The organism is Bacillus sp. HNG (assembly GCF_003400205.1).
In the GTDB taxonomy this organism is placed as follows: domain Bacteria; phylum Bacillota; class Bacilli; order Bacillales; family Bacillaceae_L; genus Ferdinandcohnia.
Genome location: NZ_QUQV01000004.1, coordinates 230,685 through 346,027, shown reverse-complemented (window position 1 = coordinate 346,027; position 115,343 = coordinate 230,685). Strand labels below are relative to the sequence as shown.

93 protein-coding genes, 4 pseudogenes and 2 riboswitches (1 of these 99 only partly in view) are annotated in these 115,343 nt (G+C 38.4%); of the genes and pseudogenes, 20 read left to right on the top strand and 77 right to left on the bottom strand.

What is annotated here, in order from left to right; translation table 11 throughout:
• Positions 1–646 precede the first annotated feature (646 nt).
• The 4 genes and pseudogenes from DZB84_RS10365 to DZB84_RS10355 form a co-directional block, all read right to left on the bottom strand.
• Positions 647–1,600, bottom strand: coding sequence for an FkbM family methyltransferase (locus DZB84_RS10365; protein ID WP_189655212.1), 954 nt, complete (start codon positions 1,598–1,600; stop codon positions 647–649).
• A 568-nt stretch (positions 1,601–2,168) separates the two neighbouring features.
• A pseudogene (locus tag DZB84_RS25265) lies at positions 2,169–2,678 on the bottom strand (peptidoglycan recognition protein family protein); the annotation flags it as partial.
• A gap of 157 nt (positions 2,679–2,835) precedes the next feature.
• The gene (locus tag DZB84_RS25260; RefSeq protein WP_223254416.1) at positions 2,836–3,180 is read right to left on the bottom strand and encodes a hypothetical protein; all 345 of its coding nucleotides are present in this window, start codon (positions 3,178–3,180) and stop codon (positions 2,836–2,838) included.
• A complete protein-coding gene (locus DZB84_RS10355) occupies positions 3,123–4,217 on the bottom strand; it encodes a vWA domain-containing protein (RefSeq protein ID WP_223254415.1) in 1,095 nt (364 codons plus the stop codon). Before DZB84_RS10355 ends, DZB84_RS25260 begins: the two co-directional genes overlap by 58 nt.
• A 321-nt stretch (positions 4,218–4,538) precedes the next feature.
• On the opposite strand from DZB84_RS10355, the gene DZB84_RS10350 reads away from it, so the two are divergent.
• Together DZB84_RS10350 and DZB84_RS10345 are read left to right on the top strand one after the other, a co-directional pair.
• Entirely contained in the window at positions 4,539–4,913 is a 375-nt protein-coding gene (locus tag DZB84_RS10350; RefSeq protein ID WP_116352175.1) for a hypothetical protein, read from the top strand.
• A 53-nt stretch (positions 4,914–4,966) separates the two neighbouring features.
• A complete protein-coding gene (locus DZB84_RS10345) occupies positions 4,967–5,713 on the top strand; it encodes an N-acetylmuramoyl-L-alanine amidase (protein WP_116352174.1) in 747 nt (248 codons plus the stop codon).
• 88 nt (positions 5,714–5,801) lie between these two features.
• Here the strand turns inward: DZB84_RS10345 and gloA2 are convergent, their stop codons facing one another.
• The 18 genes from gloA2 to DZB84_RS10255 all read right to left on the bottom strand — a co-directional run bounded on the left by gloA2 (position 5,802) and on the right by DZB84_RS10255 (position 28,692).
• Positions 5,802–6,188 (bottom strand): SMU1112c/YaeR family gloxylase I-like metalloprotein, encoded by a 387-nt coding sequence (gene gloA2, locus DZB84_RS10340; protein WP_116352173.1) that lies wholly within the window; start codon positions 6,186–6,188, stop codon positions 5,802–5,804.
• A 215-nt stretch (positions 6,189–6,403) separates the two neighbouring features.
• Positions 6,404–8,782, bottom strand: coding sequence for a GH36-type glycosyl hydrolase domain-containing protein (locus DZB84_RS10335; RefSeq protein WP_116352172.1), 2,379 nt, complete (start codon positions 8,780–8,782; stop codon positions 6,404–6,406).
• A gap of 67 nt (positions 8,783–8,849) precedes the next feature.
• Positions 8,850–9,740, bottom strand: a complete 891-nt coding sequence (locus tag DZB84_RS10330) for an ROK family protein (RefSeq protein WP_116352171.1) — start codon at positions 9,738–9,740, stop codon at positions 8,850–8,852.
• 76 nt (positions 9,741–9,816) lie between these two features.
• Positions 9,817–11,256, bottom strand: a complete 1,440-nt coding sequence (locus tag DZB84_RS10325) for a glycoside hydrolase family 1 protein (RefSeq protein WP_116352170.1) — start codon at positions 11,254–11,256, stop codon at positions 9,817–9,819.
• Positions 11,257–11,278: 22 nt separating this feature from the next.
• Positions 11,279–12,820: a response regulator gene (locus tag DZB84_RS10320; RefSeq protein ID WP_116352169.1), complete on the bottom strand. Its 1,542-nt coding sequence runs from the start codon at positions 12,818–12,820 to the stop codon at positions 11,279–11,281.
• 11 nt (positions 12,821–12,831) lie between these two features.
• Positions 12,832–14,541, bottom strand: a complete 1,710-nt coding sequence (locus tag DZB84_RS10315) for a sensor histidine kinase (RefSeq protein WP_116352168.1) — start codon at positions 14,539–14,541, stop codon at positions 12,832–12,834.
• Between the two features lie 21 nt (positions 14,542–14,562).
• Positions 14,563–15,411 (bottom strand): carbohydrate ABC transporter permease, encoded by an 849-nt coding sequence (locus DZB84_RS10310; protein ID WP_223254414.1) that lies wholly within the window; start codon positions 15,409–15,411, stop codon positions 14,563–14,565.
• 12 nt (positions 15,412–15,423) lie between these two features.
• The gene (locus DZB84_RS10305; protein WP_116352166.1) at positions 15,424–16,299 is read right to left on the bottom strand and encodes a carbohydrate ABC transporter permease; all 876 of its coding nucleotides are present in this window, start codon (positions 16,297–16,299) and stop codon (positions 15,424–15,426) included.
• Positions 16,300–16,358: 59 nt separating this feature from the next.
• Entirely contained in the window at positions 16,359–17,642 is a 1,284-nt protein-coding gene (locus DZB84_RS10300) for an extracellular solute-binding protein (RefSeq protein ID WP_116352165.1), read from the bottom strand.
• A gap of 273 nt (positions 17,643–17,915) precedes the next feature.
• Positions 17,916–18,788, bottom strand: coding sequence for an ROK family protein (locus DZB84_RS10295; RefSeq protein WP_116352164.1), 873 nt, complete (start codon positions 18,786–18,788; stop codon positions 17,916–17,918).
• Positions 18,789–18,990: 202 nt separating this feature from the next.
• Complete coding sequence (locus DZB84_RS10290; RefSeq protein WP_116352163.1) at positions 18,991–20,052, bottom strand: aldose 1-epimerase family protein; 1,062 nt, start codon at positions 20,050–20,052, stop codon at positions 18,991–18,993.
• Positions 20,053–20,064: 12 nt separating this feature from the next.
• Positions 20,065–20,745, bottom strand: coding sequence for a D-lyxose/D-mannose family sugar isomerase (locus tag DZB84_RS10285; protein ID WP_116352162.1), 681 nt, complete (start codon positions 20,743–20,745; stop codon positions 20,065–20,067).
• A 96-nt stretch (positions 20,746–20,841) separates the two neighbouring features.
• On the bottom strand, positions 20,842–21,783 hold the full coding sequence (locus DZB84_RS10280; RefSeq protein ID WP_116352161.1) for an ABC transporter substrate-binding protein: 942 nt from the start codon (positions 21,781–21,783) through the stop codon (positions 20,842–20,844).
• Between the two features lie 43 nt (positions 21,784–21,826).
• Positions 21,827–22,849 carry an ABC transporter permease gene (locus DZB84_RS10275; RefSeq protein WP_116352160.1) on the bottom strand — a complete coding sequence of 341 codons (1,023 nt, stop codon included), beginning with the start codon at positions 22,847–22,849 and terminating at the stop codon, positions 21,827–21,829.
• Positions 22,850–22,881: 32 nt separating this feature from the next.
• Positions 22,882–24,399, bottom strand: a complete 1,518-nt coding sequence (locus DZB84_RS10270; RefSeq protein ID WP_116352159.1) for a sugar ABC transporter ATP-binding protein — start codon at positions 24,397–24,399, stop codon at positions 22,882–22,884.
• Between the two features lie 179 nt (positions 24,400–24,578).
• Positions 24,579–26,048, bottom strand: coding sequence for a sugar ABC transporter ATP-binding protein (locus tag DZB84_RS10265; RefSeq protein ID WP_116352158.1), 1,470 nt, complete (start codon positions 26,046–26,048; stop codon positions 24,579–24,581).
• A 12-nt stretch (positions 26,049–26,060) separates the two neighbouring features.
• On the bottom strand, positions 26,061–27,104 hold the full coding sequence (locus DZB84_RS10260; protein WP_116352157.1) for a sensor histidine kinase: 1,044 nt from the start codon (positions 27,102–27,104) through the stop codon (positions 26,061–26,063).
• Positions 27,079–28,692, bottom strand: coding sequence for a response regulator (locus DZB84_RS10255; RefSeq protein ID WP_116352156.1), 1,614 nt, complete (start codon positions 28,690–28,692; stop codon positions 27,079–27,081). The genes DZB84_RS10260 and DZB84_RS10255 overlap by 26 nt, the downstream gene beginning before the upstream one ends.
• Positions 28,693–29,625: 933 nt before the next feature.
• Between DZB84_RS10255 and DZB84_RS10250 the strand changes: the two genes are divergently transcribed.
• From DZB84_RS10250 to DZB84_RS10230, 5 genes are all read left to right on the top strand, one after another.
• Positions 29,626–30,678: a zinc-dependent alcohol dehydrogenase gene (locus tag DZB84_RS10250; RefSeq protein ID WP_116352155.1), complete on the top strand. Its 1,053-nt coding sequence runs from the start codon at positions 29,626–29,628 to the stop codon at positions 30,676–30,678.
• Complete coding sequence (locus tag DZB84_RS10245) at positions 30,671–31,117, top strand: HIT family protein (protein WP_116352154.1); 447 nt, start codon at positions 30,671–30,673, stop codon at positions 31,115–31,117. The genes DZB84_RS10250 and DZB84_RS10245 overlap by 8 nt, the downstream gene beginning before the upstream one ends.
• Positions 31,104–32,126: a TRAP transporter substrate-binding protein gene (locus DZB84_RS10240; RefSeq protein ID WP_116352153.1), complete on the top strand. Its 1,023-nt coding sequence runs from the start codon at positions 31,104–31,106 to the stop codon at positions 32,124–32,126. Before DZB84_RS10245 ends, DZB84_RS10240 begins: the two co-directional genes overlap by 14 nt.
• A 90-nt stretch (positions 32,127–32,216) precedes the next feature.
• Positions 32,217–32,708 (top strand): TRAP transporter small permease, encoded by a 492-nt coding sequence (locus DZB84_RS10235; RefSeq protein WP_116352152.1) that lies wholly within the window; start codon positions 32,217–32,219, stop codon positions 32,706–32,708.
• Positions 32,708–33,988 carry a TRAP transporter large permease gene (locus DZB84_RS10230; protein ID WP_116352151.1) on the top strand — a complete coding sequence of 427 codons (1,281 nt, stop codon included), beginning with the start codon at positions 32,708–32,710 and terminating at the stop codon, positions 33,986–33,988. The genes DZB84_RS10235 and DZB84_RS10230 overlap by 1 nt, the downstream gene beginning before the upstream one ends.
• 24 nt (positions 33,989–34,012) lie before the next feature.
• Here DZB84_RS10230 and DZB84_RS10225 read toward each other — a convergent pair whose 3' ends face one another.
• Positions 34,013–34,891, bottom strand: a complete 879-nt coding sequence (locus DZB84_RS10225) for a helix-turn-helix transcriptional regulator (protein WP_116352150.1) — start codon at positions 34,889–34,891, stop codon at positions 34,013–34,015.
• Between the two features lie 115 nt (positions 34,892–35,006).
• On the opposite strand from DZB84_RS10225, the gene xylB reads away from it, so the two are divergent.
• Positions 35,007–36,500: a xylulokinase gene (gene xylB / locus DZB84_RS10220; RefSeq protein ID WP_116352149.1), complete on the top strand. Its 1,494-nt coding sequence runs from the start codon at positions 35,007–35,009 to the stop codon at positions 36,498–36,500.
• A 141-nt stretch (positions 36,501–36,641) separates the two neighbouring features.
• On the opposite strand, the gene manA is transcribed toward xylB, so the two are convergent.
• The 9 genes from manA to DZB84_RS10175 form a co-directional block, all read right to left on the bottom strand.
• Complete coding sequence (manA, locus tag DZB84_RS10215; RefSeq protein ID WP_116352148.1) at positions 36,642–37,589, bottom strand: mannose-6-phosphate isomerase, class I; 948 nt, start codon at positions 37,587–37,589, stop codon at positions 36,642–36,644.
• Between the two features lie 267 nt (positions 37,590–37,856).
• Positions 37,857–38,387, bottom strand: coding sequence for a type 1 glutamine amidotransferase domain-containing protein (locus DZB84_RS10210; protein ID WP_116352147.1), 531 nt, complete (start codon positions 38,385–38,387; stop codon positions 37,857–37,859).
• 34 nt (positions 38,388–38,421) lie between these two features.
• Positions 38,422–39,279 (bottom strand): MurR/RpiR family transcriptional regulator, encoded by an 858-nt coding sequence (locus DZB84_RS10205; protein WP_116352146.1) that lies wholly within the window; start codon positions 39,277–39,279, stop codon positions 38,422–38,424.
• A gap of 64 nt (positions 39,280–39,343) precedes the next feature.
• Entirely contained in the window at positions 39,344–40,522 is a 1,179-nt protein-coding gene (locus tag DZB84_RS10200; protein ID WP_116352145.1) for an ADP-dependent glucokinase/phosphofructokinase, read from the bottom strand.
• 69 nt (positions 40,523–40,591) lie between these two features.
• Positions 40,592–41,428: a carbohydrate ABC transporter permease gene (locus tag DZB84_RS10195; protein ID WP_116352144.1), complete on the bottom strand. Its 837-nt coding sequence runs from the start codon at positions 41,426–41,428 to the stop codon at positions 40,592–40,594.
• Position 41,429: 1 nt separating this feature from the next.
• A complete protein-coding gene (locus DZB84_RS10190) occupies positions 41,430–42,359 on the bottom strand; it encodes a carbohydrate ABC transporter permease (protein WP_223254413.1) in 930 nt (309 codons plus the stop codon).
• A 67-nt stretch (positions 42,360–42,426) separates the two neighbouring features.
• Positions 42,427–43,707: an ABC transporter substrate-binding protein gene (locus DZB84_RS10185; protein ID WP_223254412.1), complete on the bottom strand. Its 1,281-nt coding sequence runs from the start codon at positions 43,705–43,707 to the stop codon at positions 42,427–42,429.
• Positions 43,708–43,861: 154 nt separating this feature from the next.
• Positions 43,862–44,398 (bottom strand): D-lyxose/D-mannose family sugar isomerase, encoded by a 537-nt coding sequence (locus DZB84_RS10180; RefSeq protein WP_116352142.1) that lies wholly within the window; start codon positions 44,396–44,398, stop codon positions 43,862–43,864.
• 125 nt (positions 44,399–44,523) lie between these two features.
• On the bottom strand, positions 44,524–45,441 hold the full coding sequence (locus DZB84_RS10175; protein WP_116352141.1) for a ketose-bisphosphate aldolase: 918 nt from the start codon (positions 45,439–45,441) through the stop codon (positions 44,524–44,526).
• Positions 45,442–45,949: 508 nt separating this feature from the next.
• Here DZB84_RS10175 and DZB84_RS10170 point away from each other — a divergent pair.
• From DZB84_RS10170 to DZB84_RS25640, 4 genes and pseudogenes are all read left to right on the top strand, one after another.
• The gene (locus DZB84_RS10170) at positions 45,950–46,216 is read left to right on the top strand and encodes a helix-turn-helix domain-containing protein (RefSeq protein WP_116352140.1); all 267 of its coding nucleotides are present in this window, start codon (positions 45,950–45,952) and stop codon (positions 46,214–46,216) included.
• 102 nt (positions 46,217–46,318) lie between these two features.
• Positions 46,319–46,822 carry a competence protein ComK gene (locus tag DZB84_RS10165; RefSeq protein WP_116352139.1) on the top strand — a complete coding sequence of 168 codons (504 nt, stop codon included), beginning with the start codon at positions 46,319–46,321 and terminating at the stop codon, positions 46,820–46,822.
• 59 nt (positions 46,823–46,881) lie between these two features.
• Positions 46,882–47,937: a DnaD domain-containing protein gene (locus tag DZB84_RS10160; RefSeq protein WP_116352138.1), complete on the top strand. Its 1,056-nt coding sequence runs from the start codon at positions 46,882–46,884 to the stop codon at positions 47,935–47,937.
• A 319-nt stretch (positions 47,938–48,256) separates the two neighbouring features.
• Positions 48,257–48,975: pseudogene (locus DZB84_RS25640) on the top strand (nuclease-related domain-containing protein).
• 202 nt (positions 48,976–49,177) lie between these two features.
• On the opposite strand, the gene DZB84_RS25245 reads toward DZB84_RS25640, so the two are convergent.
• From DZB84_RS25245 to DZB84_RS10085, 15 genes are all read right to left on the bottom strand, one after another.
• Positions 49,178–49,345: a hypothetical protein gene (locus DZB84_RS25245; RefSeq protein WP_223254409.1), complete on the bottom strand. Its 168-nt coding sequence runs from the start codon at positions 49,343–49,345 to the stop codon at positions 49,178–49,180.
• 45 nt (positions 49,346–49,390) lie between these two features.
• A riboswitch (cyclic di-GMP riboswitch) is annotated at positions 49,391–49,477 on the bottom strand.
• A 498-nt stretch (positions 49,478–49,975) separates the two neighbouring features.
• Positions 49,976–53,104 (bottom strand): S8 family serine peptidase, encoded by a 3,129-nt coding sequence (locus tag DZB84_RS10150; RefSeq protein ID WP_116352137.1) that lies wholly within the window; start codon positions 53,102–53,104, stop codon positions 49,976–49,978.
• Positions 53,105–53,573: 469 nt separating this feature from the next.
• Positions 53,574–54,155 carry a hypothetical protein gene (locus DZB84_RS10145; RefSeq protein ID WP_116352136.1) on the bottom strand — a complete coding sequence of 194 codons (582 nt, stop codon included), beginning with the start codon at positions 54,153–54,155 and terminating at the stop codon, positions 53,574–53,576.
• Positions 54,156–54,582: 427 nt separating this feature from the next.
• Entirely contained in the window at positions 54,583–56,451 is a 1,869-nt protein-coding gene (locus tag DZB84_RS10140; RefSeq protein WP_116352135.1) for a beta-N-acetylhexosaminidase, read from the bottom strand.
• A gap of 1 nt (position 56,452) precedes the next feature.
• A complete protein-coding gene (locus DZB84_RS10135) occupies positions 56,453–57,163 on the bottom strand; it encodes an alpha/beta hydrolase (RefSeq protein ID WP_116352134.1) in 711 nt (236 codons plus the stop codon).
• A gap of 15 nt (positions 57,164–57,178) precedes the next feature.
• Positions 57,179–58,060 (bottom strand): ROK family protein, encoded by an 882-nt coding sequence (locus tag DZB84_RS10130; RefSeq protein WP_116352133.1) that lies wholly within the window; start codon positions 58,058–58,060, stop codon positions 57,179–57,181.
• A gap of 54 nt (positions 58,061–58,114) precedes the next feature.
• The gene (locus DZB84_RS10125; RefSeq protein ID WP_116352132.1) at positions 58,115–58,831 is read right to left on the bottom strand and encodes an N-acetylmannosamine-6-phosphate 2-epimerase; all 717 of its coding nucleotides are present in this window, start codon (positions 58,829–58,831) and stop codon (positions 58,115–58,117) included.
• A gap of 229 nt (positions 58,832–59,060) precedes the next feature.
• Positions 59,061–60,236, bottom strand: coding sequence for an alpha amylase family protein (locus tag DZB84_RS10120; protein ID WP_116352131.1), 1,176 nt, complete (start codon positions 60,234–60,236; stop codon positions 59,061–59,063).
• Positions 60,237–60,408: 172 nt separating this feature from the next.
• Positions 60,409–61,986, bottom strand: coding sequence for an FAD-dependent oxidoreductase (locus DZB84_RS10115; RefSeq protein ID WP_116352130.1), 1,578 nt, complete (start codon positions 61,984–61,986; stop codon positions 60,409–60,411).
• Positions 61,987–62,009: 23 nt separating this feature from the next.
• Positions 62,010–63,557 (bottom strand): DUF4127 family protein, encoded by a 1,548-nt coding sequence (locus tag DZB84_RS10110; protein WP_116352129.1) that lies wholly within the window; start codon positions 63,555–63,557, stop codon positions 62,010–62,012.
• Between the two features lie 42 nt (positions 63,558–63,599).
• Positions 63,600–64,433 carry a carbohydrate ABC transporter permease gene (locus DZB84_RS10105; protein ID WP_223254408.1) on the bottom strand — a complete coding sequence of 278 codons (834 nt, stop codon included), beginning with the start codon at positions 64,431–64,433 and terminating at the stop codon, positions 63,600–63,602.
• Between the two features lie 13 nt (positions 64,434–64,446).
• A complete protein-coding gene (locus DZB84_RS10100; RefSeq protein ID WP_116352127.1) occupies positions 64,447–65,346 on the bottom strand; it encodes a carbohydrate ABC transporter permease in 900 nt (299 codons plus the stop codon).
• Positions 65,347–65,406: 60 nt separating this feature from the next.
• The gene (locus tag DZB84_RS10095; protein ID WP_223254407.1) at positions 65,407–66,693 is read right to left on the bottom strand and encodes an ABC transporter substrate-binding protein; all 1,287 of its coding nucleotides are present in this window, start codon (positions 66,691–66,693) and stop codon (positions 65,407–65,409) included.
• Between the two features lie 200 nt (positions 66,694–66,893).
• On the bottom strand, positions 66,894–67,490 hold the full coding sequence (locus DZB84_RS10090; RefSeq protein ID WP_116352125.1) for a DUF624 domain-containing protein: 597 nt from the start codon (positions 67,488–67,490) through the stop codon (positions 66,894–66,896).
• Positions 67,491–67,517: 27 nt separating this feature from the next.
• A complete protein-coding gene (locus DZB84_RS10085; protein ID WP_116352124.1) occupies positions 67,518–68,375 on the bottom strand; it encodes a MurR/RpiR family transcriptional regulator in 858 nt (285 codons plus the stop codon).
• 319 nt (positions 68,376–68,694) lie between these two features.
• Between DZB84_RS10085 and DZB84_RS10080 the strand changes: the two genes are divergently transcribed.
• The gene (locus tag DZB84_RS10080; RefSeq protein ID WP_116352123.1) at positions 68,695–69,765 is read left to right on the top strand and encodes a hypothetical protein; all 1,071 of its coding nucleotides are present in this window, start codon (positions 68,695–68,697) and stop codon (positions 69,763–69,765) included.
• 429 nt (positions 69,766–70,194) lie between these two features.
• Here the strand turns inward: DZB84_RS10080 and DZB84_RS10075 are convergent, their stop codons facing one another.
• The 10 genes and pseudogenes from DZB84_RS10075 to folE all read right to left on the bottom strand — a co-directional run bounded on the left by DZB84_RS10075 (position 70,195) and on the right by folE (position 82,879).
• Positions 70,195–70,428, bottom strand: a complete 234-nt coding sequence (locus DZB84_RS10075) for a hypothetical protein (protein ID WP_116352122.1) — start codon at positions 70,426–70,428, stop codon at positions 70,195–70,197.
• Between the two features lie 53 nt (positions 70,429–70,481).
• Positions 70,482–70,796: pseudogene (locus DZB84_RS10070) on the bottom strand (IS1595 family transposase); the annotation flags it as partial.
• 221 nt (positions 70,797–71,017) lie between these two features.
• Complete coding sequence (locus DZB84_RS10060) at positions 71,018–71,386, bottom strand: hypothetical protein (RefSeq protein WP_116352121.1); 369 nt, start codon at positions 71,384–71,386, stop codon at positions 71,018–71,020.
• Between the two features lie 254 nt (positions 71,387–71,640).
• A complete protein-coding gene (locus DZB84_RS25635) occupies positions 71,641–72,588 on the bottom strand; it encodes a methyl-accepting chemotaxis protein (protein ID WP_411266259.1) in 948 nt (315 codons plus the stop codon).
• Positions 72,580–73,329 (bottom strand): annotated as a pseudogene (locus tag DZB84_RS25630) (HAMP domain-containing protein); the annotation flags it as partial. The gene DZB84_RS25635 and the pseudogene DZB84_RS25630, both read right to left, overlap by 9 nt.
• Before the next feature lie 437 nt (positions 73,330–73,766).
• Positions 73,767–76,919: an FIMAH domain-containing protein gene (locus tag DZB84_RS10050; RefSeq protein ID WP_189655211.1), complete on the bottom strand. Its 3,153-nt coding sequence runs from the start codon at positions 76,917–76,919 to the stop codon at positions 73,767–73,769.
• Positions 76,920–77,230: 311 nt separating this feature from the next.
• Positions 77,231–80,128: a S41 family peptidase gene (locus DZB84_RS10045; protein WP_116352118.1), complete on the bottom strand. Its 2,898-nt coding sequence runs from the start codon at positions 80,126–80,128 to the stop codon at positions 77,231–77,233.
• Between the two features lie 74 nt (positions 80,129–80,202).
• Entirely contained in the window at positions 80,203–81,204 is a 1,002-nt protein-coding gene (locus DZB84_RS10040; RefSeq protein WP_116352117.1) for an ABC transporter permease subunit, read from the bottom strand.
• A gap of 157 nt (positions 81,205–81,361) precedes the next feature.
• Complete coding sequence (locus DZB84_RS10035; RefSeq protein ID WP_116352116.1) at positions 81,362–82,153, bottom strand: SDR family oxidoreductase; 792 nt, start codon at positions 82,151–82,153, stop codon at positions 81,362–81,364.
• Between the two features lie 96 nt (positions 82,154–82,249).
• Positions 82,250–82,879, bottom strand: coding sequence for a GTP cyclohydrolase I FolE (gene folE, locus DZB84_RS10030; RefSeq protein WP_116352115.1), 630 nt, complete (start codon positions 82,877–82,879; stop codon positions 82,250–82,252).
• A 319-nt stretch (positions 82,880–83,198) separates the two neighbouring features.
• Here folE and DZB84_RS10025 point away from each other — a divergent pair, with 319 nt between their 5' ends.
• Entirely contained in the window at positions 83,199–84,755 is a 1,557-nt protein-coding gene (locus tag DZB84_RS10025; protein ID WP_116352114.1) for an ATP-binding protein, read from the top strand.
• A gap of 76 nt (positions 84,756–84,831) precedes the next feature.
• On the opposite strand, the gene DZB84_RS10020 is transcribed toward DZB84_RS10025, so the two are convergent.
• A complete protein-coding gene (locus DZB84_RS10020; protein ID WP_116352113.1) occupies positions 84,832–86,019 on the bottom strand; it encodes an acetyl-CoA C-acetyltransferase in 1,188 nt (395 codons plus the stop codon).
• Positions 86,020–86,567: 548 nt separating this feature from the next.
• Between DZB84_RS10020 and DZB84_RS10015 the strand changes: the two genes are divergently transcribed.
• The 3 genes from DZB84_RS10015 to DZB84_RS10000 all read left to right on the top strand — a co-directional run bounded on the left by DZB84_RS10015 (position 86,568) and on the right by DZB84_RS10000 (position 89,913).
• On the top strand, positions 86,568–87,050 hold the full coding sequence (locus tag DZB84_RS10015) for a sigma-70 family RNA polymerase sigma factor (protein ID WP_189655210.1): 483 nt from the start codon (positions 86,568–86,570) through the stop codon (positions 87,048–87,050).
• Positions 87,051–87,206: 156 nt separating this feature from the next.
• Positions 87,207–87,737 (top strand): hypothetical protein, encoded by a 531-nt coding sequence (locus DZB84_RS10010; RefSeq protein ID WP_116352111.1) that lies wholly within the window; start codon positions 87,207–87,209, stop codon positions 87,735–87,737.
• A gap of 892 nt (positions 87,738–88,629) precedes the next feature.
• On the top strand, positions 88,630–89,913 hold the full coding sequence (locus DZB84_RS10000; protein WP_116352109.1) for a M20 family metallo-hydrolase: 1,284 nt from the start codon (positions 88,630–88,632) through the stop codon (positions 89,911–89,913).
• A gap of 89 nt (positions 89,914–90,002) precedes the next feature.
• Here DZB84_RS10000 and DZB84_RS09995 read toward each other — a convergent pair whose 3' ends face one another.
• The 5 genes from DZB84_RS09995 to DZB84_RS09975 form a co-directional block, all read right to left on the bottom strand.
• On the bottom strand, positions 90,003–90,659 hold the full coding sequence (locus tag DZB84_RS09995; protein WP_116352108.1) for a GntR family transcriptional regulator: 657 nt from the start codon (positions 90,657–90,659) through the stop codon (positions 90,003–90,005).
• Positions 90,660–90,678: 19 nt separating this feature from the next.
• Complete coding sequence (locus tag DZB84_RS09990; protein WP_116352107.1) at positions 90,679–92,205, bottom strand: tripartite tricarboxylate transporter permease; 1,527 nt, start codon at positions 92,203–92,205, stop codon at positions 90,679–90,681.
• Between the two features lie 24 nt (positions 92,206–92,229).
• Positions 92,230–92,673, bottom strand: a complete 444-nt coding sequence (locus DZB84_RS09985; RefSeq protein WP_189655209.1) for a tripartite tricarboxylate transporter TctB family protein — start codon at positions 92,671–92,673, stop codon at positions 92,230–92,232.
• Positions 92,674–92,752: 79 nt separating this feature from the next.
• The gene (locus DZB84_RS09980) at positions 92,753–93,733 is read right to left on the bottom strand and encodes a Bug family tripartite tricarboxylate transporter substrate binding protein (RefSeq protein ID WP_116352105.1); all 981 of its coding nucleotides are present in this window, start codon (positions 93,731–93,733) and stop codon (positions 92,753–92,755) included.
• A 74-nt stretch (positions 93,734–93,807) separates the two neighbouring features.
• On the bottom strand, positions 93,808–94,797 hold the full coding sequence (locus DZB84_RS09975) for an aminopeptidase (protein WP_116352104.1): 990 nt from the start codon (positions 94,795–94,797) through the stop codon (positions 93,808–93,810).
• A gap of 347 nt (positions 94,798–95,144) precedes the next feature.
• Positions 95,145–95,246: riboswitch (purine riboswitch) on the top strand.
• 110 nt (positions 95,247–95,356) lie between these two features.
• Here DZB84_RS09975 and DZB84_RS09970 point away from each other — a divergent pair.
• Together DZB84_RS09970 and DZB84_RS09965 are read left to right on the top strand one after the other, a co-directional pair.
• Positions 95,357–95,947, top strand: coding sequence for a xanthine phosphoribosyltransferase (locus tag DZB84_RS09970; RefSeq protein WP_116352103.1), 591 nt, complete (start codon positions 95,357–95,359; stop codon positions 95,945–95,947).
• Positions 95,947–97,251 (top strand): nucleobase:cation symporter-2 family protein, encoded by a 1,305-nt coding sequence (locus DZB84_RS09965; protein ID WP_116352102.1) that lies wholly within the window; start codon positions 95,947–95,949, stop codon positions 97,249–97,251. Before DZB84_RS09970 ends, DZB84_RS09965 begins: the two co-directional genes overlap by 1 nt.
• Before the next feature lie 797 nt (positions 97,252–98,048).
• Here DZB84_RS09965 and DZB84_RS09960 read toward each other — a convergent pair.
• The 14 genes from DZB84_RS09960 to DZB84_RS09895 form a co-directional block, all read right to left on the bottom strand.
• Positions 98,049–98,714: a hypothetical protein gene (locus tag DZB84_RS09960; protein ID WP_116352101.1), complete on the bottom strand. Its 666-nt coding sequence runs from the start codon at positions 98,712–98,714 to the stop codon at positions 98,049–98,051.
• 108 nt (positions 98,715–98,822) lie between these two features.
• Complete coding sequence (locus tag DZB84_RS09955) at positions 98,823–99,971, bottom strand: SEC-C metal-binding domain-containing protein (RefSeq protein WP_116352208.1); 1,149 nt, start codon at positions 99,969–99,971, stop codon at positions 98,823–98,825.
• 298 nt (positions 99,972–100,269) lie between these two features.
• On the bottom strand, positions 100,270–101,190 hold the full coding sequence (locus DZB84_RS09950) for a ribose-phosphate diphosphokinase (protein ID WP_116352207.1): 921 nt from the start codon (positions 101,188–101,190) through the stop codon (positions 100,270–100,272).
• A 158-nt stretch (positions 101,191–101,348) separates the two neighbouring features.
• Positions 101,349–101,942 carry a hypothetical protein gene (locus DZB84_RS09945; protein ID WP_116352100.1) on the bottom strand — a complete coding sequence of 198 codons (594 nt, stop codon included), beginning with the start codon at positions 101,940–101,942 and terminating at the stop codon, positions 101,349–101,351.
• A 98-nt stretch (positions 101,943–102,040) separates the two neighbouring features.
• Positions 102,041–102,928, bottom strand: coding sequence for a formyltetrahydrofolate deformylase (gene purU, locus DZB84_RS09940; RefSeq protein ID WP_116352099.1), 888 nt, complete (start codon positions 102,926–102,928; stop codon positions 102,041–102,043).
• A gap of 145 nt (positions 102,929–103,073) precedes the next feature.
• Entirely contained in the window at positions 103,074–104,222 is a 1,149-nt protein-coding gene (locus tag DZB84_RS09935) for a M20 family metallopeptidase (RefSeq protein WP_116352098.1), read from the bottom strand.
• 147 nt (positions 104,223–104,369) lie between these two features.
• Entirely contained in the window at positions 104,370–105,287 is a 918-nt protein-coding gene (locus tag DZB84_RS09930; protein ID WP_116352097.1) for a nucleoside hydrolase, read from the bottom strand.
• Complete coding sequence (rbsK, locus tag DZB84_RS09925; protein WP_116352096.1) at positions 105,284–106,204, bottom strand: ribokinase; 921 nt, start codon at positions 106,202–106,204, stop codon at positions 105,284–105,286. Before rbsK ends, DZB84_RS09930 begins: the two co-directional genes overlap by 4 nt.
• Before the next feature lie 274 nt (positions 106,205–106,478).
• On the bottom strand, positions 106,479–107,588 hold the full coding sequence (locus DZB84_RS09920; RefSeq protein ID WP_116352095.1) for an ROK family transcriptional regulator: 1,110 nt from the start codon (positions 107,586–107,588) through the stop codon (positions 106,479–106,481).
• 78 nt (positions 107,589–107,666) lie between these two features.
• Positions 107,667–108,419 carry a sugar isomerase domain-containing protein gene (locus tag DZB84_RS09915; protein WP_116352094.1) on the bottom strand — a complete coding sequence of 251 codons (753 nt, stop codon included), beginning with the start codon at positions 108,417–108,419 and terminating at the stop codon, positions 107,667–107,669.
• Entirely contained in the window at positions 108,416–109,546 is a 1,131-nt protein-coding gene (gene nagA, locus DZB84_RS09910; RefSeq protein ID WP_223254406.1) for an N-acetylglucosamine-6-phosphate deacetylase, read from the bottom strand. Before nagA ends, DZB84_RS09915 begins: the two co-directional genes overlap by 4 nt.
• Position 109,547: 1 nt before the next feature.
• Positions 109,548–111,539 (bottom strand): glucosamine-6-phosphate deaminase, encoded by a 1,992-nt coding sequence (locus DZB84_RS25550; protein ID WP_116352092.1) that lies wholly within the window; start codon positions 111,537–111,539, stop codon positions 109,548–109,550.
• Positions 111,540–111,555: 16 nt separating this feature from the next.
• Entirely contained in the window at positions 111,556–112,764 is a 1,209-nt protein-coding gene (locus DZB84_RS09900; RefSeq protein ID WP_116352091.1) for an AGE family epimerase/isomerase, read from the bottom strand.
• A gap of 18 nt (positions 112,765–112,782) precedes the next feature.
• The gene (locus DZB84_RS09895; protein WP_116352090.1) at positions 112,783–114,297 is read right to left on the bottom strand and encodes a sodium:solute symporter family protein; all 1,515 of its coding nucleotides are present in this window, start codon (positions 114,295–114,297) and stop codon (positions 112,783–112,785) included.
• Between the two features lie 447 nt (positions 114,298–114,744).
• Here DZB84_RS09895 and DZB84_RS09890 point away from each other — a divergent pair, with 447 nt between their 5' ends.
• Positions 114,745–115,343, top strand: partial view of an LCP family glycopolymer transferase gene (locus DZB84_RS09890; protein WP_116352089.1) — the 5' portion only. The gene runs 334 nt beyond the window's last position; 599 of the gene's 933 nt are visible here — the first part of the coding sequence; its start codon is at positions 114,745–114,747; its stop codon lies beyond the right edge, outside the window.

The window sequence follows — 115,343 nt, the reverse complement described above, 5'->3', positions numbered from 1 at the left end:
AAACTAAAATGAAAGAATAATCATTTCTAGTTATCATTATATTTGGTATTTAATAATCCATATTTTTGTACGTACCTTTCCTTCTTACCTATCAAAAATTCAGGCGCGGGGGCACGGAACCTGTCCCCGCACCCCCATAAAATATAGGAAACATCAATATTATCGGGAAAAATGGAAACAACCTTGCATTGGTCCTCCAAACACCATAATAGTATTACGGGACAAGATTTGAGGTTGTTGGACATTATCAAGCAATCAAGAAATCACCAGTATTTATAGTAGTACTGAGCTTTGTAAGGTAATCTCGGGTAAAATTAGTGGTTGTTAGAGTTGAGTCCACCAAAAATGCTAAAGAGCACAAAAGAAAAGGCCTGACGGATCAATATTCTCGTCTGGCCTACCCTTTTATACGCACCATAATATCAAAATAATTTTTTTTTGAAAAACCCTTACTATAACAGCCAATTCTTCAGGTCCATAAAACCATCCAAACAAGCGTTTGATTAAATTTCAAAGTTTTTGCCGTTATTAAGCCCAACAGCCAAACAAACGATTGTTTGAAATAATAATTCTCGTTTAGTACAGATTTTCCCGAAATAAAATTTCGCTATTATGTAATAATAACTTTAATCAAGCACCCCGCTTATCAATATGGTTGAGACATACATAAAACTCGGGAATCTCTATCCTTGCTCCGCTTCGCTGAAACAATTAGGTCTGTATGAACGTGCTCCGCTCCAAATTCCTTTAGCAATTCTGAAATGGAAGGAGATGATAATTTTTTTAATTGATTATCCATATCATAAAATTGAATCTCAAAATACTCACTTAAAAAATTCATATAAGACTCTAGGTTAACCCCTGCCTTTTCAAGATAGCGGCTATCAAATTCAACGATTCCTAGGACATCATGGCAATTACTTAAAAGTTTTCGCATTCCTTTCATAACCATAAACTCGTAGCCTTCCACGTCGATTTTAAACAGAAGCCGTTGATCGCCTAATGCTTCTTTGTCAAAGAGGGAATCAACTGTAATCGCAGGCACTTCCGTTTTTTCAATCGAGTTTTTTTCTGAAATTTGCACGCCTGAAGAGGTGCCAGACCAATGTGTATCAATAAAAAAGGCTTGATCCTTTTTTACATGCTCTCCCGCAAAAGCATGAATAATTTTGATTTGATTACCGTTAACATGCAATTGACGCGAACGATCAATATAATCGATTAAATATTTATTTGCTTCAATTCCAACGATTGTCGTATCTCTATCATACTTTGTAGAAAAAATGCACTCTCCATAGTTCACACCAATATCTAAAACGAGTGTCGGCTTGTACGATTCCACGGCATTTCCCCAGAATTCGGTAACGCGCGATTGTGTAATCCCATCACTAATCAATAGGGCCCTTCCTCGATTTTCTGCATTATTAATATAAATTACATTCCGTGAGGGAAGTGTGATCATACTCGGAATTTTAGTCAATTTCAACGTTTTATACTTTAGAAAAATACCAACATCTAAGATTACCTTTGAAAACAGCGGATAATTCTCCCATAATTTCATAAACACAGGCTTGTTCATAACCCCTTTAGGAATAGCCATATCGACAATCTCCCCTTTTGAATGAATGCTTAAAAACTGGTTACCTTCCATTATAGGTGGTGATTATTAAGGGATTGTAAATGTTTAATTAAAATTAAGGAACGAAAATAATGGGAATGAATTTTCTAGCCCACTGTAACTTATAAAGCTTAGGCAGCTTTTACATCTTTAATTCGGTTGTGTGAATTAATTTAATCATGAAATCATTCTTTATATCCATCCAACCCCAGGGAGTCAAAGGGGAACACAAAACAATGCTCCCCACAACTATCCTTTTTAAATTTTATCCCAAGAACTTATTAACAGCTTCAGCTACTGCAAAACGGTCTTCCCCCGATAGGTTAATTACCTTATCCGCTTGTAAACCTGCAGTAGACCCTCCTACGACATATAATTCTTTTGTCACTTTCCCTCCAGGATATGCAGCGCGAGTATAAATAGGTGCTTTTATTCGAGCTGCTAATACCTCTGCTACTGCAAAATCAGGGAAGCCGCCAATAAGGATTGCTTTATCTAACACATCATCTTCCTCCTTCTTTCCAATCAATTCTTTTTTACCATCGTTATTAAATTCTTTTTCAACATCATTAATAAATTTTGACCAGGTGACCCCATACCGGTTAAGTGCACTTTCTGGGTCACTCCTTCTTTGTGGATCTAGCGTTTTGTGTGCAACAATATGCTTTTGGGGTTGTAAATTAAATTTTTTGCAAAGATAAGCGTGATACCACACATAACGTTTATACGCTTCATTAAAATTAATTTTCCCACCATGACAAAGCTCTACACCAATTGCAGCATCGTTTGCATCGGCCCCAAAAAGCTGATTATCTCTCGGTTTATTGTATTGTACATGCCACGCTTTCTCAGTAAGTGGGATAATCTCAAGAATATATTTATCATCAATGAAAGTGTGAGCAGATGCACTAGGTTGTGAGTTGTTAAAATACCTCTGGTTATTATAGGCGGTTGAACCTGGATTCCCAGTATCATGACTCACAATAAAGCGCACTTTGTTTATGCGTTGACCACTTCGAGAATTCCCTTTTCTAATGTAATCTTTTGTGATGTGGTACATGAATCTCCCCTCCTCTTACATTATTTTATGAAAAAAAATTTTTTTCGGTACAGTCACATTTGTTTAGGGACGCTGGGACAGGTTGGTCCCACCACATTTTTACAGTGACCCGTTCTCAGTCACACGAAAACAGACCAGGAGCACTCTCCCTGGTCTGTTAATTCCCATTCTTCTTATCAATGGTTTCGCGTATCTTCTGGTTTCCTTCGTCAACGTACTCACGCCATTCACGGTTGCCGTTGTCAACAGCTTCTCGCCAAAGCCGGTTACCATTGTCAACAGCATAGCGCCATTTGGCATTTCCATAATCGACGATGTCAGAGAAAATTTTCCGTGCTGGATGGTCGTAGTCCTGGAAACGTTCCTTAAGGTAGGATTGCGCTTCTTTCATACGCTCCTTCTCTTGGTAGCTTTTTTCTTTCATGCTTTCTTTCGTTTCGTAAGCTAAATTTTTTTCTCTTCCTTGATTTCGTAGGCTTGCTTCTTCCCGGCTTCTTTCCACTCGTACCATCTCTTTTGAATTTCTTCGTATTGGGCTCTCATGTATTTCTTTAGATCCTGTTCAGAGTTGACGTACGTGAACTCCCCATTTCCGGCATTTGCTACCTCTTTCAACAACTTTTGTCCTTCGTTATCGACATCAAAACCAATGATGTTAACGACTGTTTGGATGTCAGCAGATACAAGGGTTTTCGCCTCTTGAACCGGATCCCCATCACATGTTTCAATTCCGTCACTTACGACATACACCACTACATCGTCTGTACCTTCGGGGATGTCCTCCTTAACCATCTGTAACCCAAGCGCTATTGGCGTCCATCCAACTGGTTTGACTTGTGACAATGCATTTTGAAATCCCGCTGCTTCAAAACTATTATTATATAAAACTTCAGTGCTATCACAGGATAAAGCTTTATCTGCATTACTGTTTGAGCCTTTGTGCCCGTACACACGCAGCGAAATCGTAGCATTCTCTGGGATTTGTTCTGCAAATTCCATTACGGCTTCTTTCGCAGCTTCCATTCTTGTCTTGCCACCTACTTTTGCCGCCATACTCCCGCTGGCATCCACTAAGATTGCATAATGAGCTGTTTTTAAGGTTGGTGCATTTACGGTTTCATCCGGACGATCAATATCGACCTCAATAGTGGAATCAAACGTCAGGAGCGTTTCCAATTCTTCATGGTAATCCTCGGTAAATAAATATTTCAGTTCTTCGACATACTGCTCCTCAGTTAGGTTATCTGGCAACTCGTCGAGTGCTTCCTTCACCTTGGCTTCATCATAGTTATCACTACTAAAAATCCCAGGGTGTCGCAGCATTTCCTGCTCAATCTCTGTTAACTCACGTTCACTCCCCTTAATTTCATAGTAGGACACTTCTTTTGGAGTATATGATTCCGCTGGTTTCTCAGCTTTAGCTTCTTTTTCCGCCTGCTTTGATTCTTCAGTCTTAGGTTCCTTCGGCTCAGCGTTCGCCGGTTGACCCTCATCTTTAGAACAGGCCGTAAGCACCAATGCCAACATAACAAAACTCAATAAAAGCCTCTTCAAATATTATTCCCTCCACGTAAATCAAAAGTCACACCATTTACATATTACTTCAATTTAATCCAGTATTTTCATAATTAATACAAAATGGGATTTTAGTATTATGTGACAATAAACATTTAGGTTTAAAGACGTGGGTCAAATGCACTGTAAAATGAGGAAGAAACACAGGTGTAAGGAATTCGTACAAATCGATCATAATAAAATCCTATAAGCGTTTTTAGTTCTCCCATTTAAAATTTTTTTCATAAATAACGCCCCCTTTTTCCCATTAGCAAACTATAACAAAGGTGAAAGGGGGTTCAAGTTATGCGAAGAATAAAAATAAGCTCTGATAAGGATATTCAGGAATATTCACAGTTTGAAAATTACGAGGAATACAAAGCCAATATGGAAATTTGGCTCATTGATTATCAAATGAAGTTCACGCGAGGGGAAATGTTCGGGTTGAATCAGTTAATTCAATTAGCATCAAAAGTCCCAGGGGTTTGCCATGAATCGATGAAATCAATTGTACGTAGCACAGACATAGGCTTGAACGAACACGCTATCTCCCGCTCTACGTTTAAGCGTATGGTTTGGAAATGTACCGAGTTTAATATCCTGACTGCCTATGAAACAGAAAATAGATACGGATCTCAATGTGGCAATCTATATGTTTTTCATCCATATCCTACTTTCTAAAATAGGATTTAGGCCTGCACAAAATACATAATCGAAAAGGAGTGATTTAATATATGAGTTGGATTCAAGATGCTGGACATGGTGGTAGTGATCCGGGAGCCGTAGCAATTGGAAATATGGAAAAGATGTATACCTTAGAAGCTGCACTCTATGTAGACAGACGTCTATCCGAACTAGGAATTGCTAGTGATACTACTAGAACAAGTGATGTTACACTAAATACCGAACCAAGAACTTCGAAAGTTAAGAAATATAAAAAGTGTATTTCACATCATTTTAACGCAGGCGGTGGAAGTGGGGCTGAAACAATCCATTCCATCTATTCTGACGGCAAGTTTGAGCAATCGCTAGTTGAGGAGTTTAGGAAAGCTGGGTATCCAGTCAGACCACGACCTTTGTACACTCGCAAAAATTCATCCGGTGGGGATTTTTATTATATGCATAGACTCACAGGAACTTGTCGTACCACAATAGTAGAATACGAATTTGTGGATGGGCCACAATCAGAGAAAATCAAAGACAAGACCTATCGAGAAGGTATGTATGAATGTGTGGTGCGTGCTATTTGTCAGGAGGAAGGTGTTAGATATGTAGCCCCTAGGTCTGGACAAACACCTACACCTATATCCCAACCTTCAAATCTACCAAAAGAGAACCTTATAGTTGACGGTTATTTAAACCCAAAAACAATCAGCGCTCTCCAAAGTTATTTTGGAACTCCTGTTGATGGGATCATAAGTAAGCCATCACTCGTCATTAAAGAACTGCAAAGAAGATTAAACAATGGAAATTTAGAATAACGCTTAATTTCTGCAATTTAGAGATATAAATAAGGTGGAACAGGAAATCCAATTTACTAACTTTCCCGTTCCGCTTTCTTATTAATAGCTATCTTTCATAAATTTCTAAAGGTAAATCATCTGGATCTTTAAAAAAGGTGAACTTCTTACCTGTTATTTCATCAATACGTATATCTTCTACTACGATATTCTTTGATGTTAACTCCTTTACCGCTTCTTCAATATCATCTACCTCAAAAGCTAGATGCCGAAGTCCTAATGCCTCTGGATAACTTAATCTATTTGGAGAGTCTATAAAAGAGAACAACTCGATCTGATATGTATCGCCAACAGCTAAATCAAGCTTGTAAGAAGCACGTTCTTCCCGAAATACCTCATTTAAAACGGTAAAACCTAATTTATTCACATAAAAGTCTTTGGACTTCTCGTAATCTGAACAGATAATGGCTATATGATGAATACGGTTAATCTTCATAGTGAACATCCTTACCTAAATTTTTTTCAAGCCAGTATTATTATACTATCAATTGCAATGATTAATGATCTTCTTGGATCAAAAAATTACTATGAAGCAACGTTCGGTCCTAATATCACATATAATAAAGCTCTCCAATTTCCATGGAGAGCAGCTAATACTTTATTCATAAATATCCAAGGTTAATCGCCTTAGATCAAATCCTTATTATTTATTCAAAAAGGTAGTTTAACAAGTACTGAATATTGTTCACCAGGTACAATATCTTTTAGAATTCCATCTTCTATATGCTGCCCATTTACATACACTTCTACCTTTTTAACGTTCTCGTCCCTTTTCATGTCAACATTCAGCTCTGCTCCTCTAAATGTACGTGTAACGGAGGCTTTTTGCCAGCTTGTAGGGAGCTGAGGGTTGATACGAATCCCTTCTAGAGTTCCTTGTATGCCAAACAATCCATCAATCAGGGAGCGATATACCCAAGATACGGTTCCTGTATTGAATAAATGGCTTGAGCGCCCAGCAGTACGTGGAAATTGTCTGTAAGCACCACGATAGTAGTTAGGAATGAACACAGGTAATTGTCCACGTTGAATCACATCATCCAAGTCTGGACCTGGAATCATTTTTCGAAGCAAACGGTAGGCATTTTCCGCTTCACCTGCTTGGTATAAAGCATAAATATAGAAGATGGCAGCATGATTATAGACAGATCCATTTTCTGCAGAGCCTGGATGTTTTTGAGTAACACGTCCCACATCCTCACGCATAGCTGTATAAGCTGGGCCTAGCATTTCAACACCATATGGTGACTCCAGCTGGTCAATAACTGCCTGTAGTAATTTTTGTTTTTTCTGCTCATCAGCTGCTCCACTTAAAAGTGCCCAACCTTGTGAGTTTAAAAAGATCCTACCTTCTGTATCTTTACTGATCCCAAATATCACATTATCATCGGTTATCCCGCGTGCATACCATTCTCCGTCCCAAAGATACTTATTAATTACTTCGTTTGTGTTTTCTGCTTCCAAACGATATTCTTTACTTAGCTCACGACGACCACTTTTTTCACATATTTCTGCCCAGATATTAAAGGCATATGCCGAAGCAGTTGTTAGCCAACCAGATACACCTTTGCCTTTATACCCCACCATATTCATAGGGTCACACCAGTCACCTTGATTAATATAGTTAAGACCACGCGCATCACGATCACGTATTAGCCATTGCATGGCTAGATTCATATGTTCAAATACAGTTGCAGTCTTGTTTCCCCCTTCAAATGGAACAATTTCTTCTAAAATACTATAATCATTTGTCTCATCTAAATAAGCGCTTAAGCAAATCGGTAACCAAACACAATGGTCTGTATGTGGTACTTGGTTGATATATTTTAATTCTGCATCCGGATGCAAAATGATTCCATCTGGCATTGCGCCGCTTTCCTTCTGCTGACTTAACGCTAGTAGAAACGCATCTCTTGTCGTCCCTGGTTTAATATAACTCATCCCCATATTATCTTGAAGATAATTACGAGTTTGTGGATCTGTTGAAAGGCGATTGGTTATACCATGATAATACATTTGACGTGGAAGCCAGTGATTAACAAAATTATCCAAATGAGCATCTGGTGTCTTGATTTGAAGACAGCCTTGTCCTTCTGCAATGTACTTTGCATATTCCTCCTCAGCGATTGCAAAGCCATCTAAACCATCTTCTGATTTTGTCTCAAAGTATTTCTCACGGATCTTAAAAATTTCCTCGTCCGTTCTTGCAGCCCCGAATAGAAAACGATATTCCATTTCGTCTTCAGCATTTAGTTCCAACTTATATTGAAGTACAGCGGTTGGCATTTCATAGCGTGCATCTCCTCTAGAGAGTTCTTCTTGTTGGATGGCCGTTGGAAAAGTAATACCGCCTTCCCCTTCAAACGCTTCCTGATTTACTTCCCAAGAGAAAGGTTTTTGATCCGCTACCAAAAATGTTTTATCATTAAAGTTTTTGATTTTATCATAATCCTGATACTTTTGATATGGTGTGATAGAGGTACAGACAACCCCTTGTAAAGCTTCCTGGTATTCACCCGACTGATTCATCCAAGACATATAACCCACTGAAAAATAAGGATAAATACTTAATTTACGCTTCTTATTTGAAAGGTTTGTGACTTTCACTCGCCATAACTCCATTGCTTCGTCCTTAGGCAAACTCAAGGTCATCTCAATTAAAATATCATTTCTTTGAACCTTCCAAACAATCTTATCTTTCCCTACTAAAAATGAATACTGATCAGGAAGTACACGCATAGGTTCATAGGGTGCTGAAAAAACGTCACCATTTTTTTCATCCTTTATAAAAACAAAACGACCGGGATGATGGGCATAGTAAGGTTGTTCGGGCTGCATAAACGTCTTCGCTTCTAAATTAGGTGCATGTGAATATTTTGCAGGTTCTGGCTGCATAAATTGGGCAACGGCATAGCCACGACAATTCATATGAATCATCATCTTGTCATTCCATAAAAACCCGGAAGCCTTTGGCATACTAGTAGGACTTGTTAATTCATAATATTCATTGTTATCAGTTGCTCTAATCATGTCATTCCCTCTCTTCTAATTCTAGTAATTAAATTTCCCCATATTTATCCTTCAGCTAAAGTAGCCATTAAAGCTGATTTTGCGTCTTCATAAATCCGTAAACTGCCCCTAATAAGTTGGCATTTTGGCGGAGTTCACAGGTGGCAATTCTCGGTTTAATTTTTGCAAGGTCAATCGCCGATACAATATCATCTAGTTTTTTATTAATATTGACGATCAAATCATCTCGCGCACTGATTCCGCCGCCAATCAAGATAATTTCCGGGTCATAGATATAGTGCAGATTATAGATGCCAACAGCAAGCAAGTGATAAAATTCATCAATAGCTTTCATACAATCTTTATCTCCAGCATCAGCCATCGCAAAAATCTCTTCTCCTGATAATACTTCAGGGTCCATTTGTTTTGCTTTTGCCACCTTCCGTACCAGTGCTTTTGTCGATGCGGTTCGAGCCCATACATCATTACTATCGGAAAAGTTTGTACTTAGTAACATGTAACCAAACTCGCCTCCATGAAGGTTTGCACCTTTATGCAGATTGCCATCTTTAAAAATAGATCCACCTATTCCGGTTCCAATGACCATCACCATGACGTCCTTTTTCCCTTGCGCTGCACCTTTCCAGACCTCTGCATAGCCTGCACAGTTTGCATCATTTTCATGGAATACAGGAAGCTTTGCACGTTCTGATACGAGTTTCTTTATATTTGGACCATGGATATAAGGGAGTGCGCTCGAGCCATATACCACCCCATCATAAGAGACCGCACCACAGCTGCTAATCGCAATTCCTTCAGCATCTGAACATGTTTCGCGATATTTTTCAATTAAATCTAGTAAACCATCGAGAGTTTTGGGTGTTTTCTCCTTTGTTGAGTGAAGGATTTGTGCATTTTCATCTACAATTCCGCATTTAACAAAGGTTCCTCCAATATCAAAGGCAATGTATTTTTTCATGTTGTTTCCCTCATTTTTGATAGGACTAGACCCTTGTAATCTTGTAGATTTCAAGGGTCTGACAGTGCTTTTTAACTTATTTATAGAATTCGTCATTCTCCACTTCGAATTCTCTTGATTTGATGAGTTGCTTGTACCAGTACGCAGACTTCTTTAGTGCTCTATTTCGGTTGTCTTCTAAATTAATTTCCACAAGGCCGTATCGATTTTTGAAAGCATTCATTGGAGATACATTGTCAGTGAAGACCCAAAGCATATATCCCTTACAATTTGACCCTTGTTCAATTGCCTTTAAAAGCCATTTTAAGTGTTCACTAATAAATTCAATCCGATAATCATCTTGGATGATTCGCTCTTCATTCTTGAATCTTTCTTCGTTTTCTACACCCATACCGTTTTCAGCAATAAACCATTCAATGTTTCCATACTCTTCCTTCATTCTCATCGCCATGTCAAACATGATTTGTGGGTAGATTTCCCAACCACGGTAAGGATTCATTTTCTTACCTGCAAGCTCGTGTTTTTCATAATAGTATTCTGGATGGAATGGTGTTTCTTCATTCCACGCAGATGCGCGGGCTTTTACACGGTGTGGGAAATAGAGATTAATGCCCACATAATCAACCGTATTTTCCTTTATAAGCAGAAGCTCCTCAGCTGTATGTTCAAACATAATATCGTGTTTGTCCATTAATGCGAATAATTCCTGTGGATACTCTCCTTTAATCGCCGGATCTAAGAATACACGGTTGAAGAATAAGTCATAGATTCTTGCCGCTTTTTGGTCATGTTCCGAGGATGAGCGAGCATAGGTAACCTCTGGATTCAAGATTGTCCCAATTTTGGCACCTAATTTTTCCTTTAAGCCCAATTCCTTGAATAGTTTAACGACCTTCGCAGTAGCAAGACCTTTGTTATAGTTCCATTGCATCCATTTTTTTGTGTTTTGCTCAAAAGGCCAACGGATGGCATCTAAGAACATACGAGTTTGTACAACAACAGGCTCATTAAAAACAAACCAATGTTTCACACGGTCCCCATAGCGTTCAAACACTTTTTCAGCATATTTTATAAACAATTCAACAACATGCTTAGATCCCCAACCACCGTATTTTTCAAATAAGTATGCTGGTTGCTCATAATGCTCAAGGCAAATCATTGGCTCAACACCATTTGCAATCAGTTCGTCAATAACATTTCCTATATAACTTGCATATTCCTCATCAACGATTGTCTCTTCATAATCTGTTAGAAAACGAGACCAGTTGATGGATGTACGATAATGGGTGAGTCCGATTTCCTTCATATAGCCGACATCTTCTTTATACCGATTGTAAAAATCAGTAGCAACAGCAGGACCATAGCCGTTATGCCAAACATTTTTATTGTTTTTATACCATAGGTCTAGGTACGAATCCTGGTATTCCTTTTTCCCGGTCCAGCCTTCTGTTTGCCATGCTGAAGATGCAGCTCCAATGATAAAATCCTCCGGTAGCTTCATTGTTACTTTTTCCATTACTCATCTCTCCCCGGTTTTTTTAGTCTTGTAGGTTCATGAATTTTCGATAGTCCGTCGGAGTCATTCCTGTAAATCTTTTAAAGACCCCTACAAAATACTTATATTCATGAAAGCCTACTTGTTCTGATATTTCACTTACTTTAAAAGGAGTCTCCACAAGTAAGATCTTCGCCTCGTCAACTCTTAATTTGTTAACATATTCATTAAAATTAACACCGGTTTTCTGCTTAAAAAGGGAACTTAAGTAATTTGGCGTTATATTAATGACATCTGCCACTTCGTTCACTTTAATGTTTGTTCGATAATATTCGTGTATATATTCTTTCGCTTTACCAATTAATAAATCTTGTTTGTCTAGGTTTTTAAATTCATATTGTTCTCTTAGAATCGTAGCCAGGTCCTCAAAAAAAAGCTCTTTCAACAGTTTGTATGAGTTGTACTGATGAACATTTATATTCTGTTTCAAATGAAATTCCCATTGAATTGCATTTGTTCCGCCTAGCGACTCAAAGTGACCTACAATTTTAGTTAGTAAGTCCCTACACACTTGGACAACTTCCTCTAAAAAAAATTCATGAGTTGAAAAATAGGAGAACAAATCACTTGTAAAAGAAAATAGGCTGGGTTCTTCCATCTGAAATATGGATTCTAAAATCTTTTTTTCTAATTCAGTTGGGTACGGCTGTTCCGTAGTTCTACTCAACTGGTCTGAAAGGATTATACTATGGTCATCAGCAAAAGGTAGAAACTTAACTGCATGTATAAGCTTTGCAAAAACAACCTTAAGGTTATCAACGGGAATCCACGCATCGTTCCAAACAAATTCAAGTTCAACACCATCAAAGTGAATCGCTTTTTTGTTCATATCTTTTCTATCACTTCCATGAACACAAGTGAGCAAGATATTTTCCTTTATAAAAAACGAGTAAGAGGTATAACCACATTCTTGGAGTGAATTCTCAATCAATTTCTCCCACTCGCTCAAAAAACCTTCAAATTCCCCTTCAGATAGATTGTTCACTTGTTGCATATAATGTTGATGCATACTAATAAATGGGTAGACCTTGATGGGATTGTATTTAGTCAATTGAGCAGAGAAGGCCCCTTGTAATTCTGTTACTTGTTGGATAATAGCATTTCTTAAACCTATTTCGTAGTGTTCCTTTTGTTGATGCTGCTCCTGTTTGATTTCATGTGTAAGACTTTTTACCTTTTCAATAAGTTCTTCAACGTTAACAGGTTTTAACAGATAATCATTTACACCTAATTTAATTGCCTGCTGGGCATACTCAAACTCATCATATCCACTCAAAATAATGGTTCGGATGTGAGGGAAATTATCATGTAAAAAGCTAGCTAATTGTAATCCATCAACCTTTGGCATTCTTACGTCGGTAATGACCACATCAATGTCTCTATATTCCTTGACCTTCAGAATGGCATCTTCTCCGTCATGAGCTGTGTCTACCACTTCTACATTAATCGTCTCCCATGGAATCGTTAACCGTAACCCGCGTGAAATAATAGGCTCATCATCCACTATTAACATTTTAAAAGTCATGATTTTTCACCTTATTTCCCAACATTTTTTGGATTCCATAGAAGTGGAAGTATCAGTCTCACTTTTACACCTTCTTCAGCATCTATCACCTGTAATTCATAAGCTTTACCATGTGCAATCGCTAACCGTTCGTTTAGATTGTTCAAGGCAAACCCAGAATGTTGATCCTCTTTGTTAAATCCCCACCCATTATCAATTACATCAATCCATAGCTCTTCCTCAACCTGATAACAACGAATTGTAATGATTCCTTGTCTTGGCAAATTTGCAAATCCATGCTGGATGCTATTTTCAACCAATGGTTGTAAGAGATGTTTCATTATATAGGTTCGTTTGATTTCCTCATCTACAAAAATGTAGAAGGCCAGTCGCTCCCCTAATCGACTTTTTTGTAATTCTAGATAGGATTTAATATAGGCCATTTCTTCTTCAATGGTGACCCATGTTTTTCCCATATTTAAATTCATTCGGAATATTTTTGAAAGCTGTTCAATTTGTTGACCTGTTTCCATGGCATTTTCAAGCCGAGCTGTCCATCGAATCATGTCTAATGTATTATAGAGAAAATGTGGGTCAATCTGATTTTGAAGTACCTTTAATTCAGATTCCTTTTGTTTAATGGTCAGCTTGTATTCAGTATCAATATGCCGTTGGATGGTTTTGACCATTTTATTAAATTGGGTACCAAGCTGACCAATTTCATCCTTAGATGAGACATCCACATTCGCAGAAAAATTCCCTTTTTCAAGCTGCTGGGTTTGGTCTGTTAATTCAATTACTCGTTTTATATTTGAACGATAAAATCCGTAAAAGGCAATGCCCCCTAAGAGGAGAAGTAGGAAAATCATATACCCAATAGAACCACGAACTGTATATAGTTCCTTCACTAGATCTTCTTCATTAACAATTACAACGGATGTCCAATTTGTTCCACTTACTTTCTTTTTAACAGCCTTATATTTCATGTTGTTAAGGGAAAAATCGTACGCTCGATCTTTTCCTTGATTCACCCAATCAACAAATGATGGATTTGAATATCTTTTACCTAAAAAAGATGGATTTGAATGAAGAATAATTTCACCAGAGGTTGACATGACGAGATACGTACCTTGCTTTATATCTAAGCTTTTCAGCATTTTTTCTTGATCGAGGCGAATTCTTACCATCCCAATTTGGCGCTTTATTTGGTGTAAATCATTTATTGTCCTCGACAGGCTAATTACGAATTTTTCTCCACCCCAACCACTTGTTACCTTATACGTATCACTCCAAATCGGAAAGCCTTTTCCTTCAACAGCAGCCTTATTTAATGGACTTTCATCCCCTGATACAGGTTCTCCGAATGTTAATTCGTTCCCATCCGTTCCTTTTAAATAAATGGAGGAGATATACTCATTTGACATCAACTGAAAGGTAAAATATCCTTTGATTCCTTCTACACTTTGTTTGTAGGGTAAGGAGGTTACCTCAGTTGTTGTAAAAAACGTCCGAAAGTCCTTAGCGTAAATCATATAGGAGGACATACTTTCGACATCTCGAATAATAGACAATAGGTTTTGTTCATCTTTGTCGAGCTTCTCTAGGATGTCCTTTTCCACTTGATTTTTAAGAACTTCCGTCGTTTGGTTATAAATGAGTATCCCAAAAAGTGCCGTTGGAAGAGTAATAAGCACAAGGAATATGATGATGAATTTCTTTTTTAAGCCCCAATTTCGTATCATGTGTATTCAACCTCTAAGTTATTATCCTTTTACTGCCCCAGCTGTCATACCTTTTACAATATTCTTTTCAAAAATGATGTAGAAAATCACAATTGGAATTAATGACATTGTTAATCCAGCCATTTGTGCACCATAATCTGTCGTAAATTGACCAGCGAATTTCGCAAGTCCTAATGGTAGTGTTTGAAGTTCTGGATCATTAATTAACACTAATGCGAATGAAAATTCGTTCCAATTGTAAATAAAATTCAAAATCATAACGGTTGCTAATGCCGGGCGTGACATTGGCAGAATAATGGACCAGAAAATCCGGAAAATCCCACAACCGTCCATAATCGCGGACTCTTCAATATCCTTTGGAAATGCCTTCATAAAGCTTGTTAAAATAAAAATCGTTATTGGCAAATGGAATGCGATATAAGGGAACAGTAGTGTGATTGGTGTATTTAATAAACCTAAGTTTTTCATTAAAATAAACATCGGTACTAATGTCGCATGTATTGGAATTAATAATCCAAATACGAAGAAGCCATATAACCATTTACTCATCTTGAAGTCAAAACGAGATAAGAAATAGGAAGCTAATGCTCCAATAAAAACAGTTAAAGCTGTTGCTGTTACTGTAATAAAAATACTATTTTTAAACAGGGTGCCTAGGTTTGCAATTTCCCATGCATTTGCAAAATTATCTAGCACGAATTCATTAGGAAAACCTAACTGATTAGTCGCAAACTCCTTATCCGATTTAAAGGAGTTAATCGCCATCCACAAAATGGGATATGCATTAATAATAGCAAATAAAAGTAATGTAAGATAAATTAGTGATTTTTTAATACTTCTTTGCTTTGGTGCTTTTTTTGTCTTCTCCACTATGTCCACCTCCTATATCATTTTCTTTCCTAATACTTTGTTCACGATGGCAATTAAGATCAGACTAAAGAAGAAAATAAATACTGATACAGCACTACCATATCCATATTGTAATTTCGAGAAAGTTTCATTAAACATATATAGGGCCATCACATCTGTAGAATGGGCTGGACCACCATTGGTCATCACATAGATTAAATCAAATGTTTTCAAGCTACCTGAAATACATAGAATAATTGCAACTAGAATGGTATCCCAAATCATTGGAACGGTGATTTTCCAAGTGGTTGCCCATTCTGATGCTCCGTCCATTTTGGCTGCTTCTAATACCTCACCAGGTACATTTTGCAATGCCGCTAAGAAGATAATCATGTATAGACCAACAAACTGCCAAATCACAACAACTAAGACAGCAATCATCGTCCATTTTGTATCACCCAACCAGTTTTGTGCCAGAGAATCTAGTCCAACTGCTCGTAACACTTCATTGATTAACCCGTTTCGAGAGTTGTAAATCAAGCTCCATGTTAAAGAAATAACGACTGTTGATAGAACAACAGGTAAAAAGCCGATGGTTCTAAATAGTTTTGCTCCTCTGATTTTGCGATTAAGTAAAAGCGCAATGAATAATGCGATTGGGACTTGCCCTAACACAGATGCTAATACAACATAAATGTTATTTTTTACTGAATTCCAAAAAAGAGGATCCGAGAATAACTTTTTAAAATTATCCAATCCAATAAAAGTCATTTCATTGAATCCGTTCCAGTCCATCACTGAATAATAAAAGGATTGGAGAATTGGATAGATGGCAAACACAACATAGAGGATGAAGGCCGGCAAAATTCCTACTACAATTGCGACCTTATTTGTCTTTGTTAATTTCATGTTCTCCCCCCTAAATGCTCACAGGTTACTTAGAAATCAAGTAACCTGTGATTGAGATATTATTTGCTTTCTACTTCTTTTTGCATATCTTTTGCTAATTCTTCAGGTGTTTTGTCACCTAATGTAATGGATTGAAGACCATTATTGATAATATCATTTAATTCAGGTGTTAATGTCGCATCATATACTGGTGCTAGTCCACCTTTTACATAGCTATTTGCATCTTGGAATACCTGTGGAATGCTATCATCCATTTCAACATCTGCAGGTACAATAATGTTCGCTTTAATTAAACCTTGGTATAGTTCTTCACCATAATAGTATTTTAGGAACGTAAATGCTGCTTCTTGTTCTTTTTCACTTAACTGGCTGCTAACTGCAATACCACCACCAGCTACACCCGCGATTTTAGCTTGATCTCCATTTCCACCTTCAAACGTTGGGAATGGTGCCACACCAATGTTATCGATATTTTCAACACTCTCTAAAATTGGACCAATTGCCCATGAACCCGCAAAGTGCATTGCAGTAGTTCCTTTAATAAATTCATTTCTTGATTGAGCTTCATCAAGGGTATTCATATCTTCATTAAACGCATTCATTTTTGTTAATTCATCAATTATAGATAATGCACTAACAAACTGTGGATCTTCAAATGAACCTTCTCCGTTTAACGTATTCTTTAAGAAATCACTTCCGGTAAAACGATCTGCAATGGTAGAGATGTATACAGATTGTAAAGGCCAGATTGCTTTATTACCTAAAGCAATAGGTGTTGTTCCATTATCATTAAGTGCTTTTACAAGTTCTTTAAACTCTGCATATGTTGTTGGAAAATCATCGTAGCCAACTTCTTTTAGCATTTCTTTATTGTAATAGATTAAGCTTGTAATACTTACGTTACCTGGGATTGCGTAATAATCTCCATCAACTGCATAGTCTTGAAGGATTGAATCTGGGATAACCCCTTCCCAATTATCTACAATTGGGTTAAGTGGAAGAATTGCTCCACCTTCAGCTAAAGGTGCTGTTCTTGCACCAGGCCATACACGCATTAAGTCAGGTAATTGATTTCCTGCTGCCTGTGTTCTTAATTTTGTTTCATATTGGTCATGTGGAATCTCTTCGATTTTCACTTGAATATCTTCATGCTCTTTGTTAAATTTTGCAATAATATCTTTGGAAAGTGTATTTTCTGGACGATCTTCTGTCCAGTCCGTCCAAAGTGTAAGTTCAATTGCGCCATCCTTTGAGGACTGTGCTTCTTTATCATCGTTACCGCCACATGCTGCTAGTGCTAACACTATCAGTAACCCCATTAGGACAAAACCTAATTTCTTCATCGTAATTTCCTCCCTCTATATGTTATAAAGCGCTTACACCTTTATTGTAACGTTTTCATTTTTTTCAACTATCCTATAAAACTACAAAAACATCCAAATTTCTCGGATGGGGTGGTTGAAGATTAATTTATCTAGAGTGACTCCTAGAACATTACACCTAAAACTACTACAAATTGGTGATCAGGTATGTCGTTTTGTAATTGTTTCTCAATAATACAAAAACTCCCCATTATCCATGAGGAGTCACTTATACCTTATTCATTCTAATAATCTCTATTTACCATTCATCCCAAGCACAATGGAACCTGCTAACCCGGCATTATCACCTAGTCCCGGTAGAACGATGTAGTTATCAATATTCTCTGGTGTTAATTCAGGAACAGCGACATAGCCATTTAACAGTTCCAACACCTGTTTCCGAACGAGTGGTAGCAAGTGTTCCTGCTTCATCACACCTCCACCAACAACAATCTTTTTTGGGGATAAAATAAGGATGTAATTCATCAGAGCTTGAGCTAGATAAAACGATTCGATTTCCCACACCTCAGGTTGGTTTGTTAATTCCTGGCCTTTTTTGTTCCATCTTTTCTCAAGGGCCGGACCCGCTGCTAACCCTTCAAGGCAGTCCCCATGATAAGGACAGAATCCTTCGAACATATCATTTGGATGACGCTTAACAAGGATATGACCCATTTCAGGATGGGTTAACCCTTGGAATGGCTCTCCATTTATAACCGCACCAACTCCAATTCCTGTCCCTACTGTCATATACAGACAGCTGTCTAAACCATTCGCTGCACCCCAAGTAGATTCAGCCAGTGCTGCTGCCGTTACATCCGTATGAAACCCTACTGGTACTAGAAAGCGACTCTTCAGTTCACCAACAATATTATAATTCTTCCACTTCACCTTTGGTGTTTGAGTGATATATCCGTACGTTTCGCTCGCCCGATCTACATCAATTGGTCCAAATGATCCGACTCCAATCGCCTCAACCTCTTTATCTTGAAAAAACGAAAAGACCCTTTCCATCGTTTCTTCTGGAGTTGTAGTTGGGAAAGCGATCCTTTCATAAATCTCTCCCAATTCATTCCCTACTCCGCAGACAAATTTTGTTCCACCTGCTTCTATACCACCAATTCGCATAATATCTATCTCTCCCATCTTGTTAAAATGACTAAACATAGAGCATGGAAGATCCTGAACAGTTTTCTTCCCCTTTGCCCTGCTCAAGGATGGAAAAGGCTACAGTGTAGCACCGAGGATTAGCCTAATGCTCTCTTATCCACTTTTAATCATTTTAACAAATTGCCCTACCGTTTGGGATGAATTACTACACGTAATCATTCTAAATTTCAGTAATGTCATTTTTTATTCTTTGAATTTCATTTATACCATCTACTATTTCTATTTCTACTTCAAACGTTCTTATTTCGCCTGGTTTTAAGTATTCGAGTACTCCTTTGTTTTTAGAATCCTCTTTGCCTTCAACAAAACAGTTGCATGGCTCAATTCCTAAAACATACTCTCCTTCCCCCATCTGCTTCCATTGTGTTAGATTAAAAAGTTCATTTTTGTTAAAATGGATTGCAACAGCTAAAGCAAGCTTTTCATTAATAAGCGCTACACTTGTTTTCCCATTGTTTTTTGCTTTCACATCATGATAAAATACTTGTTCTGAGTAACCATGTGTTGGTCCCTGCAACACATCATAATGCCCTATTCCCTTTTCAGCTTCTGCATCTCTAGGAGTTACCTTTATTGAAGGAATTTCTAGGTAGGCATTTTCATCAAGAAGGGGATAACCCAAATTAAAATGGTACAAAAGCATAATTGGTTCGTTTCTAAATCCATTGTTTTCGACAGTGTCTCGGATTTTGATTTTGTTTTCCCCACCTTTAGTAATCATTTCTCGATTAAGTGTTACATTTTCTCCAAATACCTTCGCTTCTCGCATTTTCCCTTTAACCCTCAAGGTAGGAATTCCCTCAATCCATTCCATGTCGTAGCTTACAGCTTCACTAGGAGTATTAGAGATGCGACCATGTAGACCAAGTTGTTCCCCATTTTCTATACCAGGGGACCCAACATTCAATAATCCACATGTTGTAAGAAAACCCGCAGAAAAGCTTCTAAAAAAATGGGTACCGACTTCGTTATAATATACCGGAGACACTATGCCGGTTTTACTAATATAGCTTAGATTACAGCCTTTATATGATAACCAGGCAATATCCATAGCACGATCAGCCAAAACAGTAAATTCTAGCCCCGATCCATTTTTTACATCAATTGCCCTGACACCTTGAGATTTACCACCGTTAAGGGTATAGTCCTTAAAACCCAATATCTGAGAGAAATCCCCAACATGTCTGAGGATCTCTCTTTTATTAAAATCGATTTTACCCATTACGATAACCCCTTATTTTGCCGATGGATATTCATTTCCCAATAGATATAATGGTGCTACATCCTCTTTAATTTCGGAAAATCTACCACCTGATTCATAGAACCTATTGTCCGTAAAATCATCATTCACCATGGAAACTTCCCCAACTAACACTTTACCAGTCCCTTTTTCTCCCCAGAATTTATGATACATACCAACTGGCAATGTGATGCTCTCGCCTGGGGTTAGACAAATAATAGTTCCTGGCTTTTCTGTAATCATTCTTCCGTCAACAGAAACTACTACAGGTGTATCAGAAAACTCCTCTTCTTCCGTTGAATTATATAGTTGAATGAGAAGATTGCCACCTCCACGATTGATAATATCCTCCATTTTATTCCAGTGGAAATGAAACGGAGTGACCTGTTCTTCTTCAACAATAAGAATTTTTTCTGCATAAGACTTGATATATTTATTATTATTTAAATTTCCATTCCTGATTGTAAATAAAAATAGACCAATGTTCCGGAAATCTCCGCTTCCAAAGTCGGTAATATCCCAACCAAGCAGATTATCTCTTATTTCATCATATTCATGACCTTTTTTTTCCCAGTCTTCTGCTGACCAGTATGCAAAAGGAGGGAGTTTAAAATTCATATTTTCAATAAATTCTATAGCATTTACTATTAGTCTGTTAACTTCAGATCGTTTCATTTGACATCTCCTCTATGTAGGCTTGTTGTTTAATTCGAAGTAATAATAACGATACACAGTCAATCATAAGATGACCATATATCGTTATAAAATAGCTTATTTTATAGTATCCTTAGTGATAACAGATACCCCTGTATCCACATCTTTTTCTTCGATTTCTTCACCTTTAATTGCTTTCAATGCAGCATTCATTCCTTCATATCCCATTGTTTCAGGGTTTTGACCCATTACTGCAAGAAGGGAACCATCTTTAACTAAGGAAAGTATTGCATCGGATTTATCAAATCCAATACCAATTACGCCTTGTCCTGAACCTTTAATTGCATTACCAACTCCAACTGTACTACCTTCGTTTGTGCCGTAAATTCCTACAACACCTTCAGTAATATAGTTTTCAGCAATGTCTTGTGATTTTGCAGCGTCACCTTCACCATACTGTGTTTCAAGTAATGTATAATTCGTATCTTTAAATGCATCACGGAATCCTTGTTCACGCTTGATAGCAGTATCAGTTGAGGAGTTGAAGTTAACAATACCAACCTTTCCTTCAGTAATACCTTTTTCTTCTAAAGCTTTAAGTAATTCTTCTCCTGCAAGTCTACCCGCAGCTAGGTTGTCAGTTGTGAATGTTGCGAATGCATCAGTGTTTGCTGGTGAATCGACATATACAATTTTAATACCTTCATTTTTAGCCTCTTCTAATGAAGCTGTAATTGCATCAGGACCATTTGCTGCAATGATGATTGCATCTGCACCATCTGCAATAGCATTATTTACTCGTTCGATTTGTTGAGCATCATCCTTCTTGTCAGGAGCCATCCATTTATATTCAATATCACCAAGTTCATCAGCAGCCTTTTTGGCCCCTTTATCAACCGAAACCCAGTGTTGGTCTGTACTATCCATTGTAATTAAGATGACTTTATGTTTTGAATTACCCTCTTTTTCATCACCTGCAGAATCATTACTACCACATGCTGCTAATAATAGAGATGACATAACAATGAATATTAAAAATACCAAAAGCTTTCTTTTCATTTAAATTCCTCCTTAGATTTAATATGATTTATGATTAAAGTTTTCACTTTAATGCCCTTACATCTGAACTACCTTGTTTTTTCTTGAACTTAAGTGGGTTTCCTGAACGAATAACAACATCTAGTAGTACTGAAATAACTACTATTGCACCAATTATGATGTTACGAATGGCCACTGGTGCGCCAGCGAACTGAAGACCATTCTGGAGCACTCCCCAAATAGAGGCACCAATAACAACGCCAATAAGAAGACCTTGTCCACCTAAAGTTGAAATTCCACCAATAACTGCTGCTGCAACGGCATATAATTCATACATAGTACCCGCATCCATTGTCCCCATTCCTGCAGTTGCAGCTATTATAAGACCAACTACACCAGCACAGAATGCACTGATTATATAAACAATCATTGTCGTTTTAACAGTATTAACTCCAGAAAGCTTAGCTGCTTCTATATTACTACCGACAGCATAAATGTGGCGTCCTGTACGTGTTTTACCTAACAAGAAACTAAAAATCAAAAAAAGTATGAGAGCAATCCAAATGGTATTATAGACTCCTAAAGTTTCTCCATAGTAGAAAAAATTTCTAAATCCATTTGCTTTTTCTCCAATTGCATCCGTATTGTAGTTGTTATTTACAATTTGAGCGATACCCCTAGCAATCGTCATCGTACCTAATGTGGCAATAAACGGAGGAAGTTTACATTGTGCTACTAAAGATCCGTTTAAAACCCCAATTGCTATAGAACAAACAATTGCTATAAAAACCGCAATCCACGGATCAACACCTTTCGTCATAAGTGTTGCAGATATCATCCCGCTCATTCCAACGATAGATCCTATTGATAAATCAATGTTCCCTGTAATTAATACAAATGACTGACCAATTCCAATTAATAATATTGGTGCAATTTGACGCAGTAAGTTTTCAATATTTCTCTCCGAATAAAAAGTAGGGTTTAAGGAGCCGAATACTATACAGAGTACTAAAAGACCCACTGTGACAGTTAAAACTTGGCCCATGCCCCGAATTCCTAGTAGTCTTTGAATCTTATTAGTTAACATTTTTTATTCTCCTAAAAATCATTTTTTTGTAATTATGCATTTGAAACCTGTTGTAACTTTGATTCAAATTTCGTTGCATATTCTAATATCAGATCTTGGGTAGCATCTTTCGTCAAAAATTCGCCGGTAATTTTACCATCACACATGACTAATATACGATCACTGATTCCCAAAACTTCGGGCATCTCAGAGGAGACAAAGAGCACCCCTATACCCTGTTGTTTTAATTGATTCATAAGATTGTAGATTTCTACTTTTGCAGCAATATCAATCCCTCTGGTTGGTTCGTCAAAAATGACAACTCTAGAATTACGAGCTAACCACTTTCCTACTACTACTTTTTGTTGATTTCCACCTGATAGAGTGCCTACAATAGTATTTGAATTTGCTAGTTTTACCTTAAGGTCATCAACAGCTTTTTGTACCATTATTTTTTCTTTCTTTCTATTTACAATACCTAACTTATTACAAAGTAAATCCAGATTGGGTATTGCAATATTTTCCCTAACACTTAGTTTTGTACATAGACCATCTTTTTTTCGGTCTTCCGGGGCAAGCACGATACCGGCCTTAATGGCATCTCTTGGATTCTTTATAACTAATTTTTTTCCATCTAAATAAATTTCTCCAGAGTCGATAGAATCAATTCCAAATATCGCTCTTGTCGTTTCCGTTCTGCCAGCTCCCATGAGTCCTGCAATACCAACAATTTCTCCTTCATATAAATCCAGATTTATATCACGGACGAGTTTTCCTGCATTTAAGTTTTTTACTTCTAGTATTTTTTTGCCCTGTTTACAAGAAACACGTGGGAATTTCTCTTTTATTTCACGTCCAACCATGTGAGATATAATTTCAGGCATATTGGTGTCTGCGAAATTCATGGAAGTAATGTAATTGCTATCTCTCATGATTGTGACACGATCGACAATATGCTGTAATTCCTCTAAACGGTGGGAAATATAAACAATCCCACAGCCTTCTGCCTTCAAAGTGTTAATTACTTTAAATAATTCTTCTACCTCACTTGAGGTTAATGCAGACGTAGGTTCATCCATGATTAATATCTTCGCATTTGTAGATAGCGCTTTCACAATTTCGACCATTTGTTGCTTTGATACCGGCAAATCCCCAACCAAAGTAGTTGGTTCAAAGTCAATATTTAAGCGTTTCAAAATTTTTTTTGTCTCATTATTCATATTTGAATTAGAAATAATTCCTGATTTAGTCTTTTCACGACCTAGGAAAATATTTTCTGCAACAGTGAGATGTGAACATAAATTTAACTCTTGATGGATAATTGCAATACCCAATTCCCTTGCTTTTTTAAGCGTTAAATCCTCAATCACTTTACCGAAAATTTTAATTTCACCACTATCTTTCGTATATACTCCACTTAAAATTTTCATAAGTGTGGACTTGCCCGCGCCATTTTCACCAAGTAAAGCCAGTACTTCCCCAGCTTTAAGGTTAAACTGTACATCATCTAAGGCCTTAACTCCTGGAAAAGATTTATTTATGTGGTTCAATTCCACAATATATTGTTCCATCTCCCTCACCTACCTTTTCTTTTGAACTTGCTATTAGTTTAACATTTAGTAATCCACTATTTAAGGGAGGTAAATTTAGAATTAAGGGGGGTTTTTTTTGTTTTTGAAAGCGCTGTATTACCGAGGCGGAAGAAGTCACAAAAAAACAACTGACTTTTCTAAAGTCAGTCAAGTTAATCCTACATTAATGAGATTCCTTCCGAAGAAAATTTACTAAATTCAGATCTCGTATATTCTGAGCTTAATCGTCCCTTCTCAAAAACAATCAGTTTATCTGCTACGACTAGGGAGTCAGCAATATTCACCGCTAAGATAACTACCGTAATCCCCTTTTTAATCAATTGATTAATTAGATGGATTACATGTAATCGTAAATACATGTCTGCTCCAGCAAACGGTTGGACACAAAAGACAATTTTAGGCTTACATAAATGTATTTTGTAATAGATTAAATTATATAATGACGGTAAGCTTATATGTGAAATATTTGGTTCATAGATTTCTTCGCCGACAATTGGTTCATATTCTTGAATTATGCTTCTTACAACATTTTTTCTTAAAGAAACCGGATTTTCTTTTTTATCTACCATAAAACAAAGATTTTGAAGATAAGTCATTTCTTTAAAAAGCATCGTTTGAGTGGGGTTTTCCAAAATAAATGCCACTCCATATGATATTGCAAACTCCTTCTTTTTTACATTATAGGTTGTTTCCTCTAATAGGATATTTCCTTTTTCCAGCTTTAACTCACCAGTCATAAGATTAAAAATGTCTGTAAGCACTGTATTATCCCTATCCAATAGAACCGTGCATTCACCCTTCTTAATAGTAAAATTTAGAGCATGGAGGTTTTTAGTATAAACATTTTGAAAGGATAGGAGATTTTTATTTAAATTCACACCTGCGTTTAATTCTAGAAGATGTAGGTATTCTCCAATATAAAATGGAGAAATCTTCTCATTATCAAATTCACTTTTATCAAAAATCTTTAATATTCTACCATCCCGCATTAAACACATTCGGTCGCAAATTTTAAATGCTTCTTCATGGTGACTGCATATGTACAAAAAGGAAAAACCCTTCTGTGTGTAGTATCGAAGAAAATCATGGAATTTAGCAAGCTCTACTGAACTAATTAAATTACTAATATCCCTAATAACTATAAGCTTTGTATCCATTATCACAGCCCGTAATAGCTCTACTACAAGTTTGTGAAAGTTACCTAACTTCGCAACCAATTCATTACCTTCTATTTCTATACCTAATTCTTCAGTATAGGAATGCAATAATTTATTATAATTCCATGAATGTTCAGTAAATTTTTTTTGCCTTCTATTAAGAAGAAAAATATTGTCTTTAACCGTCAAGTTTTCGACTAAACTACTGTTCTCTTTTATTTCAACTGCCGCATTTAGAGTCATCGTGCTATGCTGGTAATTGTTTACTAAAGTCTCATTAAAGTATACACGCCCATAATGAATGGGAAGATTCTGCTTAATCACTTCGACTAATGACTCCTTACCAGTTATATTTAGGCATACAAGTCCCATGATTTCAGATTTAAAAATATGTAAGTTGAATTTATTTAAGGAGGTATTCCCTTCCTTTATGGTTGTTACCCTTTCTAGTCTCAATATTTCCGACTTCATTACGATCCCTCATTATTTAGTGATAAGTGGAAGCGTTATTTCTACGTCTGTTCCCACATTTAAAGCACTATACACACAGATACCATACTCTTCACCGAAAAGAAGCTTTATTCGATTATTTACATTTAACATAGCAATACCTCCATTAGATTTGTCATTGGATTGAATATAATCTAAAGAAGTATTGATTAATTTATCATTTAGTTCTTGTAATCGTTCTTCTGGCATACCTATTCCATTATCTGAAATTGTAATAATCAGCCTTTTAGCTGTTTGTTCAATTTTAATGCGTACCATCCCTTTTCCAATGCTCCGTTCTATTCCATGGTGAATCGCATTCTCAACAATAGGCTGAAGGGTCAGTTTAGGGATTGTATACATTAGAATGTTGAATTCATCATACTCAACACTTAAATCAATTCTTTCATTAAATCGATACCTTTGAATTATGTAATAATTATTTATATTAATAATTTCGTCTTCTACTGTTACTAAATTCTCTACGTTAGAAATTGTATAACGGAAAAATGTAGCTAGGGCTTCGGTCATTTTAGCTACGTTTTTCAAACCAGCGTTAAGTGTTTCACCACGGATTCCTTCTAACGTGTTGTATAAGAAATGAGGATTTATTTGATTTTGGAGGGCAAGATACTGTGCCTGTTTTTTTGTAGCGTTTAATAGCTCTCCCTTAGCCAAAAATTCTTCTACTTTCTTTGTAACTTCCTCAGTTTCTGGACTTAAACTTACGCTTTGTTCAAAGAGATCATTAATCGTATATCCATTTACAAAAAGGTGTAATATTTTTGATTGGCGCCTATAAGGATGGATTATCCATTTATAAAGTACGTAAACCATAATTGCCACTGTAACGTAACCAAGAATGACGAAATAGAAAAGAATAGTTTCTTGAAATGCGATAACTGTTAGTGAAATTAAAAACACTAACAGAAAAGTAAACACAAAGAAAAAATACCAACCAACGCGATATGAGACATAACGAAACCTTTGTAATTTATTGGAGATAAAATGTTTAAGAGTATAATTTTCTGAATTCATTTGGCTTCAGCCCTATCTTCTTTTTAAACGTTTTAGTAAAATGCTTTAAATCGTTATATCCTACTTGTTCGCAAATTACAGCAATACTTAAATTAGTCTCTCTTAGAAGTTCTTTGGCTTTATTCATTCGTATTTGAACACAATAATCTACAAAGTTGGAACCGCTTATTTTTTTGAAAAGTGTACTAAAATAAGCTGAATTAAACCCGACTATATGGCTGATTTCTTCCAAGCTGATTTGATGCATATAATTTTGCTGAATATATTGTTTTGCAATTCGAATTGGCTTTGTTTCCTTCTGCTTCTCATCCTCTATAACAATATCTAAGAATTCGCCCATCAGGTTAGACATAAACGTAAATAATTCATCAACTGAACTACAATAACTTACATTTTCTTTAAATGTTTTATTCAATTCGTCAAAGGAAGATATAAATTGATTGTTGCGCATATGCAGTAAATACAAGTTCCACGCCTGTTCAATTATCGAATAAATTGTATCACCATTTATTTCATCTATCTGGGATGTATGCGTTTTTAAATTTGCAATACATTGAAGTACACCCTCTTTATCCAGGACTTCAATTGCTGCTTCCATTGGCTTATTTAACTCTACGAGAAGTTCATTTACCCTTTGAGGTTCTCGTGTATGGGGTGTTTCCTCAATTAGCCTTTGGGTCCCAATAACCAACCTCTCCATTATAGAATATCTTGCCTCTTCAAAAGTAAGCCACATTTGATTAATTTCTTCGAAAGCTGAACCAACTCCCACAGTAAATGTAAATTGTTCAAAAGCAGTTCCCTGTACAATTAACTCGTCTAATATGCTCTTTAGACGATTCCTAATTGTACTCTTTATACTAGAATCGTAATTTATGATGGTATAAAGAAAGCTTCCATTTCGAAAGGTCCACATCTCATTGCAATGACCCTTTAAAAGGCTACTGATAATTTGTGTAGCTTTTTCTTGCAAGATATCAATTGCATGATTCAATTGTTCATTGTAGTTACAATCTATTTTTACTATAAAAATTTGAAAAGTTCCTGGTTGAAAGGAAAACTGATAATTTTCATTAATACTTTCAATTGTAATATTTTTATATCCATGTGTTTTATCTAAAAGTAATTCATTAAATAAATTGTTACGTAATTTAAATGACTCATTTTTCAACTGCATTTTTAAGCGTTCTACATTATCATATTGCTCAGTGCGCTTCCTATAACGATTTTTCATTTTTTCTAGTGCAACCATGAAGTCTTCTTTATTAATAGGTTTTAATAGATAATCACCAACTCCATATTTAATGGCATTTTGTGCATATTGAAAGTGACGGTATCCACTAATAATGATAAAGTCTAAATCCGTTTTTATTTCTTGTGCAAACCGAATCATTTCCAAACCATCATATCCTGGCATTCGTATATCCGTAATGATTAAGTCAGGATCGCACTCTTTTATCTTATCTAATGCTTCTATACCATTATGCGCAATACCAACAATTTGCATATCTAGTGCTTCCCAGTCAATGAGCCCAATAATAAGCTGGCACACTTTTTCCTCATCATCTGCAATTACCACCTTAATCACAGACTCACCCCCCTATTAAAAATAATTTGAGCTTATTATTTCATTTGAATTTTACCAAGTTCACCATGCTTAGCGCTATTAGCTACTATTCATTCAGAAAAAACTTACTGAAAAGAATTTATTTTTGCCGAGAATTTTCGGGTTTTTTGTTACCTCAAAAATAATCGGGTCCACCATACACCAAGGCAGAATTGATTCCATTAACTAGAAGCCCTAGAAGTCATATAAAAAACCCCCAATTATGTATGTAAAAATAATAGAACTTAAAATGGATGGTAAATAAAGGGGATTAAATAAACATCGGAGTTTATAGAAAGAACAATTCTTTCTGATGGGGATTTACATAAATCCACTATACTACAAATTAATACAAATTCCTGCAAAAATTGCAAAAAAATTTAATAAATACACCGTCTATTCACCATTCAGAGGGTCACGTTACTTTTGGTTTTTGTGGATGCTAATAGAAGCCTGTTCCCTTTTTAGGGAACATCTTTCGAAGCTTGAATATCTGCAATCTCTATTTTCTTAATCTCATCTTCTGTCAAAACTATATTACTCTTTTTAATATATCCCCGCGCTTTCTTTTTTTAATTCATACTCCTACTAATCATCGATATACCTCCTAATCATTATAATCAGGGAAAATGTATGAAACATAAGGCGATTTACTTTGACTAAAACGCAACTTTCCTTGTCCAATATTCAGGTCTACCCCTATCTTGATAATTAAAAAGCAATACAAACCCTTGATAATCCCAATCTTTTTCTAGCTATCATTTCCTTGTGTTTTTTTCAATTCTGAGTTTTGGATAAATACAATTGAATTATAGACATAGAATTTCATATACTTCTGAATTATAGTTATTTTATATTGAAAGTGCTTTCAAAGATAATAAAAAACAAAACAAACATGAAGGAGCGATATTGCAAATGGTAACAAAAATGACAGTACCCCCGATGAAATTGGTGGATCATGACGGTCCTGGCACTCAAATGTGTGCAGTTGTAGAGGATGTAGGTAAAATTGAAATAAAACGTGCAGAAATTCCAGAACCTGCTGAAGGGGAAGTAAGGATAAAGGTTAAGTGGGTTGGCATTTGCGGAAGTGATGTAGAAGTCTATCGCGGTGCTCGCGAACCTGAGTTTATATCATATCCTACACGACTTGGTCATGAAGTAGCAGGGGTAATTGACAAAGTAGGTAAGAACGTAATTGGTCTTAAGGAAGGTGACCATGTAGCACTTCGTTATATTTGGGGAGCCTTTGCTGAATATGTTTGCTGTAAGCCTTTTTCTGTAAAAGTATTACCAAAGGAATTACCACTTATTGAGGGTTCTTTAATAGAAGTGATTCCGGCTCTTTTATCTGCTGCGGAGAACGCAAATATTTCACCAAACAAGAATGTATTAATTATGGGGCAAGGAGTAAGTGGTTTAGCGCTAACACAAGTTGTAAGCTTATACAGCCCTAAAAATTTAGTCGTAACTGATTTATTTGACGAAAAATTAGAATTAGCAAAGAAATATGGAGCTACACACACTTATAAAATGCCTTCGCCTGATGCCAAAACAATGGATATCGTTAGAAAAGACTTCCCGGAGGGATTTGATATTGTTATCCCTTGCTTATTAGAAGGGTCTGGAATGGTAGATGCTATTGATGCAGCTGCCCAAAATGGAAGAATTGTCATGTATGGTTGTATCGGAACATGTCATGAACCAATTGACTTCTTTAAAGTGCATAAAAAACGTCTGGATATCTTCTCAACCGAACCAAAAAGAGATATTGATAATCGTAGATATTTTGACGAGGGGCTTAAGCTTGTCCTGGATGGACTTGTGAACACAACTGAAACAATAACTCATATTTATCCACTTGAGAAAGTAGATGAGGCGTTTAAAACTCGGAACACTCATCGCGGTGATACGATTCACGTTATGATTGATTGTGAAGTAAAAGGATCTGACAAAGAAAATGAGTAAAGAATGCTTTTACTGTGAAAAAGATAAGAGATTAAGTGACTTAATGGTGGAAATTTGCGAATTAAGAACTTCTACCTTCTATCTAAATAAGGATCAAACGCATGTTGGGAGGAGCATTGTCACATTTAAACAACATCGTAAAGAAATCTTTGAATTATCAACTGAAGAACTTCATCACTTTATAGAAGACGTTTCAAGTGCTGCAAAATCGTTACAAAAAGCCTTTAATCCAGATAAAATTAATTACGGAATATATGGGGATATCGTGTCCCACCTTCATGTTCATATTGTTCCAAAATATAAAAATGGAACAGATTGGGGAGAGGCATTTGAAAACAATCCTTTATCAAAAAAGATGGAAGCTCCTAATAAATATGAATCTTTAATCGAACAAATAAAAATGTATGTAAACAGGGGGGAAAAATATGAAATTTGTTAAACTGTTTGTTGTCTTATTACTTATGGGACTTACATTAATGGCTTGTTCCTCAGAAAAATCAGATTCTAAAAAAGATAGTGGGGACACTACCAATTCTGGTAAACAAATTGTCCTACGTCTGTCAGAGCCTCAGGTTGATGAATATCCTGATTCAATAGCAGAGAAAGAGTTTGCCAAAAAGGTAGAGGAATTATCAGATGGCAGAATCAAGGTTGATGTATATACCGGTGGTCAGCTTGGAGATGAAACAACTACTATAGAACAAACTCAAGTAGGGATTGTGGATATCGGTAGAGCTAATTCCGGCCCACTAACCCAATTCGCAAAAAGCCTTGGTATATTCAGTTTTCCATTTTTATTCGATAGTAGGGAGCATATGTGGAATACACTGGATTCTTCATTAAGAGACGAACTTTTTGCTGATTTAGAGAAAGCTGATTTAATCGGTCTTGCCTTTTATGATGCAGGTGCTAGAAGCTTCTATTCCATTGACCCTATCGAAAAAGCTGATGATGTAAAAGGGAAAAAGATTCGTGTAATGCAGAATGATATTTTAATTGATGCATTTAAGAAATTAGGAACTTCCCCAACTCCACTTTCTGCATCAGAGGTCTATAGTGCTTTACAAATGGGTGTAATTGATGGTGGAGAAAATAACGTAAGTACCTATGTGGCAGATGGACACTATGAAGTTGCTAAAAACTTCACATTATCAGAGCATTTACGTATTCCAGGAGTTCTATTCATGAGTAAAAAATCATGGGATTCATTATCTGGAGAAGATCAAGAAATAATCAAAGAAGCTGCATTAGAATCCGAAAAAATACAACTAGAGGAATATGATAAGTTTTCACAAAAAGCTATGGATACAGTGAAAGAAGCGGGTAACAATGTATTTGAACTTTCAGATGAAGAACGGAATAAGTTTAGAGAGAGTGTTCAACCTCTATACTCTGATTACGAGGAAACTTATGGAGACCTTTTCAAAGCAATTGATGATGCAAGGTAACCACTGTTCTTGGCAAAGAGTAATACATTACTCTTTGCCTTTATCTAAATAAAGAGTAAACATTCAAGTACTAAACAGGGAGGGAAAATTGTGATTGAAAAATTTCTCTTTAAAGCAAGAAAGTTAACTGAGTCCTTTACATTACTCATGATCGCTGTTATGTCTATCATCATTTGTATACAAGTAATTGCGAGATATATTTTTAATTATACGCCTCCATGGATTCAACCATTATCACTCTTATTAATGGTTTGGATTGGATTTATTGGTATTGCAGTTGGATTTCAGGATGATAGCCATATAAAAATAAACTTATTTGTAGATAAAATGCCTAAAAAGTTTCAAAAATGGGTAATCACATCGCAAAGACTATTAGCATTCCTATTTGGCTTGTTTATGCTTATTGAAGGTAGTAAATTCTCTTATAGCATGAAAGATTCATATATTCCGGGTATTAACACACCTTCTGCTATACTCTATGTCGTTGTTCCAATTGCAGGACTTCTAACTATTTTATACTTATTTTTTGAGTTTTTTGGAAAATGGGAAGGCATCGCTGATGAAGGAGAGGGTGAAGAGTAATGGCTGTTGCTACACTTATAGGATTGTTTTTGTTTTTATTAATTTTTGGTGTTCCAGTTGCGCTTGCAATGGGCCTAACTTCCATCATTGTAGCATTTCAATTAGATATCCCGTTGTCGGTCCTAGTACAAAGAATGGTTGCGGGAATTAATAGTTTCTCACTTTTAGCCATACCTTTCTTTATCCTTGCTGGAGAAATCATGAATTCAGGTGGCATTTCCAAGCGCCTAATCAGACTTTCTGATGTGATTGTTGGAAGATTCCGTGGGGGATTAGGAATTGTTAACGTAAATACGAGTATGCTTTTCGGCGGAATTTCTGGTTCAGCATTAGCTGATGCTTCATCCGTTGGATCAATTATGATACCAATGATGAAGAAAAAAGGATACGATACAGACTATTCGGTTGCTGTAACTGTATCTGGTGCGACACAAGGAATCGTTATACCTCCTAGTCATAATATGATCATTTATGCATTGGCTGCAGGTGGGGGAATTTCGATAAGTTCTTTGTTTTTGGCTGGCATTATACCTGGAATTCTACTTGGCATAGGCTTAATGGTGACTGCCTATATTATTGCAGTTAAAAGAAAGTATCCTGCTGAGAAGCCTTCCTCATTTAAAGAAGTAGGGATTGCTTTAAAAGAAGCTGTTCCGGGATTACTTACCGGTCTCATTATCATTGGCGGGATCATGACTGGTATTTTCACTGTTACAGAATCAGCAGCTATCGCAGTTGCCTATGCCTTTTTAATAAGCTTTGTTTTTAATAAAGAAGTTAAAATTTCAATGATTATTCCTGTACTTTCTCGGACATTTAAGACATTGGCTCTCGTATTATTCCTAATTGCAACTTCAAGTGGCTTCGCTTGGTTACTAGCTTTACTTCGTGTTCCAAAACTAGTATCAGAGAGTCTTTTAAGCTTAACGGATAACCCATTCCTTATTACCTTGATTATTATTGTTATTCTTTTATTCCTAGGAACAATATTAGACGTTGCACCAATCATTCTTATTACAACCCCAATATTGTTACCGATTGCAACAAGTATCGGTATGGATCCAGTTCATTATGGTATTTTAATGATGATCTGTATGGCTATTGGATTGGTTACTCCTCCAGTAGGTGGAGCATTATTCGTTGGAAGCGCGATTGGTAAAGTACCTGTTGAAAATGTGGTTAAGGCATTGCTCCCATTCTACCTGAGTATGATTGTTGTACTTTTATTGGTTGCATTCATACCACATCTATCGATGTTCATACCGAATTTATTCCAATAAGAACCCCCTTTTGAGGGTTCTTATTTATTCAATTTTTGGTTGTTTCTCAAAAGATGGCAAAAACTCATCTTCTAGCAGAATATCTTTACCGACCACAGTCCTGGCTTGTTCTCGGTATTCTGTTGGAGATATTCCCTCCTTCTTACGGAACAACCTTGAAAAGTACGGGGCCGATAAACCGATTAATTCGGCAATTTCGGTAATTGTAAAACTACTAAATTCTAAGTATTCTTTTGACTTTTCGATTCTAATATCTTGAAGGAAATTCATCGGTGTTGTATCGTATATTTTTCTAAATAGCTCAATAATGTAATGAGGATGAAAATTAAAGCGCTGAGCTATATCTTCAAGCGTGATTTTTGATTGTAAATTTTCAGACAAATAATCCATGATTGGAAAATTAGGATGATACTCATTCATTTTGGTATAGATGGAACGATTGATTGAATTTTGGGACGGCATGTTTTCCTGTGCAATAGATAGCAAGAAGTCTTTGAACACAACATCTATTCGATAAAGAAGAATTGGATTAGGCTCCTTTAAATTCATCACGGATAACTTAAACAGTTCCTGTAATTTAGGGGACTCGCCTATGAAATACGGCATCGAAGGACTGTTATCTTTAAGTAAGTCCTCTAATTTTCGATTAATAATATCAAACTTTACATCGATTGTTGACGATATTTTCTCAAAGTGAAAGCTGTGCTCATGCTGTTTTGGAAACAAATAAGCATGTTTTGGAAGAAGATTATAGATTTCACCATTAATCTTTATGTACCCGTCTCCATCTATAATAAAAAGCAATTGATATAAATCATCATGATAGTGACTTTTAACTCCCGTATTTTTTTCATAATCGATTCTAGAAATCCAAAAGACCCTTAATTGTTCGTCTCGTAACATAGTATTCACCTCTATAAATATCGCTTGAGAAAATCAAACAATGAATTTTTTAAATATATAAATAATTATAGATGGATAATTTTTATTTTACACTAAAAAACAACGGGGGATAAACATGAAATATGTTATTGGAATTGACTTAGGTACAAGTGCTGTTAAAGCAATATTGGTTGATCGTGGTGGTGTAGTACATAAATCATTATCAAGGCCCTACCCTCTCATTATAGAAAAGTCCGGTTATAGTGAACAGGATCCTGAACATTGGTATATTAAAACAAAGGAGATTATTTCAGAAATCATCGAGAACTTCGATGGGAAAAAGGAAGATATTGAAGGTATTAGCTTTTCTGGACAAATGCACGGCTTGGTACTTTTAGATAAAAACTATCAAGTTCTAAGAAATGCAATTTTATGGAATGATACCCGCACTACAAAACAGTGCAGGGACATTAATGAAGTACTTAGTGAAAAAAAACTCATAGAAATTACAAAAAACCAAGCACTTGAGGGCTTTACTTTACCAAAGCTCCTTTGGGTTAAAGAACATGAGAAAGAAATATATAATAAAATACGTTATTTCTTACTGCCCAAGGATTACCTTCGCTTTCGAATTAGTGGTACAGTCGAAATGGATTATTCTGACGCTGCAGGTACACTTCTATTAAATATCTCAAAAAAAATGTGGAGTGATCAAATTATTGACAGCTTCAATCTAAATAAAAAGATCTTCCCCCCCTTAGTTGAATCATATGATTGCACAGGTACTGTTTCGGAAGAATTTGCAAAGGCAACTGGATTATCTACATCAACTAGGGTGTTTGCTGGTGCAGCAGATAATGCGGCAGGAGCGATTGGTGCAGGCGTTTTAACGGAAGGAAAAACTATATGCAGTATTGGAACATCCGGGGTTATTCTCTCCTACGAATCATCAAGTAATAAGGATTATCTTGGTAAAGTCCATTATTTTAATCACGGCAAGGAGAATGCATATTATAGTATGGGGGTCACACTTTCAGCAGGCTATAGCTTAAACTGGTTTCAACAAGTCTTTGCAACTGGAGAGTCAATCACATCTCTTTTAGATGGTATAGAATCAATTCCTCCTGGGGCAAATGGACTTTTATTTACCCCTTATCTAGTTGGCGAAAGAACCCCGCATGCTGATGCAATCATACGCGCAAGTTTTATAGGCATGGATGCTTCTCATACTAAAAAACACTTTACTAGATCTGTTATAGAAGGAGTTACGTTCTCTCTAAGAGAATCATTAGACATTATCAGGGAAAAAAATGATGTTTCCAAGATAATCTCAATTGGTGGAGGATCTAAGAATATGGTATGGCTTCAAATGCAAGCTGATATATTTAATACAAAGGTTGTAAAGTTAACTAGTGAACAAGGTCCCGCCTTAGGAGCCGCTATATTAGCTGCTGTAGGATGTGGTTGGTACAGTTCATTAGAAGAATGCTCAAGGGTATTTATCTCATATGAAAAATCCTTTACACCTAATCCATCATCTGTTCAAAAATATAACCAATTATATCAACTTTACAAAGAAGTCTATCAACAAACAAAGAAGTTAAATGAAGGTTTACATAGGTTTAGATAGTATGGTTATGACCTGAACCCACAATAAATACTTAGTGAGGTTCAGGTCATTTTATTGACCGCAGTTTTTTATTCCCTTTGTTCCAGGATGTTTAAAAGGAACGATTAATCCAAGAATATTAAATTCGCCTTCCTTTACCATTTAAGGATGAGAAACGATTAATTCTACTTTCCCTTTGATTTCAAATTCACCTAATCCAGCAGGTAGGATAAAATGTTTGCCTTTTTCAATTGTAAAGCTTCCCTCTTCGGTTACAATCTCCGCTGAGCCTTTCAAAACACTGCAAATTAGAAAGGGATTGTCCTGATAGAAAGCTGCAGAATCCTTAACTTCCCATTTATACACAGAGAAATATTGTTCTTCCACAAAAGTCGTAATTGCAGCACCCGGGATTTGCTCAACACTAGACTTAACCGTAATATCTTCATGTGGAATGGTAGTCACATCAATTGACTTTTGAATATGTAGTTCACGCTTATTCCCCTTTTGATCGACTCGGTCATAGTCATATACACGGTAAGTTGTGTCAGAGCTTTGCTGCGTTTCTAAGATAAGAACTCCTGAACAAAGGGCGTGAATGGTTCCGCTAGGGACATAAAAGAAGTCACCAGGTTTCACCTTTACACGGCTTAATAACTGGTTCCATTCTCCACGCTCAATCATTTGAACAAATTGCTCTTTCGTTTGAGCAGTATGACCATAGATAATTTCTGCATCTTCCTTACAATCAATCACATACCAGCACTCTGTTTTACCAAGTTCACCATTTTCATTTTTATTCGCGTACTCATCATTTGGATGAACTTGAATAGATAAGTCATTATTGGCATCAAGAATTTTGGTGAGGAGCGGAAAAACGTCTCCCTCCATATTTCCGAATAGCTCACGATGCTCTTTCCACAATTCACCCAGACTTTTCCCCTCGTATGGACCCTCACTTACAATACTTTGTCCGTTTGGATGGGCCGATACAGCCCAGCATTCACCTGTTAAGTCAGAATCAATCGTATATCCAAATTCAGTACGCAACTTGGTTCCTCCCCAAATACGTTCCTGAAATAGTGGTGTTAAGAAAATTGGTTGTTTCAAAAATAGCACTTCCTTTATAAAAAATACATTTTTTAAAAGGATGAAAAAATGTAAATTTCGTCATCACCTATTTTTCCATCATTTTACTACTAGTATATACTGCTTTTTTAGTTAATGTAAATTTTCCGTTTACTATAATAAAAAAAGTGCCCACTTTGCAGGCAATAATGCAAAGTTCCGCACCTTTTACACATTAGGTCTAATGGACTTAGAACGTAAAAATGTCTCTACAATAGTCTAAATCTACAAATACATCACTTCCTGTAATTACGCCTGCTTCTGTTCCATAACATTAATAAATTCCCTCATATAGTCGGGTAAATCTGGGGGACGACGGCTTGATACTAGGTGTCCGTCTGTCACAACGGGTTCGTCATACCAAATAGCTCCTGCATTTTCCATGTCATCCTTAATTCCTGGAGTGCTTGTTACTTTTTTTCCTTCCAAGATTTTGGCGGAAATTAATACCCAGCCAGCGTGACAAATTTGTCCAATTGGCTTTTTCGCCTTGTTCATCTTCTGCAGCATAGTTAAGACCTCAGGGAATCTCCGAATTTTATCAGGAGCCCATCCCCCTGGTACCAATATGGCATCATAATTTTCCACCACTATATCTGAATAGGCCAAATCTGAAACTGCAGGAACACCGTACTTTCCAATGTATGTTTCATTCGCTTTTTCACCCACAAGGTCAACAATTGCCCCTTCTTCTCTAAGCCTTAACACTGGATACCATAGTTCAAGATCTTCAAAGTCATGATGAATTAATCCGACAATCCTTTTTCCATTTAATCGCATTTTATATTTCATCCTTTATAAGTTTGTTTCATTCCTAATACTTGTAATCAGACAATGATTGTTCCAAATCACTGATCGATTCAAACGAAGTATCGAAGTTTATCCTTGATAATAGAAGGAATAATGTGTCAATAACTGTTATAGCTGGTACCCTCGAAAAACTAAATTCTTTGAAAAAGAGCTTTTCATTTGTGATACAGGTTAGCTGGATATCCGAAATCCTGGAAAGAGGAGACTTAAAATGATTCGTAATACTAATTGTCGAAGCCTTTCTTTTCCTTGCAATCTCAAATATTTGAAGCAATAGTTTCGAATTTCCCGAATTTGATATTCCAATAACAACATCATTTTCAGTCAAAGATTTCGCTAGACTTACCTGCATTTCAGGAGTGGTATTCACAATGGAACGAATTCCAATTTGATTAAATTTATAGGCCCCATCTAAAGCAGCAGGAATAGAATTTCCAGCTGCAACAAAGTGAACTATGCTACTTTTCCCAATGGTCTCAAGGGTTTTTTGAACAGCTTTAGGATCAAGAAATGAAGCTGTTTGTTTAAGCTCATCAATCTTATACGCAAAAATATTTTGTATAGACTCTTCAATATTATCCAAATTTATAGTTGTTGAATGTGTAGTCTTCTCAGTATTGTTGATTTCTCTTGCCAATGTTATTTTAAAATGATGGAAACCTTTCAGTCCAATTCTTTTGCAAAACCTTACAATTGTTGCTTCACTGACATCACATTGCTCTGAAAGCTCGGAGACATTCATATCAATTACGTTAAAATATTCCTTTATTACATAATCAGCAACTTTTCGTTCTGCCTCATGTAATGTTGGATACATGCTATTGACAGTATTCAATAAATTGTTTTCCTTTACGGTCGACATAATAACCCCCGTAATCATTTTTTCACTATTGTTCTACAAACTTCTTTACCCACTCACCTAATTTTTATGTTGTTTTTACCAATTTATTAAATTGAGTTGGGGCTTCTACTAGTAATCCAGCAGTAAAGGTATCTCCCAAACCTATAGTACTAGTAGTTCTTCCAATATAACTTGGACAAATTGTAATATCCTTACGACCATTCGTGATTTCTTTTAACTTTTCTCCTCTTGGATTTAAGGACGATTGTTTTGAAAATAAATGAATCTCATTCTTATCACATATCTTCCCCGTTAGGGCTCTAGCAAAAGCAAACTGATTACCATTTCGTAATGAAATTGCCCATTGACTCGTATCATATCGAGTCGATTTAACTAGGGAAAACTGTTTTGTATGAAGAATAAAATATGAAACATTTAGTCGCTCATAGACTTCATCAATCGTTTGTATCAACTGATGATCCTCATATTCTAATAATGGTTTGTTTAGTTTAAATAACTCTTGAAATTCATCTTCATTCATTCCAATACTGTCAATATACCCTTGCAGTGTTTTAATAATTTTCCATTGTTCGTCCAATGACCAGATTGAAGCGAGTTCAAGATGAACCTTTGGTCTATTATTCCCCATTAATTTTAAAACATCGACTGTTTCTTTTAAAAAATGTGTAATTTCCTCACTACTATCAAATGAATTATATCCTGAAATCAATAACCAGTTAATGTTATTTTCCACCTTTAATAATTCATTAATAAAGGGCTCCCCAATCATATTCGGTGAGAACTCGTTGTCTTTTCTAAAAATGATCCTATTTGAAGTAATCCCATTATCATATTCTAAAATATAATGTTTAGGGACTTCTCCTGTCTTCTTTGGTACGAGTTTTAGGTTCTCATAATCTGTTACCAAAGAGACTAACTCTTCGGAGATTACAGGTATATTTACAATTGAAAAATATCCTGCACGACTAGCTGCGCATCCAGCTTGTATACCGGTCCCCCCGATAGCCTTTTTCCATTTCAATGATTTCTCCAATCTAGATAATACTGACTGTTCGCTTACAATATACTCCGCACCACTTCCCCTCTCTATATTATATGCTACAGCGGTACAGAACTTTTCCCATGTATCAATTACTGGTTTATGTTCACCATTGGCATTTTCCTTAATTTCTTCATAGAAGGGTTCAGTAACATTGGCTAACAAATCAATATTAGCCGTAAAACCAAATGAAATACTTTTCATACTTATTCGCCCCCATATATTTACATTCCACTTAACATTTGTTTACCTTTTATTTTTTATAGATGTTACCTAGCTTTTAACAGCTCCAGATGTCATCCCTGCAATGAAATATTTTTGGAAGAATAAGAATAGAAGTAATATCGGTAACGATCCAAGTATGCTCATTGCCATCATTTGATTCCACTCGTACGCATGCTGCCCCATTAGTAGGCTAATTCCTACAGGGACAGTTCGAAACTCATTGGTCTTAGTTAAAGCTAAGGCAAATAGATATTCATTCCATGCCAACATAAAGGTATACATTCCTACCGAAACTAATCCTGGAAGCGACACCGGAACCAGGACATTCCAAAGCGCCCTAAATCTTGATCCGCCATCGATCATAACTGCTTCATCTAAGTCTTTTGGCAATGTATTAAAATATCCAGTCATCATTAAGATTGCATAAGGTAGTGTAAATATTAGGTAGGTTAGAATCAATGCCCAATATGTGTTATACAGGCCAATTGTTACAATCAAACCTAAATATGGAATTAATAAAGTAATAGGTGGTACCGCTTGAACACTTATAATAATAGTATTAATCACTTTTTTACCTGGATAATCAAACCTACTAAAGCTATACGCAGCTAGGATACCTACAATTAATGTCAAAATCACTACAGTAAAAGCGATAATATAGCTGTTAATGAAGAATCTAATTTTTTCTGGATCATTGAAAATCTCAAAGTAAGCATCGAATGTGAAATTCTCGGAAATCCAAACTGGTGGCCATGCAAAGATTTCTGAGTTTGGTTTAAAAGAATTCAAAAGCATCCATAAAACCGGAAAACCAGCAAAGGTTGTTCCTATAATTAATAGGATTATAGTTATAACTTTAATATACCACTTTCTATCTCCAACCATATTATTCACTTCCTCTCTGATGTCTTACATAAAAGATCGCAACGATTGTACATACGATTAACAAAATGACTGCACTAGTTGAAGCCAAAGAATATTCATACTGACTAAATCCTTGCTTATAAATAAACGTACTCAGTATCTCCGTTGCATCTATTGGTCCTCCACCAGTGGTCATCCAAATTAGGGCAAACTGTTGTATTGTCCAAACAAAATCTAGCAATATTAAGCTAATTAAAATTGGTTTTAATTGAGGAATGGTAATATGGAAAAAACTCTGCACACTGTTTGCACCGTCAATCGCAGCAGATTCATAGAGTTCGGATTGTATTCCTTGAAGTCCGGCTAAAATACTGATCATAAAGAATGGATATCCAGCCCATATATTAATCGATGTGACAGAAAACAATGCAAAGTCTCGTGAGGCTAACCATTCTATCTGACTACTAGTTAAATTTAATTCTACTAATAGAAAGTTAATAAATCCGTTGGGACTTAATAGCAACTTCCATAGAACTGCTATAACAGCTGCAGTGAACATCCATGGCAAAGAAAATATTACTCTAAATATAGCTTTTGTTTTCGTACCCAGATATTTTGTATTTAATACCATTGCAAAGGTCATACCTAAAATCATATGTAGAATGATACTACCGCCAACAAAAATTGATGTATTCTTTACGGCCACTAAAAATGATTTACTTGTTAAGATTTCTTTAAAGTTTTCAAAACCTACAAATTCGGGATTTTTATTAATAATGACATTGTCATAAAATGAATAACGAATAACCATAAAAATAGGTATTACTAATAATACAACCATTAACAAAATTGTTGGTATAAGATATACATAGGGCTCAGTTTTTTTAAAAAACTGCGGTTTTCTACTTTCCTGTAAACTTCTTATCGTTTCAGTTTTAGCTTCTGTTCTCACCTTCCATTACCACCTTTCTAAACAGGGATGTATGTCTAACATACATCCCATTGGTTAATCGTATTTATTATTCAAACGCTTCTTCCCATATTTTCTGTGTTTCAGCTAACATTTCCTTTGCTGAACTTGTATCTCCATCCAGGTAAAGTTGTAGTTGTTCATCAAAAGTTCTCATTAGCTCTTCAGAAGTTGGAAGTCCAGTAAATTCGTTAATTGCATATGACTCTTGGTATAGTTCATAAGCTTTTCTAAACAACTCATCTGCTTGTGAATAATCAGGTTGTGCTTTTGAGTTTCCTGGGAAGGCATTTGCATAAACAGCAAGTTCTGCATTTACTTCAGGACTCATTAGGTATTCAATAAACTTCATAGCTTCTGCCTTATGTTCGCTATTCTCTGCAATTCCAATACCCCAATTGGCTACATCCATACCACCTTTTCCGCTATAACCATCTTTAACCGGTGATGGAATAAAATCGAAGTTTAAGTCGGGTGCCCCTTTTTTTATGGTCGTTAAGTGAGCTAGTGAATCATGCATAAATGCTATACGACCATTTGTAAACTCTTCTACCATATCTGCTTCTTTCATAGCGTATGCACCCGGAGCTACTACACCAGCATCAAATAATTCTTTAACAAACTCAACAGTAGCAGTTAAATCTGGATTGTCTGTTAAAGCAGGCTTGCCATCATTTAACATGGATCCCCCAGAAGCCCATAGCCAACTCATAAAATTGTTTTGAATTCCACTTGGAGATTCTGTAGACAACGGAATTGCCCAACCTGCCTTCCCTGTTGCCTCAGTAATTTTACTAGTTACTTCACTAAATTCAGACCAAGTTTTAGGCATTTCTTCAATACCAGCCTCTTTTAAAATATCTAAATTTACATACATCGGATATGCAAAATTCACTACTGGAATCATATAGGTATTCCCATCAACCCTAATTTGATCAGATAGCTGACTATCATCATATCCACTTTCTTTCATCAAGGCCGTCAAATCTGCAATTGCTCCCTGTTTAGCAAAATCATATACCCAAGAACCATCAAGTCCAACAACATCTGCCATTGTTCCTGTCGCTGCGCCTGCTGCAATTTGCGTTTTCGTATCAGCATACGGATTACTTAAAAGTTTTACCTTAATACCCGTTTCTTCGGTGAATCCGTCAACAATTTCCTGAAGAAAGCCATCTGGTAGTTCTACACCCCACCACTGTTGAAATTCCAATGTAACTTCCTTACTATCTTTGTCAGAAGTCCCAGTCTGTGAATTACAGCCTACAAGTAAAACCAAAATACTCACAATCGATATAACTGCTACTACACCTTTTTTAAACGCTTTCAAATTGAGCCCCTCCCAATTATCAATTCTTTTAATCACACAATTTGTTACGTTACATACTAAAAATTAAATCGTTATGAATAGGAATTTGGGATAGAGAAGAAGGGAGATTTTCTTTCTATTAAAATTTCCGTCTCTATCCTTTCCCATACCTATATCATTTTGGAATACGAATGATTCTAGGATCTGTAAAAACATCTGAGGCATCATCACTATTTGATGAGAACTCTGAAATAATAGCACCTTCAGAACCCGCTTGAAACCAATGCTTTGTATTTTCAGGTATTGTATACTGCTCGCCTTCATGAAGCACTACTTCATTAAAAACCGTATAGTATTCTTTATCCTTATCAGGTGGTGAAACTAAGGGCTGTTCCTTTGCCTGCCCTTCCACATAAAGATAGACAGTTCCTTTACGACAACGGAATGTCTCTAATTTTCCAGGACTTCCATCCTCACGTGGTGGGTGACAGTGCTCTGGACAGGTTTGTTTTGGAAATAACACTAAATCCTTTGCACAATAACGTTCATTGTTAATATATGTGATTAACTGTAATCCAGTTGTCTCTAAATCATTCAACCCAAAATCTGCAATTTCAATTTTTTCTTTTTCAGATTCTGTTAGAATAATTCCAGCATCCACCAACATATTTGCCACAATTTCCTGATAATCTTTTATTTGAAGTTTTGCCATGTAACATCTCTCTTTCCAATGTTGAAATAGATATATGTTATAAGAAATTATGAAAGGTCTATGAAGTGTAAAATAAAACGACATTTTCTGTAAGGAGTCATATGATGTAGGTCGAATTAAAAATGTCAGTATCGGTTTGCCGAAACTGCACTTTTCTCTGTTTTCTGAGGATTTGGTAATTCTTTGTAAAGACTTGCTTTACCTACTGATTCAAATAAATGCATCTTATGATTTATAACCTTTTGAGCTTCTATAATACATTCAGGGTAGATCACATTTGGATCCCAGTATTCAGTAGTATTTAAGATTTCTCGCGCTTTTTTAAAATAAGCATATTTCATATCACTTGAAATATTGATTTTACCTACTCCAAGTTTTATAGATTGTGAGATTTCATCATCAGGATTTGATGAGCCTCCATGTAAAACCAATGGAATATCTACAAGCCTATTGATTTCCTCTAAAATATCCATCTGCAATTCAGGCTTGATATCTTTTGGGTAGATTCCATGTGCTGTACCAATCGCAACAGCTAAAGAGTCAACCCCTGTTCTATTAACAAAATCTCTTGCTTCTGCTGGCTCTGTGTACGTTATCTTTGATACTCCGCCCTCAACAGAGTTTCCAGTATTTCCAATTGTTCCGAGTTCACCCTCCACTGATACTCCTAAAGTATGTGCAATATCTACTACTTTTTTTGTTATTGCAACATTTTCTTCATATGGTAAAAGGGAACCATCAATCATTACTGATGTAAAACCGCAACGTATTGCTCTTAATACTTCCTCAATCGAACCACCGTGATCCAGATGTAGGACAAATGGAACCCCACTTTCATATACTCGATGTCTTACATATGAGAAAAACTCATCTGTTAAAAATTCAAGTTCAGATGGGTGGATTGCAATAATTGCCGGCGAGTTTAAGCTTTCTGCCTCTTCAACAACTGCTCTTAAAAATGAGCTATCGGCTACATTGAACGCCCCTACAGCAAATTTATTTTCTTTTGCAACTGTTAGTAACTCTTTCATTGTAATTAACATTTTCTTCTCTCCTCGTCATGTTTTTTATGGAATGTGATACACCCAACAAAATTGCAACGCTTTCATTCGTATAAACTCTTTACTATCACCTCTTTGCTTGTGTATGTACGAATTACCCCAAAAGAAACTTTATTTCTCGTCATTTTAGTGAAATTAAATTTTTTTCTATATGTTTTTATGAAATTTAATTTCTTAATACAAATATAAATCATATTGTTATGATTCTCAAGTGTTTTCTGATAGTTTTGAATTTTTGTTGTTAAAAGTGTGAAATTTTAGTCACATTTAATCTAAATATAATAAGAAAGTTTGATCATCATAAAACTTTTCATTTAAAATCAAAAAGTTTACCAAAGTTAATAAGGTGCATAAAAGTAGAAAATAATAATCTTAATTGGGTAAGAGAACAGTTATATCCTCTTCTGAAATAATTTTAAAAAGGGGTACAGTTGTACGTGGTACATCGGTCTACGCGACTAGATAATAGTTGTAAAAAGGGGTTACTAGTTTGGTAGAACGAGATATAGATAAGAAAAAACTTACGAAACACTTTGGTAAGGTGTTACGCGAAACACGAAAAGAAATGGATCTTACTTTAGAAGAGGTTGCGAGAGATTCGTTTATTGATGACAAATACATAGGTAAGATCGAGACTGGAAATAGAGGTCCTGGACTTCTCACTCTTTATAAACTTCGCAAGAGAGCAAATATCAGTGTAGATGAAATTTTTGATAAAATTCCTGAAGACCAAGTATTAGACGATCCCGATGAATAATGACTTCCTCTGTTTTTTCCCCCATAGTTAGTAAAATGACTAACTCCTCGGTATTTTTTATCTTCGGTTACCCCACTTATCCCTCAAAGGAGTGTTAAAAATATGAATACAATTCTCAACGATTATGACATTAATCAGGACACGATGGCGCTATTATCTGTAGCCCATATCGAGTATGCTACAATTGTTCTGGAAAGACTTCAAATGCTCTATGTTAAAAAGACTCCACTACAAATTATTCAGGCAGCCTGCCTTGAAGGCGGAGCCACCTACGAGGGCAGACGAAAAGCCGTCACCTACTTAACCGGTGCGGTGCAAAAGGTACCCATTCCAATCAATCCTCGACGAAAGATCTTCGCATTTCCCACTCACTCACCTACCGCGTTTGAGTGCAGCTGGATTTTCCACCATCACATAAAAACAATTAGACCTTCCGAAAAAACAAATCCAACAACCCAATCGATAATCCAATTTAAGAATAATCAAGAACTACCCATGAATGAATCTCACTACATTCTACAAAAACAATTAACACGTACAGCTATGTGCATCGTTCAATATTCAACTCCAGAATTCCCGCAAACGCATTCACTATTAGGTTTATAAAAAAGGAGCAGTTACCTGTCCCTCCAAACCCAAAATAACTCAAAAAGGATGAAACAGACATGAATGGAAATTTATTATTTGAGGAAAGACCTCTACTTATTATCCCCTCACTCGCTAAACTGATTGGTTTACATGAGAGCATTATTTTGCAGCAAATTCACTATTGGTTAAAGCGTACCAATCATATTCAAATGGACCGAAAATGGGTGTATTTCACCTATGATGACTTCACCGAACAGTTCCCCTTCTTTTCAAAGAGCACCATTCGTAGACTGATTACAAATTTAGAAAACAAAGGCCTTCTCTCTTCTAATCATTTCAACAGGTTAAAAATTGATCGCACGAAATGGTACACCATCAATTACGATAATCTTGAAAACTTGAAAACTAATGAACATCCACATTCCGAGGTTGATATCTTATCATCTAGCCATAATGAACAGACGATGTGTTCAAATCAGACAAACGACCTGCTCAATCTGGACAACCCATGTGTTCAAAATGAACAGACGAGCTGTTCAAATTGGACAGAGGATGTGCTCAACTTGGACCAACCATTACTAGAGAGTACTTCAAAGAGTACAGCAAAGAATACTTCAGAGATTTCTTCTTCTTCAAAAAACACGCCCGAAAAAGTAGACCCGTTCCGATTCTTTGAGCAAAATGGATTTGGAACAATTGGAAGCTTTATCGCTGACAAAATCAAGGTTTGGTGTACAGATTTGTCAGATAGTCTCGTGACCGAGGCTATGAAGCTAGCTGTAGAAAATTCATCAAAGCGTTGGAGCTATGTCGAGGCGATATTGCGAGATTGGGTGGATAAGGGCTATCAAACAATCGAGGATGTACATGCCGCACGACTTATTTATAAAAATCAAATGAACCAACAATCTATGAAAAAGCCAACCAGACAGGAATACATACCAGATTGGTTTCAAGAGCACGTTCAGAACGATAAACCTAAAAATACCTCTACCTTAGGAGAAAAATGGCTAGTTGATAAAAAGTTAAAAAACCTTACGGAACAGGAAAACATGGCCAGACAAGAACTTACAACCGATACTAGCTTTGAAAAGAAAAAAAGATTGTTTGAGGAGCGTTTAATGAAATCTTAGAAACTGCGGGACAATGTACCTGTCCCTTTGACCCACTATTCTAAAATACTAATTTATCACATTTGGCCACTATAACAGCGGTTTTGGTTTTCCCAAAAAGTGTTCCAATCAAGCGTTTGTTTGAATTTGAAAGTGCTTGTTACTGTTACGTTATACAACCAATCTACCGTTTGATTGAAATAAAATTTCGGGATTAGTACAGATGAAAGTAAATGAGTAGTACGCTAATATTCATTTTACGCTGACTGGGACAAGGGACCTGTCCCTTTGTCCCAATTAAAGTTACAATAGCGATAGATCAAACTGCAAGGAGAATAACATGCTATTATTCATGAACTTTTTAAAGACAAAAAAGGAAAAAACAAAACAAGATAATCCAACCAAATTAAAAAGTACGTATGAACAGGTCGCGACTAGAAAAGGGGAAATAGGAGAATACAGGATTGACATACAACTCGATCAGCTTCCCAATGGGTTTCGATACCTTAGCGATCTCCTTGTAAAAAATCAAAAAGCAAAATCAGGGTATTCCCAAATTGATCATGTGGTTTTAACTCCATATGGTATCTTTGCCATTGAAACGAAAAACTATCAGGGTATATATATAGGGGTAAAGATCGTAAGATATGGTTGGTTAATGGAAAGTTTAAAATAATGAACCCTTTTGCACAAAACTATGGCCATATAAAAGCATTGACAGCGAGTATTGATAAAAAATACCATGACTTATTTATCTCTATGGTATCATTCACAAAACGCTGCACATTTAAAGTAGACTTAGAGTACCGTAAAATCACGTCTAACGAAATAATTGTATATGATATCGAGTTGTCAGAGTTCATCCATCGGAAAGTATCGGTATTGAAAATTCACCTCAAAGAACCTCTCCTTACTGAAGGAGACATTTCTGGGATTTATAATGCCTTTACAGAGGCTAATATTACGGATCCAAAGGTTAGAGAACAGCATAAACGTGCATTAAAAACAGATACATCAAATGAAAAAACTAACTCTGATCCTACATTGTACCATTTGTAATAAACCTGTTTCAGAAAAAGTTAAAATTTATTGTTTAACCAATAAAAAATTCAACGGAAAAATCTATTGCTATGACCTTCAAAAAACTATCCGTTAGGCTCTAGCTAAATAACTAAGTACGAAATTAAGATTTCAATTAATACTAAATAAGAGAAGTGACTCATAAGATCACTTCTCTTTAAGGTTTAGGTAGGTTTTTGTTTTATTGCTTTGCAATATAGTTGAGGGCAGCTCTCTCGTGGTATTGCATCTTTGATATTATATCCGACTTTTTATCCTTCTCGTAGCGACAATCCTCAAACAGGGCTTTTTGTTTATTATATTGCATGCTGTGCCAATAGTACTTTAATTTGTAAATTGCTTTTTTCACGCATATTCCCCTTTCGATCCGAACATAAATCGACGGAGCCTCGTGTTCGGGAGCTGGCTGGCATAGTCCAAAAGACTTGTAACCCCTTTAGTTTTGCGTTATCATTTTTCAATGATTTTGCCATTTCGTACGATTTATGAATAATCCTTATTTACTATAAGATAAGAAACAATAAACACAAAAGAGACTTTATACCCATTTTAGTAAATTAAATAGTCACAAAGACCTAGTTTCATTGCAGATAACCAATACTAAACGTTTAGCTAACAAGTAAGTTAATAAAAACATTACTATATACTACTATCTATAAATAAACAATACAATTAAGGATAGGGAATTTACACCTATTCTTTTAAGCTACTACAACGTCTAATTTTTGCAATTTTCCTATTCGTTGATTAGGGTCTGGGTGGGTACAAGCTAAATTTGTCCATAGTCCCTTTGATGTTTGCCCATCAATTTGACTTATTCGGAAAAGGACCTGGACTAACGACGGTTTATAACCTCTTATTTCGTTAAACACAAGGAAAGGTATAAGTGGATTGTTCTATAATATGCTAAAACCTTTTTTCTTCTAATTGCATAAATAAAAAGACTAGCAACCAAATAATTGATTGCTAGTCTAATTGATTAGTTTTTCTTGTTTCCTGCGTTTCCATTATTGCCGTTGTTGCCGATTTTTACGTCGTTTGTTGTAACGTTACCAGCATAGTCGACTGCAACTACTGTTACAGTTTGACCTTTTGTAACTGATTCAGCAAGAATGTGTTGTGTTTCACCGTTTACGTATGGTGCCTCTGTAACTGGTTTCCCATCGACGTATACATCCCAGTATGCTACGCCACTTGTTTTGTCGGAGATGTCAACAGTGACTGTTTTACCGTCTTTATCTAATTTTGTTTTTACCTTCGGTGTTGTTACGTCCAGTTTTACTGGGATTGTTAGAGTTTGTGGTTCGGCACCGTCATAGTCAAGAGTTGCTTCTGCCTGTAAGTAATACTGGCCATCTGGAGCAACCTTGCCATTTTGCACTGTTCCATCCCACGTCCAGTTAGAGATTAGGTAATACATTTGGCCCTGTCCACCGTCATAGTAGTTCTTGCGGACAAATTCCTCGGACGTAATTTCTTTTACAACTTTTCGATCTTCATTTAGAACAGATAGGTTGAATTCTTTTGCATTTCGGAGAAACGAAAGCAGATAGGTTGCACTATCGTTCTTTCCATCGCCGTTTGGTGATATCGCAATTAGATCTGTATCAATATCTCCTGTTACTTGGTTGACACCTAAGTATTCGTAGCTTGTTCCGCCAACATGTGACAATACTCCTGTTGTGCCATAGAAAGTAGCTTCATCCCAAATTGGTGCATCAAAAATTGGTGCTGCATTCCAGTTACCTTTAAAACCTACATAAGGTACAACTAAGTCTGGATTTGTATCGGTTGGGTCAGTTAATTTTACAAAACCTTCTAACCAATAACCATTTGTGAAGTATGATTTTAAATCTTCATCCCACTCACTAACATCTACAGATACTTCAAATGTCTTTGTACCATTTGCAGGTACTTCGATTGTGCTTGTTGCTTGACCATTAACCGTTGCAACTCCGCCTAAATCGATTGCTCCAAACATGTTAGGTGCTGAAACAAATACTCCTCCACCATTAACAGGAGCATCTGTTTGAGCACTTGCAGTTACTTCATAAGATACCGCTTGGTCAGATAGGTTTTCAGCTGTTAACGAGAATGTGACAACATTGTCTTTTACCTCTTTAAGAGCTACCTTTGCTTCACCTGTGTTTGAGTCCGTTACTGTAACAGGTGTTGTTAGTGCTGCATGAAGCTGCATTAACCCTGCACCTTGACGACGCGGCGAAACTGGTGCTCCACCAAAGTCTACCGGACTAGCTGTGTTCATTAAGAATTTTTTTGCAAGCTCAGATCTTGCCGCACCTTCAAGAGCGAATTCAGAATCTACACGTTCTAATACCAACGCTGAACCACCTGATACGTGTGGAGCCGCCATTGATGTACCACTCTTAATCGCATATTTGTTGTCATTGATTGTTGAGTAAATTTGCCCTCCTGGAGCTGTGATTTCTGGTTTGAAATCAAGGTTTGGCGTAATTCCCCAAGATGAGAAGTCACTCATTTTTCCTGCATTTGTGTTTGGAATTGACATTTGGTTTCCATCAAATGAAACGGTAACCGTTTGACCACCTTTAAGTGCCGCAGCAAAGCGATCGCCATCTGCTTTTAGCATGAATAATTGTGGAATTGTAATGGCTGCATCAGACGCCATACTTACTGTACCATCTGTGTTGTTATAGATGAATACACCTGCAGCACCTGCTTTTTGTGCATTTAACGCTTTATCGACAAAACCGATTGAACCACGTTGAACTAATGCGTATTTTCCCTCTAAATTTTTACCAGCAAAATCCTCAGGAGTTCCAAGGCCCGCGTCTACTAGTTCATAGCTTGTCCCACCCACAGGGTTCGCCTGACTTGCAGATAAATACATAACTGGAGATGGTTCACCCTCACCTACTTGTACACTAACAGCGTCAACGATCATGTTCGTGTTTTCAAATGAAGCAACCTGAAGTGAATCATAGGATACACCAGGTGAACCTACTAACCCATAGTCAGGATTTGAAGCATATGGATAGAAATAACCATTTCCAAAATACGTAGAGTTTCCAGCTGAAATGGACATAACAACTCCATTATCAACCGCACGCTTAACCGCTTGTTGCTCAGGAGATTCAGCATCTACAAATCCCGCTGTGGAACCAAGACTCATGTTAAGAACGTCTGCACCTAACTTAATTGCATCGTCGATTGCTTTAATGTAAATATCACCGTAAGTAGTTGCTACATTTTCACCAAATACACGTAATGCAAGTAATTGTGCTTCTGGAGCAACACCTTGGATGCCGCCATTTTCTTCGTCACCGTTTGCCGCAACTGTTCCAGCTACGTGCATACCGTGCATATTTGTATCGGCATTTACATCCACAATGTGATCATTGTTATCCATGTAGTTCCAACCATAAGGAACTTTTTCAGTCCAGAACTTTCCTGGAAGGGTAAACTCAGAAATTGCACTGTTGACGTCAGCTTCTGATAAATCAGCTGAGGAACTATTGGTTAAGACTAGATCATTGTGAGAAGGGTCAATTCCAGAGTCAATGATTCCGACAATCATGCCTTCCCCTTTGTATCCGAAGTCACGCCAAACTTGCTGTGCTTCAACTAACTCTTTACTATACTTCATGTCTGCTTCTTCTTCTGGAAGCTCATACTCAGTTGCGATGTATACATTTTTAACTTCAGGGACTTCTTTAAGTTTTGCGATATCCTCGTATTTCACTTTTCCACTGAAGCCATTTACGATTGCATCGAATTCTTGCTCATACTTGATGTTTACTTTTTTGCCTTTAATTTTATCTTTCGCTGCCTTTTGCTTGTCCTTCGCAGCCTTTTCTAATTGCTTTCTTTCCCCTTTTGAAAGCTGATCGTACTTTTTCCCTTTTTTCGTTGCTACTTCGACCGGAGCATCTCCATCCATTTCGACAACAACACGCACCTCTTGGTCTGGATCAATATTCGGTACATCTGTTGCCTCTCTGTTTACGATGTCGTTCGTTGGTTTCTGTGCATCTAGTTGGTTTGGTGTAAATCCAGTAAACGCAAAAGCGCTACCACTAAATGCAAGTAGTAAAACTAGTAATAATGCCGTAATTCTCTTAGCCATTTTCATCCTCCCTTTTTACTTTGGGACAGAGGGACAGGTTCACTGTCCCAGGTCTGTGGGACGAGGGACCTGTCCCCGTGTCCGAAAATCTATAATTCTACGAAAACAGATAAAAATTTCCCCTTCACGAAAATTTCGACACCAAAACGTTACAAAATTTTCTGGGTATTCACACTATACTAAATTACTATTTCTGGGACTAGCACTAAAAGTCATAGTTAAATTGGGCTAAAAACGGGATTTGGTCTTGTAGGAATTTGTCGATTTAGGAGTATTGGAGGGTTTAAGTATAGGAAAATAGTCTCTTTTAGGGTCAAACACATTGAAAATATAGTAGGGTAAAGGGATGAATTGTTGTGGGTACAAGTCGGGACCAGAGGGACGGTTCTAGTGGTTCCTATTTTGAAATAGTAAATGCCAGTCACCAGCCAAATTACCTTGCTGTGGTGACTGGCATGAGGGAACTTTTTTAATCAGAAGTTTCAATCCACCAACCTGCAATATTGATTCCTTTGTAATGCACTTCTTTTCCGCTGTTATCTTCGTAAGAAAAGTAACCGGTCGCGAAGAGGAGATACCAGTTTGTGTAGTCACTAACTATTGGAACGATTTCCGAAGTTGTAACCAAGTTTTCTTTTTCATCGATATAGGTTGACACCTTTACGCAATCAAAGCCACTCGGGCAATAGAGTTGTTTGTTTTCACTTACCCACTGCTGAAATGAATGAGAATGGGTTGGAACTCGAAACCCACAAAATAGAAATGTCATGAGGATAAAACCGACTACCCATACTCTCAGCTTGTTCTTTTTTTCAGCTAAACCTACTAAAAAGACGAAGAGTATGCCCGCATAGAAAGTGAACCAGAGAAACAGGTCTTCCTTAAAAATAAACCATCCGTAAAAGAAGACCATAAGACTAAACCCAAGGGTATTTAGAAAGTGCTTGAAAACGGATGGATTTATTTCATCTCCGCTTACTTCTTCTTCTTTTTTCAGAAAGACTAAAAAAACTGAAAAGGCTATTGCGAGAACGAAAAAGACGATTTTCATTGTGCACCTCAATCGTTATATTGATAGTTTCAACACTTCATCCTGCTTGATTCCGATATTAATAGATACTGTCCAGAATATTATATATCAGAGGGTAGGATATTAATATTAATTTTTTCCTGCATTTTACATATTTCAAAAGAACCACAGGGACGGTTCCTCTGGTCCCCTGCTCGGACTACGATAATGGATAATTTGCGTCTTTCGTATGATATTTGCGCTTTATTTTGGGGATTTATGTTTTAATGGGGTGGAATTGCGTTTTAATTTGTAGAATTGCGCTTTCGTTTTTTATTTATGCGCTTCTTACAGCACGTCAATTACAAAGAAGACTAGCAATTGCTAGTCTTCAAGTTATCTTAAGGAACAGGGAACCTGCTGTGGCGCATTAGGACAGATCCCTCGTCCCAATTCGCTACCATCTCTCCTATAAACTACTAGCCGTTACAATCCGATTATAGGTTTCGCCTCTTCCCAATGTTACGTTTTCGGGGAATTGTTCTGGGCCATCATATCGAAGGCGTACTTCTTCTAGTTCTTCTAGTTTTGAAATCTCTCCATTCAACCATTGCTCCAAGCGATACTCTGCTGTTTCCATTCGTGTCAGTATACCGCCATATCGAATATCTAAAACTTCCCATCCGAAAGGTTTATTCACGGAAAACCATACATCTCGATGTGCCTTTCTTAATCTATCAATACCTACTTTTAGAATTTCTAGATTTTCAAGACAGACCTTAATTTTCGCTTTATCTCTTTTGTCATAGGCTGACTTTAAATCAATACCAATTTCCGCCTTCATGCATAAGACTCTTGCTAATTGCTCATAAAAACGAAATAATTTCTCCATGCTTTGATTCCGTTCCTTCGCTACCCGTATCTGATCCACTAAACCCCTGTAATGATCTGCAATCGGAAATCCCTTTATATTTTCATCAAACAATCCCAATAATACATCCTGCCAAAGCAAAAATTTAGATGGGTTCGAAGAATATAAGTTATCCTCCATAACCCCTGGTATTTCATCAAATTGATTCAATAAAAGGAAATCATTTAGCTGATAACCTGTGCAGTGGTAGAATCGCTCTTCCAAATGCTCTCTTCTCACTTCTTGATGATACGTATGTTCCGCAAACAATTGTAATCCAGGAAGCGCAGTTTGAATCGGGGTTTCCGCTCCATTATCTCCCCACATGGTTGCAAAGACTTCTTTAATTCCTATTTTTTTACAGGCGTTTAAAGCCGCTTCCGTATTCCTAAATGCTCTGGCGTAGTTCGGTGAAATTCCGTTCCAGGTCCATAATCCTCCTGCAAAAAGAGGATCTGGATCGAGCTTTTTATGGGTCTCTAGCATTCCCTCGTAAAATGCTTCATCTGCATGATAGTAGTCCCAGTAGACCATTTGTACATTCGGAATTGACTGTTTCACTTGTTCCAACAATGACTCATCAAAATCGTAATAATTGCCCTCCCGAGAAGCCAAACGGAAATACATATCACTCCAAATCATTGGGTGCAAGCCGAATTCCTCGGTAATTTTTACGACTTCCTGAAGATGCTGATTCATAATGTCGAATCGATTATTATACCCATTTTTCTCCATGTACTTACCGCGTCCTAGCTGCAAGGCCTCATCCATGCCAATATGAATTCTTTTTGTTCGATATGGCCTCGAAGCAGTCTCAATTAATTTCTTTAAGAGTTCATATGTTTTCGGTTCACCAACTAGCAAAATATCATCGGTATCTTTAACCTCGTTTGCATATCCCCATTTCAACGCCTCTTTTAAATGAGCCAATGTTTGAATGCACGGTATCATCTCGATCCCTAATTGATGGGCATACTCATCAAATTCCCTTATTTCTTCCTCTGTGTATCTTCCACGCATATATCCGAAATAAGGAACCTCCGGAACCTCATACGTATCCTCTGTATAGACCATGACCATGTTTAAGCCCATTACAGCCATTTTACGTAAAAGCATTTTTATTCCATCAACAGTCAGCACTGCGTTTCTCGAAACATCAATCATCGCACCACTTGTTTCAAATTGAGGTACTTCTGTTAGATGGAATTCTTTGTTTATTCCCATGTGTTGCAGCCACAGTCCTAAACCCCTGAAAAAATGGAACTTTTTATCATAGATGATCTGTTTGTTCGTCACAACTAAAGGTCCTTGACGATTTATTACCTCAACTGTGTATCCATTCTCTGCAATTTCTATATTTAAATCTTCACGGAGAATTGAAATCCCCTCTAAAACTTCGGATAATTCACCTGTAAAATGGATCTTCATGTCAAACCTCCTTCACAAAAAACTCCAATAGGTTAGGTAGGTCCCTTTCCCAAACCTTCCATAGATGTTCATCTTCAGACTCGATATATTTTACTTTTACTTTTTTCGATAAAAAGCTTCTATATAATTGACGATTCCTAGTCAAAATAAATAGTTTTTCATTAGATATTGAGGATACAAATTCATCTTCATAAATCCCCACGGTCTGATACACGTTCCACGCAGGTAATTCCAAATCCTCTAGCTGTCCAATATCTCCATCAGAAATAGCCGGAGACTGAAGCAATAAGTGCGTCCACATTTCCGGCTTTTCTAATGCGATATTTAGGCTAATATTTCCCGCTAAGGAGTCCCCTAGAAGACCTCTTCTAGAGATGGTAGCCCCTTGGTTTCTTTCAAACTCCGGGATAAATTCATCATTCATAAAACGAATAAAATGTCTAAAGGAAGATCCATTTCTACTAAATGAATCCCATCTTTCGTGTGAATCTCCAGGGTGGATTAGGACGAACACGAGGCGATTGGCCAGCTCCGGATTTGTACGTACTAAATTTTGAACAGCTTTCTCCAGTCCCCCCAACTCTAAATAGTCCCTGCCATCCTGGACATATAAGATATACGCATCTTCAATGTTTTCGCTTACCGTTAAAACCATGTAATCTATTGTTTTATTTAAGTGGGAACTATAAAATTCACGATTATTTTTTTTCATTATATTTAGCCCCTTTTAGCTAAATTTGTGCAACGAAATTGCCCCATATAGTCCAGCTTTGTTGCCAAACTTGGATCTCAAAATCTTCACACCTGAATAACTATCCATAATGTGTTGCTGAACCTTTTCAGAAACAAGTTTAATAGACAATTCCTGTTCCATAATCCCTCCACCTAAAATGATACAAGGAGGGTTAAAGATATGAATTAAACTGGCAAGACCAAGAGCGATTTCATTTGTCCAATTATCAAGTACTTCATATAACCGTTCATCACCAAGTTGAATCATTTCAAACAACTGTCTTCCGTTTGTACAATCAGGATTTACCTTTTTCGCTTCCCTAATGAGGGCTGTTGTAGAGCCATATTGTTCATAGCATCCTCGTTTTCCACAACCACAAGGGATACCGTTCGGGTAAAGATTCATATGCCCGAATTCTCCTGCACTACCAGTAAAACCTCGATGCAGCTTTGATTCAATTACGATGGCGCCACCAATACCAGTCCCGAAGGTTAAAAAGAGAAAATCGTGATATTCCTTACCAACCCCAAAATACTTTTCGCCAAGAGCTGCTGCATTTACATCATTTTCTACCTTTACAGGTACATGAAACTTTGATTCTAGGAGATTTTTAATTCTGGTACCGGTATAGTTTGGTAGATTGTCATTTGCATAGATAATATAGCCTTCCTCACTATTCACTTGACCAGCTGTACTAATACTGATTGCGTCAATATCTGGGTACTTAGCGATGATATCCTCTAATTTTCGAATAATAGCAGGTCCACCTTTTTTTCTTTCCGTTTCGACCTCATCAAATATCTGAATCTCACCATTCTCATTCGTTACACCAATTTTAATCGATGTCCCACCAATATCCGCAGCAAATATTTTCATCTTTTTCTCACCTCTATATAGGTCAAGAGTGGGTCACGGGGACCCACTACTTTTTTAAAGGGACAAGGAACCTGTCCCCATGTCGCTTATTGCTTGTAAGAATCTTTTTGTAATTTCTTGTGGACGTGTGATTGCAGACCCTACGACCGCTGAGTGAACACCTGTTGCAAAGACTTCCTTCAATTCTTCAGGTGACGAAATTCCACCTTCTGCAATGACTGGTACACTCAAATGCTCGACAAATTGTTTGATCAACTCAATATTGGGTAAGTGTACATTCTTCGTATATTCTGTGTATCCCGATAATGTTGTTCCAACAGCATCAAATCCCAATTTTTCCGCTTGAATGCCCTCTTCTAAGGTCGAGCAATCCGCCATAAACAGTTGATTGGGATATTTACGTCTGATTTCTGGAAAAATCTCTGAGATCGTATGACCATCTGGCCGCACCCTGCTTGTTGCATCCAACGCAATCATATCTACACCTTCAGCCACAAGAAGGTCAATTTCCTTCGTGGTTGGGGTGATAAACACATCGGAATTGTCATAGTCCTGTTTAATGATACCGATTATTGGCAGGTTGGTTACCTTTTTAATTTCATGGATGTCTTCTACACTGTTAGCCCGTATACCACTTGCACCTGCTTCGGTTGCAGCTACCGCCATTTTACTCATGATATAGGAGCTATGAAGAGGCTCATCAGGCAAGGCTTGACAAGACACAACTAACTTTCTATATATTTTGTCAAAAAACGCTTGTTTCTTCTCCATTTTCATACACTCCAGTTGCAATCTAAGATTGATAAATCAAATGCGCCTTGGCGTATTTGAGCCCAGATTTTTTAGGCCCACACGATGTGGGTCACAAAGACGTTGCCACAGGACGTGGCGATCTTAGTCTTTGATCCTTTGCTCGAAAAGTTTCCTTTTAAAATCTGTGGCATCCGCCGGAGGCTCTAACTATATTCAGTTAGGGGGGTTATACCCAAACTGGATAAAGTTAAATGGTCTCCTCTAGCTCATTCCACCACTGATAATCCTCTAAATACACTGTGTCAAACAGCATAACTCCATCCGATTTCCCCTTACAAAGCTGGACGGCTTTCTTAAATTGTTCTACGTTGTTGTCATAATCTTTTAAGAATAGGCTTGCAATCACAGGAATTCGCCCATTAATCGCTTCCTTACTCATTTCAATTGCACCTTCCACACTGTACCAAGTTGCAGGTCTTTCATTCATTAACGCTTCCTCAATCGTAACCTCTGGGTAATAGCAGCCTGTCATGATAAAATCAAATTCCTCTGCATATCCAGATGTGTGGTACGTCTCAGCAGTCCAATCCAATGTTGGCTGATAGGTTTCACTTCCCCAGTTAACGCCTTCGTTATAATACAATGGATACCATGAACCCACATATATCGTAAAAATGAGATCTGAATTCTGTGTTTTAACCACATTTTTTGCTTTCTTTACAAAGTTTTTAATGTTTTTAGCTCTGAACTCTGCCCATTTCGGAAAATGGGGGCCAAAAGCAGGTTTCTTGTCCTCAAGCGTCATAATATCTTCTGGCCAATGTTTAACCTCTGCACCGATATAAGCTTCAAATTTTGAGCGACTTAAGCTACTAAAATCTCCATAAATATTCGGGTAACGACATCTATCTAAAACAACACCATCTATTTCATAGTTACGGACAATTTCTTGAATAATATTTAGTTCATAGGCTTCAACCTCTGGATGAATCGGATTCACAAAAACCGTTGGGTCATTGTGATTTTCCGCAGCTGTCGGCATATTCGAAAGTGCCTCGTTATAATGAACGACCTGCCACTCTGGCTTGTCATATACCATTCCTTCTTTATCGATTCCATTTCCTTCTGCAAATACATCGACATTCGCAATAACCTTCAAGCCTGATCCTTTGGCATGATGAATCATTTCCTGAAGAAAATCTCGACCCTTCCAAGTATGGTACTGTTCATCCTTCAATTCACTCACATGGTATGCAAATTCACTTGGATAGGTAGTAAATCCATATGGAATTTTTGCATCCACGACTAAATGGGTAATTTTACATTTTAGGGCGTGTTGAATAAGCTCTTTCATTTTTTCTGGCTCTAATAAACGAGTAGCATTTGCTAAAAAATCCACCCATAGTATGTTTGGTTGTTCCATTTGGGCTCCTCCTTATAATGGTTGTTCAAAACGTCCGGTGAAAATGACACATCGAATTTCTGCGTTGGCTTGCTTTTCCGTTCCTCACGTATTAACTGCATACGCTCCGGTACTCAAAGCTGCACCGCCTTGAACTTCTTGGTCCTTTTCATCCTCCTTTTTGAACACGTACTTATAGGTCAATATCCGCTGGCCAATGAATCTGAACGCCACGATTTGTTAATAGATTTTGATATTCCTCTAAGTGATTCTGGTCTTCCCTTACCTGATGTGGAGTCACATTGTTTAATAGGGAGTAAGCTACTAAATATCCCGCTGATTCTCCAATATTCCATTCCGTTGGGTGAAGTCTGTAGCATCCATTTGTAATCTGGGTGGTCCCAATATTTTTACAAGCAGGGATCAGATTCTTCACACGTACTGGTAGTAGAGCTCCTAGCGGTATTTCATATGGATAGTTTGGAATATAGAAGCTTCGGTTTGAAACCGTTGTGTGGTGCAAATCTAAATGATAGCTTCCAACTCCGACACTATCGAAATACTCACATATCCCTTTGTCCCCTCTGATTTCTTTACTTACATCCTTTTCGGTAATAGTATAAACCGCTTTAATTCTTCTGGATTCACGAATGTACGGATATTTTGCAAGCCCATCCTCTGTATCCAATACATCTTTACGAAGCCTTAAGCCAGGGAAGCCCTTTCCTCCATCGAGTCTTGGTGCTTCTGTTTGCAGCCAGTATAAAAGGGATAAGCTTTGTTGTTTTGCATTAAATAAGTTTTTTTCGACTTCTTCTTCTGGCACTCCATAGATTGGTCCAAGAAAATAGTCATTTTGTGCCCAATTGATGAGGGAAATATCACCTTCGTATAAATTCCCTTCCAAATTCTCTGTATCTAGTATTCTTCGATAGGTAAATAAGGAAGGGATCCCTTGATCATTAGGGAATAGGGTAAATTGCTTTAACTTTGATGTATCATCAGCATCTGTTGCATACCAACTGAAAAGTGGTAAATGCGAGAAGCTTGGCATATATTCACGCCAAAACTCATATTGTTCTGGCTTATCGATTACAAAATTTCCACCCTCCACATAATCCACTGCAAACACATAGGTAAAGGATTGCATATCAAGTGGATTTGCTTCTTCTAAAGCGTGAGGTTCCCCAGTTTGTTCTCTAGATTCGGCACCTGAAACAAATTCGACACCTGCGATTGGTAAAACATCGCCACATTCGGTAGCATCTAAAAAGTATCGACCGACCAACTCAATTTTTCGAGGCTCAGAGATGTGTGTCACCGTGACGGATTTTACAACATCTTCTTCTGTCTTCGCCTCCAAAGGCTTATAGTTGTATAAGACCTTTATTTTTCCGCTGTTTATATATGGGGCGAGCATATCCTCAATGACTTTTAACGCCACCTTTGGTTCATGTGCCAATCGGCTCACCCAGCCATTACCTGGGTTCAAAATGTCATTTTCCTTTGCTTCCTTTGTGAGCGGATAATTGTCACGGTAATATTGGCGTACGCGATCTCTAAATTCCCGATACGTATCGGTACGACCATATCTTTCAATCCATTTATGTTCATCAGGAGGTACTGCCTGACTTGTAAGTTGTCCACCCAGCCAATCTGTTTCTTCCGTCATAATGACCTTTAAGCCCATTTTGGCAACAGCTAGTGAGGCCATGCAGCCACCTAAACCTCCGCCTATTACCACGACATCTGTAGATTCTTGCTTCATCATTGCAATAACTCCTTTATAAACGACTAGTTATTTACTCTAGGTATATGTTCAACATCCAAACCAACTTCAAACATACGGTTCCAAGGCATGTAGCATTCTTTAATGAGTAGATCGTTTTCTTCACCACTAAGATTTTCCTTGATAAACTCGTTTAATTGTTTTAGGACCATTTCAGAAACCTTGCCGCGTTTCCCGTCCAGAAGGAAATAGTCATAGCCTAATTCAGGTAACACGTTATTTGTGATATTTTTTCTGACGACGCTGCAATATCCAGCATCTTCGACATAGCGTAAGGCAAGAAAATTCTTATGAGTTTGTGAGCTACCATACACATTGTGAATCATTCCTTGTGCAATGCATGTTCCGAGTGTATTTGAACTTGTATTCCAGCCTGCGTATCCAGCTAATCTAAAAAGAAGATTTTTTCTTTTTAATAGCTTTAACAGTCCTAAATCTGAACCATTCGCAAAGGCAACATCGCCCACTACGCATGGAATGTTTCGTTCTTTTACTGTATATTCAAGCTGCTCTACAAAATCGATTAGGTTTCGATTCACCTGATATTTTGTACTTAGCTGATCCTGGTAGGCAGCCTCCATCATTGGCTCGACTGGCGAATTTACAAATAACGCAAAATCAGCTTCAGCGATATTCGAAGTCATGAGTCCACCTGCTGCCAATATTTGATATTTAAGAGTCTCCATTAAGGGACGATCTTCATATAACGGTGTGACAGAAGGGCCTTGATTGCTTGAGAAAACTGGGTATACCAATGGTCTTTTTCCTTTAAAGCTATTGATCATTCTGGCGAGCAACGTACACCCAACCTCATCTGCCCCAGGATACATATACACATCTAGCTCAAGATTATGAGAGGCAATCGCTCCTCTAACCTCCTGCTGATCTATCGCTGTCCATCCGTAAGGTGCGGAATCATCCTGCGGAATGATCATAAAATCAATCGTTCCATTACTCACAAATTCGAGTGCAAGCTTATTTACTTCAACATTGATTTTTCTTCTAGATAGATAATCATCAACAACCTCTTTTGGAATCTGTTGTTTTAGATTTTCGTACTGCTTTTTTTCTTCTTCCGATGCAAGATTGGCAGAAATGAGATGATGCAACTTCCCATATTGGAAAATTTCACTTCCCCAGTCTTCATAATAGTCCGGTTCCTCATCACTGCTTGAATACTTTGGACATCTCATAATTAAATTGAATGCGTATATTTTTACATTTGGATTAATTTCTTTAATTCGTGAAAGCCTGGCGAGTGCATTCCTACACTCATCCAAAGTTAGATGATGCAATCTGGACGGGATAATTCCTCCATATAACAACGTATCTAATGAAAGAATCAGACCATCCGCATCCGTAGCTTCCTCGTAAAGCCATTCCCACATTTTCTCTGTGTTTCCTGGTACCTTTTTATCCCCCATCAGTTCCAAATTGGGTCTTACTAGATTCACTTTCCCATTGGAAGAGGAGTCTTTGTTCCCTGTTAGAAGGTTAGGAAAATCATAGTTACATGGGCGTTCGTCTAATGGGATATAAGCAATTTTGTACATTCGAAATCTCCCTTTTTCTTAGTACTTTTTATTTCAGATGATTTATCCTTTAACCGCACCTGAAATACCTTCCATATAATATTTTTGAGTGAATAAAAAGACGAAGATGATTGGTAATACCGAAATGACCGTGCCGGCAGCAATCCACCCAAAGTTATATGAAAACTGACCATTTAAAAAGCTCAATGCTGAGGCTAATGGGTATTTTTCTGTATTTAACACTATGATTGGCCATAAGAAGCTATTCCAGTTCGCCATAAATTCAAATAATCCAACAACCGCTACAGCTGGTTTGATCATTGGCATCATCAATTGACCCCAAATTCGAAGTTCGGAAGCTCCGTCCATTTTTCCAGAGTCCCTAATATCTGTTGGAATTCCCATGAATGCCTGTCTGAACAGGAATACGTTAAATACGGAAACAAGCGTAGGAAGAACTACTCCAGTAAAGGTATTAATTAATCCCATTTTATTAATCGTTAAATAGTTAACAACTAGGCCTGCAGCTGCAGGAATTATCATCGTAGAAACGAGTAACAAGAAAATAAAGTTTCTTCCTTTAAATTTAAAAATAGCTAATGGATATGCAGTTAACGCACTAAATAGAATACTAAAGGTAACACCTAGGAAGGTGATAATCACCGTATTCCAGATATATTTAAGAAAGTCCATATACTCCCATACTTCCAAATAGTTTTTGAAATCAATAAAGGTTGGAAGTATCGCAGGTGGAAAAGCAAAGATATTTTTCCCTGGCATCAGTGATACACTTAACAGCCATAAGAATGGTCCCATCATAAATAGCGCAAAAATGATTAACAACGCATAAACGAAGGTTTTATTGAGAATTTTTTTTAGTAGGTTCTTTTTTTTCATAGGCCCATCCATATTAATATGGATTTACACCACCCTTCTTGTTAAACACGAAGATGAAAATACTAAAGAACATAATAATGAAACTAACAATCAAGCCTAATGCAGATGAATAACCAAACTCAAATTGTTCGAAACCTTGTTGGTAGATATACACACTGCTCGTTAAGGTTGCATTACCAGGACCACCAGAAGTTAAGACGAAAACTTCATCAAATACACGAATCGCTGCCATTAAGGAAATGAGTGTACAGAAGAACACATATGGCTTTAATAAAGGAATGGTAATCTTACGAATGATTTGGAAGTTACTCGCACCATCAATTTTTGCTGCCTCGATACAATCCGTTGGAACTGCTTGAAGGCCCGCAAGATAGATCATCATGTAATACCCTAGGCCCTTCCATAAGGTTATAAACATTAAAGCCCAAAGTGCTGTGTCTTTATCAGATAGCCAGTTTACTTTTTCACTAATGATCCCAACTGACATTAAGAGGTAGTTTAGAACCCCGTTTGAGCTCATTAACCAGCCCCAGATAATTGCAACTGCAACCATCGATGTTACAACTGGAATATAATAGGCTGTTCTGAAATACTTAATACCCGCTATATTTCGATTCACTAAAATAGCCATTAAGATAGAGATGATTTGGATAAAAGGTACGATAATCATATATAATAGAGAGTTTTTAATCGAAGCAATAAAATCAACGTCAGAAAATGCACGTTTAAAGTTGTCAAGTCCTACGAAACTCGTTTCACCGATAACCGAATAGTTGGTAAACGCCAAAGGAACACTGAAAATAATCGGCCAAAAGGTAAAAAGAGCAAGTAATAGTAACCCTGGTGCCATGAAAAGCCAGGCTGTTTGAACCTCGGTAAATCGGCTATAACCGGAAGCTCTTTTCTTTCCCATGGGTATTTCCCTCCTATTGAAAATGGGCAGAAATTCATCTGCCCATTCAATTTTCATATATTAGCGAGCTAAAATATCATTAATTTCTTTTTCTGCTGCTTCAAGCTCAGCATCAAGATCTTGATCATTGATGTAGATGTTTTGAAGATGCTTATTTAATGTTTTATTCACATCGTTAGCGTTTTCAATTCCAAGATAAAAGTCTGTTGCTTTATCTAAGCTTTCAACAGAAGCAGTTAAAGCTTGTCCCTCTAAAGTGCCATCATTCTTATAGAAGAATTCATTCTTTGCAGCTTCCTTAGTAGATGGAAGTGTGCTTGCTACTTCAGAGAATGCCAATTGGTTTGCATCGTTTGTTACATAATGTGCAAAAGCAGTTGCTGCATCAACATTCTTCGAATCCTTTGGAACAACTAGATTCATAGAGTTTGTAAAACGAATTCCTGCTTTTCCAAGTGGAGCTGGAACTGCGATTGTTTTTTCATATACATCAGGTGAAGCCGTTTTCAATTGGTTAATAAATGAAGAGCTTGAGATAATCATCGCTACTTGCTCACTACCAAATAATTGAACTTGCTTATCGAATGCAGGAATATCTTTAGGAATTACCCCATCACCAATTAAATCAATATTGCTTTGGATATATTCTTTAACTTCGTCGTTATTGAATACAGCTTTATCACCTTCGACAATTTTAAAGCCTTCTTCAAGAATGGAACGAGTTTCCATTGTGAATACGTATCCAAAAGCACCCGTTTTATCTTGAATTTGTTTACCCCAATCTGCTAAGTCTGCTTTTGTTGCTGGTGGAGTATTTATATCAAGGCCAGCTTTTTCCGCTAACTCTGTATTGATATAAAGGACTGGAATACCTGTATACCAAGGAAGCGCATATACACCTTCACCTTGTGCAGTAGAATCATAGATTCCTTCAAAATAGATTCCTTTTTGCTCATCTGTTAATTGTTGGTTGAAGTCAACCAATGCACCTTTTGAAGCCATTTGGTTCGCAAGCTCAGTATTTAAGTTAACTACGTCTGGAGCTTGTTTACTTGCAATACTTGTTAATAATTTGTTTTGAACGGCATCATACGGGAAGTCTTTCCAATCTATCTTTACATTTGGATTTTCTTCCTCATACTTTGCAATAAGATCATTGAAATAGTCATTAAATGTTGGTTGAAGCGAAATTGTCCAAAACTCAACTGTTGCTTTTTCGTCTCCGCCTTTTTTTGAATCTGAGCCTGAATCTTTTGCTCCTGAATCTTCAGAGCCACATGCAGCTAAGACACCTAAAACAAGTAAAAACACCATAGCTACAGATAGTACTTTTTTGAATCTACTCATTTTTCTCACCTCGTTGGATTTTTTGAGTTTCGAGTCCTAATAGTAATTGTTTTTGTGCACCCCCTATTAGACTTCAAAACCAGGATTTATTAAGCGCTTTCATCAGAGAATCAACTCTCTATTAAAAATGTATCACCTTTTGGAGATTTAATCCACCTTTTTTGTAAAAAAATAAAAAAATCTCCATTTTTTATTCTAATCTAACTATTCTCCATTTCATGATCCCGTGCAAACATCAGAAAATAATAGGTGAATGCTAGAAGACTAAAGCCAATAACAAACGGAACAAACCTTAAATAGATAGATAAAATAACGATAAAGCCATTGATAATCGTGATGAGTAAGGGTTTTAGCGGTTTCCTAAAGAAGAGAAAAAAACTCCGGACCACTAACGTTTTAAAATGATGTTCTCCCAAAATAAATAGTTTTGTAAGATAGCTAAATACCCCGAAAAAAACAAGAATCACAATGATATTAAAAGGAAGAAGAAAGTTTTGGAGGACATTTGGCATATAAAAAGCAGCAATGATGTCCCCAATGATGACAACTGATACCAAAAGAAGAGCCAACCAAAGTTTCAACCCTTTTTTTAAATAATTGTAAAATAGCTTGAAAAATAGTTTCCATGCAGGTGTTGGATCCTCTTCTGATGTATATTTGATAGCCCCCACCAGAGCAACAAAGGCAGGATATGCTGTTACTAAAGGAAGTGAACATATAATAAATAAAAAGTTTAATAGAACCAAATCTACGATATATTCTAGAACTTCAAATAGTTTATTATTTGAAGAAACCATGATTACCACCTTTTTCTACTAGTTGTATTAGTACAATTTGTCCAGAACGGATTCTGCAGTATTTTTAATAGCTCTAGATGCTTGTTCTTTATTATTTAAGGCAGCGGTCGTTGCTAGAACATCTAATAGTAAAAGCTGAGCAATCTTGGAAGAAAAAATGCCACCTTCAAATGGAGATTCTTTATTTGCAGCTAGAAGAATTAAATCCGCATATTTAGTGATTGGTGACCTCGCTTGGTTTGTGATACAAATGATATACGCCTTGTTTTCCTTCGCAATTTCAATCGCATCAACAACGTCCTTCGTGCTCCCCGATGAAGAGATCGCAATAATTAAATCCTCTTCTCCTAATAGCGAAGCAGTCATTGACATGATATGCGAATCAGAGACATGCTCCGTATTATAGCCTAGTCTCATTAAGCGATGTTTGCCATCTAAAGCCGTAAAGCCTGATGAACCCACGCCAAAGAAAAAGATTTTCTTAGCATTATTAATCTTTTCTACCGCTAGCTGTAATGTTTTATCTTGAAGAAGTGCCACTGTATCATTTAAAGCACTTACATTTTGGTTGGCAATCTTTTTTGCGATTACATCAACGGAATCATCTTCATCTATTTTCCCGTAAACCTGTTCATCTGCTTCCATGAGATTTTGTGCGACTGCTAATTTAAATTCCTGAAACCCTCGATAGCCTAATTTTCGGCAAAAACGTAAAACCGTTGTCTCGCCAACCCCAACAACTTCCGCTAAATCCGTAACAGAGGAATATACGGCTTCCGCATGATTGACCATTATATAGTCTGCTACCTTTTGTTCTGTTTTCGTAAGTGAGTTATATACAGAGTTGATAATTAATAACGGATTTACTTTCTCTGTTTTTGGCATAAAAATTCTCCTTTTTTGATTAGAAAGGTTTTGAAGAAATATTCCTCCAGTTTGTTTAAAAGAGAATATATCCTCCAACTCTAGAATACAAAACTCTCCGCGTGGGGTCAAGGGGACAGGTCCATTCTTCACCACTTTTTCCAGGAACAGCGAACCTGCCTTAATTAAAAAAGGGGACTTTTTCCTCATTTTTTATAAAAAAGAAGGATATATCCATCGACAATCGAATTGACATAAACATTGAATTCCCATCTCAACCTCCAAAGATGATTAAACAGCCATTATTGGGATTTCAATATAATTGAGAGGAGGAAAAGGAATGAAAATGAAGTCTGCTTTCGTTTTAGGTACTGTTTTATTGGCATTTCTACTGCCAAACCAGACCTCTGCCAATGAAAATTATGTACCTATTGAAACGCTTAAGCCTGCAGTTCACTTGGAAAAACCAGAATTAAAACAAACAGGAGGAAAACTAATACTTAGTGATTCTCCAGAAACATACTCCGACAGTGGTGCGTTTTATCGCGACACTGCTACAGGCGAATTCCGTGTATTTTGGCATCATCAGAATGTGAGTGGAGAGAATCGAAACGTCAGCCTAGCACTAACAAATACTTCAGATGAACCAGTAATGTTATTCTCTAAAGGTGTTGGAGCTTCAGTAAGTATTTATCCTGACGTAGCCGGAAAAGAAGCGTTAGTACAATTCCTTGAAGAAAAAGCTGAAAAAAAATACATTCAGACTTTACTTCCTGGTGAAAGCTATTACTTGGAAACCAATGCAAACGATGGAGAAACGGTAAGTGGAATTGCACAATATGATGTCTATACGAAACATGGTCATGAGCCGGCTACTGTTACTGCTACAACACTTAACTATGCAGAACGTCCAGCTGACCCGCTTTCTGTAGAAATCTTACCGCCTGATTCACATGTACGCGGAAGTTTTCCACATTTTGATCGCGAAGGTACACTTACGTATGATACTGAATTGGGAAATGCCTATATTCGACTTTCATCCGCTGCTTATGGTCAATGGAGCGATAAATTACCAGGAGAATACGAAGAAGGAATTAGTGTCGTTGATGGAAATAAGCCTGTGATTAACAATGGAAATTATGGTGTTTTATATAATTTAGACGTTAACGTGGAAAATAGCTTACATCATCCACTGCAACTCTCCATCTACGATAACCCAGCAGGTGGATTCGGTCATTTTGCTATGGTATGGAACGGTAAACTTAACACGACCGGATTTCTAAGCTATGTCAATGCATGGAAGTTTGCGACTGAAACAATTGGAGCCAACGGGAATCAATATGATTTCGTCACAAGTCTTCCAGGTGGCGCATCTGGTCCATCTGTTATATACTTTGTTCCAGAAAAATAAGTGAAACGTAGGAAGGCTGCCATGGTAATTGGCAGCCTTTTTAATTAGGTTTTTCCCCTTGGCTAAAAAAGGTACAATGCCTTTCGTGATGGTTTTATTTTGGGGAATTGCGTTTTAATGGAGTGGAATTGTGTTTTATTTTAGGGAATTGCGCTTTAACGAGGAGGATTTGCGCATTATTTCGTATAATTGCGCTTTAGCGATTTAGGTCGGTCCTTTTTCGTGTGCCTAACACAAAGAAGACTAGCAATCATAACTAGATTGCTAGTCTTCTAACTTTCAACTGGTACAGGGAAACTTTCTTTTTTAAAAAGGCTATGTTAAAGAAGAATGTTGATAAATATACCATAAAAAAGAACATCCAAAGGAAGTTCCTTTTAGTATATTACTTAAATGATTTCTAAATCATTTAACCAATCTAGTTACCGATTACCCTCTTTTATTTAAATACAGTTTCCAAATAAATAGTAACCAAAGAACAATACATAAAACAGTAAAAGGTATTAAAAAAGTGCCAAAATCAAATTTAAAGATAATAATAGAAAGGTAGACCAAACTGAATAAAATAGGCAAAATTAAGGTTTTAGATGTTCTTGCTTTTTTTACCCAAACAAACTGTAAAATCAAAATTCCAAGAAATATAACAAATAATAAATATGTCACAAGATTCCTCCTTTCCCAAAAGTGCTAAATTTATATCATTGTTCTTACAAACTTTACGTTCTTAGCGACTGATAAGTATCATTGATTGTAACAAACAACTATCTACAAGAATTTTAGTAAAAGATACATTTCACTTCGATGTCTCACAATTCTAAGAACTGAAACCAACTCAAATAGTGGTCAAGGTATTTTGTTGCCACACCATTGAATCGTTGCATCCAACCTTTTAATCGGCTGTGATAGTTATTGATATTTTGTATATGATGCAGCCCTTTGACACACTCTGTACCATCTGATTTAAAACGACAATGTTCTAATCCCTTGCTTTTTGCGTAGGTAGAAAAAGCCCTCCAAGCATCAGTACAAAGAGTGTGTCTGATGATAGTAATCGCAAGAGACCGCCAAAAAGCTACTTATTCAGGCGTGATTGGTAGAGGTCGAATTGTGAAAACCCAAATAGACAAGGCGATTGGCTCTAAAACACAAACTTGACGTGACTAAGGCCACGAAATTTTGAAGCACCTCCATTACCTTTTTCAGAGTAAAGAAAATACGTCTATCTCCTAAGAAGTTGATTGTGAAACAGTCCTTAATGTTTTGAAATTGCTCCCATTCCTTCTAGTACAATTTTAGCATCCTTATTAAAATAAGGAAGTAGATCCTCGCGTAGCAATAGCTGGGAGTTTTCCTTTACAAGCAATTTTAATCCTCTTAAATCGAACTTTGTAGCATAGGCATTAATCGTATTTATTATGGCTAATTCATTTCTTTGTAACGGCTTGTAATCAGAATTATGCATATCGGTTACGACTTTCAATAGTTCCCGAGCATTTTTATTTAAGAAATGCCCTTTAGTATTTAACAAATCAATATTTTCTTCAATGTATTTTCTTGCAGTTACTAAATCTAGTTCATCTACGCTGTTGTTTATTTCCTTACAGACCTGTTCTATATCCATCGTTAAGCTCCTTTGAAATCATGTCGAATATTGTCTAATTTTGTTATCGGTTAAAATCCTAAAATATTTAGATTGCCTAAATAAAATAACCCCATCTCCGAAGAGACAGGGCTATTAATAAGGTAATAATTGGAGCTATTATAGCTTAACCATTATAAGAAAAATCTATGCTCAAACTTTACTTCGACCGCTTCAATGCGTATCCCTGAGACTGCAGTTTCAACGAATTTCCAATTGGAACGGATGTACCAAAGTTAAATTTTAAACTTCTTAACCAACTCTTGTAATTCTTCCGCCATTTTTGTTAATGAAGTTGATGAGGCGGTGATTTCTTCCATCGCAGCGAGTTGTTCTTCAGTTGATGCTGACATGCTTTGAGTACCTTCAGAGGTTACCTGTGTGATGTCAGCTACTAATTCCATACTCTTAACCATTTGTTCTGATCCTGCTGATAATTCATGTACGGCAGATGTAATTTCTTGAATTTGTGAAGTAACTTCTTGTACGGCTTGGCCAATCTGGTTGAATGAACTTCCCACGTCTTGGATAAATTTGATTCCATCAGAAACTTTTGTTGTTGTGTCATCCATTGATTGAACCGTTTCCTCTGTATCTTCTTTGATTCCAGCAATGAGGGATGATATTTGTTGAGCAGAAGCTGATGATTGTTCTGCTAGTTTTCTAACTTCATCCGCAACGACTGAGAATCCTTTTCCATGTTCTCCTGCTCTTGCAGCTTCAATGGCTGCATTTAACGCCAATAGATTTGTCTGTTCGGCAATACCTGTAATGACGCCAATGATTTGGTTAATTTGATTGGAGCTTTCTCCTAATGTTTTCACTTTTTCAGAGAGTTGGTTTACCGTTTGACTGATTTCGTTCATGCGGTTTATAATCCCTGAAACGGAGCGATTGCCATCAATGGCTTTATCGGAAGCCTCAACTGATGTATTTGAAACAATTTCTGAGCTTGTTGCAATTTGGCGTACTAATGAAGTTAAATCTATAATTGTTTGGTTGGTTTCGTCCAAGCTTAGCACCTGTTTATCCGTTCCAGCTGCTACCTCTTGAACAGTTGAAGCAATGACTTCGGTTGCTTTTGTCGTTTCTTCAGAGCTTGCTGATAATTGTTCTGAAGCTGCAGCAACCTGCTCTGCATTAATCGCTACCTGTCTGACTAAATCTCGTAATTTACTTACCATCTGATTAAAAGATGTTGCCATTTCACCTAGTTCATCTTTTGTTTTTATGGATATGGCTTGGGTAAGGTCAGCCTCGCCTTCTGCGATTTCCTTCAAACGCCTATTCATAATCATAATTGGCTTATTAATTGATTTTATGATGAGTGATGAAGTGAAAACCCCACCAACAAGTGAAAGAATCACAACTGCGTATAAAACGATTGAACTTATTTCTTGGGCTTTTTCTAACGTTTTTGTATCACTGTTAATTGTTTCGGTTACTTCATTTATAAGTGATTCAATACTCGGATCCACCACCTGTTTTCTGATGTTTCTTTGTTCCTCCATATGAATCTCAAGGGCCTTTTCCTGCTCCCCGCTTCTGTATGTATCTACCACTTTTTTATTTGTTTCAAAATAAGTTTTTAGGTTATTGTCGATTTCTTCAAGTGCTTTCGCATCTTCTATATCGAGATTTACTTTTTTTACTTCTGAAAAATATTGCTCAATATCTTTTTCTTTATTCGCAATTCCCGCTACCAGTTCTTCATCCCCAGTAAGAAGAAACGCTCGTTCATCATTTGAAATCCCCGTAAAACGGTATTCGATCGACTTCAGTGTAAATTGCAAGTCTTGATGTATCTCTATATTTTTATATACCTTCTCCGTTTCATTTTGTTGATAAATGGATAACCCTCCTGTGACAAGCAAAGCTATCAACAATAAAGAAACGAGCAAACTAAGTTTTGTTTTAATCTTCATAATGACCCTCTTCTCCCTGATGTAACTACAAAATTCTGCATTTTTCGACTAGAACTATTTTACCATAAACGGAACCAGAGGGACGGTTCTTTTGGCCCCCAAAAACACTTTTTATTTTCTTTAGACAAAATTTTTTCACATAAAACCACTTGAGCCCTGTTAAATGATTTTGAGGATGAAATGTGTAAGTACATTAGAATAACTTTTTTATAAAAATGTGGACTGTAACAGGCCTTTTTTGAGGTACCCAATTCCCGCTAATCAAGCGTTTGTTTGAAATTCAAGTTCCCTGTCAATACTTGATTAAAACGCTACACAAACGTTTGTTTGAATTAATAATTCGTGATTAGTACAGATATTTTTAAAATATACTTTTACTATATGAAAATACAAGAATACCTCCATTTAAAATGGAGGTATTTTTACATAACCTTATTTTATTCCCATATTGTGTTTACGTTATTGTTGAGCATAGCTTTTATTTCGTTACTAGCGTTGCTGTTATTTAGGTGTTTTATGAAGTCTTGTAAATGTTTTTTTGCTTGTTGTACATCGCCTTTGTCATAGTGATGTTGTGCTTGATCTAATCGGTTTGTTAGTTGTTTTGTTAGTGAATGGTCAATTTGGTCTGATTCGAAAAGACCCGAAATTTGTTTAGTTAATGTAGCTGTCGTGACTGTAACTGTCACAGTCAGCTTATTTGATGTGAATTCTTCTCCTTGATAAGTAACAATCGCTTGAATATCGGTAGTTCCAGCATTGCTCGCCATTATTTTTCCGTCTTCTACTGTCGCAACCATTGGTGAACTACTTACCCACTCTACAGCATCAATTTCATCTAAATCAACTTGCTCTCCATTTGTAAGAAAGACAGAAAGTTCCGTTCCCATTGCCTCGCCTTGGAGTACCTCCGCACTGTCTGCAGAGAGAACTACTTTATCTAAGACAACTTCTCTTTCATACGTAAGTTTGAAATCGTCGTAATATGCCCCTGATGTTGTAAAGAAATTAGATGCCCCTGCAAATAATTTTGCATATGCGGCATTTTCAGGTGCTTCAACCGTTGCACTTACCGTTTGCCATTGTTTATGTCCGCCCCTAACATGAATGATGTTGACACCATCGACATCATTCCCAACTTGTTTACCAGCTTTATCAAAATAGCGGACAAAGAAACTAGCACTTCCATCTTCTAAATACATTTCAACTGTGGCTGTATACTTAACTCCAGCAGTAACTGGAATTGGATCTGATTGGACAAACACTGTTTCATTTTGGGCCATATCCTTAATCTTCAAGGAATAATTTCCTGTTTTGGCTTTTTCATTGGTTACCCCGTACGAAACATTACCTGAAAGGCCAAATAAAGATGACCAACCCGGAATACGATTATCTTCCCCTACTGGTCCTTCAAATCCTGGATTTTCAAATGATACTGGAACTGTCTCGTATACCGGATCAACAGGTAACTTTCCTCCATCAATGACAGGAATCATTTTTAAATAATGCTTGTCACCGTCGATAAAGTAAATATTTTGATTCCCTTCGGCATCATAAGCTAGTTCCATAAATGTAACTTCTGGTCCGTTATCAATTAAGCTAACATGCTTGAGATCCTCTGAATTTGGATCCACAACCGCTAATTTTCCACCAATATCCGTGTACAATAAACCATCTTCGCCAAACAGGATATGAACTGGTCTCCACATCCCTCTATTTTTGATATTTGGATATAGATTCTTCGATTTTACAATTTCATACGTGTCAGGGTTCATGGCAAATAATATGCCGTCAACTGCTCCCCATAACACCCCATCTTCATCAAAGGTTAACCCGCTTATCATTGGCGGTGAATCCAATTCTGGAAGGTCTAATTCAAATTCCGTGATTTTCTTTTTACCTTTGACATCCCAAACGAACATTTTGGCATTTTTTGCAGTTGGTTCAATATCTAGCCCTCCACGGACGGTAGTCGAGCCATAAATTTTACCATCTTTATAAGCAAGTCCTACGATACTTTGATCTTGAACGATATTTCTGTGTGTCTCTCTTTCTCCTGTAGTAGGGTCATAGATTGTCAGGGTTCCACCTAATTTTTGATAGTAAGGAATCGTACCAATTAATAGTTTATCGTTCTCGAATTTCATAATATATGGACGGTCTTGTTCATACCCATCATATAAATTGAAAAGTGTTTGAACTTCTAGTGTATCTGTATTCATCTTTTGAATAGATGCTCCGGAGTAGATTCCGAAATACATGTCAGAGCCATTTCCAGCAACCATACCTTCCGCTTGCCCTTGAGAATACGTGGTGATTTCACCTGTTTTCGTGTTATATCTTGCCCCTTTTGGACCTCCTGGGTACGTAGTCATGTACAGGTTCCCATCAGGACCAAGCCCAAGACTATGTAAGTCTAATGGCAAATTACCATTCATCGCTAAAGGTAAATCGATGATTTTCTGTGCATCCAAATCAACGGTCATAATCTCTCCGGATCTTTTTACCGTAACGAGACGTAAATCGGATGAATCCTCCCCAAAGTCAACAAATGCGAGTCCCCGCCATCCTGCAGGATAACGGATACCTGTTTCCCTTGTTTCCAGTGTATCTACATCAATCTCCAAAATATGGCGATTGTTAATCACATACGTTTTATTATCATTTACTGCCAATTGAGAGTATCCAAAAGCCCCGTAATCATCTTCAGAACCATCGCCGATTTTACCAATCACAGTATCATCGACCCATTCTTGTGATTCTAAATCATAAAACAAAATAGCACTTACTTCGCTAAATCTGACAACGAGGTACTTTCCAGCAACCTCCATATCATAGGCGAATCCCATTCCTTCAACCGTTGTCCCTAGAATGTCAGGTGCATTTTTTGTGATTTTCTCTTTTTCAAGGGTCTCGGTATTGATTCGGTATACATTTCCTGTAACACCTAATCCTGCGTAAAGGTAACCGTTATGGTAAGTCAACGACCGGACATAACTCGCATCACCCTCTACATCTACTTTTCCAAGATCTACAAATGCTTGTTTTGAAATATCAAATTTAAAAATTTTACCTTCTTTTTCTTTGTATGTTCCGATATAAACATTTCCATCATCGTCTGTTGTGCTGCTCCAAAATTGATGGCTAGCATCGGGAATCCCTAGATTCTTTACGGATTTTGTTTCAGGTGAGTAACTCCAAAGTTCCCCAGCATTTTTATCAGCTAATCCAGCAATATATACGGTTCCATCTGGAGCAATAATATGTGTCCAAACCTGGTTTATTTTTCCTAACTGGGCATTAAAGAGAACCGTATTGTTTTTTACATCAATGACATTAAACAATCCTCCATTTGCCGTTGTATAAACAACATCTTTCCCGTTCTCTTTACCAAATACTGCATCAGTCACAACCGCACCTGTCGCAGGAATGCCCAGATTCTGTACTTCTTTAAAACCGCGACCATTCAATTTTGCAACTACAGTCTCATCTTTATTTGTTTCTGCACTTGCACTGAATTGAAAGAAACTAGTGATTAACACGACAATTAAAAAACTTGAGAGCAGTTTTCGAACCCTTTTTTTCCCCATATTAAATCTCCCTTCACAAAATAATGATAGCGCATTCATTTTAAAAAAACTCTCCAAACCTCCCCTAAAAAATGTAGTCGGCGGCTTAACAATGATGAAAATCACAAATCTTGAACCAATTATATAGTTCAGCTATTTCCGCTAACAAGTCTATAATAAGTCGAGAAGTTGTCTTTATCATGTCTTTAAGGGACCACGGGGACGGTTCCACTAGTTCCTCTTACTCTAGTGATGTGAATTGCGCGATTGTATCAGCAAGTTAAAACAAAAAAGACTAGCACCCCTGATGGTTTGCTAGTCTTCGAGGTGGGTCACGGAACCTGTCCCTGTGACCCAATTTCCCCCTCCAAATACTCAAGCGCCGCCTCTAACTGTTCATCTCTGCCTTCCAATGCAGCCTCCCGCGTTCTTTCTACTATGACATCCGGCTGAACCCCTATCATATGGTGTTGTGACCAGTCTACACTCAGTGCTTGCCAGGCCGTGAACCAAACTCCCATATTTCCTGGTAGTTTTATAAGATTGATCGACCCATTCGTTCCGGCTGTCGGTCCTCCAATCATTGTCGCAAGCCCGTTACCCTTGAATGTACCAGCGTATGTTTCACATGCGCTTATACAACTTCCATCGATTAACGCTACCATTTTACTCGTGAAAATCTCATCCTTTGGAAGGTAGCTTGCCTGATTTTCGTCAAATTCGACTGGAGGTTTGTTTGGGTACATAATACGTGGGACATTCATCGGCATTGTATAAATAATCTCATCAGATAATTTTTCGAATAGCGCACTTAAATCAATAGCTGGATAGGCCCTAAAATCAAAAATAATCCCCTTTGCATGATGAAACTCCTCCAAAGCTACTTCCAACTGGTCTTTTGTAAAATGATCGATATTCACATAATAGATATCATTTCCTAGATATTTGTATCCTTCCTCAGAAGAACGGTTAAACCGATCAACTGATGATGGAAGTTGATAGGTCGCATTAATATTGAGCTGTTGTCCATCCCTTTTTACCGTGAACACTTCCTCTCCTCGCCCATCCAGATCGCGAACAAATCGTTTTAACGCAGCAAATTCTCGATAATGCTTTGTCCCAGACTCGAGTTTGATTATTTCATTGATCCACTCTATAGCTGATTCTCCAGAACGTTCAACAATCACGTCCCCCACTTTAAAAGGAGAATCCTCACTCACAGCGGTTACAACAACCTCTCCATCAAATACATCTGCCCAGAAAGGTAAGTATTTACCTATATGATATTGCCTGTCGATCACATTAATGTGACCGTCATTAAGCGGTCTAAGCATTTTTTCTAACGCCCTTTTAAATTCGACATGACTTACATAATTGGCTGGATGCAACAATTCCTTTAAGCTATCAGCCAACTGCTGATTCATATCCACATCGACGATATCATAATAAGGGTAAAAATATTTCACGATATTCCACACAATGATTGTATTGCTAAGCTGGACAATGGGGTCCATCGTATCTGCAGAGAAAACTTCGATTCTTTTAAGTCGATTCTGCAATGCTGCAAATTCCTGGTTTTCACCATAGATGTTTGTTGACTTTTGGTACGCCACGAGTGTTAGAGGCAATTGAATTTTTAATTCTTGATTAATCGGTTCCTCAATCACGTCTCTTTCGTTAGGAAAATGGTCAAAAAGTGGTAAAGCCCATATTGAGAATTTTTCATAAGCAAATGAATAATAAACTCGTTTACTTTTAAAGCTCGAATTCAGTATAGTTAAAAATAATTTATCTTGTGCTTCCTCTTCTGTTAGCAATGGCAAAAATGATAGGTTTTCTTTAATTTTGAACCCCTCATGCTGCCAAGCAACTAATTCGTACGAAGGGTCTCTTAGCTTCTTGTAATCTGGCAAATACCGGTCATACTCTTCATCGGTAAGGTAGATTTTTAAAGTAGGTGCTATTGGTTGAAAAATCTCCTCTAGGTTCTCTTTTAATTCCTGTTCATTTTTGGAACCAATGATTTTTTCCATTCCATAGAGGGCAAATTGGTTCCAATCGATCTCTTCCACCTCATCACTTGGATGAAAAAAGCGGACATACCCGTACAGATGGGCAAACGCCGTGACATTTGCAAACTGTCTTTCTTTATCTATCCAGCCGTTGGTCCCGCTTACTGGGGTGAAAGCTGGAAGTGTTTGAGAAGAATTACTGATTAAAATAGATAGGCAGACGAGGCTCAACACCATCGGATTTTTTGCTATTTTTATGAGGGGTCCTCTTACATGGTCAAACCACAGGCCCTCAAAAAATAAGTGGGCATGATGGAGGAACCAATTTTGTTGCTTCGCACTTTTCGTGTGAAATTTTAGACGCAAACCTTCCCCTAAGAGCTGAAAAGTAATCATCAGGATAGCAATCGCAAGCGCCGGAAACAATGGAATCCAAAACGCATGTATGATTTCCGTCCTTCCGCTCGCTAAAAACGACAACCAATCAAAGTCCGCACTTTGCCATTCATAATCACCTACGTCCTTTATCACAAGCTTTTGCTTGAAAAAGTAGGAAAACAACGCGAGCTGCCCTGCTAATAAGGTGACACGACCTGCTTCCAAGAAAAAATTTGACATGAAGCTTGGCCATAAATTCGGCAGATAATGTCTTATGTACATTTGAAAAGGATTATTACCCAAGATAAGTCCAGCGTGCATATACTCTTTTTGTGAGAGCTGGACGATTTGCTGCTGAAACAGATATCCCACTCGACCAACCCCGACAATGGCTATGGTGAGAATCATCAGTTCTTTCCGAATCGGCGATGAATCCACATATGGGGTAGAAAGAATCAACACGACTGCTAAGATAGGTGGCAAGCTCGAAAAAAGATAGCTCATCCCTTGTATAATCCAATGCGCAAAACCTCGTTGATTGCTAGATAAAAAAGCAAGCGGAATCGCCATTAAAAAAGTCATCATCGTGATTAGTAAAATAATCCCCACCGTCTCATCCAACCCATGAATGAGGACAGCAAAAATATCAATCCCATCAGCATCAGTACCCAAAGGGTTTTCGGCAGAAGGGGAAAACGGCGCCTTCTCAAATTCCCCACCATCATAAAATCGTAGACGCTCAGGCTGAAGCTCAGTTTCAACAAAATTTGAACCCACTAACATGGTGCCCCCAAGTATAACGGCAAGCAAAACCCCTATCCGCAAATACCAATTTTTCATGTATCTCACCTCCTACGGACAATGGGAGCCACGGGGACAGTTCTCTTGGTCCCGCTCCGATTCTCCCCAATTTTTTAAATGATATATAAAAGAAAGAGTGATACCCCAGCCATTGCTGGAATAATAATGATTAGTTGTCTTGTTACATCCTTAACTAACATCGTGGTTGTATAGAATGGAGAGACAATGCGTAATAAGAACTTGCTGACAAGGATCGATACGAAATAGAGCATCATAAAGCCCAGTGCTAATTCAAGAATCATTCCTGTTTCTATGTTTCTCTCTACGTCTGCTCCTGAAAGTTTTGTCATAACATTTTTCTTATCAACTGTCTTAAACAATCGATAGGCCGCGCCTTTATACTCTGTCAGCCACTCCACAATCAACAAGTTTGATAGAACATAGACCATCATTGACGGTAAATGGCTAATGATTTGGACCATGCTATTACGAAGGATATGCTTGTACGTGACGATTTTTTCGATTAACCCCTTCGACCTTGCGACAGCTACGAACACCTGGTCACTTTCTTCATTCAAAGCTGAGGTCGTCACCTTTGCCACATATAAAAGTGGATACAGGGCAACTAAAACCGAAGGAAGCAGAAAGCTATACCACTCCTCATGCCCAAACCAGGAGATAAACGGCATGTAAAAGAGAATGATCCACTGAAGACAGAGAATCACAAAGAAATCCGGCAACGCTGAAAGGAAGCTAGTTAACCCTTCCCCAACTAGCTTTTGGTATGGTTTCCTCTTTCGAAAATCAAAAATCCCCTTCCAAATTCCAAGTGTAAGTGCAAGGATAAAGGACGTGATTACGATCTTTAGACTTCTAGAAAAATGTTCGATCGCAACAGACTCGATTGGCTCTCCATTTTTTGTCGTTCCCAGACTATGATTCTTCCAGGCTTCTGAAACCGTATGGTGAATCACCTGCTTATACTCGTTCCATGATTTCAATTCGTTCTCCGCCGTATCCGGAACATCCGGCAAAAACAAACGGATTCCGAACACAACTGCAATCACAAACAAAACTGTACAAACATCCCGCACTCTCGCCTCAACATTTCCCATCACGTAATCTCCTTTTGGGACAGAGGAACAGGTCCCTCGTCCCAAATCTCATAAAATTATTATTATTTTGAATTTACCATATTTGTTATTTAGTTCCAATAGAGCAGTTACAAAACCCTGTCCTTTTAAAGACGAAAAAGGTGACCCAAGATTTGAGTCACCCATTTCGTTGCTTATCGATTTGTTCTCTTGCCCCTGTTTTATTCACAACACTCACTCCACCTGACGCCGAAATCACGCTCCCCGTGATGAAATCCGAGTTCTCCTCACAAAGAAAGGCGATGATTCTGGCTATATCCTCACCTGTGCCTGGGCGACCGATTGGGGTTTCGGGGTCCTTTCGTGTTCGGGCTGTGGTGATTGTGGCTTCTTTCATCTCACCGGTTATGTCGCCCGGACACACCATGTTGGCGGTAATTCCGTGTTCGGCTTCCTCAAGGGCAATTGATTTTGTAAGTGACACCAACCCAACCTTTGCCGCACTGAAGGCTGAGCGATACATCCAGCCAGGTGCGCTCTCCGCATCCTGAAAGCCATAGGTGATGATTCTTCCGAATTTTTGCTTCCGCATGACGGGGATGGTTAGCTTGAGAAAGTGAAAGACCGAGCTGAGGTTACCATCAATCATCTCGTTCCATTCGTGATCCTTGTAATCTACTAATTTTTTTCGTTTAAAAATATACGGGCCGGCATTGTTGATGAGGTAGTCGATTCGCCCAAAGCGGTTCATTGCCTGGTTGAATATGTGTGTGATATCGTCTTTTTTTGTGATGTCACCTTGGACGAACTGAATGCATTCTAAATAGGGCTTCCACTCCTTTTTCAACTCTTCGACGCGTGCCTCGTCACTTCTAAAGTTCACTGTGACAGAGCAGCCCATCTTTAAAAATTCCTCAGTCACTTTTCTTCCTAAGCCCTTCGTTCCCGCTGTAATCACTGCATGTCTCACCTACATCACCTGCCTTTTGTTAATTGTGGGACCACGGGGACGGTTCCTTTGGTTCCACGGGACCAGAAGAACCGTCCCTGTGGCACCCTTTAGCCCTTACCTATTTAATAGTGTTAGAAATTCGAGGCGTGTGTCTGCGCGTTCTTCGAATATGCCTCTGACGGCTGTTGTTGTGGTTTCGGAGTTTGTTTTTTTAATTCCACGGCCACACATGCACATGTGTTTTGCTTCGATGACAACCATGGTTCCCTGTGGCTCGAGGATTTCTTCAATGGCCTCCGCGATTTGGTTTGTTAACACTTCTTGGACCTGAAAACGTTTCGCATAGCCTTCTACCATTCTTCCAATCTTGGACAGCCCCGTTACTCTTTTATCCGGGATATAGCCGACATGGGCGATACCAAAGAACGGTGCGAAATGATGCTCGCACATGGAGTGGAACTCGATATGTTTAACCAAAACGAGCTCGCGATGTGTGACGTCAAACACCTTTTTTAAATGGTCCTTCGGATCTTCTTGATAGCCTTCGGTGTATTCAAGAAATGCTTTGACGACGCGCTGTGGTGTTTCGATGAGCCCGTCGCGGTTCGGATCGTCCCCGCATAGTTCGATCAGACTTTTTAACGCATCCGCTACATGTTCAGCTTGTTTGATTTTATCCGGGTTTCCTTCAAATATACGTGGGAATTTTTCAAATATGTTTGCTTCCGTATCTATTAAAGACATCTTGTCGAACCTCTTTTCATCATTGTAAACTTTCCTATTACTTCTCTTTTCACATCGGATTTCCTTCCTACGAAAGGACTATTTACAAGGGATGGAATATTTGGCGTTTGGTAAATTCAGAGACTTTTCATTTGAGTTTCAGCTTCGTTTTGGGACGAGGAACCTGTCCCTCCGTCCCTACTACTTTTGTAGTATTTTTTAAAAATTCCTTCGTTTTCCGTATGTTTTCGTTGCCGTAATGATTCTTCTTTCAGTATGCTTTTTATATATATCAAAAAATTTGAATTTTATAAGTTAGTAGGTAGGAGGCTTTCTTTTTATGGTTCCAAATGATACAGAAAATGAAGGACAAAGGAGAAATACACATTTACGACAGCTTGCCTCTGTTGGACAAGTTGCTGCGGGAATTGCTCATGAGGTACGCAACCCACTTACAGCCGTAAAAGGATTTTTACAGCTTCTACAGCAGGAGGAAGAGCATGAATACCTCGATATTGCACAGAGCGAACTCAATAATGCCCTTCTTACCTTGAACAATTTGCTTCAGGTGTCTAAGCCTGATTTGGAAGACGAGGATGCCCAAGTGATTCATCTAGCGGCCGAATTAGAATCTATTTTGAATCTATTTTTAGACAAATTGTATGACATTGAGCTCGAGTCGGACTTTCAAAATACGGACGCCACCATTGTCGGAAAGAAAAATCAATTCAAGAAAGCCTTTTTTAACTTGATCAAAAATGCGATTGAGTCGATTGAGGGGAACGGCAAAATCAAGATTACGCACCGAGCTAATGACAAGGATGTGATCGTCACCATAAAAGACTCGGGAGTCGGTATCCCAAAGGAAAAAATGAATCTACTCGGAACGCCGTTTTTTTCAACAAAGGATGCTGGTACTGGTATGGGACTCGCCCAGGTTTTCTCTGTTGTCTACCAACATGGCGGAGACATCTCCGTTGACAGTGAATTAAACGTAGGAACAACGTTTACTATTAGATTACCAAAACAATTCAAAACCATTGACCGAGGTGTTCGAAGATTGAATTTAATCTACAAAGATTCTATTAAAGAGTTTTTCCTGGAAAACAAAGTCTATTTTGAAGAAAAATTGCTAGAGGAAGCCATTAATGTGAAGGATAAAATCGAGGAAATTCATACGGTTGGAAACATCAATCTCCTTGATAATGCTCATAAACTCGTACTCTATGTCGTCGAAGAACGTGAACACGAGTTGATTACATTCGCTAAGCGCGAGGGCATCGCATGGGCAAAAAATTCGCTAACACTTGCGTTCAAACTTGAGTGGGTACAAGCCATTCGCCGCACCCTTTGGGACTTCCTGTACAATTATGACCTGTTATTAAATAACGAATCCAGTCGCGACGAATTTTTTGCGCTTGAGAAAAAAATGAATATCTTACTCGACCATTTTTTAACCCACTTTTTCATCAGCTATTCGAAGTTCAAGGACGGACTGCTTGAGTCGCAAAGACAGCTTGTTGAAAATCTATCTGTGCCGATCATTCCGATTAACCAGGATACGTACATAATCCCATTGATTGGTGGCATCGACCAACGTCGCCTCTTGACGATTGAGGATAAAATCCTGTTTACCATTGAAAGTGAACATATCCGCACGCTGATCATGGATCTATCTGGTGTCGCCTTCATGGAGGACGAGGTCATCTACCGCTTCAGGAAGTTGATTGAGGGTATAAAAATGATGGGCTGCCAAACGGTCCTCACCGGAATCCGGGCGGAAATTGTGAAAAAGATGATTGCGCTGGGAATCAGCTTTGCGGATATCGCGGAGTCGAAGGGCACCCTACAGCTCGCATTGAAAGATTATTTGTTTGTTGAAGATGTGGTGGAATAGTGAGCATGGTTAATGCTCCATTGAAACTTTTGGGCCGAGGGATCTGTCCCTACGACCCAAAAAGCTTTCGGAAATCTTATAAACTATTATTTTCGATGACCATTGCGATTCCTTGGCCACCCCCAATGCAAAGACTAACAACTGCGTATCTTTTAGCCCTGCGTCTTAGTTCATATGCTGCAGATAGCAGGATTCGTGCACCACTCGCCCCAACAGGGTGACCAAGCGCAACTGCCCCACCGTTAACATTCGTTATTTCACGATCAAGTCCGAGTTCTTTTTCAACTGCGAGATATTGTGCAGCAAATGCTTCGTTTACTTCAACTAAGTCCATATCGGCCAAGCTAAGTCCCGCTCGTTCAAGTGCCTTTTTTATGGCTGGTACAGGACCAATTCCCATAATAGTTGGGTCAACTCCCGCTACTCCCCACGAAATTACCTTCGCAAGAGGCTTGAGCCCATTTTCACGGACCGCTCTTTCCCCTGCAACTACAACAGATGCTGCCCCATCATTGATACCAGATGCATTTGCGGCGGTAACCGTTCCGTCAGCCAAGAAGGACGGACGCAATTTACTCATCGACTCCAAATTGGCGTTCGGCTTGATATGTTCATCTTTATCTACTAAAATACTTCCTTTTCTCGTTTTCACCTCGACAGCGACGATTTCTTCGGCAAAGGTTCCGTTCCCAGATGCTTTTGCAGCTCTTTGGTTTGATTCAATCGCAAATCTGTCTTGTTCTTCACGGGAAATTGAATGCTTTTCTGCTAGTTTTTCAGCTGTCATGCCCATCCCTTTTCCCGTGTATTGGTCGGTGAGGGTTGTCAGCAACATGTCTTCAAATTGAAGATTGCCCATTTTCGAGCCACCAAACCGCTGGGTAAAATTCGCATACGGGGATTGGGACATGTTCTCCGTTCCTCCGGCGAGTACCAATTTTGCGTCCCCTACTAAAATATGTTGAGCAGCGGAAACGACAGATTGCAACCCAGACCCACATAGGCGGTTCACCATAAACGCAGGTACCTCTTGAGGAACACCGCTATGTAGGGCAATATGCCGCGCCAGATAGGAAGCGTTTTTCTCAGTATGAATGACGTTACCGTAAATGACGTGATCAATTTGTCCGGGATCAACCTTGGATCGCTTCATTGCCTCAACAGCGGTGGCGCGTCCTAACTCCGTTGCACCCGTCCCTGAAAACGAACCTCCAAAACTAGTAAATGCTGTACGAGCTCCATCAACAATAAAAATTGGTTCCATTGGCAAAACCTCCTTTTTTAATTAGTTTACCATGTTGCACGCTACATGTAATGAATATTCTGACTAATAATACAATGGAAGGAGGTGTACATTTCTGTACACCTAACTGGGACTCATTCAGTTGTTTATGTTGAACTTGGCTGTCGATAGTGGAAAAAAACGGGGAATAAAAAGGATTGAAAGCGAGTGGAACACTTCCAATTATAAATATGTATTACAAAATATATGTATATATCTGAGCTGAGTTTCAAACAAGGGAAACCGCTGCCGATTTGCGAACTGTGACTTTCTACCTATAGATTAACCGTTCATTCAACAACATTCTGTTAATTTCATCACATTTTTGTATTTTTTTACAAATTTTTTGAAGTTTTTTTCACTTAGAGGGAAGCATACTTGAAGTTTCTCTATAGCATACGTTACATACGGTCTCCTCCTCTCCCCTTCGTACGTGAAGTTTACCCTTTGGACTCCCCTCCTTCCTAACAAGTAAATTTGAGTTACCGGCGGAATAAAAGAAGAACGCGTTCTTTAAAAGGACCATTTTTGTGGAATTTGAGGAACTTGTTGAACAGTATAAACCATTGATTTTTCGGGTAATTAAAAGGTTACGGTTGTACGGGGACAAGGATACATTTTATCAGATTGGCTTAATCGGACTTTGGGATGCGTCGACTCGCTTTGACCTAGAAAAAGGTGTTGAGTTTTCTACATTTGCTTATTCAACCATTCGTGGAAAGCTTCTTGATCATTTAAAAAAGGAAGCCCGCTACCGGGAGCGTTATCAACCTACGGGTGAGCTGATTTTCTTAAGTCTTACGGATAGCTCGATGGGAAATTCGCTGGATTTAATCGAAGAGTACGGCGAAGGGTTGACGGACAATCAGAAGAAGTGGGTTCAAGGGCGAATTATAGAGGATAAAAGCTATAAGGCAATCGCCGATGAGCATGGAGTTACCGTGGATTCAGTGAAGTCCTGGGGACGACAGGCAGTTAAGAAATTGCGGAAAATCATTATGCTAGAAAGATAACTTTTTTCAACTAAATGTTTGTTTGAATTTTTTCGGGTAATGCATGTGGGCCTCCGTGTTTAAACAAGCGCTTGTTTGAGGGTTGGGTTCTTTTTTTGAGGATAATAAATGATTAGGATTGCGACGTTGGGCAACAATGTATGGTGAGGTGAGAACATGATTAAGAGGTTGCTACTTCTCGCAATCATTGTAGAGCTTGGTGTGTTTTGGTATGTACACCGCGAAAAGACCCCCGTCCAGGTTCAGGTGGAGAATTTCCCACAGCGCGAGCTTTTGTTGGACAAGAAAAAGGTTCCTGCTGACGAACCCGAGCCTGCAATTGAAACAGCCGCAACAACGGATCCCTTAACGGTTATAAAAGACAAATATACGGTTGAATTTGAGAATTTAGAAAAGGAAACAAAAAAGAAGGCGAAGGATCTGCTGGCACGGGCTAAAGAAGATTTCATTGAGGAATCCACCGATGGCATTGCCGCTCTACAGGTCATGAGCAGCTATTATAACGAGTTCAAGACGCTTGAAAATGAAACCGACGAGACCTTCGAGCAAATCTATGCCCAACTCGAGGATGAGCTAGATGCGGGCGGCTATTCAAAAGACGAAGCTATGGTCTTTCGAGAACAATACGAGGAAAAGAAGAAGAAAATGATGAAAAAGGCGTTGGATGTACAGGGAAGTTATGAGTAATTGAGGGTGTGGGATTGCGTGTTAAGGTGAAGGATTTGCGCCTAGGTTGGCGGAAATGCGCTTTAATCTTTGGGAATTGCGCTTTAATCTTTGGGAATTGCGCTTTAATCTTTGGGAATTGCGCTTTAGTTGGGGAAGTTGCTCCTAAAATTGAAGGAATTGTACTTATGTTGATTTTCATACAATTACTCCCTAAGAAGTTGAATTAAGCGTTTTTGATGGTTTATAATAAATTTACAATAAAAAAGATCAGATGCGTCAACACTTGATAAACACAGTTACATGCCGTAAAGTGAGCGGCTAACCAATCTTTAAAGGATTACAAAAAGGAAGTAATCATCCCTTATACCTTGGTCGAGGCGGGGCGGTTACTCTTTTTGTTTGCAACAAAATCATGACAAATGCCGATACTCCGCTAATTCTTCGTCAAAATTAACTTCCACAGAAGTTGAAATACGCGTTTATAATGCTTATAATAAAGATATAATAAAAAAGATCAGATGCGTCAACACCTGATCAACACAATTACATGCCGCAAAGTGAGCGGCTTGCCCATGAAATTAGAAGTGATATCAAATGGAAGTAACTACCTAGACCTAGGCGAGGATAGGCGGTTACTTCTTTTTGTTTGCAACGACCAACATAACTACAATTGTTATGACCCCTAGCAAAACTAAATTAGATTGCAGTGCCACAGACATTGCCTCGTATGACGTCATCTGACCACCTCCCTTCTCAAGGAAGTGGCTAACCGCCCACCCGCATTATGTAACTGTACCCCTATTTTAACATTTCAGATAATAGATTACTAGTAAAAACAGAACATTTGTTCGCATTATTTTTCACACCTATATGATAAAATGTAGAAAAATCTAGTAAAAGGAGCATCCCTATGAATTTTTTCGAAAAATTAATATCAGATTATGATTTTTCATTAGATAAAAACGGCGTCAGTGGAAAGCGTTTGGCGTCACGACTTGCTGCTCTATCTGAAATTGGCCGAACCGCTGATAACGGCTCACACCGAATCGGTTTTTCCCATGAAGAAAAGGCCGCGAAGGATTTGGTGATGCAATGGATGACAGAAGCAGGACTTACCGTAACCGAGGATGGCGCTGGTAATGTTTTCGGACGTCTCAATGGTAAAAATTCTGATCTGCCTGCACTCCTGTCCGGCTCCCATGTTGATAGTGTTCCAAACGGCGGTCATTTCGACGGTCCCCTTGGTGTACTTGCGGCCCTTGAGGTAGTGGACGCTTGGACACAAACAGGCTTTGTACCGGAACGTCCTTTTGAGGTTGTTATTTTTTCTGACGAAGAAGGAGCACGATTTAATGGCGGTTTTAGTGGAAGTTCGTCGATGATTGGCGAAGCGACAAGAGAGGAGCTTCTTCCGAAAAAAGACATTCATGGCCACTCTTTTACAAAGGTTTTAGAGGATATCAGGCTGTCGGTTGACGACTTTTTTAATTCTAAAAGAGATCTCAATCAACTTGAAGCGTTTGTTGAGATACATATTGAACAAGGAAAAAGGTTGGAGCGTGCAGGGGTTCCAGTTGGGATTGTAACTGGAATCGCGGGACCTTGTTGGTTAAAAATGACGTTTACAGGTCGCGCTGGGCATGCGGGCAATACGCCAATGGACGACCGTAGGGATGCACTTGTTGCCGCAAGCCAGTTTATCTACAAAGTTCAATCGTTGCCTGAGCAAGTTAGCTCCTCAGCAGTCGCAACCGTTGGAAAGGTTGATGTACTGCCAAACGGCGTGAATGTCATTCCTGGCGAAGTCCGACTCACTGTTGATATCCGTGATATCCAAAAAGAAACTCGGGATCAGCTCGTTGAACTGGTCATTGAAAAAGCAAAGTCCATTTCCGCGGCACAAGGGATTGAACTTCACTATGAAGAAACATTGCGCGAAGCACCTGTTCCAATCAGCGAGGACATGCAGCAAAAACTCGAAAAGTCTGTAGTCGCACAAGGGATTGAACCGGTGTTTTTATCTAGTGGTGCCGGTCACGACTCCATGATTGTCGGTCATGTTTTACCGGTTGCGATGATTTTCGTCCAAAGCAAAGATGGCATCAGCCATAACCCAGCCGAATGGTCGTCTTTAAGCGACTGCGTCCAATCCGTTCATGTGTTGAAGGATTTTTTGGAGGGGTATGATAATTAAAAGGTAGAAGAATTGCCCATATAAAAAGGATGCACGTCTTTTTTGTGCATCCTTTTCTTTGGGACGCAGGACCTGTCCCCTTGACCCAATCATTTTTCAAACCTCGTCTTTATATGATTGTATCCTTTAATAATATGGTCACGAACGGCTTGTTTGGCGTTATCGATATCTTTTAGTTCGATGTACTTAATGATTGCTTCGTGTTCTTGAATGATTTGTTTTTTTCGTTCTTCACTGTACGATGTCACAATTCGGTTATTGATTACAACGTCCTTAATCTGGTTGTATAAGTTCATCAGAGTTGGGTTGTCGGCGTACTCATAAATCAAATCATGCAATTTCGTGTTTAGTTCGACATATTCGGTATGCGATTCACAAGTCATGGATTTTTTTACACATTCCTTTAATTGCTTAATTCCGTCTTCATCCATTCTAGGAATCGCAAGCTCAACTGCCAACTCCTCTAAGCTTGTTCTACATTGATACACATCTTGTATTTGCTTTGAGGTGAACTCTTGCACAATTGCACCTTTCCATGGAACAATTGTGATTAACCCTTCTGCAGATAATTTTCGAAATGCTTCACGAACCGGTGTACTGCTCACATTTAACTGTTTACTTACGGTCGCTTCGGTGATTCTTGTCCCCGGCTCAATATCTCCATTAACAATGGAACTTTTTAATTTTTCATATACGATTACATTCAGTGGCTGTCTTTCAACAGACTCGAGGCCTGGAAGTTTCATATCATTCCTCCGAGATTATTTATGCTTGCTTTGAAATGTTTTTATTACGGTTTAATAGTTTCGTAATATACGGGTAGACGATAATAACTAAAATTAATATAAGGAACCCTAATGAAATTGGACGGCTTAGGAAAATTCCTAGACCTGATTCAGACATAAGCAGTGATTGTCTTAATGTATTCTCAGCCAGTGGTCCAAGCACCAATGCTAACACAAGTGCTGCCGGTGAATAACCGTATAGCTTCATGAAAAAGCCTATCAGTCCGAAAATCAATAGGAGCCATACATCGATGAAACTTGAATTTAAACAGAATGTTCCGATAGCGCACAGAGTAATAATGATTGGCACCAAGTATCTATATGGCATTTTTACAATATATAGAAATAATGGAATAGAAATGATATTTATTATTAATAATATCATATTTCCAAGGTGCATACTCGTTATAATTCCCCATGAAAACTCTGGATTTTGAGTCATAAGTAATGGTCCTGGCTGCAATCCATACATTAAAAATGCACCTAATAAAATGGCAGTTGATGCAGATCCTGGAATACCTAATGTTAACAGCGGTACCATTGCACCAGCTGTTGCTGCGTTGTTCGCCGCCTCTGGTGCAACAAGTCCCTTACTATGTCCTGTTCCGAACTTTTCAGGTGTTTTAGAAACCTTTTTCTCAACGGAATAAGAGAAAAAGGAAGCGATTGTTGCGCCAGCCCCTGGTAAAACTCCTGTTAAAAATCCGATAACCGAACCTCTGATGTACGCAAACTTATCCGCCCACACTTCCAGCCAAGTTGGCCAGTTCTTTTTATTCTTAATAGATAAATCGATATTGCTACTGTCCACTTCTACACTTTTGTGACCACCTTCATATATCCGGTGAAGCAACTCTCCAACTCCAAATAACCCTATTGCAACTGGAATAAAATTGATTCCGTTAATTAAAAACGGCGAGTTAAAAGTGAAGCGCGGCATCCCTGAAATCACGTCAACCCCAACGGTAGCTACAGCCAGTCCGATGAACGCGGAAATCATTCCTTTCATACGGCTTTCGTCAGTCATCCAAACTAGCGTTAAGAGACCCATAAGCATCAGCATAAAATATTCTGGAGGTCCGAATTTCATTGCGACTCCCGTAAAAAATGGGATGAATGTGTAGATTAAAAATACCCCAATAGCTCCTCCTATAAAGGATGCGATTGCTTGATAAATCATCGCTTTACCCGCTTGCCCCTGTAACGTCATTTTATATCCTTCAAAGGTTGTGACGACAGCTGCTGAATCACCTGGCGTATTAATGAGAATCGAGGTTACAGCACCTCCGTACTGGGAGCCGTAATAAATACCAGCAAGCATGATTATCGCTGTTGTTGGCTCCAGCGAAAACGTAACCGGTAATAAAATCGCGATTCCCGCGGATGCACCAAAACCGGGAATAATTCCAACGATCATACCAATTAATGCACCCAAAAACACAAACAATAGATTTGTCGGGGTGAATGCCACTTCAATCCCTGTCATGACATTTTGTAAAAACTCCATGTTTATTTCCTCCCTTAGGTGCGATTAAATGAATCTTTCAAATAAACCCAACGGTAGATTAGTGCCTAGCAGATATTCAAAAAACACATATATGACCGCTGATCCGATCAAAGAAATCAAGATATTTTGTAAATTTTTGCGTTTGTTTATTAACGTTAACACGATAAACGTAAAGATAATTGTTCCGATGAGTGCACCTAAAACTGATAATAAGATAATATAAATCGCGATAGCAGACGCAATCATAATAAAGTCTTTTAAATAGGTTCGATCTAACTTAGAATCTTTGTTTTCTTTGTAGGATTTGACTAAATCAATAAGTGATAATACTAATAATCCAACAGAGATTAATATCGGTAAGAAGCCGGCTCCGGGACGGCTGTCTTTCATAAACGGAAATTGAAGCGATAAAATTAAATAAACACCTGCAAAAATGACTATAAGTAAGGAAAAAATGTTTTTACCCATGCTCCTTTTCCTTTCTTCTTTATATTTTGAGAAAGGAAGGGAATGGAGATTAGGATGAAGACCTCCATTCCCTTCGTGATTATTTATTGTACTTTTCGATTGAAGTTGAGTATTTTTCGCTTGTTTCATCTAACAGAGCTTTAAACTCTGCGCCTTCAAGATAGCGATCGGAAAGACCCGTCTCTTCAACAAACTGCTTCCACTCATCTGTTTCATATACTTTTTTGATGGTATCAATCCAGTATTGTTGGACACTTTCGTCAACATCACCCGCTAACAAAACTCCACGTGGCTGAGATAGGTTCACCTCATAGCCAAGCTCTGTAAAAGTCGGTACATCCTTTAACGCTGGGAAGCGCTCAACCCCTGAGAATGCAAGTGGTCTCATTAATCCACCTTCAATTTGACCAAGTGCTCTAGTTGGATTCCCTACAATGGCATCCAAGCTATCTGATAAAAGGGCACTCGTTAGCTCGCCTGCACCTTGAAACGGAACGTAATCAAACTCGAATCCCGCAGCTTCCGCAAACATATTTGGAATAATCATTTCATCACTTACCTGTCCAACCCCACCAATTTTAAGTTTTTTCGCTTTCGCTGCTGCGATAAAGTCATCAATGTTCTTGATGTCAGACTCTTCTTTAACTAAAAGGAATAAATCATCTGCTCCCATTAGCGCAACTGGTGTGAACGATTCATACGTAAAGCCAAGATCAGAAACCAGTGGTGTTGTAAAAAGACTGGCACTTGTAGCAGTTAAAATATATGGGTCACCTTTTTTACTGTTTACAAATCCCCAACCAGTTGCCCCGCTTCCACCTTCACGGTTTTCAATTTTAATATCACCGTTATACCAATCATTTTTCTGGATAATTTCAATGATTTTTCGAATATGAAGGTCCGTACCACCACCAGGACCAAACGGAATCACAACATTCAATGTTTCAGCTGGGTACTCATTTTTTGACTTTGAATCCTTAGAGCTTGTAGAATTTGAGCCAGAACAAGCGGCTAAAACGAGTGTAAAACAGATTACTGCAAATAAAAGTACTTTTTTCATATTGACCCTCCGTTTATATATATTTTGATTGGCAGTCCAGGGGAGCTCAGATTTGTTCCCCCTTGCTTCGCCAGTTATGCCAGTGCTTTTTCGTATTCTAAAACAACTTCCCCATCCTTAATGATTGTCACACCATCCACTACCAAAGTGACTCCTGTTTGGATTAAATCATAGTGGCAAGCCGCTTTTATGGTTCCACCTAGAGTAATACTGGATCCGATTCCAATATGTACAGATCCGAAGACACCCTCATCTTCAAGCATGAAGCCGTTAAATTTACAATTAGGGTTTAGACCCACACCGATTTCTGCAATGTTATACACGTTCGGGTCATTTTTTGCCGCAAGGTCTTCTCGTAAAATCTTCGCTTCATGTCCACCCGTAATTTCTGTAATGAAGCCATCTTCAACCTTACAAACCACGTTTTCTTTTAATACACCAATACCAAGGTATGGGATACTTGCATCCGCTACAATTGTTCCAGTTGCTTTGTGCTCAATTGGAGATACATTCGCTTCCACTGTTGGTACAGGTGCAAATTGACCTGGTTCAACCATACAAGTCATCGCGTTACTTTTTCGACCAACAGCCGTTAAACGAAGGTCTGTCCCGTGAATCGTCGTTAAGTGAATGTCTTTCGCATCCTCAAGAACGTTCGCAACTGCCTTACATAATGGGGCAACACTCGGGAAATCCGCATGAACACCACTATTAATTAGCATGTTCTCATCAAATTGTGTGAGCATGATGCCTCTAGAGCCGTTTTTACACGCATCAACAACCGCTTGCGTATGAGTGATCGATGTAAACACTGCGCTGATAAATACGTCGCTTTCCTTCATTGCTGCAGCAACAGTCTTTGGTGGTTCTGTACTATCAGCTTTACGCGGAATGATTGTCATAATTGAAGGCTCTGCTCCAACAGCCGTAACCGCCGCTGCTACACTCTTTGCAATATTCATTGTCTTCGGCTCTGCAACGATGACAACGCTCTCATTTTCCTGCACCTTTGCACACACCTCAACAATTTGTTTCGCACCCTTACTCATCAAGATTTCCATCATGTTAGTCAAACCCTTTCAGTTTTAAATTTTCTTAATACTCCGATTTGTCACCCATTATTCTATATTCTATAGAATCTGTCAATACTATATTCTATAGAATGTAGAATATGTAGTTTGCATTTTCTCGTAATTTCATATATCGAAATAATAAAAGTTTCATAGAATCAAAAACAGAGGTCTCTGTGGGATTATAACTCGTCCATTTACTCAGGTTAAATTTAATAGCCTACAAAAATAATAAAAAAATTTTGAAATGGGACACAGAGCAACTCCATAACCCCATCCCCCCTTTTTCCAACTCCCACCATTTACAAATCCCGCCTCCCATCATATAATACCAACATACCATTTGAATATCGGCATTCACTCATATAATCACGGGGATAAGGCCCGTAAGTTTCTACCAGCGCACCGTAAATGTGCTGACTATGAGTGAGCAATGGGAATGCATTTATGCTTATTCCACTTTCCTTCGTTAAAAGCCTGAAGGTCATTGACTCACTCGTATTGGGGAGTGCAATGATGTTCAGGCTTTTTCATTTATAAGGAGGAAACTCAAATGGAACTTTTACAACAAAAAATACTTAACGAAGGTACCGTCCTCTCCGACCACGTCCTAAAGGTCGACGCCTTTTTGAATCATCAAATAGACCCACAATTAATGGTCGAAGTCGGCAAAGAATTCGCGCGCCGATTCGAAAATGACCGTATCACAAAGGTTTTAACGCTCGAATCCTCAGGGATTGCGCCTTCTATGATGGCAGCGCTCGAGCTTGGAGTGCCGGTGATTTTTGCGCGAAAAAGAAAATCTCTTACACTCGTAAACGACCTACTTACTGCGTCCGTTTATTCTTTTACGAAAAAAGAAACCAATGAAATTTCCGTTTCTCAGAAATTCCTCGAACCAACAGACAATGTGCTGATCATCGATGACTTTTTGGCAAATGGGCAGGCTGCACTTGGTCTTGCTAGCATCGTAGAGTTAGCTGGCGCTAAAACCGCTGGAATCGGTATTGTAATTGAAAAGTCCTTCCAAAACGGGGGTAAACTGCTTCGCGACAATGGTTTCAAGGTTGAATCTCTCGCAAGAATCCAATCTCTCGAAGGTGGAAAAGTTACATTTTTAGAAGAAGTGGGGGTTGGTCGCTAATGAAAGGGAATCTATTTAAAACAGCTTCTCTCGGAATTCAACACGTACTCGCGATGTACGCAGGTGCCGTGATTGTGCCCCTCATCGTCGGTGGCGCCATCGGCTTATCAAGTGAGCAGCTCACGTATCTTGTTTCAATTGACTTGTTAATGTGTGGAATCGCAACGCTTTTACAGGTGTGGAAAAATAAATATTTCGGTATCGGGCTACCCGTTATGCTCGGTTGTACGTTTACAGCAGTCGGACCAATGATTGCAATCGGAGGACAGTATGGGATATCCGCGATTTACGGTTCGATTTTAGCTGGCGGTGTATTCCTTGTTCTCGTTTCTACTATCTTTGGTAAGCTCGTAAAATACTTCCCTCCAGTCGTGACCGGTTCAGTTGTTACCATTATTGGGATTACGCTCATTCCAGTTGCAATGAACGACATGGCGGGCGGAGTTGGAAGCGCAGATTTCGGTTCAGTTCAAAACCTTGCCCTTTCATTCGGAACTTTATTATTCATCTTAGTGTTGTATCGTTTTGCAAAAGGTTTTATGCGTCAAATTGCCATTTTACTTGGTTTAATCGTTGGAACAGCAGTAGCTTATTTCTTAGGCAAGGTTGATTTTTCAGCAGTAGCAGATGCGTCTTGGATGCACATGCCGAAACCATTCTACTTCGGGATGCCAACGTTTGAGCCATCAGCGATTATCATGATGATATTAGTTTTAATCGTGGGGCTTGTGGAAGCATCAGGCGTTTACTTCGCACTGAGTGATATCACTGGTAAAAAACTATCAGAAAAAGAGATATCAAAGGGATACCGCGCAGAAGGAATTGCGACCATTTTAGGCGGAATTTTCAACGCGTTCCCATATACAACGTACTCACAAAACGTTGGACTAATCCAACTTTCAGGTGTAAAAAAGAACACTGTAATCTACGCTGCTGGGGCATTTTTAATTATACTTGGATTCCTTCCAAAAGTTGGCGCGTTCACAACTGTTATTCCAACACCAGTTCTCGGCGGAGCGATGCTTGCGATGTTTGGAATGGTTATTTCTGCGGGAATCAAAATGCTTAGCAAAGTTGACTTTTCATCACAAGAAAATCTATTAATCATGGCATGTTCAATCGGAATGGGACTTGGCATCACAACCGTCCCAACCCTATTCGCAAACCTGCCAAAAGGCGTCCAAATCATAACTAGTAACGGAATCGTCATCGGCAGCCTAACAGCCATCGTGATGAACCTCATCTTCATGAAAAAACCGTCAGAAAAAACGGTCCAGGTGCTGGAAGGTCAGAAGGCATCGTAGGGACACAGGGACAGGTTCACTGTCCCACCGCTATTCTAATAAAATCAAAAAGTAGCTATCTATGTAGCTACTTTTTTCTATGTTTAAGAAGGCTCATTTCTTAAAGATTGTTGCTATTAAAACATAGGGTGATTTCGCTTCTGGTACTCGCTTTCCGCGGGCGATCCGCAAGCCTCCTCGCTTCACTGCGGGGTCTCGCTTGGCTCGCTATTCCCGCAGGAGTCTCGTACCATCCGCCAAAATCACAGGAAGGCAAACAATTACTATTTTCCTTCGCACAATCATATCCAAAAAAAACAAAATTTACGAAAACAGCCTTTAAGAAAGAGACCGCGTGACCCGCGCTGCTAACCTAGTTCCCAGTCCTCTATCTCTTTTATTTTCTTCAAAAACATATGATGAAATTCAAGAATGTACCTATAATTCAAAGCAGATTGAATCATTTATCCAGCAAATGGACAAAGGGGTACAACTGTACCCCCTTGCAAACGGTAGACAAACTCTCGTATACTGCGTTTTTTTCCTCTCTCGTTGTGATCATTCAACAGCCTCTATTCGCGTTTTCAATCGATTGCCCGCTTCGACTAACAAGCGTTTTAAAGACAATCTGGCAAATAATTCAAATCTAGGTATCTTAGGAAAAGTCGTGCAGACAAATCCGGTACTGACCTTCAAACGGGGTACAACTGTACCCCCTTCTTTGGATCTCTATCATCGATAATTTGATTCTATCGGCGATAATCTATTTCTATCGGTGTTATTTCTATTCTATCGACGATAAACCGATTCTATCGGCGTTAGCATTTTCTCCCCCTCAACAACTCGATCCCCACCCAAATTTTCCATATAACAAATGCTCCAACAAAGGTTAGGATACTGGAGATGATCCCGATAACCGAACCCCTCCCATATAACGCTTCATATGCGCCTGAGAAAAGTACGATTAAGCTTATGATGATAGTAAATATGCCCAATGCCTTTGAAAACAAACCTGTTTTTAAAATGAGATTTCCTACTTGAATGAGCCAGATGCTCAGACAGATGCTAGAAAATACAGATATGACGAGTCCTAGTTCAATCAATGGGTGGATGGTCGTGATGGTTTCTTGGATGTTCTGATCTTTATTAACGAGGTCGTGAAGGGCGGCAGTTGGTAGGAGCATGTAAAAGGTGCAGGAAAGTAGATGAAGATAGGCGAATCCGGATACATTTGAGCTCATTTCCGGATATCCTGAACGAAGTCGCGCATCAATCGCCTCAACCGTCCAGAATACTAGAATCATAGCGAATGCGCCGGCCAGCAGTAATACCCAGTTCACAACGGGATAAGTTGCTAGCGAAAGCACAGTTGACTCGTAAACATCCTTCCCCGCTACTGCAACCGTTTGTGAAATAACCATCACAAGTACAAGCATCAACGCAGAAATTATTGCAAAATAACCACCGAGTCGTTGGCGGACCATTTATGGATTCCCCTCCTTACTTTTTTACTACTTTATTCCTAGAGGAATCAGAACATGTCAAGTCGAAGGCAAACAAAAAACGGTGAACCCCAAAACAGGGTTCAACCGTTATTTTCCACAACACTTCTTATATTTCTTTCCGCTGCCACAAGGACAAGGGTCGTTTCTGCCTACTTTATTCTCATTTCTAACCGGGACTGGTTCTTTTATTGCATTTTGGAACTGCATCTCTCTTCCCAGTGCTACCTTCTTCCATTCCAGTAAATCTGGGTGTTTTTCTCTTACAATTGTGTAGAAGCTGTAGGCAACTTGCTCTATCTCGATTAGGGAATATTCATATTCGTATTCCATATGGGCATTGAACTCGGGGAGAGCCTCTTTTGAAAAATGAAAACTAATCGCTTCAATGATGGGCTCCTGCTCATCCAATTCATCCGTTTCACGATAAGCTTTTCGTAACTCCTGAAGTGCGAGATCCGTTTTAATATTCCCTAAGATTGATGCGGCATAAATGACTGATTCTGGCTCTCTTACATAAGGAGCAACCTCTTTTACTACTTGATCCGATCGAAAACGAACTAAGGCTGCCGAAACCTCCTCCAATAAAAAGTCATCATCTCTTATTAACAAACTTGCAAAAAGAGGGATATGTTTTTCAAGATTTAGTAACCCGGCCATGTAGACATTCATGATTCCATTTGAGGAAAACCAATCATTATTGGCTTCCTCGGACAACACAATATCAATTTCTTTCTCTGTGACCCACCCTTTTTTCACAATATACTCAGATAGTTTTTTCGCCGATTGGTAAAAGTCATATCCTCTGGACGATGATTTATCAAGTTTATTCAAAACTTCTCCGTACATTGAATAAACGTCTTCCTCTGATCCATTTTCAATTGTTTCGAAGATCTCCCAGGTTTGTTTAGGAATATATTTTTCAAGCCGCTCTTTATTTTTAAAAGCAAGTGAAGTGTCAATATTATTTAATAAGTTTAGTGCTTGGTGACGATTATCCCGGTCCATTGTTGGAATATTGTCGATTAGAATGTTTAGCGCCTCTTCATTGATTATTTGATTTTCTATGTACATTAAAATGTCGGATTGCTTCTTTTCGTTTCGGAATGCTTCTTTTAGCAACTCGACCGTCCATTCCTCTGGAACAAATGGGTATTCATGAAGCGCATGTAGGACGGTTTGTTGGATTAAGATATCATCTGAGAGTAAATGTGGTTTGATTGTTTCTAAAAATGACATGGGATTGAGTCCTTTCAATTGGTATTCTATTTCAATTAACATTCCATCGGTTTGAATATCCCCATTATAACCATATTTCATTGAAAATAGGGTATTTTTATTATTTGAGCTTGAGCACAAGGTTAGCTATCGGCGATAATTCGATTCTATCGACGTTATTTCATCTCTATCGACGATAATCTATTTCTATCGGCATTATTTTCATTCTATCAACGATAATTAAAATCCTATCGACATTAACTTGATATTCACCAAAAAAAAGCCGCCCCACTCAGTGGAACAGCCTCCGCTCATTTTTCTATTCAAATAAAGGACTCACAGCTCTTTCATTGTGTATGCGGTCGATTGCATTAACTAGCAATTGAGCCACGGAAATGGTTGTGATTTTATCGATTTGTTTTTCTTCTGGTAATTGAATGGTATTTGTGACGACCAATTCCTGAATTGGCGAAGATTCGATTCTTTCAATTGCTGGACCGGATAAGACTGGGTGCGTGCAGCATGCGTATACTCCTTTTGCCCCCATTTCCTTTAAAGCTTTTGCAGCAATGGTTATCGTTCCGGCTGTATCGATTAAGTCGTCGATAATGATCGCATTTTTCCCTTCGATATTCCCCACGATGTTCATGATTTGTGCCACATTTGGCTTCGGGCGACGTTTATCGATAAAGGCAATTGGTACATTTAGTTGACTTGCTAATTTTCTTGCACGCACAACTCCACCTTGGTCAGGCGCAACCACGACGACATCCTCAAGCCCTTTATCAGTAAAATATTGCGCCAGAAGTGGCACACCTAGCAATTGATCCACAGGAATATCAAAGAATCCTTGAATTTGTGGTGCGTGAAGGTCCATTGTCAAGACTCTGGTCGCACCCGCTTTTTCAAGTAAATTCGCAATGAGCTTAGCCGTAATTGGTTCACGTGAGCGCGCCTTACGATCCTGTCGGGCATACCCATAATACGGAATCACAACATTGATGTTTTTGGCAGAAGCTCTTTTAAGCGCATCAATCATGATCAATAATTCCATCACATGCTCGTTTGCGGGTTGTGAAGTTGATTGAATCAAATAAACTTCACTTCCACGTACACTTTCATCTATATTAATATGAATTTCCCCATCACTGAAACGTGAAACTGAACATTTCCCCAACTCACAACCGAGTAACGATGCCATTTCCTCTGCTAGTTCTGGATTTGAATTTAAACTAAACATTTTAAAACACTCATTCAATTGGTAAGCCACTGTTCGTCCTCCATGCAAAATATAGTCTATATATAATATAACCTATCTTTACAATCTTTACATAGTGCCAAGTTACAAATTTCGACAGAAATAAATTGGAAACCCCGATTTTACAGGTTTCAAGTAACCTAGTGGTATTCTCCAAACCCTATTATTTTAAATTCCATTCCTTCTTTTGCGAAAGTATATTGAAATTTTTTTAATTCAGGATATTTACTTTCAAAAATTAACTCATATTGATTATATCGGCGTCTAAAATCAAAAACTTCACCCTGCTCATTAAATTCAATGTTGGGGTAATGTCCTATCATCGAAAAGGAAGCTGCCATTTCCTTCACGACTGCATCTTTCGCTAGGCGGTCACGCTCTTTATTAGTAAGTTCAGGATTCGTAAGTTGACGAAGTACCTCAACCTTTTCAAATCCAACCTTTTTTAAATAATCTTCAGGGTAAAAATAGGGGGTAAATAATTCATATGTAAAGAAAAAAACAATAAAAAGGCTTGCCATTATTCCAATTGAAAGCTTATATCGCAAAGCGGACATCCACTTATTTAACTTTTTAACTACCCATACTATAAACATTATGATGAGAATATAAATGACAAATTCTATGAAGAAGTGGATGAAAAGGAAATTTAGGTAGTGTTCGCTTTTCATAAAAACAACAAACAAAAACACACCAAGTAATGATAAAAATGCTTTCTGAACGAGTTCACGCACCCTATCCCCCCTTTTACTTCCTATAAAAGGTATTCGATAAATAAAAAATTTATCCTTCCCTTCAAAAAAAGGAGCACCACGAGTGGCGCTCCTACTAGTTAAAACACAATTGTCTTATTATGATCCACGATAATTCGGTCCTCAAGATGCCATTTCACTCCACGCGCAAGCACGCTTCGTTCGACGGATTGACCAATTTTCTTCAATCGCGCTACATCGTCACGGTGATCCACACGTGCAATGTCTTGTTCAATAATTGGGCCCTCGTCCAGATCGTTCGTTACATAATGAGAGGTTGCTCCGATTAGTTTTACCCCGCGTGTATAAGCACGCTCATACGGTCTTGCCCCGACAAACGCTGGCAGAAATGAGTGGTGGATGTTAATAATTTGATTTGGATAAGCCGCAACAAAATCGGGTGTTAACACCTGCATGTAACGCGCAAGCACGATCAAATCAATGTCATAGTCTTTTAAAAGCTGTAATTGCTGTTCCTCCACCTGTTTGCGGATATCTTTGTTCGCTGGAATGTAGACAAACGGAATGCCTAGATTTTCAACAACTGGTCTTGCATCTTCATGATTGCTCACGACTAGTGCAATCTCCGTCATTAAGTCGCCACTTTGCCATTCCCACAAAAGTTCGTGCAAACAGTGAAGTTGCTTGGAAACAAAGATCGCCGTTCTTTTCACATTTTGAACGTCAATTAGCTTCCACTTCATTGAAAATTTTTCGGCAACTTCTAAAAATGCAGACTCCATCTCTGACTTTTTCTCCGTTAAGGATGGGCATTCAAATTCAATTCGAAGATAAAATGTTCCTTCTTGATGATGAGTAGAATACTGACTGGACTCAATGATATTGGCATCAAATGAATATAAAAATGCAGAAATGGCCATCACGATCCCCGGTTGGTCCGGACAACTCACCAATAGCCTTCCATGATTTTGGTGTTTGCTTTGAAACTCTTCCTTGTTAAAATACATGATCATTACCTCACAATAATTAATGAGGAATATTATAACAGTATCATGAATAGTTGTCTAAACAATTCGGAAACTTTTTGGGACAGTGGGACAGGTCCCTCGTCCCACACGATTTCCTTGGACACTGGACCTTTCCCCATGTCCCTTACTCATTCGCCAGTTTTTCAATCAATAACGCAACCAACGCACTTCTAACCGGCATTTGTGAGATAAGTAAATGCTCGTTTGAAGCGTGAGCACCGTCACCAACTGGTCCTAACCCATCCAAGGTTGGCGCAAATTGTGAAGCAAAGCTACCGTCACTACCGCCACCACTTGCTTGGTCTTCTAAGTCAAAATCAAGGTATTCCTTCGCTATTTCCTTCGCTGTTTCAAACATTTTAGTGATCTCTGGTGTTTTTACCATAACTGGACGGTTGATGCCACCTGTAACCTCGATGGTTAAGCCTTCCTTAGATGGCGTCAAGCCTTGAATCAACGGAATGATTCGATTAAATTCGGCGGTGTTTTTCACACGCAAATCCAATTCTGCCTCCGCTTCAGCAGCCACCACGTTGGATGCACTTCCGCCTTTTACTAATCCAACATTTAAGGTTGTTCCTTTTTCGAAGTCCGTTAAGCCGTGCAAATAAAGGGTTTGTCGAGCAAGCTCCTCAATTGCACTAATGCCTTTTTCGGGCTCAATGCCGGAGTGTGCTGCACGTCCCTTTACTTGTATCGTGAACATACCGACACCTTTGCGAGAGGTTTTTAGCTTTCCTTTCGTAGATGCTGCCGCGGATTCTAGAACAAGCACATATTTGCTCTTTTTCGCTTCTACTTCGATTAGCTCGCGTGAAGACTCACTTCCAATCTCCTCATCTGTCGTAAACAACATAACAACCTTTGTTTTCAAAGGAACTTGGAGTGTCTTGAGCGCATGTAGTGCAAACAACCCTTGGACGATGCCGCCCTTCATATCGAATGAACCTGGTCCGTAAAGCTTGTCTCCATCAATCCGGAATGGAATTTCTTCAAGCGTGCCCTTTGGCCAAACTGTGTCCATATGCGCTAAAATCAATATTTGCTCATCACCCTCACCAAACTCACAGCGAAAGTGATCCCCGAAATGCTCATTGTTAAACTTCTGAACCGAGCCACCTACATATTTTTTATAAAGGTCCTGAACCTGCTCGCCCACCTGGTCTACCGCTTCCTTATCGTGAGACGGAGATTCCAACTCTACTAAGCCCTTCAAAACCTCCACCATTTCAGACTCTTTCTCTTTTAAAAATGCTACAACCTGCTGTTCCATTACAATGCCACCTTCTATTGGGACGGAGATTTCTCTATCCCATCCATTTGAGACAGAGATTTCGTGTCCCTAAAAAATTTATATATTATAACAATATTACAACAATTGAACCCATGCTACTATTTTTATAGCATGGGTTCAAAAATTCTATTGTGCAGTGGGCACTCTTTTTAAAAAGTGATCTAAAAATGTTGACGCGTCGACCTCGGTGCATACTTGGATTTTTGGATTTCCTTCCGGTACTGGTACTGTTCTGCCATCTTCTTTTCCTTCAGAAATCACGTCAACTGCTATGTACTTCGTCTTCACTAAGCTCGGATCAATCGCTACACCAACTGCCAATGGATCGTGGAGGCCACAACCACCGATTCCTGGGTTAGCGGACTCGTAAAAGTCATGATAAAAGCTGACCATGTCTGCGAAAAAGTCGCCAACCTCTGAACCACGCCATGCATCTACTTTATCTCTTGGCAACAATGTCTGCATCGTCACATCTAAACCAATCAAAGTTATCGGTAAACCCGACGACAACACGATTTTTGCCGCTTCGGGGTCTGTAAAAATATTCGCCTCAGCATGTGGTGTTGCATTTCCCGGTACGAAGACCGCACCACCCATGATCACGACTTCGGAAACGTGTTCGACAATCTCTGGTGCCTTTTGAAGCGCGAGAGCAAGATTTGTCAACGGTCCCACTGCGATAACGGTTATCTCATTGGGAAGCTTTTTGACCTGATCAATAATAAAATTAACAGCAGTCTGAGTTTCAGTGGATGCAGCAGGTTCAAAATCCAACACATTTCCTAGACCATCTTCTCCATGTACCTTTTTCGCAAAACCTTCACGATTCGCACGAGACAGTGGCTTTTCCGAACCCGCAAATACCGGGATTTTTTTTCCTAGCTTCTCTAAAACCGCTAGCGTGTTTCGTGTCGCCTCATCAACCGCAACATTTCCATAGCTTGTAGTTAAGCCAAGAATATCTAGCTCCGGTGAATTAACGGCATAGGCAATCGCCATCGCATCATCTATTCCTGTATCCACATCAAAAATAATTTTCTTCATCGTTTTCCTCCAAAATTTTGCGTTTCTTCTCGTGTTGGCATTGAGGCTTGAGCACCTTTTTTTGTAACGGTTAACGCCCCGACCACATTTGCAAATTCAGTGGCTTCTTGCAGATTTTTCCCGCTCACGAGTGCTGTAGCGAGCGCACCCGCAAATGCATCACCCGCTGCCGTCGTATCAACCACGGACACTGTGTGTGGGTTAACAAAGAATGTTTCGTTATCCCGCAACACAACGACTCCTTTTCCACCTAGCTTTGCAAATACTGTATCAACACCTTTTTTCAATAACTTCGTGCCAGCCATTTTTGCAGATTCCGTATCCAAAATTTTTTCATCTGCGACAACTCCTAACTCACTCTCATTCGGGACGAGATAGGTCACTTTTTTATAAAGCTCATCAGGAAGCGTTCGTGCAGGAGCAGGGTCGAGCACAACTGGAACATTGTATGTATGTGCAATATTTGCAACTTCTATTACTGTTTCCAAAGGAATCTCGAGTTGCATCATAACAAGCTTTGCCTTACTAATGATCTCCTCACGTTTTCTTACATATTCAGGTGTCACATGGTCGTTGGCACCTGGTGAAACAATAATGCTGTTTTCTCCATCTTCATTCACGCTAATCACAGCCACGCCAGACGAAACGTCGGGAATTTTTTCAATAGCAGAAGTGTCCACTCCGACTTCGTTCAATCCTTTTAAAAGCTGCTCGCCAAAAATGTCCTCTCCAACGCAGCCGAGCATTGCAACCGAAGCCCCAAGCCTCGCAGCTGCATACGCTTGGTTACCACCTTTTCCACCATTTCCCGTAAAAAAGCCATGACCGAGAACCGTTTCTCCCCATTCTGGCCGCTGCTTCACATTTACCACCATATCCACATTCAAGCTACCTACAACCACAATATCCGCAGCCATCTGACTTCCCCCAATCTTTGAAAAAACAAGATATTACTAAGGTTTATTATAGACAAACTAATAAACAGTGGCAAAACTGTTGAGCGGTTGATTAAACGTGGGGGTATAAAAGATTGACTCTAACTGTGGAAGTTGTCTTTGGGATCAATTTTCCGGCGGTTTCGTTTTGGTGATTTGAATCTAATTATGCGTCTTCGCCCGCTAGCCCCAGCTTTGCCCTATCCCAACTACAATCAATCCAAAAAAAGACAGGGGTCTCACCCCTGCCTTGTCTTTACTCCCTTTCAAAATCCAACACGACTGCGGTTGCGGCACCTAAGGATTGAGAATAAGGTTCATTATTAAAATAAATTTGTGTTTTGGAATACGGAATTTTGAGGGCGTTTTGCTCAAGATGACTCAATAATGATTCTTGAAAAGCTCCATATTGGTTATAGGGACTATCAATTACAATTGTACCCGGATTAAGCAAATGGATAATATTGATCAGGGAGGTTGCTAAATAAATTCCATACTTTTTAATTTGTTGCTGAAGTTGCTCCCTACCATCGGGTAACTCCTTATCCTCCATTTGATCTAGCCATTCCTGGAAGGCTTTCCGGCTTATCATTTTCTCTAAGCAGCCGCGTTGGCCACAGCCACATAATGGTCCGTTTGGATCAACCGAAATATGACCAATTTCCCCAGAAGTCCAGCTGTCACCATTCCAAATCTGACCCGCTGCCGTAAAAGCTCCGCCTATTCCATCGCCGATCCGAATATAAAACGAGCTGCTGGTACAGGATTCATCCATAATCCCTGCTGAGCACAAGGAAGCCAAATTAACATTATTTTGTATAATAATGGGCACTGGTATCGATTTTTCCAGCTGGTCACTTACCTGGATATTCTTCCAACCCAGATTTGTAGAATGATACACAATGCCTTCACTTGCATTCACAATTCCAGGAATTCCAATGCCAACACCGATAACTTCTGGATGTTCGCTCAGCAGGCTCTCAACTATTTTTAGAATCTCCCCACATACCTTTTCCCAGTCTTTTCCGTCTACCTCACAAAATCCGCTAGTAACGGGTTGTAAATAAAAATCTGTCACCATATATTCAATACCGTCATGGTGAATAGCGATCCCAATCGCTTTGAAGGCATTCTGATTCAATTCAATAACAATTTTTGGACGACCAGCCTTATTTACATCTTTAACTCCGACCTCATTGATGACGCCATCTTTCACATATTGATCGACAATCAGGGAAATGGTATTTTTGCTAACACCCATCGCCTTCGCCAAATCTTTTCTTGAGGTCTGTTTATATTGGCGCAAAAGGGATAAAACCTTTTTCTGATTTTGTTCTCGTAAAACTCCCGGGCCTCTTGTTTTCATTTCTCTGTCCTCATCTCTCTATCCACTAACATACCAATATTATACCAATTGCCCCTTCTAGAGTAACGGGAAACATCCTTATAACTTCTTAATCTTATGTTTGAAACGAGAAATAAATTGGTTGTTCCATTCGTCGCCACCAGTAGCGTTCCCACTTTTCCAGATTGGTGGCTGAATTCCTTGTTCTACTAGTTTGGCCGTCGCTTCCATGGAAATGGAATTGACAATATAGGCATTAACAAAAGTTGAGACGGCTCCCACTTTTTGATCCAGATTTTCAATTTCAATTACAGCATCCCCGACATTGATTTTTGAATCAATGGCAAGGTCGACGACATCATGCAGATTTTGTTTGGATGGATGCCTTGCAGGGTGATCTTTTGGTGTGTCTAGCGCATGCTGTTTTGAGGATATGCCAATTGTTTTTACTCCTACTCGCTTGGCTTCCAAAGCTGCATCGATTGTAGCCGCATTTATCCCGTACGCATTAATAATAATTAATAGATCACCCGATTGTAATCCATAATCATCTAACACGATTTTCCCGTATCCAGGTGTTCGTTCAATCGCCATCGACCTTAGTGCCCCACCACTTAATAAGGTCCCTTCATCTAAAATGGCACTGACATGCATCAGTCCACCCGCACGAAAAAAGAGCTCCTGGGATGCTAGATTTGAATGTCCACCTGGCCCGTAGGCATAGACAATTTTATCTTCCTTAATCTGATTTGCGACTATTTCTGCGGCTTTCATGATATTCTCTGATTCCGTTTCAATCACTTGATCCATATATGTTTTCACTTTTTCATAGTATTCCAGCGCATACTTCATTCCTTTTCACCCCTATACAAAACGTTCCCAGCCTTGATTGTTTCAGTCACTTCCATACCCTTTTTATATAAAATAAGATCGGCGGGAGCCCCTACTTGAAGACCATGCTCGAGCCCCATGATTTTTGCAGGTAAAACAGATGCCTTTTCAATCGCAGTAGGTAAATCAGTGACTCCCATCTCAACGATTCGGTTTACACCCCAGAGGATACTTTGAGCTGAGCCAGCAAGTAATCGTGGCTCCCCTCTTAAATGAAGCCGTCCTTCTTCTGTTAATGTCACTTCCCCACCAACAGCAGCCGTATATTCCCCTGCTGGCAAGCCTGCTAGTGCCACACTATCACTGATGATGACCATTTTTTCCTTTTTCACTTTTTCAATCACTTTTAACACGGAGGTTGGAAGGTGAAATCCGTCTGCAATCACAGTTGCTGCTAACTCATTCTCTGCCAACTGGTCCCACAAATAATTCGGATGTCTTGGAAGCATGACATGTGCTCCGTTACCCAAATGGGTCGACATTTTCGCACCTGCTTTAACCGCTTTTTGAATCTGCACTGAGTTCGCATTTGTATGTCCAATGGAAACAAGGATTCCTGATTCAGATGCTAATTTAATAAACTCCTCCGCATGCTCCCAATCTGGTGATAATGTCACGATTTTGATGAAGCCAGATTCATTTAACTTCTTAAAAAACTCCCAATCAGGAGCTTGAATATATTCCCGGTTGTGAGCCCCCCGCGGTCCATCTTCGACTGATAAAAATGGACCTTCTAAATGAATACCGGCAATCATCTGCCGTGCAAGCTCATTTTTTGAAACGGCATTTGAAATTTCTCCAACCAGTTTCACCATATTTTCAGAGGAATTCGTGATGACTGTTGGATAAAATGACGTCACTCCTTGTTCAAGTAAACTCAAACAAACCTTTTCAATATCGGATTCAGTTAGATCAAGAGAATTAAAATCAACCCCCATATATCCATTTACTTGTAAATCAACAAATCCAGGTGCAATATAGGTTTCACTTTTCACATCAGTCGGTTCAATCGATTCAATGATTCCATCTCTAATTTCAATCCGTATCCCGGTATTATTTTTATAATGAAGTCCTTCAATAATAACCATCCTATTCATCTCCAAATGAGTCTTGATCGACATAAAGATATGCATGCTCATGTGTTCGTAAAATGGAGGCAGGGCATTCTGTGCTAATGGGACCATTTAACGTTTGATAGACTGCTTGTCGTTTCGTGCTTCCTGGAACGATGCAAAACATAGATTTCGCAGATAATAGAGTTGGAATGGTTAGCGTCCACGCATGTGATGGAACTTCTTCCAATGAAGCGAAGCAGCCATCGTTTACTTGCTGTTGCCTGCACATGGCATCCAGTTCTACTTTTTTTATTACCTTTTGATCATGAAAATCCGCAACAGGTGGGTCATTAAATGCGATATGGCCATTTTCACCAATGCCAAGACAAACGATATCAATTGGCTGCTCTTCTAAAAGCTTCGAATAGCGCTCTAGCTCATTTTCATTTGAGCTATCAATGAGGTGAACCTCTTTAAATGGTACTTTATGAAACAATCTTTCTTTTAAAAAGTTCTGAAACAGCTGAGGGGCTTCCTTATCAAGTCCGACATACTCATCCATGTGAAAAGCAATAATCTGATTCCAATGAATTCGGTCGTCACTGATCAAATGTTGTAAAAACTCATTTTGTGATGGAGCAGCAGCAAACACCATACGAATTTCTTCTTGCTTCTGTTGAAGCTTTACAATTTGATTAGCCACATCACGTGCTGCATATTCACCCATTTCATTACGTGTTTCAAAAACGTAGTATGCGAGTTTATCTTTATGTCCACTTCTTTTTACAGTCATTTTCCATTCACCTTCTAGTATGTTTTCAATTGCGTTCTGTATTTCTTTTTCCGTTTTTATATGAAAAGGCGCCGGTAAGCCAAAGTAATAAATGAATTCCTCAGCTTCATAACCGCCTTCCATTAGCTGAATTTGGGTTGGAATATATCCAATCATTCCATTGCTATAACCGAGAGCTAAGACTCGCGGGTCCAGGCTTTTTATATACTCACCGTACCCTTGAACCATTTCACCATTAAAAAAGAGAAAATGAAGTTCAGGGCCTATCTTAAAATATTGAATTTCCAGCAAAGTTTCGCTCTTCCTGCTATGTTTTTTCCAAATCTCAAGTACTTCGGGGTCGATCTCTTCATTCACGGTAAAGTTGGTTTGAAATTGTAAGGGTAGTTTGATAGTTTGGCTATTTAGCTGGTGACAAACGATGGTTTCTTCGGCGCCTCCAGATAAAATATCCTTAGCGAGCTGGTTACCAATCATCTCCATGTCATGAAGACTCCCCCGATAAAATTCATCTTCCTTCATCAAAGCTGGCCTAACGTCACCACAGCACCCCTGTAAAAAACCTATTACTGCCTGGGGATACGTCTCTTTTAACACCGAACAACAAACTCCCGTGTATTCTGCGGAAACAACATTCGTATCTGTTGATGTCGGATGGCAGGAAAAATGAATTAGCATTGCCTTCGTTTCTTGTTTTTCGTTTTTAAACGTGATAATCGTTACCTCTTTGTTGATCGGAACACTCGGATTAGGTCTCATCAGGATTTTATTTTCATGCTTCAATCGGCGGTAAACACCAATATCACTTATTGTTTGTCTTCGTGCGATGGTCACCGGTTCTTTATTGGCGATTGCGTATTCAACGCTTTTGACTATTTTTGCTTCCAATGATTCTAAAAAGCTTGGTTCAGGTTCGCCTAAAAGGCTTGTAAAGGCATTACTTGTTTGAGGTCCAGAATGATTATGTGTGGCGTGAAAACAGATAGATTCCTGTTTTAGAGAATACTCATCCGCTAACCTTCTTCTCCATTTCTGGACAAACCTGTCATCCCACCAAATAACATCTCCAACCATCAGCAAAAATGCATGATTCTCTTTTTCAAAATAATAGGTTTTAAGAAAAAGCGGAGAATGAACCTCCAAAGCACTCCCTTCCCGATGTGCAAATCCTGCCAACGGGATGGGAAGCTCGGGGGTAATATCGATTTCATAGGTACCCAGCAGTAAACTCATGATTCATTCTCCTCAATTAAAATAACTTCAGAATTAAAATAAAGTTTCGCAGGATATGGAACGGATCCTTGACCGGTAGTGCTACGACCTTTTGTAACGGTTTTCCCTGTCTATCCCTAATTTGAATCCACTCTCCGATTTCCTTGTTGTGATTTGGAAAGGTGGTAAAACTATATTCAAAAAACTTTTTATACCATTCTAAAAAGCGTTGTTCCTTCGTTTTTTTATAGAGTAATAGTAAGGTGTAGAGCGCTTCAGAATGTGGCCACCAAAGCTTTGTATCCCACGTATCAAGAATTAATTTTTCATACGGATCGTTGATTCGCCTTCCTTGTGGCTCTGCACCATCTTTATTAACAAACCGAAGCAGTCCTCCGTGTTCATCATCCCAACCTAAGTGAATCGACTGCAGGGTGACTTTGGATAAAAGCTGTAGGACCTTTTCATCCCGCTCATCGAGACTATGAACATGAAACCAAATCGATTCCAAAGCATGACCCGGATTAACATGGTTCGCAAGTAAGGTATCTTCATTACTAGCAGCCTCTGGTTTCAGTTCGACAATTCTACCATCCTCTAAAATGAATTCTTGAATGATTTTTTCACTGATGGATTTCGCCTTTTTCTTGACTGGTTTTGAAAACTTTTCGGCTGTCTCTTCTACCTCTTGTGCCACATTTAACATGATCATTTGAATTGAATGTGAAGAGTAACCAACCGGAATTGGATAAGGCTCTGTTCTAAAATGTCCATGCTTAATTCGTTGATGAATCGATTCATAGACAAGATAGGCTTGATCAAATGCAGCTTCATTTTTAAAGGCATCTGCATATTTATTTACACCTATGACAAAAAAGCAATCGGCAAACACACTGATGTCTTCCTGCACCGGTTTTCCATCATGAGTTACGGTATACAGAACATGGTTATTTTCCATGACAGTATGGTTCACTAAGAACTGATACGTTTTATCTGCCATCTTCTTTAAACGATTTTTATTTAAAGCAATCTTCCCTTGCTCCGCTAACCGATAAAGCTCCGCACATAACCAAAGGAAACGTCCCTGTGACCATGTGTATTTATCCTTGCTTACTAACGTACTTCCATCATTGGAGAAGCAGGTAAAAACGCCACCTGCTTCTTCATCAAACGCCTTTTCCCAAAACGGCCAAAAATTTTCTTCAATTTCTTTTTGATAAAAGCTTACTAGTTTTTGAGTATCCATGACGTATCTCCTTACTTGTTAAAGCGATGGTGTAATGTTCTTCGTATCTTTTGCTAACTCTTCATCAGATTTGCTGATCGCAGACAACATTTCTTCAATTTCTGGCTTAACTGGTTTATTTTTATTGAGTAATCCAAGACCAATGAATACTAAACCAGATGTAAAGATTGGGGCTCCAAGTTCCACATATAGCGCCCAATCAACACCATACTTTGTTAAAGCAAACATCGCTAATCCTGCAAGAATTGAGGAGATCGCCGCTTTTGAATCACTGTATTTAAAGGCAGGTAGTAAACCTAACAGCATCGGAATCGAGACTGGCCCGACCAACGCCGCAAACCAAGAAATCAATAACCCTAAAACTCCACCAAAATTATCTGAGAAAATCCCGATAATAAGAGTTAAGAACGTGAACGTAAAGGTAACTATTCTTGCAATTTTTAAAGATGTCTTTTGGTCCAATCCCTTAAATTTACCTGACATCACAGGTAGGATATCCCTAGTAATAACGGCTGAAATTGTATTTGCATCTGAGGAAGTCATCGACATGGTTGCGGCAAATAAGGAAGCTAGCACAAGACCAATTAATCCTGCAGGTAAAAGCTCCTGGGTGAGTAGTGCATATGATTGTGTAGGGTCTTCAAGATTAGGTAAAATAATTGGCGCCGCCCACATTGGGAAGAATAAAATTAACGGCCACACAAGATAAAGGACTCCTGAAAATATGGCTGATTTCTTTGCTTCCTTCCCTGAAGGTGACGAAATATATCGTGCTGCGAGGTTCCAAGTTCCCCCGTTATAACTAAAGAATACGATGAATACGAAAACTAATACATAGCCTAGCGTATAGGGCTCGTTGAATGGTTGACTATTTGCAGGCGGGAGTTTATCCCAGATTCCTGTAATTGAACCCCATCCCCCCATTTGATTTAATACAACAAAGAACATGACGAAACCTGCAATGATTCCAACAATAAATTGTGCAAAATCTGTCCAAAGGTCTGCCCAAATACCGCCGATCGTAATATAAATTAACGAAACGATTCCAGATAATAAGATTCCATAAACAATAGGGATACCGGTAAATACATTCAGTAAAAGTCCGATTGCTGCCCATTTCGCACCAACATCAAATAGTTTTACGAGTACACCACTCCAGGCCACTAATTGCTGGGTCGGTACATTGTAACGCATGGCTAAATACTCTGTTGGCGATTCGATATCAAGTTTCGTTCTCAATTTTGACCATCTCGGCGCTATAATGTAAGCGCCAATAATTACTGAAACAACAATTGGTAGTGCCCACCACACATACAAACTAAAACCATGTGTATAGGCCAAACCAGCATAGGCGACGAATACCGCACCACTGTATCCCCCAACATGGTGAGAAATACCGCCTAACCACCAAGGCAACTTACCCCCTGCAACGAAAAAATCCCTTGACCCTTGTACTTTATTAAACGACCAAAACCCAATTACCACCATAAGTAAGAAAAATGCAATTACGACTCCCCAATCCAAACCACTCATGTTTCTCCCCCTTTAATTTTACTCCCATTCATCCCCTTGTTGATTGCTGAAAAAAAGAGTTTAATCTCCTGGTCCCGTTCACCTCCTTTAATTAATCCTAATATATGACTAATTGTTTTAAAAATACCATAATCATTTTGATTTGTAAAATAAATTTAGAAAATTTCGTATAGTTTGAGCTACTGCCTCTTTTCACAGTATTGCGCGGTCCAGATTTTTGCATCTAAATTCCTGGATTTGCTTCATCTCACACATTTTTGCGTCTTTGGACCTATATTTGCGCCACCCACAGATTACGATATTTGCATCTCTTCTCCCCATTTCGACAAGTCCCTACCACGATTAGACATCTTTTTCACCAAACCTTGTAACTTTTTCTCTTCTCAAACGTCTAATACTTGTGTACTATTAATTCAACTAGTAATCTACGAAAAGGTGTTGATAAATATGAGTCGAGTTGACCGCCATTCGAAAAAGAATACAAAACGGAAATGGCCAAAAGTTGTTGGAACGATCGCTCTTGTTTTATTGCTAGCCATCGGTGGATACGCCGTTTATTTATATCAATCTGTTGCAAGTACAGTTGGAAAAATGCACAGCGACCGTGGTCCATCTGACAAACGTACAGAAGAAATTGATATCTCGAAAGCAGATCCGATTTCGATCCTGCTCATGGGTGTTGATGAACGCTCGGGCGACAAGGGTCGTACCGATACGTTAATTGTTGTTACCGTTAATCCAAAAACGAATTCCATGCAAATGCTAAGCATTCCGCGTGATACTCGTGTTGAAATTGTTGGAAGGAGTACTCAGGATAAAATCAACCACGCATACGCATTTGGTGGTGTGGATATGACGATTGACACAGTTGAGAACTTCCTAGATATACCAATCGACTACTATGTAAAAGTAAACATGGAGGGCCTCCAGCAAATCGTTGATGCGCTTGGTGGTGTCCAAGTGAACAGTACATTGGCATTCTCTTATGATGGTGCCTCGTTCTCGGAAGGACCGCAGACTTTAAACGGCGAGCAAGCTCTTAAATA

Excerpts from the sequence above, each read along its gene's own strand:
- DZB84_RS10365 (WP_189655212.1), bottom strand. The coding sequence starts at position 1,600 with ATGGCTATTCCTAAAGGGGTTATGAACAAGCCTGTGTTTATGAAATTA.
- DZB84_RS10350 (WP_116352175.1), top strand. The coding sequence starts at position 4,539 with ATGCGAAGAATAAAAATAAGCTCTGATAAGGATATTCAGGAATATTCA.
- DZB84_RS10345 (WP_116352174.1), top strand. The coding sequence starts at position 4,967 with ATGAGTTGGATTCAAGATGCTGGACATGGTGGTAGTGATCCGGGAGCC.
- gloA2 (WP_116352173.1), bottom strand. The coding sequence starts at position 6,188 with ATGAAGATTAACCGTATTCATCATATAGCCATTATCTGTTCAGATTAC.
- DZB84_RS10335 (WP_116352172.1), bottom strand. The coding sequence starts at position 8,782 with ATGATTAGAGCAACTGATAACAATGAATATTATGAATTAACAAGTCCT.
- DZB84_RS10330 (WP_116352171.1), bottom strand. The coding sequence starts at position 9,740 with ATGAAAAAATACATTGCCTTTGATATTGGAGGAACCTTTGTTAAATGC.
- DZB84_RS10325 (WP_116352170.1), bottom strand. The coding sequence starts at position 11,256 with ATGGAAAAAGTAACAATGAAGCTACCGGAGGATTTTATCATTGGAGCT.
- DZB84_RS10320 (WP_116352169.1), bottom strand. The coding sequence starts at position 12,820 with ATGACTTTTAAAATGTTAATAGTGGATGATGAGCCTATTATTTCACGC.
- DZB84_RS10315 (WP_116352168.1), bottom strand. The coding sequence starts at position 14,541 with ATGATACGAAATTGGGGCTTAAAAAAGAAATTCATCATCATATTCCTT.
- DZB84_RS10305 (WP_116352166.1), bottom strand. The coding sequence starts at position 16,299 with ATGAAATTAACAAAGACAAATAAGGTCGCAATTGTAGTAGGAATTTTG.
- DZB84_RS10300 (WP_116352165.1), bottom strand. The coding sequence starts at position 17,642 with ATGAAGAAATTAGGTTTTGTCCTAATGGGGTTACTGATAGTGTTAGCA.
- DZB84_RS10295 (WP_116352164.1), bottom strand. The coding sequence starts at position 18,788 with ATGCGAATTGGTGGTATAGAAGCAGGTGGAACAAAATTTGTCTGCGGA.
- DZB84_RS10290 (WP_116352163.1), bottom strand. The coding sequence starts at position 20,052 with ATGGGTAAAATCGATTTTAATAAAAGAGAGATCCTCAGACATGTTGGG.
- DZB84_RS10285 (WP_116352162.1), bottom strand. The coding sequence starts at position 20,745 with ATGAAACGATCTGAAGTTAACAGACTAATAGTAAATGCTATAGAATTT.
- DZB84_RS10280 (WP_116352161.1), bottom strand. The coding sequence starts at position 21,783 with ATGAAAAGAAAGCTTTTGGTATTTTTAATATTCATTGTTATGTCATCT.
- DZB84_RS10275 (WP_116352160.1), bottom strand. The coding sequence starts at position 22,849 with ATGTTAACTAATAAGATTCAAAGACTACTAGGAATTCGGGGCATGGGC.
- DZB84_RS10270 (WP_116352159.1), bottom strand. The coding sequence starts at position 24,399 with ATGGAACAATATATTGTGGAATTGAACCACATAAATAAATCTTTTCCA.
- DZB84_RS10265 (WP_116352158.1), bottom strand. The coding sequence starts at position 26,048 with ATGAAGTCGGAAATATTGAGACTAGAAAGGGTAACAACCATAAAGGAA.
- DZB84_RS10260 (WP_116352157.1), bottom strand. The coding sequence starts at position 27,104 with ATGAATTCAGAAAATTATACTCTTAAACATTTTATCTCCAATAAATTA.
- DZB84_RS10250 (WP_116352155.1), top strand. The coding sequence starts at position 29,626 with ATGGTAACAAAAATGACAGTACCCCCGATGAAATTGGTGGATCATGAC.
- DZB84_RS10245 (WP_116352154.1), top strand. The coding sequence starts at position 30,671 with ATGAGTAAAGAATGCTTTTACTGTGAAAAAGATAAGAGATTAAGTGAC.
- DZB84_RS10240 (WP_116352153.1), top strand. The coding sequence starts at position 31,104 with ATGAAATTTGTTAAACTGTTTGTTGTCTTATTACTTATGGGACTTACA.
- DZB84_RS10230 (WP_116352151.1), top strand. The coding sequence starts at position 32,708 with ATGGCTGTTGCTACACTTATAGGATTGTTTTTGTTTTTATTAATTTTT.
- DZB84_RS10225 (WP_116352150.1), bottom strand. The coding sequence starts at position 34,891 with ATGTTACGAGACGAACAATTAAGGGTCTTTTGGATTTCTAGAATCGAT.
- xylB (WP_116352149.1), top strand. The coding sequence starts at position 35,007 with ATGAAATATGTTATTGGAATTGACTTAGGTACAAGTGCTGTTAAAGCA.
- DZB84_RS10210 (WP_116352147.1), bottom strand. The coding sequence starts at position 38,387 with ATGCGATTAAATGGAAAAAGGATTGTCGGATTAATTCATCATGACTTT.
- DZB84_RS10205 (WP_116352146.1), bottom strand. The coding sequence starts at position 39,279 with ATGTCGACCGTAAAGGAAAACAATTTATTGAATACTGTCAATAGCATG.
- DZB84_RS10200 (WP_116352145.1), bottom strand. The coding sequence starts at position 40,522 with ATGAAAAGTATTTCATTTGGTTTTACGGCTAATATTGATTTGTTAGCC.
- DZB84_RS10195 (WP_116352144.1), bottom strand. The coding sequence starts at position 41,428 with ATGGTTGGAGATAGAAAGTGGTATATTAAAGTTATAACTATAATCCTA.
- DZB84_RS10180 (WP_116352142.1), bottom strand. The coding sequence starts at position 44,398 with ATGGCAAAACTTCAAATAAAAGATTATCAGGAAATTGTGGCAAATATG.
- DZB84_RS10175 (WP_116352141.1), bottom strand. The coding sequence starts at position 45,441 with ATGTTAATTACAATGAAAGAGTTACTAACAGTTGCAAAAGAAAATAAA.
- DZB84_RS10165 (WP_116352139.1), top strand. The coding sequence starts at position 46,319 with ATGAATACAATTCTCAACGATTATGACATTAATCAGGACACGATGGCG.
- DZB84_RS10160 (WP_116352138.1), top strand. The coding sequence starts at position 46,882 with ATGAATGGAAATTTATTATTTGAGGAAAGACCTCTACTTATTATCCCC.
- DZB84_RS10150 (WP_116352137.1), bottom strand. The coding sequence starts at position 53,104 with ATGGCTAAGAGAATTACGGCATTATTACTAGTTTTACTACTTGCATTT.
- DZB84_RS10145 (WP_116352136.1), bottom strand. The coding sequence starts at position 54,155 with ATGAAAATCGTCTTTTTCGTTCTCGCAATAGCCTTTTCAGTTTTTTTA.
- DZB84_RS10140 (WP_116352135.1), bottom strand. The coding sequence starts at position 56,451 with ATGAAGATCCATTTTACAGGTGAATTATCCGAAGTTTTAGAGGGGATT.
- DZB84_RS10135 (WP_116352134.1), bottom strand. The coding sequence starts at position 57,163 with ATGAAAAAAAATAATCGTGAATTTTATAGTTCCCACTTAAATAAAACA.
- DZB84_RS10130 (WP_116352133.1), bottom strand. The coding sequence starts at position 58,060 with ATGAAAATATTTGCTGCGGATATTGGTGGGACATCGATTAAAATTGGT.
- DZB84_RS10125 (WP_116352132.1), bottom strand. The coding sequence starts at position 58,831 with ATGGAGAAGAAACAAGCGTTTTTTGACAAAATATATAGAAAGTTAGTT.
- DZB84_RS10120 (WP_116352131.1), bottom strand. The coding sequence starts at position 60,236 with ATGGAACAACCAAACATACTATGGGTGGATTTTTTAGCAAATGCTACT.
- DZB84_RS10115 (WP_116352130.1), bottom strand. The coding sequence starts at position 61,986 with ATGATGAAGCAAGAATCTACAGATGTCGTGGTAATAGGCGGAGGTTTA.
- DZB84_RS10110 (WP_116352129.1), bottom strand. The coding sequence starts at position 63,557 with ATGTACAAAATTGCTTATATCCCATTAGACGAACGCCCATGTAACTAT.
- DZB84_RS10105 (WP_223254408.1), bottom strand. The coding sequence starts at position 64,433 with ATGAAAAAAAAGAACCTACTAAAAAAAATTCTCAATAAAACCTTCGTT.
- DZB84_RS10100 (WP_116352127.1), bottom strand. The coding sequence starts at position 65,346 with ATGGGAAAGAAAAGAGCTTCCGGTTATAGCCGATTTACCGAGGTTCAA.
- DZB84_RS10095 (WP_223254407.1), bottom strand. The coding sequence starts at position 66,693 with ATGAGTAGATTCAAAAAAGTACTATCTGTAGCTATGGTGTTTTTACTT.
- DZB84_RS10090 (WP_116352125.1), bottom strand. The coding sequence starts at position 67,490 with ATGGTTTCTTCAAATAATAAACTATTTGAAGTTCTAGAATATATCGTA.
- DZB84_RS10085 (WP_116352124.1), bottom strand. The coding sequence starts at position 68,375 with ATGCCAAAAACAGAGAAAGTAAATCCGTTATTAATTATCAACTCTGTA.
- DZB84_RS10080 (WP_116352123.1), top strand. The coding sequence starts at position 68,695 with ATGAAAATGAAGTCTGCTTTCGTTTTAGGTACTGTTTTATTGGCATTT.
- DZB84_RS10060 (WP_116352121.1), bottom strand. The coding sequence starts at position 71,386 with ATGGATATAGAACAGGTCTGTAAGGAAATAAACAACAGCGTAGATGAA.
- DZB84_RS25635 (WP_411266259.1), bottom strand. The coding sequence starts at position 72,588 with ATGGTAAGTAAATTACGAGATTTAGTCAGACAGGTAGCGATTAATGCA.
- DZB84_RS10050 (WP_189655211.1), bottom strand. The coding sequence starts at position 76,919 with ATGGGGAAAAAAAGGGTTCGAAAACTGCTCTCAAGTTTTTTAATTGTC.
- DZB84_RS10045 (WP_116352118.1), bottom strand. The coding sequence starts at position 80,128 with ATGAAAAATTGGTATTTGCGGATAGGGGTTTTGCTTGCCGTTATACTT.
- DZB84_RS10040 (WP_116352117.1), bottom strand. The coding sequence starts at position 81,204 with ATGGGAAATGTTGAGGCGAGAGTGCGGGATGTTTGTACAGTTTTGTTT.
- folE (WP_116352115.1), bottom strand. The coding sequence starts at position 82,879 with ATGTCTTTAATAGATACGGAAGCAAACATATTTGAAAAATTCCCACGT.
- DZB84_RS10025 (WP_116352114.1), top strand. The coding sequence starts at position 83,199 with ATGGTTCCAAATGATACAGAAAATGAAGGACAAAGGAGAAATACACAT.
- DZB84_RS10020 (WP_116352113.1), bottom strand. The coding sequence starts at position 86,019 with ATGGAACCAATTTTTATTGTTGATGGAGCTCGTACAGCATTTACTAGT.
- DZB84_RS10010 (WP_116352111.1), top strand. The coding sequence starts at position 87,207 with ATGATTAAGAGGTTGCTACTTCTCGCAATCATTGTAGAGCTTGGTGTG.
- DZB84_RS10000 (WP_116352109.1), top strand. The coding sequence starts at position 88,630 with ATGAATTTTTTCGAAAAATTAATATCAGATTATGATTTTTCATTAGAT.
- DZB84_RS09995 (WP_116352108.1), bottom strand. The coding sequence starts at position 90,659 with ATGAAACTTCCAGGCCTCGAGTCTGTTGAAAGACAGCCACTGAATGTA.
- DZB84_RS09990 (WP_116352107.1), bottom strand. The coding sequence starts at position 92,205 with ATGGAGTTTTTACAAAATGTCATGACAGGGATTGAAGTGGCATTCACC.
- DZB84_RS09985 (WP_189655209.1), bottom strand. The coding sequence starts at position 92,673 with ATGGGTAAAAACATTTTTTCCTTACTTATAGTCATTTTTGCAGGTGTT.
- DZB84_RS09980 (WP_116352105.1), bottom strand. The coding sequence starts at position 93,733 with ATGAAAAAAGTACTTTTATTTGCAGTAATCTGTTTTACACTCGTTTTA.
- DZB84_RS09975 (WP_116352104.1), bottom strand. The coding sequence starts at position 94,797 with ATGATGGAAATCTTGATGAGTAAGGGTGCGAAACAAATTGTTGAGGTG.
- DZB84_RS09970 (WP_116352103.1), top strand. The coding sequence starts at position 95,357 with ATGGAACTTTTACAACAAAAAATACTTAACGAAGGTACCGTCCTCTCC.
- DZB84_RS09965 (WP_116352102.1), top strand. The coding sequence starts at position 95,947 with ATGAAAGGGAATCTATTTAAAACAGCTTCTCTCGGAATTCAACACGTA.
- DZB84_RS09960 (WP_116352101.1), bottom strand. The coding sequence starts at position 98,714 with ATGGTCCGCCAACGACTCGGTGGTTATTTTGCAATAATTTCTGCGTTG.
- DZB84_RS09955 (WP_116352208.1), bottom strand. The coding sequence starts at position 99,971 with ATGTCATTTTTAGAAACAATCAAACCACATTTACTCTCAGATGATATC.
- DZB84_RS09950 (WP_116352207.1), bottom strand. The coding sequence starts at position 101,190 with ATGTTTAGTTTAAATTCAAATCCAGAACTAGCAGAGGAAATGGCATCG.
- purU (WP_116352099.1), bottom strand. The coding sequence starts at position 102,928 with ATGTATTTTAACAAGGAAGAGTTTCAAAGCAAACACCAAAATCATGGA.
- DZB84_RS09935 (WP_116352098.1), bottom strand. The coding sequence starts at position 104,222 with ATGGAACAGCAGGTTGTAGCATTTTTAAAAGAGAAAGAGTCTGAAATG.
- DZB84_RS09930 (WP_116352097.1), bottom strand. The coding sequence starts at position 105,287 with ATGAAGAAAATTATTTTTGATGTGGATACAGGAATAGATGATGCGATG.
- rbsK (WP_116352096.1), bottom strand. The coding sequence starts at position 106,204 with ATGGCTGCGGATATTGTGGTTGTAGGTAGCTTGAATGTGGATATGGTG.
- DZB84_RS09920 (WP_116352095.1), bottom strand. The coding sequence starts at position 107,588 with ATGAAAACAAGAGGCCCGGGAGTTTTACGAGAACAAAATCAGAAAAAG.
- DZB84_RS09915 (WP_116352094.1), bottom strand. The coding sequence starts at position 108,419 with ATGAAGTATGCGCTGGAATACTATGAAAAAGTGAAAACATATATGGAT.
- nagA (WP_223254406.1), bottom strand. The coding sequence starts at position 109,546 with ATGGTTATTATTGAAGGACTTCATTATAAAAATAATACCGGGATACGG.
- DZB84_RS25550 (WP_116352092.1), bottom strand. The coding sequence starts at position 111,539 with ATGAGTTTACTGCTGGGTACCTATGAAATCGATATTACCCCCGAGCTT.
- DZB84_RS09900 (WP_116352091.1), bottom strand. The coding sequence starts at position 112,764 with ATGGATACTCAAAAACTAGTAAGCTTTTATCAAAAAGAAATTGAAGAA.
- DZB84_RS09895 (WP_116352090.1), bottom strand. The coding sequence starts at position 114,297 with ATGAGTGGTTTGGATTGGGGAGTCGTAATTGCATTTTTCTTACTTATG.